Below are 108,032 nucleotides of genomic sequence, written 5' to 3'. Positions count from 1 at the left end.
GAGCAAGCGTTCTGTGGGCGCTGCTGCGTGACGGACGGGTCTTCACCTCCGCCCCACCGGTCACGCAAGCGGCTTGACTTCGTCATTGAGACTCCATGGCTCGGAAGTGGGCGCCCCGCGGCCAAGGTCGGGCAGGGGCGGGGCTGCGGATTAGGTAGGGAGGGTCATCAGGAGCAGGGGAGTGGTCGTGGGCTGTGGGGATCCTCCGGCCGGTTCGAGGGTAAGGCCGACGGCGCCGGCGTCGGCGGTGTCTCCGTCGATCAGGACGGTGCCGTCCTGGCGGATGAATCCGGCCGGGCGCATGGTTCCGTCGTGGTCGAGCCACAGTTGGTAGGTCTTGCCCGCAGCCGGGGTGGGCAGGCCGGTCGCGGTGAAGACGGCCCTGTTCTGCCGGTCGGAGGCGACGACGCTGGTGAAGGCTCCGTTGCCGGCCCGGCCGTGGACACTGCGGGCGTCCGGGGCGGCCAGGACGGTGCTCACGGCATCCAGGCGCTGCTCGCTCTGCCGGGCCCGCTGCTCCAGCTGCCGGTTCTCCTGGTTCTGCCAGACAGCCAGGCCGGCGAACGACGCGGCGGCGGCCAGGCTCGCCGCCAACGCCACCGGCAAGGCCCTGCGCCGCAGCGTGCCGCGGAAGGCGACCGGGGTGGCTGCCAGGACGAGGGGCGGGAGCTGGCGTACGCCGTCAGCGGCAGCCATCGTCCGCTGCCTCATCGAGGCGGGCGGTGCCTGGGCTGCGGCCGCTGCCAGACGCGCGGCGGTGGCCTGGAAGTCGGCCACATCGTCCCGGCATGCCTCGCATCCGGCCAGGTGCGCGGCGAACTCTTCGCGCTCGCCGGGATCCAGAGCGTTCAGTGCGTACGCGGCAGCCAGGACATGGACATCGGATGCGTGGTGTTTCATGTGGTCACCCCCATGCAGTCGCGAAGCCGGATCAGCCCGTCGCGCATGCGTGTCTTGATCGTGGGAAGCGGCGTTCGAAGCGTTTGGGCGACTTCACGGTAGGTCAGCCCCCGGTAGTAGGCCAGAGTTACGGCCTGGCGCTGCAGTTCGGTCAGACCGCGCAGGCAGCGGCGGACCTGCTCGCTCTCCAGCCGGGTCTCGACCTGCTCGGCAACCTGGTCGAACGCGGTCTGGTGCTCGCGGGCGGCCTGGGCATGCTCGCGGTCGGCGGCCGCCTGGGCAGATCGCACCCGGTCCACGGCCCGCCGGTGGGCGATCGTTGCCGCCCAGGTACTCACGCCGCCGGCATCGGGCCGGTAGCGGGCGGCCTGCCGCCACAGGTCGATCATGACCTCCTGGGCGACCTCTTCCGACTGGGCACGGTCACGTACGACTTTGATCACGATCCCGAAGACCATGGGTGCGAGAGCGTCGTAGAGGGCTGAGAAGGCCTGCTTGTCGCCGTGTGCGACTTTCTGCATGACCTCGGCGAGACCGGTGTGGCCGGCGGCGCCGAACGGGAGCGGTCGGTTCACCGGCCGGGCTCCGGCTGTGGCGACCAGGCGAAGGGGCGGCCGGCGTCGGCCGGCCGGGGACGGGGTGTCCATCGCATAGCGGTCCTTGTCGGTGGAGCGGGGCCGGACCGCCATCAAGGGCGGTCCGGCCACAGAGCCGTGTGGGGTGTCTGATGGTTCTTCGTAGCGGACGTGAGTGCGGATTGGTGGGCATTTGGTCAGTGGGGCAGTCGCTTGTTCCCTCTTCGAGGGAACGGCGCGGGTAGGGCCAAGCCTTCGTGGCGGGGGCGGCGAAGAACGGGACGAAGTAGCCGGGACGATCTCGCTCACCGGTTCCTTCGTCGCCGCGCGGTCTTCCGCACGGCGCAGCAGTCCGTCCTTGGAGGTAGTGCGATGGTTCGTGTGTGCAGGAGCGTCTCGGTGGCGCTGGTGGTCGGCGCGGTGGTGGTCGGGGGTGCCTCGGTGGCCGCCGCCGATGCGGGGGCTCAGGGTGTGGCGGCGTACTCGCCCGGGTCGGTTCGGGCAACCTGATCCAGATTCCGATCCACATTCCGGTCAACGTCTGTGGGAACACGGTCAGCGTCATCGGTCTGCTGAATCCTTCCTTCGGCAACACCTGCGTCAACGCCTGACCGGGCACCGCTGCAAGGCTCCGGTCCGCCGCCGAGAACGGGGTGGCGTGGACCGGTGACCTGCCCGGGCCCGCAGGCGGGAGCGCTTGTGGCGCCTCCCATGACGCATAACCCTGGGCCCGGGCGGGTCGGCTGCGGGTGGCTGTCGGCACAGCCGCCCGCAGTACCCCTCCCCTGCCCGACGAACAGTTCCGCCCCGACCCCTCCCCCCATCGTCGACCTCGGGCCCGGAGCGTGGTGACCCTCCCTGCTGCCTCATGACTACGCCCTGCTCCATCATTCGCCCCCACGCCGTGGCGCCGCGAAGGAGACCAGGCTGTCCGCGCCCCCCGCATAGAAGGCCTGACGCCTTGAGAACGGCAGATGTCACTCGTTCGGGTGGCAGACCAATCCGCCGGGCGAGCGCCACCGAATGCAGGGTGTGACCATGAGCAGCTTCCGCAACACCTTCGCCCTCACTGCCCGTGGCGGGCTGGCCGGGCTTCTGTCCGGGTTCACCGCGCTTGCCGTGGCCGAGCTGGTCGCCGGGTTGGTGCGGCCGGCCGCGGGACCGGTCACTGTCGTGGGCGGCGCGGTTATCGACCTCACCCCGGCAGCGGTGAAGGACTACGCGATCCGCACGTTCGGGGAGAGCGACAAGTTCGTCCTCCAGCTCGGCATCCTCGTGCTGCTGTCCCTGTTCGCGCTTTTCCTGGGTGTCCTGGCGGTGCGGTTCCGTCGTGTGGGGGCGGCCGGGGTCCTGCTGTTCGGCATCGTCGGCGCGGTCGCGGCCCTGAGCAGGCCGGACTCCGCGGGCGCCGGTGACGTGCTGCCCTCCCTTGCCGGCGCCGTCGTGGGTGCTGCGGTGCTGTACGTCCTGGCCGGCAAAGCGGCACTCGCCAGCTCACCGTCTGGTGATGGGGGCACCGGGGGCGGGTGGAGCCGGCGGGGGTTCCTCGCAGCGGCGACCGTGACCGCGGCGGCCGCTACCGGAGCCGGTGTGCTGGGGCGCACTGTGTCCGGGCAGCGCGGCCAGGGCGCCATCGCCTCCCGCGGCAACCTCGCCCTGCCCGCCCCTGCATCACCGGCTCCGCCTGTTCCGCCCGGCGCGCAGTTGAAGGTGCCGGGGATCAGCGAGTTCACCACACCGAACCGCGACTTCTACCGCGTCGACACCGCCCTCGTCGTCCCCAAGATCGACGCCGGTACCTGGCGGCTGCGCATCCACGGCAAAGGTGTCACCCGGCCCCGCACCTACACCCTCGAACAGCTCTTGGCCCGCCCGCTGATCGAACGCGACATCACCCTCGCCTGCGTCTCCAACGAGGTGGGCGGCCCCTACATCGGCAACGCCCGATGGCTCGGTGTTCCCCTGGCCGGCCTGCTGGCCGAATGCGGGGTCAAGCCGCCGTCGAAGGGCGGCACCGCCGATCAACTGGTGGCCCGTTCCGTGGACGGCATGACCCTCGGCTCCCCGGTCGAGGACGTCATGGACGGACGGGACGCGATCCTCGCGGTCGGCATGAACGGCGAACCGCTCCCCTTCGACCACGGCTTCCCCGTCCGCATGCTCGTCCCCGGCCTCTACGGCTACGTCTCCGCCTGCAAATGGATCGAAGACATCGAGCTGACCACGTTCGACGCCTACGACCCGTACTGGGTCAAACGCAAGTGGGCCCGTCGGGCGCCGATCAAGACACAGTCCCGCATCGACACCCCCAAGCCCTTCGCCCGCCCGGCAGCCGGCACCGTCGTGATCGCCGGCGTCGCATGGGCCCAGCGCCGCGGCATCACCCGCGTCGAAGTCCGCATCGACGACGGCTCCTGGCAGGACGCCGACCTTGCTGTCCAAGACACCGTCGACACCTGGCGCCAGTGGTCCCATCGCTGGCAGGCAGCCCCCGGCGGCCACACGATCACCGTCCGCGCCACCGACGGCACCGGCCAGACGCAGACCGAGCAGCGCACGCCGACCATCCCCGACGGAGCGAGCGGCTGGCACAGCGTCTTCGTCACCATCGCCTAAGCCACCGGGCCAGCTTCCCCCGACGCAGGTCCGGAAGAACCACCGACAGACCCCAGATTCACGTCATCTCTTCAAGGAGAAATTGATCATGAACAGCATGCAGATCCGCCGTACCGGGATCGCCGTGGCCGCAGCCGTCCTGCTGCCCTTCTCGCTGGCCGCCTGCTCCGACTCCTCCAGCGACACCAAGGCAGCACCCCCCGCCGCCGGTGACTCTGCCAAGACCAGCGAGGCGCCGACGGGCGACTCGATGACGGGTGACGAGCCGTTCGGCCCGGCCTGTTCCGGCGTCCCGCAGGAGGGCGCGGGCTCCTTCGACGGTATGGCCAAGGACCCGGTCGCCACCGCCGCGTCCAACAACCCGGCCCTGTCCACCCTGGTTGCCGCCGTCAAGCAGGCCGGCCTGGTCGACACTCTCAACAACGCCAAGGACATCACCGTCTTCGCCCCGACCAACGACGCCTTCGCGAAGATCCCGAAGGCCGACCTCGACAAGGTCCTCGCCGACAAGGAGATGCTGACAAAGATCCTCACCTACCACGTCGTGGGCCAGAAGCTGACGCCGAAGCAGCTGGAGAACGGGTCCTTCGAGACCCTGCAGAAGGGCATGGTCACCACCAAGGGCTCCGGCGAGGCCTACAAGGTCAACGACACCGCCTCCGTGGTCTGCGGCAACGTCAAGACCGCCAACGCCAACGTCTACATCATCGACACCGTCCTCATGCCGAAGTAGCCGCGCGGCAACGCACCGCCGCACCCAGGCCTGTGGCCCGGCACCCCCTTGGAAGGAGAGGAGGTGCCGGGCCGCAGGCAGTCGCTAGAAGCCGGCAGGCAGCCGTCGCCTCGATAGCGGCCTTCTGCTTGCCGGAACGGGCAAAGGTGTGAATACGTTCATTGCGACGGGTTGCTGCTACCGCTGGTTGATGGCCAGGGCGAGGTCGGTGACCTGGTACTTCTTCGGGAAGGCACCCTTGTCGGTAGCCTTACCGTTCAGCACGTTGACCGCGTACAGGCGGTATGCACCGTCGTCTCCGACGGCCGCGAAGCCGTGATTCGTGCCGCTGGCCTCGTTGTAGATGTCGAACCCGGCGTCCAGGTCCGCGGCAACGCCGAGATTCCCGGTCGGGGCGAGGGTGCCTGCGTTCGCCGGGGACTGCAGCGAGATCCGGTCGGCCAGCGTGTCGAGGTCGAACAGGGTCGTGGCGGTCGCGGTGTTGAGATCGTTGTTGGTGTACGCCGCACCGGTGACCCCCGTCGCGGTGGTCGGCGGAGTGCCGGGAGCGCGGAAGCCGGTCTCCACGATCAAGGTCTGGGGCAGGCGGCGGTGGCTCACCTCGGCCTGACCCGGAGTGGATCGACCACTGGCCGGCGTCCTGGTCCAGCAGACGGGCGAAGACCGCGGGGCCGTCGAACCGGGGGAGGCGCAGCCAGTCCACCGCCCGACCGAACTCACCAGCGCCGAGAGCCGGCAGTCCGAGAGCGTCAGGTAGTCGCGGATGGGCAGCTCGTTCCGCGTCGACGGCACCGCAAACGGAGGCGCCGTCATTCCGTGCCGCAGCACTCCCCGCTCCGAGACTGGCGACGTGACGGCAAGCCCCGGAGCAGCCGGGTGGGGAACGAAGAGCAACCCTGGGGAAGATTCGAGATCCGTATCAGAAACGTGACGCCGGACCGCCTTCGGTAAGTGCCTGGTCGGCGAGGAGGTCCCATCCTTTCCGGCGGCGGCACCGAATAAGGGTCATGGCATCCGACGTCCCCCGGTCCGACCGCGGCGGACACGCCCGGCGGCCCGCACGCTCGCTCGCCGGACCCGGGGCCGGATTTCCGAGGAGCCCACCGTGACGACAAGACCCGCAGAGGCGTCACCCCCGGCTGCACATCAACTTGGACAACCCCGCGAACCTGTCGGCGTGGAAGGCGTCCTCGTCCGCATTCTCGCGGACGTCACACACCGCGACTGCGTGCCTGTCGACAGCCACTTCTTCGACGAACTCGGCGCCGACTCCATGGTGATGGCCCGATTCTGCGCACGGATCAGGAAGACCGAGGGGTTGCCGCCGGTATCGATGAAGGACATCTACCGGCATCCGACGATCGACAGCCTGGCCGCGGCGCTCGCCGCGCCCGAACCCACGGGCCGGACGGCTCCAGCGCCGCGGATGCCCGAGCCCGCGAAGGGAACTCCGCACTACCTCCTCTGCGGTGCCCTGCAGCTACTGACGTTCCTCGGATACTCCTGCGTCATCGCCTTCGTCGGTGTCCGGGGCTACGAGTGGATCTCCGCAGGGTCGGGCCCCGCAGATGTGTACCTGCGGTCGGTGCTGTTCGGTGCGGCCGCCCTCGCGTGGCTGTGCGTCCTTCCGGTTCTGGCGAAGTGGACGCTCATCGGCAGGTGGCAGCCTTGCCAGATCCGGGTCTGGAGCCTGAGCTACTTCCGTTTCTGGACGGTCAGGACGCTCGTCCGGTCGGCTCCGCCGGTGCTGTTCGTCGGGTCACCGCTCTACGTGCTCTACCTGAGGGCGCTCGGAGCGAGGATCGGCCGCGGCGTCGCAGTCTTCTCGCGGAACGTACCGGTGTGCACCGACCTGCTCGCCGTCGGTGACGGCACAGTGATCCGGAAGGACTCGTACTTCACCTGCTACCGGGCTCAGGCCGGGCTGATCCAGGCGGGCCCGGTCTCCATAGGCAAGGACGCGGTCGTCGGCGAGGCCACCGTCCTCGACATCGGGACCGCGCTGGGAGACCGGGCCCGGCTCGCCCATGCCTCAGCCCTGCACAGTGGGCAGACGGTGCCAGACGGTGAACACTGGCACGGCTCGCCCGCGCTGCGGGCCGATGCGCGCTACCCGGTGGTCGGCCCGGCCGATCGCGGCGGCCTGCGCCGGGCGGTTCACGGAGTCCTGCAGATACCGGCCGTACTGCTGGTCTACCTGCCGCTGTCCTTCGGCGGCGTGAGCCTTCTCCTGGCCGAGCTCCCGCAACTGGCCGCCGTGCTGGAACCGGGCCCGATGGCACTGGCGTCGTGGGCGTTCTACACCGAGGCGCTGGCGGCCTCGCTGGTCCTGTTCTTCGGTGCGATCGTCCTCGGGCTCCTGCTGATCGCCACGGTTCCCCGGCTGCTGGCCCGGGCCATCACGCCGGGCACGGTCTACCCGCTCTACGGCTTCCGGTACGGGATGCACCGGACGATCACTCTGATGACCAACAGACGCTTCTTCACGCACCTGTTCGGTGACAGCTCGTGCATCGTCCACTACCTCCGCTTCCTCGGGTACGACCTCTCCCGAGTCGAGCAGACCGGATCGAACTTCGGCACCGAGGTCAAGCAGGACTCCCCGTACCTGAGTTCCGTCGGCAGCGGAACGATGGTCGCGGACGGGCTCTCGATCAACAACGCCGAGTTCTCCAGCACTTCCTTCCGGGTGTCCAGGGTCTCGATCGGGCCGCGCAACTTCCTCGGCAACCGGATCGCGTACCCCCCGCGCGGCAGGACGGGTGACAACTGCCTCCTCGCGACCAAGGTCATGGTGCCCGTCGACGGAAAGTTCAGGGAGGGCGTGGGACTGCTGGGTTCGCCGAGCTTCGAGCTCCCCCGATCGGTCCTGCGGGACAGCACCTTCGACCGGCTGAAGACCGACGGGGAACAACGCCGCCTGCTGCCCGCCAAGAACCGCCACAATGCCGCCACCGCGGCGTGGTACCTGATCGTGCGGTGGCTCTGCTTCTTCCTGATCACCCTGATCATCGCGGCCGCCGCCGAACTCTACGGCGCGCTGGGCGCCGCGGCGGTCGCACTGGCCAACGTCGTGGTCCTGCTGTTCACGGCCCTGTACTTCGTGCTCGTCGAACGCGCCGTCACCTCCCGGCACCCGACCGGTCCGCTTTTCTGCTCGATCTACGACCTCCGCTTCTGGCAGCGCGAGCGCTTCTGGAAGGTCCCCTCGGAGACGTACCTGCGGCTCTTCAACGGCACACCGTTCAAGAACGTGATCTGGAGGCTTCTGGGTGTCCGAATCGGCAGCAGGGTCTTCGACGACGGCTGCTCCCTGACCGAGCGGTCCATGGTCACCCTCGGAGACGACTGCACGCTCAACGCCGGCAGCGTGGTCGAGTGCCACTCCCAGGAGGACGGCGCCTTCAAGTCGGAGCGCACCTCCATCGGATCCGGCTGCACCCTCGGGATCGGTGCCTTCGTGCACTACGGAGTCGCCCTCGGTGACGGCACGGTGCTGGCCCCCGATTCCTTCCTCATGAAGGGCGAGACCGTCCCCCCGCACGCGCACTGGGGAGGAAACCCGGCCCGGCAGATCAGCCAGGGCAACGACACCTAGGGTCTGTTGTGAAAGTGCTGGTCACAGCCACTCGTTGATGGCTGCGACCAGCACGGTCGCTTCGTAGCGGACGGCGAGTTTGTCGTACCGGGTGGCGACGGCCCGGTGGCGCTTGAGGCGGTTGATTCCGCACTCGACCGCGTGTCGCTGCTTGTAGTCGTCTCTGTCGAACGTCGGTGGCCGGCCCCCGCGCGAACCGCGCTTGAGGCGGTTGCGGACTCGGTCCGCTGGAACGGGGATGGTGGCCTTGATGCCGCGTCTGCGCAGGTAGGAGCGGTTGCTGCGGGAGTCGTAGGCCTTGTCGGCCCGCACTCGGTCCGGGCGTTTGCGAGGTCTGCCGGGCCCGAGCCGGGGTACCCGGATCGCTTCCAGGACCGGCTCGAACTGCGGGGAGTCACCCCGCTGCCCGGCCGTGATCACAATGGACAGGGGTTTCTGCCCCTGCTCGACGGCGAGGTGGATTTTGCTGGTCAGGCCTCCGCGGGAGCGTCCGAGTCCGTGGTCGGCCGGCTCGACTGCGACTCCGCCGGGCGGCTCCTTTTGGAGATCCCCCTTTTCGCCGCGCCTGCGGCGTGCTGGTGGGCCCGGCAGACGGTGGAGTCGACGTTCACGTCCCAGGTGATCAAGCCCTTGGCGTCCGCCTCGGCCTGGAGCCGGGTGAGGATCCTCGCCCAGGTTCCGTCCCGCTGCCAGCGCCGGAACAGGTCGTAGACCCGGTCCCACGGCCCGTAGCGCTCCGGCACGTCACGCCACGGGGCACCGGTGCGGGTCCGCCACCGTATGCCGTCTATCAGCTGCCGCCGCGTCCACACCTGCGGACGGCCCGGCTTGATGCCCTGCGGCAGCAGCGGCTCAAGCCGGGCCCACTGGCCATTCGTCAGATCTCCACGTCCCACAAGACGTGATCATGAATGAACAAGATCCACTTTCGCAACAGGCCCTAGCCGAGCACCGCCCACAGCCGGGAAGCCTTCCAGGGACCCCGCGAAGTGATCGTGGCCATGACCGATCCGCTGCACCCGAACGACTGCTCCCCGACCATCGAGGTGACCCTCACATGACCACCATCGACTACACCGCCGACTTCACCGGGACGGACCGGTCAGGGGCCCGGCCGCGTGTACCGCCGTTCGCGGTGATCCCTGGAGCACAGGTCCAAAGGGCCCTGCTGGGACGCGAGCAGTGCATCGTGGACGTGGTCCAGGAGACCTACCGGCTCCACAGCGCAGGCTTGACGGTCAACCCTCCGTCCTCCTTCCTCAGGTTTCCCGACCGCCGGTCGTCTCGCATCATCGCGCTGCCCGCCTCCATCGGCGGAGCCTCACCGGTGGACGGCCTGAAGTGGATCTCCAGCTTCCCGGAGAACGTGAGATCCGAGATTCCCCGGGCCTCAGCCGTCCTGATCCTCAACGACCCTGTCACCGGCTACCCCTTCGCATGCTTGGAGAGTTCCATCATCAGCGCCAGCAGAACCGCTGCGTCGGCGGCGTTGGCGGCCGACTGGCTCAGTCGCGGCCGCTCCCGCCCAGCTCACATCGGATTCATCGGGGCAGGACTGATCGCCCGCTACATTCACGCCTTCCTGACAGGCACGGGATGGAACTTCGAACAGCTCGGCGTGCACGACCTTTCGCCCAGCAGCGCATCCGGGTTCCGTATGTATCTGGAGCAGGCGGGCTCCACGGACCGGATCACCATTCACGAGTCCCCGGAGGATCTCATCCGAGCCAGTGACCTCATCGTCTTCGCCACCGTCGCCAGCGAACCCCATGTGTCTGAGCCGTCCTGGTTCCGGCACCATCCAGTGGTACTGCACGTGTCATTGCGCGACCTCGCCCCTCAGGTCCTTCTGGCCGCGACCAACATCGTCGACGACATCGACCACTGCCTCAGTGCCGACACGTCACCACACCTCACTGAACGGCTCACCGGTAACCGCCGATTCCTCGCCGGCACCCTGGACGACGTGATCGCCGGACGAGTCACCGTACCCGCAGGCCGGACGACGGTGTTCTCACCGTTCGGCCTCGGAGTCCTCGACCTCGCCGTCGGCAAGTACGTCTACGACGAGGTGATCCAGTCGGGCGAACTGCGGGTCGTCGAAGATTTCTTCCACGAACTGCGCCGGTACGGATGAGTGCCACCGGTACATCCGCGCGGGGCGATGGCCCGACTGTCCGGCCGTACGGCCGTCCCGCGTAGCTCACGGAGTTGAGGCGATCATCGTGCATGTCATATCCGTTCCCCACGCTTTCAACGAAGAGGAACTCTTCATCGACCTGCGGCAGGCTCTCGGTTGCCCGCTCTTCCTCAAATGCGAGGGCTTCAATTTCGCCGGATCGGTCAAGCTGAAGGCCGCGATCGAGATGGTCGAGTCCGGCGAGCGGGACGGCACCGTCACCCCGGACTCCATCCTGGTCGAATCCTCTTCCGGAAACCTCGGCGTCGCCCTGAGCGTGATCGCGGCCAGCAAGGATACCGGTTCATCTGTGTGACGGACTCGCGCTGCAACCTGGCGACCCGGCTCATGATGGAAGCCCTGGGCAGCACCGTCCACGTCATCACCGATCACGAGGCCGGCGGTAGTTTGCTGGCTGCACGGCTCGCCTACGTCCAGGGCCTGTGCGACGCGGACGACCGGTGTGTTTGGCTCAGCCAGTACACCAATCCGGCCAACTGGAGGGCTCATTACCACAGTACTGCTCCAGCCATCGCCCGAGGATTCCCGGAGCTCGATGTGCTCTTCGTGGGAGCCGGGACCACCGGCACGCTCATGGGATGCGCCCGTTTCTTCAACGAGTGGCACCGGCCCGTGAAGATCATCGCAATCGACAGTGTGGGCTCGGTGACGTTCGGCGGCGCCCCAGGACGGCGGATGATCCCGGGCCTGGGCATGAGCGTCCCACCACCACTCCTCGACAAGTCCATGGTCGACGAGGCCGTACTCGTCGAAGAAGCGGACACCATCCGCACCTGCCGGGCCCTCGCCCGCCGGGGCTTCCTCTTCGGCGGCTCGACCGGCACGATCGTCAGCGGAGCCACTGACTGGCTGGCACAACACCAGGACACACGCGTCACCGCAGTTGCCGTAGCGCCCGACCTGGGGGAACGCTACCTCGACACCATCTACCAGGAGAACTGGGTGCAGGGACTCTACGGCAGCCAACAGGAATCCGGAGCACTCGAGCCACACCTCCCACGCCCCCACGTGCTACTCGAGCGCTCTCAGTCGCGAACCCCGGTGGGGCCGCGGCCTCACTGATGGGCGGGACTCATCGAACTCGACGGGGGACCCCTGGTCGGGGCCCTATTCTCCCGAAGCTGCCACGAGACAAGTAGCTCTCTGTAGCGGGGCGGGGCCCGCTCAGAACCTCAAGTGATCGATGGGTCTACGGGATCTCCGCCAGGAATCCCGGCAATGAGCCCTTGGGCACGCATCGCTTCAGTCCCGGGACGGGCCACAGTGGTCCGGCGGGCAGTCACCCCTCGCGGCACCTAGGATCAGAGTCGTGAAGGTGTCACACATCCATCTCACCGTTCGTGACCTGGAGGCGGCGGTCAGCTGGTTCCGCAGCGTTCTGGAGGTCACGCCCGGTTTCCGGGACGAGCGGATGGCGGAGTTGGAGCTGGGCGGGCTGGGCGTCGTCCTCGATGAGGGACCGACGGACAGCCAGGCCACCATCGCGCTCGCGAGCAGCAACTGCGACGTGGACTACGCGCGCCTCCTGCATCGGGGCGCCGACACGATGGAACCACCCGGCGACCGGCCCTGGGGCACCAGAGCCGCCTACCTCAAGGGGCCGGCCGCGATCACGATCGAGATCGACCAGCCGTTGAGCGGACGGAGTCCGGAGTGACTCGGCGTTGGCCAAAGCGCTGCTCCTCCCTCAGCTCCGCGCCGAGCCCGGAGGGCATACCCCGCCGACCGCGGGCCCCGCCGCGCGTGCTCCAGAGCCAGCTCGACGCCACTGGCGGAAGCCGGGTGTGATCCGGTCTTCTCGGAGAAGATCAGTATTCGGGTCAAGGTGCGGCCGGAGTTCGTCAAGGCGATGGGTAGGAGGTGTGGCGTCGGATGGCCTCGTTGCGCAGCCGCTGCAGTGCGGGCTCCAGTATCTACCGGGCCCCGTCGAGCACGAGAAGGCCCAGGCGTGCCACGAGGCCGTCGAGGTGGCCCACGTCGACTTCGCTGCCCTTCAGGACGCAGCAGCCCCGGCAACCCGATTCCTCACGCCAGGAGTCGAGGTGCAAGGTACTCCGGCACGCCGTGCGGGGACGCCGGTTCTGCCGTCACGCGGCCGCAGTCTCGACCGGCAGTTCGGCCAGCCGCCATTCCAGCATGCCGTCCATCAGCCGGATCGCCTTGCGGCCGCGCTTCTGAAGCAGGCGTACGGCGTCGTGGGCGAGGACGCAGTAGGCGCCGCGGCAGTACGCGACGACCTCGACGTCGTCCGGTAGTTCGGCGATGCGTTCGGCGAGTTCCTCGACCGGGATGGAGATCGCGCCGGGGATGTGGCCTGCGGCGTATTCCTCGGCCGGGCGGACGTCGAGGACGACGACTTCGCCCGCCTGGGCCCGGGCTCGCAGTTCTTCGCGGTCGACCTCTTGCGCCGCGTCCGTGCCGAGGTATGCGGTGCGGGCCGGTTCGACGGCGGCCTGGTGGCTCTGGGCGACCTGGCGGAGCAGGGCGTAGAGGGCGGCGACGTCGGCGCCGGCGAGGCGGTAGTGGATCCGTACGCCCTCGCGGCGGGTGGCGACGAGTCCGGCCTGCTTGAGGGTCTGCAGGTGCGCGGAGGCGGTGGTCAGGTTCAGTCCGGCCGCCTTGGCGAGCGCGTCGACGGTGCGTTCTCCCTGGGCCAGCAGGTCGAGCAGTTCCAGGCGTTTCCCGCTGCTCAGTGCCTTGCCCGTGTGGGCGAAAGCGTCGTACAGGGCCGACTTGCGTGCGGCGTCTCCCATGGCATCCTCCATAGATCCATGGAATATTATATCTATGGGTGGGCGCTGGGACCACCGAGCCCCTGCCGTGACATCTGGAGGACCTGATGGGCTTCGCCGACGATCATTTGATACCGCTGGTGGACGAGGGGCTGGGCAACAGCGCCTACCTCGTCGACCTCGGCGACGGACGCGCCCTCGCGGTGGACGCGAGCCGCGACCTGCGCGCGCTGCGGGCCGCTGCCGGACAGCGGCGGATGCGGGTGGCGTACGCGGCCGACACCCACCTGCACGCCGATTTCCTCTCCGGTGCCGTGCAGCTAGCGCACGACGACGACGCGACGGTGCTGGCCTCGGCCGCCGGCCACCGCGCTTTCCCGCACACGCCCCTCGCCGACGGCGACGAGACCGACCTCGGCGGCCTGACCCTGCGGGCCCTGGCCACCCCGGGCCATACCGACGAGCACCTCTCCTTCCTCCTGCTGGACGGCGCGCGGGAGCTGGGAGTCTTCACCGGTGGTTCGCTGATCGTCGGCTCGGCCGCGCGCACCGATCTCCTCGGTGCAGACCGCGCCGAGGAGCTGGCGCGCGCCCAGTACCGCTCGCTGGCGCGCCTGGCAGAGCTGCCGGACGGCACCGCGGTCTGGCCCACCCACGGCGCAGGCTCCTTCTGCTCCGCCCCTCCCGGCGCCGAACGCACCACCACCATCGGTGACCAGCGACGGGCCAATTCGCTGCTCGCCGCCCCGGACGAGGACGCCTTCGTACGGCAGCTGCTGGGGAGCCTCGGCTCCTACCCGGCGTACTTCGACCGGCTGGGCGAGGTGAACCGGCGTGGGCCGGCGGTCCTCGACTCCGCACCCACGCTGGCCCCGCTCACGGTGGCCGAGGTCCGCGGCCTCCTCGGCCAGGGCGCCCAGCTCGTCGACGTCCGCTCCGTCGCCGATTTCGCCGCAGGCCACATACCCGGCGCGATCTCGATCCCGCTGCGCGGGCAGTTCGCGACCTGGCTGGGCTGGCTGCTGCCCGACGACAGCCCGCTCGTGTTCGTCACCTCCCCCGGCCAGGACCCCGCGGAGCTCACCTGGCAGGCCCTGAAGATCGGCTACGAGCGGCTGGCCGGGCACCTCGACGGCGGCATGGACGCCTGGACCTCCGCCGGTGGACTGCGCCAGAGCATCGAATTGCTCACCGCCGACCGCATCGGGAGCCGGCCCTTCCTGGACGTCCGCCAGCGGGCGGAACACACCGCAGGGCACATCGCCGCCGCGGTCCACATCGAACTCGGCGATCTCGCGGCCCGCTCCGCCGAGGCTCCGGCCGGCGCCGTAGTGACCTGCGGGCACGGCGAGCGCGCCATGACGGCCGCCAGCCTCCTACAGCGCGCCGGACAGCGGGATCTCGCCGTCCTCGACGGCGGCCCGGGCGACTGGGCCCAGGCCACCGGCCGCCCCCTGCAGGAGGGGGCGTGAGCATCCACGCCGACGGCGACACCGGTACCGGTATCGGTTCCGGCATACGCCTCGGACTGCGGGCCAACCTCCCCCAGTTCGCCTTGCTCGTCGCGGTCAACGCGCTCGTCGGCGGGATGCTCGGCCAGGAACGCACCGTCCTGCCGCTGCTCGCCGACGACGTCTTCCACCTCTCCGCCTACACTGCCGCCCTCACCTACATCGTGGCGTTCGGCGCGACGAAGGCCGTCACCAACTTCTTCGCCGGAACCTGGTCGGACCGGTACGGCCGCAAGCCGGTCCTGATCGCCGGATGGCTGATCGCCCTGCCCGTGCCCGCCATGCTCGCCTGGGGTCCCTCCTGGGGCTGGATCATCACCGCGAACATCCTGCTCGGCATCAACCAGGGCCTGACCTGGTCCACCACCGTCATCATGAAAATCGACCTGGCCGGCCCCGAACGCCGGGGACTCGCCATGGGCTTCAACGAAGCCGCCGGATACGGCGCCGTCGCCGCCACCGCCATGGCCACCGGCGCCATCGCCGAACACGCAGGACTGCGCCCCGCCCCGTTCCTGCTGGGAGCCGCCTACGCCGTCCTGGCGCTCGGCCTGTCCACCTTCGCCGTACGCGAGACCCGCGACCACGCCCGCTTCGAAGCCGCCCGCCACCCCAACCCCACAGACAGCGCGCATGACGCGGAACTGACCACCGGCCAGATCGTCCGCCTCACCAGCCTCCGCGACAAAGCCCTCTCGGCCGCCAGCCAGGCCGGCCTCGTCAACAACCTCAACGACGCCCTCGCCTGGGGCATCTTCCCCCTACTCTTCGCCGCCCACGGCCTGTCCATCACCCGGATCGGCCTCCTCGCCGCCCTCTACCCGGCCGTCTGGGGCGCCGGACAGACGCTCACCGGCTGGTGGTCCGACCACATCGGCCGCAAACACCTCATCACCACGGGCATGCTGCTCCAGGCCGCCGCCATCGCCCTCGTCGCCGCCGGCACCACCTTCGCCGTCTGGGCCACCGCCCAGATCCTCCTCGGCATCGGCACCGCCCTCGTCTACCCCACCCTGCTCGCCGTCATCGGCGACGTCGCCCACCCCGCCTGGCGCGCCCGCGCCGTCGGCGTCTACCGCCTCTGGCGAGACGGCGGCTTCGCCGCCGGCGCCCTCCTCGCCGGCATCCTCGCCGACGCCTACGGCCTCACCACCGCCGTCTACGCCATCGCCGCCATCACCGCCGCCTCAGGCATCCTCGTCGCGGTGCGCATGTACGAAACACACCCCCGCACCTGACCACCACACCGCAGAGGTCCCCACTCCCGTGGCGATGCGCGCGCGAGCTTGGGGGAAAGTCTCCGGCTTGAGCTGCGCTTCGAACGGGATAGCGTGCGCCCGAAGCCGGCAAGCGCGGGACTGGTCCCGCTGCGCGACTGACTCACGAACTACGTCAACGAGACGCTGGATGTTGATGGCTGTGGCTGCTTGAGACACCCTATGGTCGGGCCGTCTCCTGCATCTCGTCCTGGATTCGGACGCGAGTCCATCCCGACGGAGCGGGCCGTCTACTCTCGGGCGAGAAGCCGAGGAAATGGGGTTGTCATGGTGCGTGGACGGATAACGGGCCGGCCGGTGGTGCTCGCCATCGCAGCAGTAACGGTGGTCCTGCTCGGGGCCGGCATGTACTGGTTCCAGCCATGGAAACTGTGGCAGGACGAAACGGTGCGCGACGCGCTGCCCTCAGCCGCACCGACCCCGACAGCGATGGTGACTGCACAGCCGAACACGACTGCCTCGCCGTCGGCCCCGGCCGGGCCGCAGACGATCGCTGCGGGCGAGCTGATCAGTCATGAGCACACGACGACCGGCAGTGTGAAGATCGTCCGCCTGGCCGACGGTTCGCACACACTGCGGCTGGAGAACCTCGACACGAGCAACGGGCCGGACCTGCGGGTGTGGCTCACCGACGCGCCGGTCAAGGAAGGGGAGGCTGGCTGGCACGTCTTCGACGACGGCAAGTACGTCAGCCTGGGCAAGCTCAAGGGCAACAAGGGCGACCAGAACTACACCCTTCCCGCCGATGTCGACCTCTCCCAGTACACGAGCGTCAGCATCTGGTGCGACCGCTTCGACGTCTCCTTCGGTGCCGCGGCTCTCGCGAAGGCCTGACGAAGACGGACCGAAAAAAGCGGCCCGTCGGCTTCGTGCCGGCGGGCCGCTCGCCGCAGCGGGCCGCCTGTCACCAGGTCTTGTTCATTCGGGGGCCGCTCAGCCCCGCTTCCCGACTTGACCATCAAGTGCCCCATCCACCGGACCGGGGCGGGGAGTTGAGGTCGTGCTCCGCTCTTGCGGTCGGCGTTGCCCGTCGCGTGGCCCAGCTGATGACTACGGCTGCCGCTGCGATGGCGTACCAGGAGTGGCCGGGCGTCAGCAGCAGGAAGGCGATGCCGGTGGTCAGCAAGGCTCCGCTCCAAGGGCGTTCGGGCAGTGCGGCGGCGGGCGACCGTGCGCGGGATGAACACAGGGCTCAACGTGGCAGTCGGCGGGCCCCTGGATGGCGCTTGGAGACACGCGGCATCAGCGTTTCGTGTAAGCCGGGGCCGTCACGCACCGGCCGTACGGTGTTCCGCGTTGTCGTCGGCATCGCCAGCGGCATGACGCCGAGCAGGCCCTGTCGCTCGGCCACGGTCTCTGTGGTGTCGCCGGTGTTCATCGCCGTTCTGCTGCCCGGGTCAGCTGGGTGAGTGCCGTGGCGAAGCGGGTGTGGGGTGCTGAGGTGGCCACGGCGTGGGCGTCGGCTGCGGTGTCGACGTCGCGCAGCATCGGCAGGTCGCGGACCGTGAGGCCCGCCGCGGTGAGCCTGCGCCGCTGGTGCGCGCAGACTTCGGATTCGGGCACCGGCACCCCGTGCACCAGTGCGGGGTCGGGTTCGGCCAGGCCCAGGGCCCAGAAACCGCCGTCGAGGGCGGGGCCGATCCATGCGCCGCAATGGTGCCAGGCGTCCTCGGCGAGGGCGGGTGCGAGGTCGGCGGGCGTGGCCTGCGGGGTGTCCATGGCGATCAGGACGGCAGGGCCTGTGCAGAGCGCGAAGGCGGCGGCCAGCCGCTCGTCGAGTCGGCCCTGGCCTTGGGGGACGACGTCGATGCCCGGTGGAAGCCAGGGGCCTGGTTCGCCCTCCAGCACCAGGACGCGGCGTCGCGCGGGGGCGGCGAGCATCATGGCCAGGGTGTCGGCGAGCATCGCCTCGGCGAGGACGGCCGCCTCCTGGGGTGTGTACGGCGGGGTGAGGCGTGTTTTGACGCGGCCGGGAAGGGGTTCCTTGGCGATGACGAGCAGCGTCGTCACAGCCCACCTGCCTCTCTGGCTTTCGTGAGTGGAGGCTGGGCGAGCACGGCGCGCATGTCGTGCACGGTGTGCCAGGTGCCCCGCCAGGTCCCGGTGACCTTCGACTTTCCGGTCCTGGGCCGGTAGGCGACGTCCGTCTCCCGGATCCGCCAGCCGGCGTCGGCGGCGCGGACGACCATCTGCAGCGGATAGCCGCTGCGTCGGTCGGTGAGGTCCAGGCCGAGCAGCGCCTCCCGGCGGGCGGCGCGCATCGGGCCGAGATCGCGCAGCCGAAGTCCGGTCCGCCTCCGTAGCATCCCCGCCAGCACCAGATTTCCGGCCCGTGCGTGCAGCGGCCAGGCACCGTGCCCTTGTGGCCGCCGCCGGCCCAGCATCAGATCGGCCCGCCCCTCTGCGACCTCGCGCACGAGGGCGGGCAGCAGACCGGGGTCGAGTGAGGCGTCGCAGTCGCAGAAGCAGACGATCTCGGAACGGGCCGCCATCAGTCCGGTGTGACAGGCGGCGCCGAAACCGCGCCGCGGTTCCTCCACCACCGTTGCGCCCAGGTCGCGGGCGAGGTCGCCGGAACCATCTCCGGAGCCGTTGTCGACGACGATCGCCCGCCAGCCGGGCGGGATGCGTTCCAGCACCCACGGCAGAGCGCGGGCTTCATCCAGACACGGCAGGACGACATCCACCGTCGCCGCGTTCGAGGCGCTCACGCCCCACACCGTACCCACCCTGGATGCCCCTGCGGGGTATTCGCTTCTCACTACTCGCGGGCGTCGCCCGCCCCGCGCAGGGGACTGTGCGCGAACTCCCTCATTCCCTCGGCGAAGGCGATCTCCGCCCGCCAGCCCAGCTCGCCGGCCAGCCGCCGTGAGGAGGTGGTGATGTGCCGTACGTCCCCCAGCCGGTACTCGCCGGTGACCACCGGTTCCGCGCCGCCGTACGCCCGGGCCAGAGCGCGGGCCATCTCCCCGACCGTGTGCGGTTCGCCGCTGCCGGTGTTGAACGCCGTCAGCACGCCCGGCTCCCGGCCGGCCAGTGCCTCCAGCGCCACCGCATTGGCCGCGGCCACGTCCCGGACGTGCACGAAGTCCCGCCGCTGACCGCCGTCCTCGAACACGCGCGGCGCCTGGCCCCGCGCGAGCGCCGAGCGGAAGAACGAAGCCACACCCGCGTACGGGGTGTCGCGCGGCATCCCCGGCCCGTACACGTTGTGGTAGCGCAGTGCCACCGCCCGGCCGCCGCACGCCCGCGCCCACGCGGCGGCCAGATACTCCTGGGCAATCTTGGTCGCGGCGTACACATTGCGCGGATCGGCCCGCGCTTCCTCGTCCACCAGCCCGGGCACCAGCTCGGCCCCGCAGCAGGGGGATGCGGGCTCGAAGCGGCCGGCGCCGAGGTCCGCAGCCGTGCGAGGCCCGGGCCGGACGCGGCCGTGCCGGGGGCAGTCGTAGCGGCCCTCCCCGTACACGGCCATCGACCCCGCCAGCACCAGCCCGCGCACCCCGGCCTCCGCCATGGCCGCCAGCAGCACCGCCGTCCCCAGGTCATTGCAGCTCACGTACTCCGGCGCGTCCGCGAAGTCCTTGCCCAGGCCCACCATGGCCGCCTGATGGCAAACCGCATCCACTCCCCGCAGCGCCCGGGCCAGAGCCGGGCCGTCCCGGACATCCGCGCGGACCCACTCGACTCCGGCCGGTGGGGGAGGCGGGGCCGCCAGATGCGCAGCGGACGTCAGCACGTCGAGCACGACGGGTTCATGGCCGCGGGCGGCGAGCATGGTGACGATGTGCGAGCCGATGAACCCCGCGCCTCCGGTGACCAGTACACGCATGATCACCACGCTAGGCGCTGCGATGCCCCACTACCCGGGAGTGCGCCCGTACGCGCCAGCGGTGCAAGGCATGGCGAACCCATCCGGCGGGAAGGGGCCGCCGCACCGGTGCCCGCGCCGTGTGGGTGCGGGCAGACAGACGGAAAAGTGCAGGACAGCCCGGCCCAGGCCGCCACGGCAGCCGGCCCTTGACCGGTCCGACACCACCCCGGTGATCAACAGAGAGCTCCCGTCACCGGAGCCGGACAGCTCAATGGTGAAGGTGTGGCCGGCCACCGGAGGGCTTCCGCGCCGGGCGTGCTGGGCTTCCCGGGGCTGTCCGCCCTGGTCCGGGGTGGTGCCGTTCACGTTCCGTAAGGCCACGCGGGCTTGCCACCGCGGTGGCGGCGTGAGTCGATGGAAGTGCAGTCGGCAGATCCTCAGCTCCGCCGGCACGATCAGAGGTCGCTCAGCATGGCCGTCACCAAAGGGACTGTGAACCCCGTTCCGGAACCCCTGGGCTCGTCCCGCCCCTCGCGGGTGCTGCTGGCCGTCTGCCGTGTCACGGTCGGTCTCCTGTGGATCCAGAACTTGTCCTGGAAGAACCCGCCGCACTTCGGGAACAACAGCGACCCCCCGCAGGATCTGTACGCCTGGACCCTGAACGGGGTGGAGCACGAGGTGTTCGGCCCGTGGGCGTGGCTGGTCGAGCACGTGATCATCCCGAACTTCGCGGTATTCGCCTGGGGGGCCTTCGCGATCGAGGCGTGCCTGGGCGCGTTCCTGCTGGTGGGCCTTGCCACCCGCTTCTGGGCCGTGATCGGACTGGTTCAGACGACCGCCATCACCTTCTCCGTGCTGAACACCCCGCACGAGTGGTTCTGGTCGTACTTCCTGATGTATGCCGTGCACCTGGCGCTACTTGCCACCGCGGCCGGCCGCGCCTACGGGGTGGACGGCGCGCTGCGCCCCGTATGGCGCCAGCGGCCCGGCCGGCTGTCGAAGGTGCTGCTCGCAGCGTCGTAGGGAGGATCCCACCATGACACAGGCTCCGGGTTCCGCTGTCGGCCGTACGGCCGTCGGGCTGGGCGTGGGCGCTGCCCTGTGCACGGTGCTGGGCATCGCGGACGCCCCGCCGTGGCGGATCGTCACGCTCGGCGGCACCGGCATGCTGGTCCTGCTGCTCCTGGCCGTCGCGGCCGTCGGCGCGGGGCTGTCCGGCGTGCGCAGCCTGATCGCTGTGGCGGGTGCGGGTTTCCTGGCGGCAGCGGTGCTACAGCTGGCGCAGATCGCCTGGACGGGTGCGAACCTGCTCGGAGGCGACGGTTCCACCGTCGCGCTGCTCCTCGGATTCGCCGTGGGCCTGCTCGCCCTCGGTCTCACCCCGGCGCTTGCAGCCGGTAGGGGAACTTCTGCCCCAGCCCCGGGAAGGCATGATCCCGCATGAACCTCGACACTGTGCTGCATCCCGTCCTGGCCGCCGCCGCGGAACACGCCCCGGCCGTTGATGCGGACGGCCGCTTCCCCGCGGAGGCGGTATCGGCGCTGGCCGCCTCCGGCCTGCTGGGCCTGACCCTGCCCGAGCCGGAAGGCGGGCTGGGAGGCGGCCCACAGGAATTCGCCCAGGTAACCGCCGCACTGGCCGAGGCCTGCGGATCGACGGCCATGGTCTACCTCATGCACATCAGCGCGGCCATGACCGTGATGTCGGCCCCACCCCCGGGGGCGCCGTCCCTGCTGTCGGGCATGGCCGACGGGCGGATGCTCGCCACGCTCGCCTTCAGCGAGCCCGGCTCCCGCTCCCATTTCTGGGCGCCCCTGTCCCAGGCCAAACGCGACGGCGGGCCGGACGCACAGTTCACCGCGGACAAGAGCTGGGTGACCTCCGCCGGTCACGCACAGCTCTACGTCACCTCCGTGCAGTCGGCCGACGAACCCGGCACCGTCGACCTGTACGCCATCGAAGCAGACCGGCCTGGCGTGAGCGTGACCGGCTCATTCCTCGGTCTCGGCCTGCGGGGCAACGCCTCCGCCCCCATGCGGTTCGAGGTGAGCGTCCCGGACACCGCACGCCTCGGGGAGGCGGGAAGCGGCCTGGCCCGGATGACCGAGACGGTCATGCCCTGGTTCAACCTCGGCAACGCCGCCGTCTCCCTGGGGCTTGCCTCCGCCGCCCTGCAGGCAGCCGTGCGGCACACCATGAGCGCGACCCTCCAGCACACCGGGCAGACCCTCGCCGAGCTGCCCACCATCCGCGCCCGCCTCGCCCAGACCTCCCTGCGGCTGGAAGCCGCGAACGCCTACCTGGCCGCCGCAGCGGCGAGCATGGCCGCACCCGACGAGCAGACCCCCCTGTACGTCCTGGGGGTCAAGGCCCTGGCCAACGACACCGCCCTGGCCGTCACCGACGACGCCATGCGGGTGTGTGGCGGCGCCGCCTTCTCGCACCACCTGGCCATCGAACGCTACTTCCGCGACGCGCGCGCCGGCCACGTCATGGCCCCCACAGCCGACGTCCTGTACGACTTCTACGGCAAGGCCATCACCGGCCAGCCGGTGTTCGGCTGAACCCCGCCACCCGTCCGAAGGAGAGGCGCTATGGAACCGCTGGTGGTGGGCGCCGTGGCCTACACCCCCAACGTCGTGCCCATCTGGGAGGGCATCCGCGACTACTACCGCACCGGCCCCGTCGAGATGGACTTCGTCCTGTTCTCCAACTACGCCCGTCAGGTCGACGCGCTGCTCGCCGGGACCATCGACATCGCCTGGAACACCAACCTGGCCTGGGTCCGCACCGTCCTGCAGACCGGCCACCGCGCCCGCGCACTCGCGATGCGTGACACCGACCTGACCTTCCGCAGCCATCTCGTCTGCCGCGCCGGAGCCGGCCTTCGCGGCCCCGAAGACCTCAAGGGCCGCCGGCTGGCGCTGGGCAGCCGAGACTCCGCACAGGCCGCCATCCTCCCCCTGCACTACCTGCGCCGCGAAGGCATCACCGACGGCGACGTCGAGCTCCTGCGCATCGACAGCGACCTGGGTAAGCACGGCGACACCGGCCGCAGCGAACTCGACGCCATCCGCGCCGTCCTCGACGGCGACGCCGACGCCGCCGCCATCGGCATCAACACCTGGGAATCCATCGGCCGGGACGAGCTGATGCCCGACGCCCTGGAATCGTTCTGGACCAGCCCCACCTACTGCCACTGCAACTTCACAGCCCTCGACACTCTCGACGAAGACCGGGCCGACGCCTGGACCAATCACCTCCTGGACATGGACTGGAACAACCCCGAGCACCGGCGCATCCTGGAACTGGAAGGTTTGCACCGCTGGGTACGCCCCCAGCTAGACGGCTACACCGACCTCTTCCAAGCGGTCGCAGAACAGGAGATCGCATCCCGATGGTGATCCTCGACCTCGTCGAGAAGCTCTCCGCCACCGCGGAAGGCGACACCATCACGCTCCCGCTCACCTCACCCCACGACGCGGCACTCGCCGCCGCATGGTGTGATCGCACGGGCAACACCCTCATCACGGCGGATGAGGCCGGCGTCACGGTCCGCAGGGGACGCCCGCCGGACCCGATCGCCGCCCTGCCCGCCGACCGCCGCCCCGGCGCCCGGCTGTGGCTCTACACCAACTTCGACTGCAACCTCGCCTGCGACTACTGCTGCGCCCGCTCCTCCCCCCAGACCGACCGGCGCGCCCTCGGCCTGGACAAGATCCGTCAGATCGCGCAAGCCGCCCCCGCGGCCGGGGTCAGAGAAATCCTCCTCACCGGCGGGGAACCCTTCCTCCTCCCCGACCTCGATGAGATCGTCACCGCCTGCACCGCCGCCCTGCCCACCACACTCCTCACCAACGGCATGCTCTTTCGCGGACACCGCCTCCAGATCCTCCAAGCCATGCCCCGCGACCGGCTCACCCTGCAGATCAGCCTCGACTCCGCAACCCCCGAACTCCACGACTCCCACCGGGGCGCCGGCACCTGGACCAAAGCCGTCGCCGGCATCCGCACCGCACACGCCGAAGGCTTCACCGTGCGGGTGGCCGCCACCCTCACCACCGACGACCGGCACGAAGAGCAAGAGCTGCGCGCCTTCTTCGACACCCTCGGCATCCCCCGCGAACACCAGGTCGTCCGCCCCCTCGCCCACGAAGGCGCCGCCGACGAGGGCCTGGAGTTCACCATGGAAACACTCGTACCCGAGGTCACCATCACCGCCGACGGCGTGTACTGGCACCCCGTGACAGCCGACAACGACGAACAACTCGTCACCCGCCACATCCTCCCCCTCAACGCCGCGATCGACCTCGTCCAAGCGACGTTCCGCAGCTACAGGCTCAAAGCCGAAGCCGCCGCCCGCACCTTCCCCTGCGCCTGAATGACCGCGGCACACCGTTCTTCCTGCCCCGTGTCTGCCGCGCGCTCGACCGGCCCCCGCAGGAGAGTGGATCCCATGACGTACGACGAAGGGCTGGCCGAGCGGATCCGGGAGCAGCTCGGCGAGCGGCCCGGCCTCACCGAGAAGCGGATGTTCGGCGGCCTCTCCTTCCTGCTCGACGGCAACATGACCGTGGGCGTGGTCGGCGACGAGCTCATCGCCCGCGTGGGTCCGGACCAGAGCGAGCGGGCCCTTGCCCGCCCCGAGGCCCGCCCCATGGACTTCACCGGCCGCCCGATGCGCGGCTGGGTGACGGTCGGCGGTTCCGGCCTCGCCGAGGATTCCGTCCTGGAGTACTGGATCACGGCGGCCCTGACCTTCGCCGGTACCCTGCCGCCCAAGTGACGACCGTACTCACTGCTCCAGCAGCGCCTTGAGCGCCGCCAGGTCCTTGTGCTGCGCGCGGCGCATGGCCGCCGCCATGGCGTGTGCACCGAGTGCGGCGAAGCCGCGGGGCTCGCCCCGGTTGCGGAGTGTCATGCGGGTGTGGTCCGAGCCCTGGCCGTAGGGCTCCCAGGTGTAGGTGGTCTCCATGGGGAAGGGGCCCTGCTCCGTCCGCATCACGAGCAGGCGCCCTGGCTCGTACGCGGTGATCTGGTAGGTGTAGGCGAGCCGCCGGCCGAGGAAGCGGGCGACGAACGCGACCCGGGAGCCGACCGCGACCGGCGGCGGGGTCCGCCAGTCGACGGAGGTGATGTTGGCGTACCAGTCGGGCGCGTGGGAAGGGTCGGCCGCGTAGGCGGCGACCTGATCGCACGGGGCGGCGATCACGGCTTCGGTGAGTACGTCGACCTTCATCGCGGGCTCTCAGACGCTGAAGAAGGGACTCGGCTCGCCGGTCTCGGCGTAGTCCTTCAGACGGGTCATGAGCAGGCCCCAGGTCTCGCTGATCATCGGGATCTCGGCCTCGTCCTCCCGGAAGCCGGAGTGTGAGAACGCCACGCGGGTGCCGTCGGGGGTGCCGGTCAGGGTCCAGGTGATGGTGGTGCCGGCCCAGTGGGGCGGGAAGGCGCCGACGTTCACCCAGACGACGCGGTCCTCGTCGGCCTGGTCGCGGCGGAGCTGGAAGGGCTCGGGGACGCCGGGGAAGTTGAAGTACAGGACCTCGTCCTTGCGGTTGACGTCGTTGGTCCACCAGCCGGTGAGGCCGTCGTGCGTGTTCAGCGCTTCCAGGACGCGGGCCCGGTCGGCGGCGATGTCGGTCTCGTAGGTGATCTCGGTCATGACTTGCTCCTAGTGATGCGGCGTGGGGGTTACCCGTGGGGCTTACTTAAGTCGAGACTAAAATAAGACTCGCCGGGTTGGCAAACTGCAGCGTGGACTAAAATTCGGTGCATGGACGCGGTACAGGTCATCGCCGAGCCCAGACGGCGCGAGATCCTGCGGCTGATCTGGGAAGACGAGCTGTCCGCGGGCGACATCGCGGCCCGGTTCGAGGTCACCTTCGGGGCCGTCTCCCAGCATCTGAAGGTGCTGCGGGACACCGGCCTGGTTACCCTGCGGAAGGACGGGACCAAGCGCTTCTACCGGGCTGACCGGGAGGCGCTGGGCCCGCTCGCGGAGTACCTGCAGAGCATGTGGAGCGCCAAGCTCGACACCCTGGCCCGGCTCGCCGAAGAGGCCGAACGGAGCGAGAACCCCTCATGACGACCCCCGCGACCCCCACAGACACCGTCACCCTCGAACGGCACATCGCGGCCCGCCCGGAAACCGTCTTCGGCTTCTTCACCGACCGCGAGAAGTGGCTGTCCTGGATGGGCGCCGACGGTACGTTCTCCTTCGAGCCCGGCGGCGCGTACCGCACGCGGGTCACCGGCGAGAACATCGCCTCCGGCCGCTTCCTGACCGTCGACCCGCCCAAGCGGCTCGTGTTCACCTGGGGGTGGGAGGAGGGCGGTATGCCCGTGCCGGCCGGCTCCACCACCGTGGAGATCACCCTCGAACCCACCGCAGGCGGCACCCTGCTCCGTCTGGTCCACAGCGGCCTGCCGTCCCCCGAGGCCTGTGCGGCCCACGCGGAGGGCTGGCAGCACTATGTCGCCCGCCTCGCGGCCCGCGCCGAGGGCGGCGACCCCGGCCCGGACGCCTGGATGCAGCAACCGGCGGGCTGACCGCCCCAGCGGGCCAGCGGTCGCTCCCGCCAGGCCCGCGTATCGGCGACGCCTTCTGCCACGGGGGCTCCCTCCATGTGCAGTACGCCCCCGGGGTCACCTTCTCGCGCAATCGCTGAGAGCTGACATTCGTGCAGTGGGACGGTCCGTGCTCACCCTGGGAGCGTGGGCCACGGAGCAGCCACCGAACTCGCCGACTCCGTGGGTATGGAGCAGTCCGCCTGCTCCCATCAGCTCCGGCTGCTGCGCAACCTCGGCTTGGCCACCGGCACACGCCAGGGCGCTCGGTCGTCTACGCCCTCCACGACAACCACGTCGCCGGGCTCCTCGATCAGGCCCTCTACCACGTAGAGCACCTGTGCCTGGGCATCACGGACACCCGCACCGAAGAGGCCGTACCGGTGGCCGTCTCCTGGACGTCAGGACCTTGGAAGGAGGGTGGTTGGCCAGCAGCTCCTCGATACTCGCGGCGAAGTTTCCGCTGGTCAAGCACGGCCTGGAGGGAGCCGGCGAGGCTCGGGACGATCAGCGCGGCCGTGTCCGTGCCCGGGACGACGACGGTCTGCTCGTCCAGCGCGGTGAAGATGTCCTCGACCAGCCGCTCGGCCATCCGCGGCGCTTTCGGCCGTATCAAGGTCACGAGCCGCCGCCGTCCGGCCTTGCGGATCTGTGCGGGGGAACCGAACTGGTCGAGGAGCCTGAGCACCGCCGGGTGCTGCACTCGCGGGCCCAGCACCCGTTCCAGCGACGGGTGGATCTGAGTGAGCCGGCCCCGCAGTCGGTTACTGATCCTCGTCGCTTCGCCGGCCAGATCGTCGTCGAACCCGACGATCATCTCCAGCTCGACGATGGTCTCGTCTTCGAGGCCGACCGAGCGGAGCGTGTGCGGCATGACGCGGGCGGCGTCGGCGATGACGAAGGCGTCGCGGGCATCGGTCTTGGCCTCACCGGGATAGAGATCGGCGATCCGCCGCATCGTCAGCCCCGGCAGATAGGCCATGGGGCAGCCCATGTCCCGGGCCACCGCCAGCGGCAGAGCGCCGATGGAGGCCGGCTGGTCGACGACCACGAGCACGGTTCCGTGCTTGGCCTGCAGTTTCCCGAAGACCTTGCGGAGCTTGGGTTCGCTGTTGGGCAGCCGTTTATCGAAGGCCTTCTTCCCGGCCGGGGTGACGGCGGTGGCGTGGTGTTCGCCTTTGCCGACGTCCAGGCCGAGGAAAGCGCCGATGCCACTGATGTCGATCACGTGCGTCCTTCGGTCGTCCCCGTCGCCCGGCCGTCCCACGGCACCGATCGCCACATCCACATTACGAAGAGCCTCCCGACCTGCGGAAAGGCGGGTGGTCATGCCCCTGATCAGCGGTCTATCGATGCCTCCGGAGCCGGTGACACCACCCCCCAAGACATGCGATCGACAGGGGGAGAAAGTCATGCCAACTCCGGAGGCCGGGCGCCCCATTGCGGGGCCACCAAGAAGGTAAGGGGGGCTGACCAGCTGGTCAGGGCGGGTTGACGTGGTTTCAGGTTCACTTGCTCGGTCGCTGCCTGGCTGGCGTAGTGCTTCTCCCCGTACTCGATCGGGCTGAGGTAGCCGAGTCGTTTCTGGATGCGACGGGGGTTGTAGAAGCCGTCGATGTACTCGAAGAGCGCGAGGTTCGCTTCTGCCCTGGTGGCGAAGACGCGGCCGCGGATGCACTCGGTCTTGACGACCATCCACAGGTTCTCCGCGAGGGCGTTGTCAAACGAGTCGCCGACCGAGCCCATGGACGCCTGGATACCGGCCCTGACCAGGCGTGTTGTGAGCTTCGCGGACGTGTATTGACAGCCGTGGTCGGCATGGTGAATGAGCTCACCGGGGGCGACTTCGCGGCTGGCCAGGGCATACGCCAGCGTGGTCAGGACCAGGTCGACGTCCGCGCGGGCGGAGGTTTCCCAGGCCACTACCCGGCGGGAGAACGCGTCGCGGATCGCGGACAGCCACAGCGGGCCCTCCTCGGTCGCGATCATGGTCAGGTCGGTGACCCGCAGCCGGTTCGGCAGGTTCGCGGTGAAGTCGCGTTGTACCAGGTCAGGGGCCAGATCGGCGTCCTGGTCACGTCGGGTGAAGCCCTTGCCCCGCCGGGGACTGATCCCGGCCAGGCCGGCCTGGCGCATGAGCCGTTCGACGCGTTTGCGGCCGACGTGGACGCCTTCACGCTGGAGGACGGCGTGCACGCGGGGTGAGCCGTAGATCCCGCCGGAGTCGGCGTGGACCTGCCGGATCTTCCCTGTGAGCTCGGCGTCCTGGCGGCGTCGCTCGCACGGCTCCTTCTCGGCCAGGCGCCAGCGGTAATAGGTGGAGGAGGGGAGGGAAGGTTCCCGGAGTACGGGCTCGACCCCCGGGTGCGGGTGCTCGTCGATGAGCGCTCTCACCTGCGCCGGGTCGGGTCGAGCTGGGCCGCGAAAAAGGCCGAGGCCGTCCGCAGGACCTCGTTCGCCCGCTTGAGCTGGGCATTCTCTCTCCGCAGAGCGGCCAGCTCCTCACGCTCGACGGTAGTGAGGATGTCGCCTCGCTCGCCGGCATCGGCCCTCGGCCTGACGGATCCAGTTGCGCAGAGCCTCGTGGTGCACGCCGAGTTCCTCGGCCATGCGGCGGATCACGGGCTTCGGCTCGGCGGTCCGGTACATCCGAACCGCACGCTCACGCAACTCCAGCGGGTACTTCCTCGGGGCAGGCATCGTCTGGGCTCCTCTCATGAGACCCATCTGACCCCCTGTCACTCATCCCCGTATCTCGGGGGAACCTCATGCCGCCCGTGGGTGCAGGGGCGGTTTTCGACGCCAGGAGGTAGAGGGTGAACACCCCCGCGACCGCTCCGGCGATCGAAGGCAGCGCGTCACCGATGCCGGTCGTGTCGGGCCGGCTCAGGGCCGCGGCGGCGCCGACGATCCCGAACAGCAGCACCCCGGCGGCGCCGGCTCGCCGATGACGCAGGCTGAGCACGCCCAAGCCGATGGCGATGAGCCCGAGGAGGACGAGAATCCCGAGCTGCAGGACGATCTTGTCGTTCTCCCCGAACATGCGGATCGCGAAGTCCTTCACACCGGCCGGAGTCCGGTCGATGACCGCGCCGCCCACCACGTCACGGGTCCGGCGGCGGGCCGCACCAGTCCGGCGACCAGCTCGGCCACGGCGAGCGCCGTGAACGCGGCCAGAAGTCCGGCCGACGCGCCCAGCGCGGCGCGGGAAAGGATGCTGCGAAAGCTACTCACACCCGGCATTCGGCAGCACCCGCCCGGCGGATTGTTCCCGCACCCGAATGGGTGACCCGCTCTCCCCTCGTGCCTAGGGCACGGGAGTGGATGCCGCCGGCCGGCCGGGGTCACCGGCTGCCGGGGCGGGGCTCACAGCGTCATCGACACGAACTTCGTCACCGGGGAGGAGTGCGGGCCACCAGGTGCGGTGTCCGAGGTCGAGAATGAGCGCCGGGACGAGGAAGAGTCGCACGAGGAGGGTGTCGACCAGGACTCCGATCGCGACGATGCAGCCGATCTGAGCCAGGTAGAGCAGGGGCATCACGCCGAGTGCGGCGAAGGTGGCGGCAAGGATGATCCCGGCGGCGCTGATGACGCCGCTGGTGGTCTCCAGCCCTCGCCGCACCCCGGCCGCAGTACCCTGCTCGACTGCGTCGCTGCGGATCCGGTGGACGAGGAAGATGTTGTAGTCCACACCGAGCGCGACGAGGAAGACGAAGGAGAACAGCACCACGGCTGGCTCGGTGGCGGTGCTGCCGAGAATCACCTGGAAGACAAGTGCGGCGGAGCCGAACGCGGTGAGCAGGCTGACCCATGCGGCCGCCACGAGCAGCAGAGGTAGGAGCAGGCAGCGCAGCAGGACGATCAGAACGGCCAGCACCACCGCCAGCACCAAGGGCATGATCAACCTGTGGCCGCTTACGGATGCCTGATGCAGATCGGCGAGCTGTGCGCTCTGCCCGCCGACCAGCGCCCCGGTCCCGGCCAGTGAGGCGCCCAGCCGAAAGACGGCGAGCCGGGCCTGTGCGCTGTCCGGGGTGTCCGTCAGCGTCGCCAGGATCTGCTCCCGGCTGCCAGGCCCGGACGGCGGGACGGCTGTGATCGCTACGCCGGGCGTTGCGGCGATCCGGCTGCGGACCTCGGCGGTCCGGGCGGGAGCGACGATGACCAGGGGGCTCGCGGCGCCGGCCGGAAAGTGGCGTGCGAGGACGCTCTGCCCGACAACGGAGGGAGCCTGGGCCGGCAGGGCCTGGTGCAGCGGTACACCAGTCTGAGTGAGCAGCGGCGCACAAGCCGCTCCCGCGGCGAGCAGGATGAGGCAGCCGATCCACACCCGGCGCGGACGGTGCTCGATCGCACGCGCAGACCAAGCCGGCCCGCCTCCCGCCAGGGCTCCGGCGGGGGGCCGCCACGTGTGCCAGCCGCACAGAGTCAGGACGGCCGGCAGGAACGTCAGCGACACGGTGGCGCAGCAGACCATGGCGATCACTACCGCCGGTCCCAGAGCCCGTTCGGAGGGCAGAGCGCTGAATACCAGTGTCACCATCGCGCAGGCGATGGTCGCGGCGCTGGCCAGCACCGGCGGGGCCGTGGCCCGGTACGCGGCCGCCATCGCCCGCGCGGTGTCGGGCTGTTCGGCGAGTTCTTCTCGGTAGCGGGCTGTCAGGAGGAGGGCGTAGTCGGTGCTCGCCCCGACGGTCAGGACGAACACGATGCCCTGGCTCTGACCGTCGATCGGCAGGCGGCCCGACCAGGCCAGTGCGTACAGCGCGGCGCACGCTGCTGCCAGGGCAAGCAGCGCGCAGGCCATCACCAGCAGGGGCATCAGCAGACTGCGGTAGACCAGCAGCAGGATCAGCAGGATGCCGCCGAGGGTGACGGCCAGCAGAGTGCCGTCGGTCTTCGCAAAGGCGCCGTCGAGGTCGGCCTGCGCAGCGGCGGGCCCTGCCAGGTGCACGATCGTGCCGCCGACCGATGCCGCCGCATCACGGATGGCGGTGAGCTGGGCGGGCAGGCCTGCGGGACCGGCGGTGATCAGCAAGACCATGGCTCGGCCGTCCGGCGCGGGAACCGGCACCCCAGCGGGGCCGGCACCGGCCAGGCGGGCGGTGACTTGACGTGCTGCCTCGATTTGGCGCCGGGTGATCTGCTCGCTCTCGATACGAGGGTCCAGATCACGGCGAGGGGTAGCGGCTGATCCGCGCCGGTGGGGTTGAGCAGCTGGTCTACCTGGGCGGACTCTGTCGCTGCCGGGAGTTGCACGTCCTGACCGGTCTTCGCCACTTCGCCAAGACGGACCATGTAGGGGCCGGCGGCGAAGGCCAGGACCAGCCACAGCCCGAGCACGGCGAGTGACCCTGCCCGATTGAACCTCCGCACGAAGACGTACCTCTCCGCTAGTGCCTCCGGCGCCGCCCGGCGGGCTCCGCCCGGCCGTGGAAAGTGGACACCTCGGGACTGCTGCCCTCGGTGCGATTCGGTACGGGAGCAGGGCCGGGATGGGTTCTCGCTGCGGATGTCACCTGAACGGCCGCAGAGCCTTTCGGGATGCTCGCGCAATCCGCCAGGCGGTCCGTTTCGAATCGACCACATGAGGCTCCTGCAGTGAGGGGCCGCGAAACGCAACCGATCGAGAAGTTGGAGGGGGTGAGTGTGATGACCGCATCCCTGTGCACGCGCCGGCCGGTTGCCGGGGCGGCGTCGGCCGGGCTTCTGGCCGGTGCTTTCGTGCTGGGCGTATCCGGCCCGGCGAACGCCAAAGGTCCACGGTACCTCGCTGCGGCCATCGGCACGCGCCACTACGGCTGCCCGGCGCGCCCTCCGCTTCTCCACACCGACGGCCGCCACTGCGTCCTCGAGCGGGGAGCGCAGGGCAGGCAGCCATCAGGTGCCGGTGGAGCCGGCCCGGGTCAGCGGAGGGGGACGTTCAGTTCCGCGCCGCCTGCGAAGTCGATCGTCTGGAGGGCGGTGTTGTAGTGGTTGTAGAGGGTGTCGACACCGTCGATGACGAGGGCGAGCCGGTGGCCGGCGGGAACGTCGTAGGCGGTGGAGAACATCTCGAGGTCCAGGGTGAAGGGTTGCCCCGGCGTCTTGCCGTGGAAGCTCAGTGGGCCGTGGGTGATCAGCTCGCCGATACCGAGCGCGTTGACGCTGTAGAGATAGGCGACCGTTGTCCCGCTGGACCGGTTGCTGGTGACGGTCGTCCGCACCGTGGGGGTGCCGCGCACCTGCTGGACGGTGTCGTAGCGCTCGGTTTGCCAGACGGCCGCGCGGGTGCTGGGCAGCAGCGGGACGGAGACCTTCGGGGAGGACTGGGCGAACTGGTCCAGCATGCTGGAGAGGAAGGAGATGCCGGCGTTCGCGCCGGACCCCACGCTGGGGAGGATGTCCTCGTCGTCCGTGAACCGGATGTTCTTCGTGCGGCTCGGGACGGCGCCCCAGCTGGGGTAGCCCTCGTGGGCGCCGCCGGAACGCGACTTCAGCTGGACGGGCTGCTCGGCGTCTATGCCGTTGCCGACGCCCTTCAGGTGGTGGTCGAACCAGCGGTAGGTGTTGTCCCAGACGTCGTTGGGCAGCCCGAACAGGCCGAGGCCCTCTGCGGTGGCGTGGTCGCCGGGGCGCAGTTCCAGGCGCTTGGGGCCGTTCAGCTTCTCGTAGAAGGACGTGTACTGGTTCGGGGCGAAGAACGAGTCGCCCCAGGCGTTGGCCAGCATGACCGCGGTGTCGTTGGCGTTGAGCGCGTCCACCTGGCGTGCGGCGGAGCGCTGCTCGGCCCAGGGGATGACCTCGCCGATGCGGTCCGTCTTCCCGCTGAGCATGATCTCCATCTTCTCGGCGGCCTCCGCGCTGGGCCTGCCTGTCGCGTAGCCCAGGCTCGCGAGGATCGCGGCGGCCTGCGTGTGCTGCGTCTCGCCCTTGTACAGGGACTCGATGAGGTCCGCCCAGCCGCTCATCGCGGACACGGCGTCGACACGGTCGTCCTGGGCGGCCGTCAGCAGGCTGATGCCCGCGCCGTAGGAGATGCCGGCCATGCCGATCAGCTCGGGGTCCGCGGCGGTGTTGGCCAGGGCCCAGTCGATCACCTTGCGGGCGTCGGCGATGTCCTTGGGGCCGGCCACCTCGATCTCACCCTCGGACTGCCAGAAGCCGCGGACGTTGTACGAGACGACGACGTAGCCCTTCTCGGCCAGCTTCTTCGCCTGCGCGATGTACTCGATCTGCGGCATCGCCCAACTCGTGGGCAGCACGATGACGGGGTGGTCGCGGCTGGTGTCGCTGGGGGCGACGACGTTCGCGGCGAGTTTCACACCCTCGTGGCCGGCGATGTGGACGAAACGCGTCGTGGTGGGAAGAGTCTGGGAGGCCGTGGCGGCTGTCGGGGCTTCGGCCGCCCGGGCGGTGGGCGTGGGACCAACCCCGATTCCCGTCACGACGGCGGCCGACGCGGCGACGGCGATGCGGGATCTGCGGGAGCGGAAACGGGGGGTGGGGGTGGTGCGGCTCATGACGCGGCTCCTGGCTCGGTGCCGTGGGCAGGCGGGAATCGGCACGCGCGGAAGTACGCCCGCCGGGCCGGACGCCGACGGGTTCTCGCTTCGTCACCCGCGCTTGAACCATTGGTTACCGGCAGGTAAGTCGTGGCTCAAGGATGGGCCAGAACCAGCCAATATCTATTTGGCTTCTCCATCAGAAATTTGCGAACGAGTTTGTGACCCGTCACAAGTTCTCGTGGGCGTCGTACGCCGTGAGGGCTGCGTGCACCCGTGCCAGATCAGCCGGCCGGGTCGCGTCGAGGCCCGTCAGAGCGGTGATCCGCCGCAGCCGGTAGTCCAGGGTGTTGGGGTGGACGCTCAGCCGCTCCGCGGTGGAGCGCCGGTCCATGCCGCCGGACAGGTAGGCCCTGAGCGTCTCCAACAGCTCCGGCTTCCCGGCCAGCGGTGCGAGAAGCGAGGAGAGCTGCGTCAGTGCGGGCCCGGGACGGGTCAGCTGGTACTCCAGCAGCACGTCCGCCAGCCGGTACAGTCCCGGCGGGCGGCCCGACGCTTGGGCGACCTTGCGGACCTCGCCGGCCAGCCGTGCCCCGTCGCGCACCCCGTCCGGCGCTGCGATCACGATGCCCGCGGTGATCGCAGCGCCGGAGCCCCGGGTCATGTGCCCGAGGACACCGTCCGCCCAGTCCGCCACAGCCTCCGGCACGTCACCCGCCGACGCCGTGGCACGCTCACCGGCCGGCCCGCTCGGAACCGGCAGCAGCGCCAGACCACCGTCCACGGACAACGCCGACAGCACCGTACCCGGCACGTGGCGCTCCAGCTCCATCCGTAGCCGCCGCAGTTTGCGGCGCCCGGCGACCACCGGGTCCACGCCCGGAGTCCGCTCTTCCAGATGCGCGCCCACAGACAGGCTCAGCACCACGAACCGCGCTGGCAAGCGGATACCGGCTCGGTCGGCCGCTTCCTGTGTGGGCGAACCCGCCAGCAGCGCGTCCAGCAGCGCCTGCTGCGCGAAGTGCTCGACGCCGAACGCTGCCTGCCGCTCCTGGAAGTACCCCCCCACGCCCGCCGCCGTGACTCTCTGGAGGTACTGCATCAGCACGCGGTTCAGCGTGAGGATGCCCTGGACGTCCTTCGGCCCCACCATCGGCGACAACGTATCGAGCACCACCTGCGCGCCCAGATGGTAGGCACTGATCACCGAGTCGAGAACCAGCCCCTCCTCGGCACGGTGAGCCGCCGACTCCCGGATGAGGGCGAGCTGCTCACGCCCCGGCAGCTCCCCGGTGCGCAGCACCTCGGCGAAGCCCTGGATGCATTGGTACGCCACCCGGGTGATCTCGTTGCGCAGTTCCTCCGACGGCAGCGCGCTGTAGGCGGGCAACTGGCCCGCGAGTTCGTCCACCACGCGCCTGGCAAGGTCGCGGGAGTGCGCCGAGAGCTGCCGGTGCACAGGGATTCCACCGAAGGAGATATCCGCGAGTTTGAGATCAGTCACAGAATCACTGTGGCAGGCGGTATGCGTTCAGTGGCAGATATGAAGTCCGGTCAAAGCGATAAACGATCACAGCGGTGCCAGGGCACTGCCCGTCCTCAGAGATCGGCGGTGTCCGGCGTCGCGCTCCGGGCGACTGGGGACATCGACGGTAGGTACCCGGGGGCCAAGGCATCGTGGCCGAGGTCGCCGGCTCAGGTGGAGAGGGGCTGTTCGGCCCAGATGCACTTGCCGTGCGGCGTGTAGCGGGTGCCCCAGCGGTGCGCCATGGCGGCGACGAGCTGGAGCCCGCGGCCGCCCTCGTCCGTGTCGGAGGCGTGCCGGATGTGCGGCGTGGTGAGGCTCCCGTCCGTGACCTCGCAGATCAGGCTGCGGCTGCGGAGAAGTCGCAGCCTGATGGGGCCTTTGGCGTGTCGGACGACATTACCGACCAGTTCGCTGACGATCAGTTCGGTCGTCATGGTCAGGTCCTCCAGGCCCCAGGCTTCGAGCTGTTCACGGACGTGGTCACGGGCTTGCCCGGCAGCCTTCGGGTCCTCTGGCAGCGACCAGTTGGCGACGGCCTCCGGCGCGAGGTGTCGGATGCGGGCGATGAGCAGGACGGCGTCGTCGTTCCCTGGGCCCGGCGAGGCAGGGGACAGGGCCGACAGCACCGAGTCACACAGGGCCTCCGGCTCGCGGGCGCGGCCGTCGTGGAAGGCCGCGGCCAGGGTTCGCGCGAGGTGTGACAGGCCGACGTCGATGTCCCGGTTAGAGGCCTCCACCAGCCCATCGGTGTAGAGGACGACCAGGCTGCCGTCCGGCAGTTTTGACGTCGTGGTATCGAACGGCGGAGCCGCCACACCGAGCGGCGGGTTCGCTGCGATGAGGGGGAAGGTGACGGTGCCGTCGGGCGCGACGATCGCCGGTGACGGATGGCCGGCGCTGACAAAAGTGAATTCGTGGTCGACCGGGTCGAAAACGCCGTACAGGCAGGTCGCCAACGAGTCCTCCCCCAGGTCCGCGACGATGTCGTTGAGCCGGCCGAGGATCTCGTCGGGCGGCAGTTCGAGGTCGGAGAGCGTCCGCACGGCCGTGCGCAGTCGGCCCATCGTCGCGGCCTCGGCCATGCCGTGGCCCATGACGTCGCCGACGACGAGGGCCACGCGTTCGGCGGACAGGGGGATGACGTCGTACCAGTCCCCGCCGACCTCGGCCCCGTGCCCGGCCGGAAGGTAGCGTGCGGCGGCGGCGACGGCGGCGACGGACGGCAACTCCCTAGGCAGTAGCGCGCGTTGCAGTTCCCGGGCGCGCTCGGTGGCTGCGTCGTACAGACTCGCCCGTTCCAGGGCCTGTGCGATCAGGCCGCTGAGCTCTTCGAGCAGGCTGCGTTCCTCCTTGCTGAACGTGTGCGGCCGTGCGTAGGAGACGACGCAGACCCCCACCCGGCCCGAGGCGATTAGCGGCAGAAAGGCCTTCGCCATCTTCCCGGTATGGGCTGCGAACGCGGCTGCCTGCGGGTACCGGAGGCTGTACTCGTCCGGCGATTCGATGAAGGACGGGGAGCGGCGTAGCAGCGCTTCCGCGCCGGGGTGCGCGCTGGCGACCGTGAACGGTAGTCCGTCGAACTGGTCCAGGAATGCCCGGGAGTAGCCCTTCGAGCCGACCACCCGCAGGCGGTCGTTGTCCACCGTCACGATGAGCAGGCCGTCCGCCCCGAAGTGCGGCATCAGGCAGCCTGTCACCGCAGTGACGACGTCGTGGACGCTGAGGGCCTCGGAGAGGGACCGGGTGAGCGCGCCCACCAGCGCGGCCCGGTCCGCTGCCGTCCGTTCCGCGTCCGTCCGCTCGGCTTCGCGTAGACGCCGTTCGGTGATGTCCGTGCAGTAGAGGGTGAGCCCGCCCGGTACAGGGACCAACCGCACGTGGTACCAGCGGTCGCTGTCCGTGCCGGGCACGTCGAATCCGGTCGGACTGCCCGTGAGGACGGCCTCGCGGCATCGCTCCTCCAACCGTGGGACACCCTGGATGGCAGGCAGGTCCCACAGCACTCTGCCGCCAAGGCTCGACGAGGAGCCGAGCAGGTGCGCGGCGGCGACGTTGACGAACTCGATCCGCCAGTCGCTGCCGACGGACAGGAAGCCGTCGGTCATGTGACGCAGCGCGCGCCCCAACGGCTCCAGGGCGGCATGCGCCTCGGTGGTGTCCTGCAATGTGCCCTTCAACCGAACGGCCTGCCCCTCCGCGTCCGGGTCCACCTGGCCCAGGGCCCGGATCCAGACATAGGCGCCGTCTGCGGAGGCCATCCGGTACTCGGCGTCGAAAAGCCCGTGGCTGAGGATCGCCACCTCCGCCCCGTGCACCACGTACGGCTGGTCGTCGGGGTGGATGAGATCGGCCCAGCGCTCGACGAGGCCGGTGCCGATCCAGTTGATACCGAGTGCGGTGGTGAAGGCCGGGTCGACGGTGAAAACCCCGCTGTCGAGGTCCCACTCCCAGGCCCCGCCCCGTGTTTCCCCGCGCGCCTGCCGTTCCGGTACGTCGGACGAGGTCAGAAGCGCCGGGGAAAGCCCCTCCGGCCTGGGCACGGCCAGACGCAGCCGTCCCCCCGCCCACCTGGCCACGTCCTCCATGAACGCCCGGTCCTCGGGGCAGGGCTCACCGGACGGCGGGGTGATCAGGGACAGCGCGCCGAGCGGTCCCTGCGGTCCGGGGAGCGCCACGGCCGCGATACCCGAGCCAGCCGGGAGGCCACAGGGTTCGATGGTGACCGGCGGCTTCCCGAGCAGCTGCTCGGGAGCGTCGAGGGTGGGCAGCCAAACGAATCCGCTGCCCTCCCGCACCACGCGAGACGGAGCCGCCGTACCACTGTACGAGATCGTCTCCCACGCCCGCGTGAAAGCGCCGGGGAGCCCGCTGCTCGCGACCAGACGCATCCCGGGCCGGCGATTTCCCGCCACCGGCATGTGGGCCATGCCGCCCCAGGCTCCGAGCTCGGCCATCAGGTGATGGAGGGCGTTGAGCAGGACGTCGGTATCCCCTTGGTCCTCGTCCACGGACGCGAGCATGCTCAGCCTCTCGCCCCGTACCGTACCCAGATGGGCTCTCACCCTGCGGCCTCGCCTGGCGTTCACCTCGGTCTCCATCCCCAGGGATCTCCCCATTCTAGCGATATGACCTGAACACGGACAGTGAGGACGAGTGGGTGCTCGGATGCTCGCCTCGCGCCGGTGTGATGCGCCGACCTCGGTGGCGACCACCGAGGGTACCGAGGGCAGGTCGGCCGGCAGTGCGGTGAAGCGCTCGTCGTCACGCAGAACCAGCTCGGGCAGCAGCGCCACCAGGTCAGTCATCCCGCGACGACTCGCCCACTCATTCGGATGCGCGCAACATGATTGCTTGGTAAGGGCACGCCGGCGAGGTCGTCTGCTGGGCCCGATACCGGAACGACTTCGGAGGTGGCCGAGCCCGAACCGTGGGCTGGTACGGATGCGGGCAAGGCGGGCCCGCCGAGCAACACTGCGTGGTGATCGACACCCACGGCGAGCGGAGACTGTCGCGGCGAGTCGCCAACGACGAGAGCACTGCTCAAACTGATCGCCGACGTCCTGGCACTGGGCGAGGGCGAGCCGGTGACCTGGTCGATCGACCTCAACGCCGGCGGCGCCGCGCTGCCGACCGAAAACGGGCAGCAGCTCCCCTACATCTCGGCGCTGCCGGGTGGTGGGCAGATTCGGACGAGATCGATCAGGGCCGGGGCGACCTGCTGAGGGTTTGAGGTGAGCCGCCACAGGCTCTGGACGATCTTCATCGCGTCGAAGCGGTTCTCGTGCTTGATCCGTTCCCTGGCGGTGGCATGCAGTTGCTGCGCGACGCGTTCCGCGATGGGGGGATGAGTGGCGGCGATCTCGGCGAGCAGCACAAGGGCCTCGACGCTTCCCGGGGTCTGATAGACCTCGAGCGCGCTGCGCGCCGTCAACTCCAGCAGCTCCGAGAGGACTTCTTCTGGGTCCCCGGTGACCCGCCACAGTGCCCGGGCCCGATCCACGGCGTCCCGCGGCGCATCGGACCAGAATTCCGGCTTCCCGCTCAGCGCCGCGTGGAACATCCCCCGCAGCCGGTCCGCCGCAGACGCCCCGAAAGAGCCGCCGAGCGTGACGCAGGCGCGGAGCAGGGTGGGCGCGGTGAGCTGAATGCTCGGTTCGGGGAAGCTGCTGTTGTCGGGCGAGCGCAGCAGAGTGTGTAGAGGCTCGTTGTCTCCGGTGAGGACGTGGTACTCGAAGGGGCTGATGCAGGCGAGGTCCCCGTCGAGCCCGTTGATCAGGTTTCTCAATCGTTCGCGTAGCCGTTCGCGGTGGGCGGCGAGGCACCGCTGTCCATCCGGAGCAGGGCGTGCACGGCCACCATCAACGTATCGTCGTCATCAAGGAGTTCGATCAGTCGCGGGACGACCTGGCCTCCGTCCTGATGCCATTGGCTCAGGACCGAATAGTACGGATGCCAGCGGTTCGCCGTCCCCCTGATCCGGGCAAGCATCGGGTCGAGGAGTACGTCGGCGTGCGCGGCGAAGGGGGGCGAGAGCCTCGGTGAGGCTGAGGTCGCTGCGGTTCCAGCTGCGGTCGATCGTACCGGTGGGGCGGTACGAGAATTCGCCGTGGGCGACGAGCAGCTCGGCGAGGGATGGCACGCAGCGCGCGTCGCCCATCCGGCTCAGTGCCCAGATGGCGTGCTCCCGGGCGAGTTCGTGGGGTTCGCCGGCCGCGGTGAGATGCGCTGCGACGAGGTCGGCCCAGGGCCGTGCGGCTGCTCCGCACATGGCAAGAACCCGCAGGGCGAAGAGACGGTTCTCCAGACGTGCGTCGTCCACGCATTCGGCCACAGTCGGCAGGAGTGCGGGTACGGCGGAGCGCCATCGGGAGATCAGGCTCGCGGCGATCCTGAGGCCGCCCTCGCGCTCTGTGGGTCCGTCGTGGCGCAGCAGCGCGTGCGCGAGGGCGAGCCGTCCGGGGAGGTCGGCTCCGAGCCGCTGGTCGGCTTCGGTGATGACGTCGACCTGAGGGGAGTAGTACTCCACGGGTGGGTAGGCCGATGTGGTTGAGGAGACGAGCAGTGCGTCGGTGGTGACGCGGGCGTACAGGGGATCGGCGTGGTCGGGCAGGGTGCGGCGTAGAGCCTCTACGGCTTCGAGTCGGACGTCGTGGCGGATTTCTTCATCCCATGCGATCCAGGCGTCGATGTCCTGGTCGATGTCGGGTTCCTCTCCCTTCCCTCCGACGGTCATGCGGTGCCGCAGCCACGCGAGTGCTTCTTCGCGTCGGTGGGCGGCGTGGCGGGCGAGCTCTCCGACGGCCAGCACGAGGCGCGCCGCCAGCCATCGGTCCGGCTCGTTGTCGAAGCGCGAGAGGAAGCGGGGGATCAGGGTGTCCGCGTGGGCGGCGGATTGCGCGAGGGCGTCGACCGCGCGGATACGGATGTTGAAGTCGTCGTCGTCGAGCAGCGGCAGCAACCCGTCGGTGGCTCGCTCCCAGGCGGCCGGCCACGCCGGGTCGACGGTGGGCCGCCACTTGCCTTCGAGGATCCGGTCGACCTTCGCGGTCGGGGCGGTGTTGCCCGTCCGCGCAATGTCGGCGATCGTCCGCAGGATCTCGGAACGCGCCGTCACCGCCGGATCCCGGGCTGCCTCGACGAGAAACGGCAGCATCTCGGCGGCCGCCACCCGCACCGAACTGCCGTCGCCGTTGGCCGCGTAGTACAGATGCGTGCAGGTCCTGTCGGCCGTGATGCGGTCGGGCGCCCAGAGCCCTGCCAACACCTCGGGCCCATACTGCTCGCCGGTGTAAGGATCGCGCACCTTCGACCAGTCGACCTGTGCGGCAAGCCGGGCCAGTCGTTGTGCTCTCGCCTCCTGTGCAGACATACCGCCGCTCGCCGCCCTTCGTCAGCCCTTCGGGGTGAGCCCCAGCAGAGGCAGGGCAAGAGGGCGATTGCCCCTGCGCCCGTCCCACGCTTCGTAGACCAGGACCTGCGGACCGGTGATCCGCAGGCCGTCGCGCAGACCGGTCACCGTCATCCCGGCCAGCTTGCGGTAGGCGTCCGAAGGCGACGGCCAGGGCAGCTCGGTCCGCCAGTTGTGGCCATAGACGGTGTCCTGGGGTGCCCGCCAGCCCGCCTCGGCGATCAGCCGGCAGCCCGCCTCTCCAGCGCGCAGTGCAGGGTCGAGATAGTGATCGCCGACCAGTTCGGCCTCCACCGTTTCGTCACTCTGCAGGAACTGCGCGTACCTGCCCGTCTGCCCGCCCTCGCTGATGATCAGCACCGATCCGGCGGTCAGCGAGGCCAGCTGTTCGGCGAGCCCTTCACTGAACCCCTCCCACCTGGTCACAGCAGCCCCTCCTCGTCCATCTGCCGAAGCTCTTCGTCGAGGGACAGCCGTTTGTTGGTCACCAGCTCCAGGTACACCGAGCCTCCCGCGCGCTCGAGGACCAAGGTGGTGTCGGCACCGGCCCAGTGGATCGCAGCATCGGTGCCCGGCTTGCGGTCCGTCGGTTCGCCCAACGACGTGCGCAGCGCGGCGGCCATCCTCGCGAACGCGTCCAGGGTCTGGGCCCATTGCCCCGCGTAGTCGGTCAGGCGCAGCCGAACCCGCTCAACCATCTTCTCGTCCTGCACTCTCCCGCGACGGGACGAGGCGCGGCCGGCCCTCTCGAACCCGGTGTCGAGCAGGTCCCAGCGCGGCCAGATCATCAGCGCCCGACGAGTGAACTGCGTCGACCGCCTCGCACTCGGCGTAGCCCCCAACTCCCACGTACAGTCCAACGACCGCAACTGTCCCGCAAGTTCAACAACCCTGGCATCACTCAACGCACGCCATTGCGTCATACGCTCCCAGAGGCGCGGCGCCTTCACCGCCCGACCCCTGTCCTCCTCACCCTCCACGCGGCCACCCCGCACAAGACGGATACTTTGCCGATCATGACACACCGCCGTTCCGCCCGGATCAGCACCAGATGAGCCACCTGCACGGCACCGTCCGAGCAGTCCCCGAAGACCCGGCCGCGCCCCGGCGAGGAAGGCAGTTTCCAGGTCAGTGAGGGTTGCACTGGCTCGGCGGATTCGTTGTTCATTGATCTGTTCGGCGCGTTTGATGGTTTCGTCGACGTCGTGGCGGGCGGCCTGGTGCTGGTCTTGTCCCGGGCCGTATCCATGAGCGATTGACCTCGCTTCGCCAGGGCCTGTGGCCGTCGTGTCCCCGTGTACTTCGGGGTGGGCCGTCGCGTGACGCGAGACGGCCCGTCGGACGAGGTGCATTCGACGGGCCGTCTCGAACGGTCGAGGACCATGCGGGGTCAAGCGTGCGGGAAGACCGTCAGAGAGCGCAGAGGGCGTCGATGGCGGCGTTGGTCAGGTTGGCCACTCCGGCCCCTGCAGGGCCGGCCATGTTGTACTGGTTGGTGGCGACGGCGGCCTGGGCGCCGTCCTCACGCGTGAGGATGGCGGTGTAGTAGCCGTAGATGGCGCCGCCCTTTGTCCAGACCTTGCCGCAGGTGCCCGGGCCGTTCACCACTTCGTGGGCGAGCCCGAAGGACATGTTGGACTGGCCGGGGTACGGGACGAGGGTCTTGAGCTGATCCGTCATCGCCGCGGAGAGCAGGGTGCCGTCGAGCAGCGCTTCGTGGAGAGCCGCCAAGTCGTCCAGGGTGGACACCATCGCGCCGGCCGCACCGGAGAACTGGACGTTCAGGGTGGTGACGTCGACGTAGGGGCGCTCGCCCCAGTAGTAGAGGGGAACGGCGTACCCCCGGACGTGGTTGCCGTAAAGCTTCGGATCCGACGTGGGGTAACTCGTGCCGGTGAGGCCCAGTCGGTCGATGAGGCGGGTCTTCACCTCGGCAGCCGGCTCGTTGCCCGTCACCGACTTGATGATCATCCCGAGCAGGATGAAGTTGGTGTTGCTGTACTTGACACTCGTACCGGGCGTGAACAGCGGTGCTCGCTGCATGGCCAGCTGCACCAACTGCGCAGGCGGAAATGGCTTGTTCGGGTTGTTGTACGCGTCCGCGTAGACCCTGTCGAGGTATTCGGGCACACCTGAGGTGTGGTTCAGCAGCTGGCGGATCTTGATCTTCTTGCCGTCGTTGCCGTTCCCGGTCACCACGCCCGGCAGCCACCGGTCCACCGTGTCGTCGAGCGACAGCGAGCCCTGATCGGCCAACATCATGGTGACGGCGCCGATGAACGGCTTGGTGTTGCTCCCGATGCGCACCTGTGCCTTCGGGTCCGTCGGCGTCCGGTTGGCCCGGTCGCCGACACCCGCTGTCAGGTACTGGCTCGCTCCGTCCTTGCGGAGCAGCGCGGTGGCACCCGGGTACCCGGCAGTGACTGCCGCATTGAGTCCATTCTGCATCACTTGGTCGGCAGTCTGGGTCGACGCACCGTGAACTTGCCCGGCAGCCGTGACCGTGAGCGCGACCGCCACGGCCAGGGCCGCTCCTGCCTTGCGAGTGAATAAAGAAATAGTCATTGAAATCTCCTTGGTCCGCTGTTCGGCTGCTCTTTAAGGAAGGATTGTCTATGAATGCAATGCAGGGCGAGGTGGCAGATGTAGCATCGCCTCGAACGGTCGTGGTGGGATCTTGGGGCTGAGGCTTTGGGGTGACCTCCTCAGCCCGGCCGGAGTGCAGTCGAGCGCCGGTCCGGCATTTTAGTCCGGAGCGCCAACTCGGCTATCCCGGCCGCGGACTGCGTGATCTCCACAGCGGAGGGGCCCGAATACGACATAGCAACAAGGTAGTAATATCCATCAGGGTTTCTGGCGCACCACACTCGAAACGGCTTCTGAGGCAGGCCCAGGCCAATCACTGCTGAACCGCAGGCAGTTCCGCGAGCGGCGGAGCCGCACTGCGGCTGTCCGGCAGGTCAGTTCGTGACGGTCGGCTTCTCCGGCGCCAGTGAGTTGCCCGCGGGGATCTTGCCGCAACTTGTGGGGGAGGTCTTGCCCGCGAAGCGGTCGTCCAGCCAGTCCATTGCACGCGGTGCCCAATACGGCATGGCGCCGATGTGGCTGAGCAGGTTGTACTGCTCGTACCTGATCGACGTGTTGCCGGTGGCGCAGTACTGGCGGGCCAGTGCCCGTACGTCGCCGGCGACCATGACGCCGTCACCCGTGCCGATGCCCGGCGGGCTGTTGAACGTTCCCTCGAGCGGGCCCGCGTTCCCCTGCGCGATGAATCCCGGGACGGTCGGGGTGGCGGCCTGGCCGAGGTTGACCTTGTTGACCGCCTCGACGAAGGCAGGAATGGAGTTCGGGTCCTTGTACTGAGGCTTCACCAGGTCCTTCCAGGTCATCCCGGGATAGTGGCCCAGCGCGTCGATGATCGAGCCGTGTTCGAGCTCGTCGTAGACCTTGAGGCCCTTCTCGCTGAGGTAGGGCTTGATGTCTATGTCGTAGGCACGGCTGACGCCGATGACGGCCATGGGGATGACGCCGTTCCAGACCAGGGCTCCGTCGAGGTACTTCAGGTTGTGGGCCGGCGCGACGAGAAGTCCGGCCTCGGCGAAGCCGACGAGCTGCCTGTTCACCTCGGGCGCGTACGCAGGGGCCAGGGCCGCCGCCCAGTTGGTGGCGATGGCCCCGCCGGAATATCCGAGCAGGCCGAACTCCGTAGCACCGTGCAGGCCGGTCTCCTCGGCGCGGGTGCTTGCCCGGATCGAGTCCAGGGTGTTCGTTCCGTAGCCCGGGCCCGCCGCGAACTCGGCGGACTGGCCCTGGGTGTCCGGGATGACGAGGTTGTAGCCTTTGAGCAGCAACGGCGCCATGATGAGAGACTCGGCGTTGGCGATGAGGCCGCCGAGGGAGACATCACCGGCGATGGCTCGGGAGGGGCCGTCCTCCGGATCGAGCGAGTCGTAGAACGACTGGTACGACACGGCCCTGCTGCCATCGCCCCGGTGACTACGGACGACCGTCGTCACGTTGGCCGAGGGCCGGCCCTGGGCGTCGGTCGAGCGGTAGAGCAGCTGGATGGCTTTCACTGGCGTGGGGATGCCGAGGACGTGGTAGTCCAGCGTCCGCGTTTTCAGCACGTCACCCGGTTGGTACGAGGACAGCGGCTTGCTGCCGTCGTAGCGGTAGAACGGGTCGGGCACCCGGGTTTCCGTCTGTGTGCGTGTGACGGGCGCGGCCGTGGCCGCCGACGCTGTGCCGGCGGTGAGGGTGGCAGCGACTGCGGTGGCCAGCAGGCCGACGGTTCTCCGGTTCATGATTCCCCCGTGTGTGAAACAGGACAACTTCCCTTACTTGTCGGTAAGTTACCGGAGGTAACGTCACCGTGCATAGGGGTCTCCGAGCAGAGTTCGGGCCTGGAAGCGCAGGCGCCGCAGCGCCCTCCTGAGCAGTCGTCGCTGATTCGGTTGAGGGTCAGCCGTAGAGCAGGTCGATGTCCTCCTGGTATGTGTGGGAGATGGCCGCCCGTTTGATCTTGAGGGACGGGGTGAGCAGGCCGCGTTCCTCGGTGAAGTCGCCGGCCACGATCCGCACCCGTCGGATCGACTCGGCCCGGGAGACCGACTCGTTGGCCTTGCCGACGGCCGTTCGGATCTCGTCGATCACGGTGGCGTGTACCGGTATCGCGCTGTCGACGGCGATGTCCGTGCTGCCGGAGGCCTGTTCCTCGCCCCCGTGCGGCAGATGGGCGAGGTGCTGCTCGACGGCCTCGGGGTCCAGCGTGACCAGGGCCGCGACGTACGAGCGGCCGTCACCCACGAGCATGCACTGGCTCACGAGCGGGTGGGCGCGCAGCCGGTCCTCCAGTGGGGCCGGGCTGACGTTCTTTCCGCCGCTGGTGACGAGGATCTCCTTCTTGCGGCCGGTGATGGTGAGGTAGCCGTCCGCGTCCAGGCGGCCGAGGTCGCCGGTGGCGAACCATCCGTCGCGCACTGCGGGTGTGCCGTCAGGGGTGTCCGCGTCGAGGTAGCCGCCGAAGACCTGGCAGCCGCTGAGCAGCACCTCGCCGTCGTCGGCGATCCGTACGGATGAACCCGGAACGGGCTGGCCGACGGTTCCGGGGCGGGGCGCCAGCGGCGGATTGACGGTGGAGGGGCCGGAGGTCTCGGTGAGGCCGTAGCCCTCGTAGATCAGGACGCCGGCTCCGGCGAAGAACAGCAGCAGTTCGGGGGAGAGGGAGGATCCGCCGCTGATCGCGTATCTGACCTTTCCGCCCATCGCCTGGCGCACCTTGCGGTAGACCAGCGCGTCGTACAGGAGGTGGGCCAGTCGCAGGCGGAGCGGGGCCCGCGGGCCTTCCCCGGCGAGGGCGGTCAGTTCGTACATTGCGTAGCGGACGGCGATGTCCACGGCCCTGTCGTACACGCGCGCCGCGCGCCGGGCCTGGGCCTCGACCCGGCCCAGGTGGTGGATCTTCTCGAACAGGTACGGGACTCCCGCCAGGAAGGATGCGCCGAAGCCGGCCAGGTCGGGCCGGAGTTCGGCCGGCTTCAGGGAGGGGCTGTGGCCGATCCGGATGCGGGCGCGTACGCAGGCTATCTGGATCATCCGGCCGAGGACGTGGGCCAGTGGGAGGAACAGCAGCGTGGACGGGGGTTCGTCGGAGACCGCTTCGAATACGGGTTGCAGCAGGGCCTGGCAGTTGTTTGCCTCGTCGAGGAAGTTGCCGTGGCTCAGCCGGCAGCCTTTGGGGCGGCCGGTGGTGCCGGAGGTGTAGATCAGGGTGGCCTCGCTCGCCGGGGTCAGGGCGGCGCGCCTGTGGTCCAGCTCGGAGTCGGGTACGGTCGTGCCGCACTTGGCGAGGCCATCCGCCGCCCCTTGGTCGAGCCGCCACAGAGGGACGGGCCGGCCGAGGCGTTCGAGCGCTTCGGCGAGGACGGTGGCGCATGACTCATCCTCCGCGACGACCGCAGCCGCGTCCGAGTCCCGGATGATCCACTCGGCCTGCTCGGGCGAGGCAGTTGGGTAGACCGGGACGATGGCCGCGCCCGCCGTCCAGGCTGCGAAGTCCAGCAGTGTCCACTCGTACCGGGTGCGGCTCATCAGGGCGATCCGGTCGCCGGGGCCGATCCCCGACGCGATCAGGCCCTTCGCCACGGCGGCCACCTCGGTGGCGAAGGCGGCCGCGGTGATGTCGCGCCAGTCGCCTCCGGCGGCCTTGCGTGAGATCACCACGGCGTCGGGCGCTTCGGCGGCGTTGCGGAACGGCAGGTCGGCGAGGCTGCCCTCGGTCTGCGGTGCCACCAGGTAGGGGGTGCGGGCCTCGACGTGGTGCTTGCCGTCGCGGGTGACCTCGACCGGTGCCCGGTCCCGTAGGTGCGCGGCGCGTTCGGCTCTGGCGATGGGAAGTGGCATGAGCGGCTCTCCCTGTAGGGAACGGGCGGGGGCAGTTGGGGGCCGGGGCGGGCGGATCAGCGTTCGAGCAGGGCGGTGATGCCCTGGCCGCCTGCCGCGCAGATCGAGATCAGGCCGCGCACAGGGCGTTCCCCGGTCTCGGCTGAGAGCTCGTGGAGGAGTTTGGCGAGGGTGGCGGTGATCCGGCCGCCGGTGGCGGCGAACGGGTGGCCGGCGGCGAGCGAGGAGCCGTTGACGTTGAGGCGGTCACGGTCGACCCGGCCGAGCGCGCCGCTGAGTCCGAGGCGGGTGGTGCAGAAGTCCTCGTTCTCCCAGGCCTTGAGCGTGGCGAGGACCTGGGAGGCGAAGGCCTCGTGGATCTCGTACCGGTCGATGTCGCCGAGCTTGAGGCCGTTGCGCTCCAAGAGCTGGGGCACCGCGAAGACCGGGGCCATCAGCAGGCCGTCCTCGCCGCGTGTGAAGTCGACCGCGGCGACCTCGGTGTCCACCAGGTATGCGAGCGGCTCCAGGCCGTGCTCGCGCGCCCAGTCCTCGCTTGCCAGCAGCACGACGGACGCGCCGTCGGAGAGCGGGGTCGAATTGCCTGCCGTCATGGTGGCGTCCGGTCCGGCGTCCGTCCCGAACACCGGCTTCAGCCGGGCCAGTCTCTCCGACGTGGAGTCCGGGCGCAGGTTGTGGTCCCGGGGCAGGCCCTTGAAGGGGGTGACGAGGTCGTCGCAGAAGCCGCGCTCGTAGGCGGCGTGCAGCCGCTGGTGGCTGGTGGCGGCGAGCTGGTCCTGTTCGGCGCGGCTGATCTGCCACTGCCGGGCCGTCAGGGCGGCGTGATCGCCCATCGAAAGGCCGGTCTGCGGCTCTGAGTTGACCGGGATGTCGGGGACGATGTGGCGCGGGCGGACGCCTCCGAGCAGCGCACGCAGCTTGTGGCCGGTGGTGGGGGCGTACTGCGCCTTCAGCAGGACCTTGCGCAGTTCGTCGTTGAGGCCGATCGGGGCGTCGCTGGTGGTGTCGACACCGCCGGCCACCGCGCACTCGGTCTGACCGAGCGCGATCTTGTTGGCGGCCAGCGCCACCGCCTCCAGACCGGTGGCGCACGCCTGCTGGAGATCGTAGGCCGGTGTGGCCGGGTCCAGGCGGCTGCCCAGGACCGTCTCGCGGGCCAGGTTGAAGTCCCGGGCGTGCTTGAGCACGGCTCCGGCGACGAACTCGCCGAGCCGCACCCCGCCCAGGCCGAAGCGTTCCACCAGGCCGTCGAGGGCGGCGCCGAGCATCTCCTGGTTGGAGACGCCCGCGTACGGCCCGCCCGCGCGGGCGAAGGGAATGCGGTTGCCGCCGAGGATCGCCACACGGCGAACGGTCCGGGTCATCGTCTCTCTCCGAGGGGTAAGGGGTGGCGCTGAACAGCACACAGGGTATTTACTCTTCAGTAAACTTACTAGGTGGTAAGGAGCCTGGTTTCCATGACTGACCTTCTGCAGCAGTTCATCTCCAGCCGCGCGGGCCGATCCGTGCTGCGGCGCGCGGGTGTGCCCGTCCCCGCAACGCTCACCCGCCGTCAAGCGGGCGAACCGCACGTCCCGGGCCCGGTGGTCGTCGGGGGTACCGACCGGGGCCGGCTGCGGGCCCAGCTCAAGGGCGCCCTCTCGGCGGCCGGAGCCGACGTCCTGACCGCGGAGAACCAGGCCGGGCCACGCCCCGCCGCCCTCGTCTTCGACGCCACCGGCATCACCGGGACAGACGGCCTCGCCGCGTTGTACGAGTTCGCCCACCCTCGGGTTGCCCAGCTGGTGCAGGGTGGCCGGGTGGTGGTCATCGGCGACGCACCCGGTGAGGCGGGGGACGCCGGCGAGGCGCTGGCGGCTCAGGCGCTCGAAGGCTTCACCCGTTCGCTCGGCAAGGAGCTGCGCGGCGGCGGTACCTGCCAGCTGCTCCAGGTCACCGCCGGTGCCGAGGACCGGATCGAGTCCCCGCTGCGATTCCTCCTCTCGCCGCGCTCGGCATACGTCTGCGGCCAGGTCGTCAAGGTCACCCCGGCCGCCGGGCCGGCCGCGCCCGACTGGGACAGCCCGCTGCGAGGCACCGTTGCCGCGGTCACCGGCGCCGCGCGCGGCATCGGCGCCGTGGTGGCCGAACTGCTCGCCAGGGACGGTGCCGACGTCGTCTGCCTCGACCTCCCCTCCCAGAGCGCGGAGCTGGAGCGGACGGCAGCCCGGATCGGCGGCACCGCCCTGCCCGTCGACATCACCGACCCCGGTGCGCCCCAGCTCATCACCGCCCACCTGCGTGAGGCGTTCGGCGGCGTCGACGTCTTCGTGCACAACGCGGGCATCACCCGGGACCGCACCCTCGCCCGGATGAGCCGCAAGGAGTGGGACTCCGTCCTCGACGTCAACCTCGGCGCAGTCCACCGGATCACCGAGGCCCTGCTCACCCATGGTGAGGGCGGCCCGGTGCTGCGGGACGGCGGCGCTCTGGTGTGCACGTCGTCCATCGGCGGCATCGCCGGCAACCGGGGCCAGACCAACTACGGCGCCAGCAAGGCCGGTCTGATCGGCCTGGTGCGCGCGCTCTCACCGGTGCTGGCCGCACGCGGCGTCCGGATCAACGCGGTCGCGCCCGGCTTCATCGAGACCGACATGACCGCCCGGATGCCGCTCATGGTCCGTGAGGCGGGCCGCCGGATGAACAGCCTCGGCCAGGGCGGCCTGCCCGTGGACGTCGCCGAGACCGTCGCCTGGTTCGCCGCCCCCGCCACCGCCGGCGTCACCGGACAGGTCCTGCGGGTCTGCGGCCAGTCCCTGCTCGGCGCCTGACCCCCTCTTCAGCCCATATCTCAGGGAGGCCGACCCGTGCCCGACCCCAGCATCCCCACGACGCCCGGCGTCCGCCGGTTCGACCGGCCGCCCGGCGTCATCCCCTCGTACCTGCGCGCTGTGGCCCGGGCTCGCGCCGGGCGGACGGGCCGGCCGCTGCCGGATCGGCGGGCCGTCCTGCCGGACGTCACCGCGGATCCGGCCCACCTTGCCGCGTACGCGGAGGTGTGCGGCTTCCGGCAGGACGGCACCCTGCCCGCCACCTACCCCCACCTGCTGGCCTTCTCCGCGTCGCTGGCACTGATGACCGAACCGGACTTCCCGCTGCCGCTGCTGGGTCTCGTCCACACCGCCAACACCATCACCACCCGGCGGCCGATCGGCGTCGGAGAACAGCTTTCGCTGGAGGTCCGCACGGCCGACCTGCACCCCCACCCGCGCGGGTCGCTCTTCGACGTGATCTCCACCGTCCACGCCGGACCATGCGCGGAGGAGGTCTGGGCGTCCCGCAGCAGCTACCTGTTCCGGCACCCGACGGACCCGGCAGCTGCCGCTCCCGCATCAGAACCCAGTCCGGAACCCGCCTTGCCTCGCGCGCAGTTCGAACCGTGGCGGCTGCCGGCCGACACCGGGCGGCGGTACGCCGCCGTCAGCGGCGACCGCAACCCGATCCATCTGCACCCGTGGACCGCCCGGCTCTTCGGGTTCCCCCGGGCCATCGCCCACGGAATGTGGACCAAGGCCCGGGTGCTCGCGGCCCTCGGCGACGATCTGCCCGAGGCCGCGGAGATCGAAGTGTCGTTCCGGGCCCCGGTTCCGCTGCCGGCCAAGGTCCGGCTGTCGACCGCCGCCTCGACAGGCTGGACGGACCTCGCTCTGACCGATGCGGCCGGGCAGCGCGTGCATCTGCGCGGCAGTGTGACGGCCCGGTGAGTACCTGACCGGGCGTCCGCCGCCCGGTCAGGAGCCCGCGGCCGGGGGGAGGCCGGACCCTTCCCCTTCACCGCGGCGCTCCAGGCCGATCCACATCAGGTTCATCAGCCGCCGCGCGGTGGTCTCCGGCCGCTCGCCGGGCACGGTCAGTGCCCAGTCGGCCAGCGCGTCGGCAGCTCCCACCAGCGCGTGGGCGATCGCCGCCGCCTCCCGGCGTAGCGCCGCATAGCCGGCGCGCCCGCCGCCGGGTGCATCGGCCTCCAGCGACTCGCGCACCAGCTCGGTGACGGTGTCGACGATCTCGCCCCGTGCGCGCGCCAGCTGCTCCGCCACCGGGCCGCTCTGCGAACGGGCCTGCTGGTAGAGCACCATCCAGCTGGCGCGATTGGCCTCGACGTAGGAGAAGAAGGCGGTCAGCCCCTGCGCGAGACGCTGCCCCGGTTCGTCGGCCGGAGCCCGGGTCGCCGCTCCGATGGTGTCGACGAGGCGGTCGGCTTCGCGCGCGATGCAGGCGCTGAAGGTCTCTTCCTTGGACCCGAGATACAGGTAGAGCAGGGGCTTCGAAACCTGGGCGCGTTCGGCGATCTCGTCCATCGAGGTCGCGTGGAAACCACTCGAGGAGAAGACCTGCACCGCGGCGTCGAGCATCTGCTGCTCGCGCACCTTGCGCGGAAGTCGTTTGCGGCTGGGCTGCGGATCCATCTTGCGAGGATATCCGACTCGTGCGTAACCTTACTCAGAGGTAAACTTACTCCGGAGTAAGAACCGGGGTTGACGAGATGGGGACACACGCCATGACATCCCTCAGTGACCTGGACGTCGCGAACCTCGACTTCGCCGGGATCTCCCCGCAGGAGTTCGCGCAGCTGGTCAAGGACACCCCCAAGCGCGCCCTGGCCGACATCGCCACGGGCACCTCCCGGCAGCGGATCCTCGACGAGGTGTTCCGCCGGATGGAGAACGTGTTCAAGCCGGAGGTCGCCGGCCGGCTCAACGCGCTGGTCCGCTGGCGGATCAGCGACTCCGGGCACGAGGACGCGGTCTACGAGACCGCCATCGCGGAGGGCACCTGCAAGCTCTGCGCCGGCGTGAGCGACGCCGAGCCGCGGCTGGGGCTCACCCTCACCGCGGCCGACTTCCTCCGCCTGGCCTCCGGGAACGCGAACGGCGTCACCCTCTTCATGACCCGCAAGCTCAAAGTGGTCGGCGACCTCGGCCTTGCCTCCGGCCTGACCCGCTACTTCGACATCCCCAAGGCCTGACAGCGCCGCGCCACGACTCACCTGCCAAGCACTGCACACACGCCCGGAGAGCCCGATGAGCTTCAACCTCGACCTGACCGACGACCAGACCGAACTGCGGGACTGGGTCCACGGCTTCGCAGCCGACGTGATCCGCCCGGCCGCCTCCGAATGGGACGAGCGGGAGGAGACCCCCTGGCCGATCATCCAGGAGGCGGCCAAGATCGGGCTCTATGGCTTCGAGTCGCTCGCCGAGATGTGGGCCGACCCGACCGGCCTGTCTCTGGCCATCGCCAATGAGGAGCTGTTCTGGGGCGACGCCGGGATCGGCATGTCGATCTTCGGCACCACGCTCGCCGTGGCGGGCATCTTCGCCAGCGGCACGCCCGACCAGGTCCTGGAGTGGATCCCCCAGTGCTACGGCGACGAGTCCGACCCCAAGCTCGGCGCGTTCTGCGTCTCCGAGCCCGGCGCCGGGTCCGACGTCAGCTCCATGCGCACGAGGGCCCGCTTCGACGAGGCCACCAACGAGTGGGTGCTCAGCGGCCAGAAGGCATGGATCACCAACGGCGGCATCGCCAACGTCCACGTGGTGGTCGCCTCCGTCGACCCCGCACTCGGCGGGCGCGGCCAGGCGGGCTTCATTGTGCCGCCCGGCGCCAAGGGACTTGAAGGCAACCGCAAGATCAAGAAACTAGGCCTGCGCGCCTCGCACACCGCTGACGTCTTCCTCGACGAGGTCCGCATCCCCGCCGACTTCGTCCTCGGCGGCAAGGACAAGCTCGACGAGCGCCTCGCCCGGGTCCGCGAGGGCAGCGCCGCCAAGGCCCAGGCCGCGATGGCCACCTTCGAACTGAGCCGCCCCACCGTCGGCGCCCAGGCCCTCGGCATCGCCCGCGCCGCATACGAGTACGCCCTCGAATACGCCGGCCAGCGCGAGCAGTTCGGCCGCCCGATCCTCCAGAACCAGGCCATCGCCTTCGCCCTCGCCGACCTGAAGACGGAGATCGACTGCGCCCGCCTGCTGATCTGGCGGGCCGCCTGGATGGGCCGCAACGACCGCCCCTTCACCGCCGGCGAGGGATCCATGTCCAAGCTCAAGGCGGGCGAGGTCGCCGTCGCCGCCACCGAGAAGGCCGTCCAGATCCTCGGCGGCGCCGGCTACAGCCGCGAGCACCCCGTGGAGCGCTGGTACCGCGACAGCAAGATATACACCATCTTCGAAGGCACCAGCGAGATCCAGCGCCTGGTCATCTCCCGCGCCATCTCCGGACTGCCGATCAAGTGAATCCCCTCCCCGCCCAATGGCCCGCCCGCCGTGTGGCCGGGGACCTCTTCGGTTGCACGGCACTCGGCCCGGAGCAGTTCCTCGCGTCGCCGAACGTACGACGTCCGTATCCGCCGTCGAGCGGCTCGAGTTGCGCGGCACACACCCCCGCGGTGAAGCGGCTCCAAGTGCCGAGTTTCTCCGTAGCGCCCACAGCGAGCACCGCCACAGCGTCCCGCTCCTGCGGCGAGTACGCGGAATCGGTGCTCTCATTGCCGACCCCGCGTTCGGACGGCCGCGCGGTAGATCAGTAGGGCGATGTCGTCGTGGCAGCTGCCCTGGTCGATCCCATACACGCCGGGACCTGGGCCCTTCAGGGCGCCTCGCGGGGAACCCCGTCGCGGTGGCAATCGTGGCCCCTAGTACAAGGGGCTCGGCTGGACTCCGCGGCCTGGCTGTGCGTCGCGCTGCTCCCAGCGAACGTGAAGCCGGCCTATGACTGGTGTCGCGGACTCGCCCGGCTTCGCGGGACACGGCGTGCCCAGCGGTACCGGACGGGCACCGGAGTCCGCACGGCGCCACCGGCTGCACGGTTGCCTGACCGCGGTGATGAGCGGGTGCCGTGGAATCAGGTTGGGAGGGGCTGCTCGGTCCAGATGCACTTGCCGTTCAGTGTGTAGCGGGTTCCCCAACGGTGGGCCATGGCGGCGACGAGTTGCAGCCCTCGTCCGCCTTCGTCCGTGGGGGAGCTGTGCCTGATGTGCGGTGTGGTGAGGCTCCCGTCGGAGACCTCGCAGATCAGGCTTCCGCCGCGGAGGAGCCTCAGCCCAATAGGACCCTTGGCATACCGGACGACGTTGCCGACCAGCTCGCTGACGATCAGCTCCGTCGCCATGGTCAGGTCGTCGAGACCCCATGTGCCGAGCTGTTCACGGACGTGCGCACGGGCCTGCCCGGCAGCCTGCGGATCCTTCAGCAGTGACCAGTCGGCGACGGCCTCCGGCGCGAGGTGTCGCGTCCGGGCGACGAGCAGAACGGCGTCGTCGCCGTGTGGTCCCTGCGTGGTGTCGGTCAGGGCCGACATCACGGAGTCGCATACGGCGTTCGGCTCCCCACCGTGGCCGTCGCGGAGGGCGGTGTTCAGGGTTTGTTCGAGTCGCATCATGCCGGCGTCGAGGTCACGTGTGGGGGTCTCTACCAGCCCGTCGGTGTAGAGGACGACCAGGCTGCCGTCCGGCACGTCTGCTGACATAGTCTCGAACGGCGGAGCCGCCACACCGAGCGGCGGGTTCGCTGCGATGAGGGGGAAGGTGACGGTGCCGTCGGGCGCGACGATAGCCGGTGACGGATGGCCGGCGCTGGCGTAGGTGTAGTCGCGGCGTACGGGGTCGAAAACGCCGTACAGGCAGGTCGCGAACGAGTCGTCACCCAGGTCCGCGACGATGTCGTTGAGCCGGCCGAGGATCTCGTCGGGCGGCAGTTCGAGGTCGGAGAGCGTCCGCACGGCCGTGCGCAGCCGGCCCATCGTCGCGGCCTCGGCCATGCCGTGGCCCATGACGTCGCCGACGACGAGGGCCACGCGTTCGGCGGACAGGGGGATGACGTCGTACCAGTCCCCGCCGACCTCGGCCCCGTGCCCGGCCGGAAGGTAGCGCGCGGCGGCGGTGACGGCAACCGTACTTGACAACTCCCGTGGTAGCAGAGCATGTTGCAGCTCACGAGAGCGCCTGGTGGCTGCGTCGTACAAGCTCGCCCGCTCCAAGGCCTGTGCGATCAGACCGCTGAGCTCATCCAGCAGGGCTCGCTCTTCCTGGATGAACGTGCGTGGGTGCGCATACGAGACGACGCAGACTCCCACCCGACCCGAGGCGGTCAGTGGCAGGAAAGCCCACGCCATCTTCCCTTCGAGCGCTGGGAATCCGGCCGACTCCGGGTAGCGAACGCGATAATCGTCCGCCGATTCGATGAAGGACACCGAGCGTTGGAGCAGCGCGTCCGCAGCGGGGTTCACGCCCGCGAATGGCAGCCCCTGGAACGCGTCGAGGAACGCCTGGGAGTAGCCCTTCGAACCAACCAGCCGCATCCGGTCGTTGTCGACCATCGCGATGAGCAGGCCGTCCGCACCAAAGTGAGGCAGCAGGCCGTCCGCGACTGCGGTGACGACGTCGCGGACGGTGAGAGCCTCGGCCAGAGACCGGGTGAGCGTCCCCACGAGGCCGGCCCTGTCGGCTGCCGCCCTGGCCGCGTCTGCCCGTTCGGCTTCGCGCAAGCGGCGTTCCGTGATGTCCGTACAGTAGATGGTGAGCCCGCCGGGCACGGGTACGAGCCGCAGGTGGTACCAGCGGTCACTGTCTGTCCAGGGCGCGTCGAAGCCGGTCGGACTACCTGTGAGGACGGCCTGGCGGCATTGTTCCTCCAGCCTGGGGACCCCATGGATGGCTGGCAGGTCCCACAGCAGTCTGCCGCTGAGACGCGACGTGGAACCGAGCAAGTGCGCGGCCGCGATATTGACGAACTCGACCCGCCAGTCGCTTCCTACGGACAGGAAGCCGTCGGTCATGTGGCGCAGGGCGCGCCCCACCGGCTCCAGGGCGGCATGGGCCTCGGTGGTGTCCTGCATGGTGCCGGTCAGCCGGACGGGCTGCCCTTTTGTGTCGAGTTCCACATGGCCTTGCGATCGGATCCAGACATAGGAGCCGTTGGCGGAGGCGATGCGGTACTCGGCGTCGTACGGCTCGTGGCCCAGGATCGCCTTCTCGGCGCCGTGTACCACGTATGGCTGGTCGTCGGGGTGGATGAGATCGCCCCATTGCTCAACCAGGTCGATGCCGGGCCAGTGGATGCCGAGAAGCGTCGTGAAGGCCGGGTCGACGGTGAAGTTCCCGCTGTCGAGGTCCCACTCCCAGGTGCCGCCTGCCACTTCCGCACCTGTGAGCCCCGGCTCCGGCGGGCCGGCATCAGTGACCAGCGCTCGGGACAACCCCTCTGGCCGGGGTGCCGCCAGACGCAGCCGTCCACCCGCCCACCTGGCCACGTCCTTCATGAACCCTTGGTCGCGGGGGCTGGGCTCGCCGGATGGCGGGGTGATCAGGGACAGCGTGCCGAGTGGTCCCTCCGGTCCGGGGAGCGCCACGGCGGCAATGCCCGAACCGGCTGGGAGGACGCAGGGGCCGACAGAGGCAGGCGGCTTGCCCAGCAGCTGCTCGGGCATGTCGACGGTGGGCGACCAGATGACTCCGCAGTCCTCCCGCATGACGCGGGAGGGAGTCGCCGAGCCGCTGTAGGAGATCGTCGCCCACGCCCGGGTGAAGACTCCGGGGAGACCGCTGCTTGCGACCAGGCGCATTCCGGGCCGGCGATTCCCGGCGAGCGACAGGTGGGCCATGCCGCCCAGGGCTCCGAGCTCGGCCGTCAGGTGGTGGAGCGCGGCGAGCAGGATGCTGGTGTCTCCCTGGCCGTCGTCCACGGACGCGAGCAGGTCAAGCCGCCCACCCTGTGTCGTTCCCCGTTGCCTCCTCGCCCATCGCTCTTGCCTGGCGTCCACCTCGGTCTCCGTCCGCAGTAGCTTCACTATTCTAGGCAAGTCGCGTCAAACACGGACAGTGAGGGTGGCGAGGCCCCTCGGTCGGCCGATCGCCGTGCGGAAGGGCGTGCGCGGGATCCCTGTTGTGGGCCGGCTGGCTGCTTCCGCCGGATGGGGTTGCACGGGACCGACCTGCCCGGAGCGCCGAGAGTGCCTATCGTGTAAGAGGCGCGTGATCGGCACAGCGTCGCGGGCAGGTGGATAGTGAGTGCATCCGAGATCGACTACGAGGTGGTCTTCCGGTCGTTGCCGAGCGCGGTGGCCCTGTTCACCACGGACCTGGTGTACGCCGACGTCAACGAGGCGTTCCTGGGCATCCTGGGGCGTACCCATGACCAGGTGGTAGGCCGCCGCCTGTCCGATGCGTTCCCCGACGACCCCGAGGTCCCCGCCGTGGCAGGCATGCGCAAGCTGAGTGATTCCCTGCTCTGGGTAGCCGCCACGGGGGAACGCGATGCCATGACGCTGCACCGCTACGACGTGGAGTCGATGGACCGGCCCGGCGTGTGGGAGGAGCGGTACTGGAGCGCGGTCTGTGTCCCCGTCTTCGGCCCGGACGGGAGGGTTGCGCTGCTGCTGCACTGGGAGGAGGACATCACCGAGCTGGTCCGCATGCGCAGTGGCCGAGGTGGCGCAGGCCGGGCGGGGGTACTGGAAGCCGAGCTGTACACCCGGGCCCGGGAACTGCAGGAGGTCAATGAACGCCTGCGCGAGGCCCACGCCCGGGAACGCGAAGTCGCCCTGAGCCTGCAGGAGGCGATGCTGCCGGCCCCCGGGCCTTTGAAGCATCACCGTGCGGCAGTGCGCTATCGCCCGGCGGCCGGGGCCCTGAACGTGTGCGGGGACTGGTACGACCTGGTCGACCTCCCTGGCGACCGCATCGCGGTGGCCGTCGGCGACGTCGTCGGCTCCGGCCTGGCCGCCGCCGGCGTCATGGGTCAGCTGCGCAGTGCGCTCAGCGCTGCTTCCCGTGTTGCCGATGGCCCCGCCCAGGCTCTCGAAGCCCTCGGCCTGTACGCCCGCTCGGTTGACGGCGCGGAGTCGACCACGGCGGTCCTGGCCGTCATCGACGACACCGAACACACCATCACCTACAGCAGCGCGGGCCACCCTCCACCAGCGCTGATGCGTCCCGACGGCGTTGTCGACTTCCTCGATCAAGCAACGGATCCACCCCTCGGCGCCCGCCCCGAACCCGCCACGCGTCCTCAGGGTGACGCCGTTTTCACCGAGGGTGCCACCCTCGTGCTGTACACCGACGGGCTGATCGAACGCCGCTACGAGGACATTGACGCTGGCCTGGCCCGGCTTGCCGGCTCGCTCACCCGCCATCAGGGCGCCGACCCCGAAACACTCGCCGACGCCCTCCTTGCCGACCTGATCCCACCTGCCGGCGCGACCGACGACACCGCCCTGGTCATCGTCAGCCTGTAGCGGAGACGTGGGGCGGGTACCGGCCGACACGGTGCGCGATTGCGCAGGGACACGCCCCGCCTGCCGGCTCGGATCAAATGTCCCCTTCACCGGCCTCTCCTTCGTCCACGACCCCCAACGCGCCGGGTTTGGGATGCTGTATCGCTGTACAAGCCGCTGAGGCCCGAACGGGGCCCGGACTTCCTCACCGCCGATGAGGGACTGGAATGCGTACATGGCCGGAATCGCCCATCCGGGAGGGTGGATACGGCATAGGGTCGCTCTGGCAGGCGGTCCCGATAGCCTTCGTCCCCCGCGAGGGTTACGGGACCGACCTGTGCTCGGCCCTTCGAGGCTGCTGGACGCCCGCTGGCAGAACGCCGCTTGCACACGACGGATTCCCGGTGGCAGGAGTTCGGCTATGCCGCCTGCCGGTCAGGCACCGTGTCTCGCGGTGCTGGTGATGGTGCCGTAGTCGAGTCCACCGTGGCTGTGGGTCGGGACGACCGGCCACTGCCGCTTCCAGGGCGCGCATTCCGAGGACGGGATGATCTGGAGCCACTTCGGGTCGCGGGGGGAGGGCGACGCCATCGTCTTCTCCTTGACCATCGAGTCGTACTGGTCGAGTGAGTCCTCCAGGGTGTTGCCGTTGAGGACCACTTCACGCCCGTAGAAGGCCGCCTGCTGGCGGACACCGGGGATCTTTGACAGCTCGGGCTGCCAGCTGTCAGCGGCCATGCCGTTCTCCGACGACACCCAGATCCCGTCAGGCGTGTTGACGACCAGCGAGTGATTTCCATCGGTGTGTCCCGGCGTCCACAGCAGGCTGACCCCGACGCCGAGCTCCACGTCACCGTCGAACGCCTCCAGCCGTTCGGGGGGGACGCCGTCCATGCCGCGTTCCACATACCAGGCCCACTGCATCGGGTGCATGGACTCGAAGGTGCCGAGTTCCTTGCGATGCACGAGCAACTTGGCGTTCGGGAAGAGCGGCTCGCGCGGAGCGGCTTCTCCTTCGATCGGCTTGTCGCTTCCCATGATCATGCGCACGTCCTGGACGTGGAGGTGGTCGAAGCTGACGTAGTCGACGTCCTCGTTGCGCAGGCCCAGGCTCGGCAGGATCTTGTCGGGGTCGTTGTAGTACTTGACGAAGAGCCGCTCGGCGCGCATGCCGCGGGCGAAGGCCTGGAGCTTGTTGTAGAAGGGGGCCTCCGCGGAACCCGCGGCCACGGTGGGCTCCCATACGAGGGTCTTCAGGAGGCCGTCGAACCCGTCGAACTGGATCACGAACATCCGGTTGATGATGCTGATCATCGGATTGGCGTTGACCGAATATCCCTGGAAGGCGAACCGGGCCGGATACGGTGCGGCGGCGATGTCGAAGCTCTTGATCGCGCGGACCTGCCCCTGGGCCGCGAATCGTTCTCGGTACCGCTCCGCGGCGGTGCGTACCGCCTTGAGCCGGTCTCCTCGGGGCCAGATTTCGTGCACCCCGGCGAACTCCGGGATCGGCCGTACGTCCGGGGTGTCCGCGGTCGCGTTGCTGTGTGCCGGGTCGGTCATCTTTCCGCTCCTGGGGTGTCGGTGCCGGTGAGGTTGCGTGATTCGTATGCCTGGCGAGCAGAACCGCCCGCTGTCGAGCGGACCTGGTCGGGCACCATCGCCCGGTACAGGGCGTCACGGATCGGCTGGGGGAGTACGTTCAGCCAGCGGGTCGAGGGACCGATGTAACGAGGGATGGTCACCTCGAACCGGGGGCGCTCGATCACCGCGACGACGGCACGGGCGACGTCGGCCGGGCTGAGGAGCCGGGCCGCACCGGTCGCTGTTCCCGCGGCGAGTTCGGTGTCGACGACACCGGGCATGATCACGGAGAGTCGCACTCCGCTGCCTCGCAGCTCGGCCCGGACGCCGCTGAGGTAGCCGTATACGCCGTGCTTGGTCGCTGCGTAGGTCGACTCACCTGGGGGTGAGAGCTTCGAGGCGGCGGAGGCGATGGTGACGATGTGGCCCCGGCCGCGTGCGAGCATGCCGGGTGCGGTGAGCTTCACTCCGCGGATCACGCCGTGGAGGTTGACTTCCAGCTGGCGGGCCGTGGCGGACTCGGGTTCGTCGGCGAAGCCGCCGACCCACATCACGCCCGCGTTGTTGACCAGCACGTCGATCGGACCGAGGCGCCTCTCGGCGTCGGCGAGGAAGGTCACGAAGGATGCTGTGTCGGTGACGTCGAGGCCGAAACCCGTGACCTCCCCCGACAGCTCGGCAGCCGTCGCCCGGGCGCCTTCGGCGTCGCGGTCCCCGATGGCCACCCGTGCGCCGGCCCTGGCCAGATGCGCCGCCGTCTCCCGGCCGATACCCCTCGCCCCGCCGGTCACCGCAATCACGAGCCCCGCCAGTGGTCTCGGCCTCATCCAGTCACACCCTCGCGCCTTATTCTGACACGCTGACATGTCAGATGGTCGCTTTAGACTGCCAGGGGGAGAGGGGCTGCGCAATGGTGCACAAGCAGAACGAAGGACGGAACTACTCGGGACTCGGCCCGGACGAACGTGCCAAACGACGGCGTACGGCCGTCCTCGCCGCCGCGCTGGATCTCTTCGGCACCCAGGGGTACGCGCCGACCTCGGTCAAGCAGATCTGCCAGGCGGCCGGGCTCACCGAGCGGTACTTCTACGCCGTCTTCCGCGACCGCCACGCCTGCCTGATCGGGCTCTACGGCGAGTTGACCCGCGACCTGCGGAACGCGACCACGGCCGCGATCGACCAGTCGTCGACCGATGGAGAACTCGACGCGATCATTACCTCCGGCCTCACCGCGTTCGTCGACTTCCTCACGGCAGACCCCCGGCGCGCCCGCGTGGTGCTGATCGAGGTCGTAGGCGTGTCACCGGAGCTGGAGGTCCGCCGCCACGGAGTCCTGCGAGAGTTTGCCGAGCTCATCACCGCGGTCTGGTCCACGAACGCGGGAACCGTCAAAACCGCACGCGGAACGGGGAATGACACCAACGCGCAGCGGCTGACCGCGGTTGGCCTGGTCGGAGCCGTCAATCACCTGCTCGTCGACTGGCTGCTGAGCGGCCGGGAGGACGAACCGGCGGCGCTCGTGCAGGTCAGCACCGCGCTCTTCTCCGCAGCGCATGCCAGGGTGACGTGACCCCTGTCGGCAGCCGTCCCTGCGGGCGCACCGTCGGCACGCCCGCTCGTGCGGTGAGCGTGCCCAGCGTGTCCCTGGCTGCCCTGCCGGGATCGTGCTTTCCAGTGACTGGGTTGTCTCCGCGGCGGACCGTCGCGAGAGGTTGAAGCCTACGCGCTTGCTCCCGCTCACGCTGCTCGGTTGCCCGGCAGCCAGCTGATCGCTGCCGTCTCGGCGCTCGCGGTCCCGGGCATGCGGCGTGCTGGTGCGCCGGCCGCGGCCAGCCTGTTCGTCGACATGTTCCCTGCGGACGTGAAGAGGGGTATGACTGGGGCCACTGACGGGTGCAGTTGCGGCTCCGATACGCACGTGCTCCGGCAGGATGGGGGCCGTCCGACCCTGCCCTGGGCCGCATGAGGAGAAGATTGCCCGCCATGACCACCAAGTCCAGCCCCTTCGACGACCTCGACCGGAAGATCATCGCGGCCCTGATCGGAAATGCCCGGGTGAGTTTCGCCGAGATCGGCACGGCCATCGGCCTGTCCGCCACCGCAGTCAAACGCCGGGTCGACCGGCTGCGCAAGGCCGACGTGATCACGGGGTTCAGGGCCACCGTCCGCCCTGCCGCGCTCGGCTGGCGGACGGAGGCGTATATCGAGGTGTACTGCGACAGTGCGGCGCCGCCCAGGCGCCTCGCCGAGGTCGCGCGCAAGTACCCGGAGATCGCGGCGGCCATGACGGTGACCGGCGCCGCCGACGCCCTGCTCCACATCCGAGCCACCGACGTGGGGCACTTCGAGGAGGTGCTGGAGCGGATCCGCAGCGAGCCATTCATCCGCAAGACGATCAGCTACATGGTGCTTTCCCACCTGCTGCCCGAGAGCCCTGAGGCGGGCGCCAGCGAGGTCGCACCCCCTTCCCTGGCGGGCATCAGTGAGAACGCAACAAACCTGCTCTGAGCCTCTGACCCACGCAGTATTCCTGCGTGTACACGCAGCTCTTCGTTCTTGTCGCCCGTACCGGCTGGTTCCTACGGTGAGATCACTCCCCGTCGTCACCGCAGGAATGAGGAACTCTCCGTGTCCGAAGGACAGGCCACGCTCGGCCGCAGCCGAAGCCGCAGGCGCTATCTGATGTGCGAGCCCCGCTACTTCGAGGTGCGCTACGCCATCAACCCGTGGATGAACACCGGCGTACCGGTCGACTTGGATCTGGCCCGTGACCAGTGGCGGACACTGGTCCAGGTGTACCGCGACCACGGCCACGCGGTCGAGACGGTGGCTCCGGTGGAAGGCCTGCCCGACATGGTGTTCTCGGCGAACGCGGCGCTCGTCGTGGACGGACGGGTCTTCGGCTCGTCCTTCCACGCGACCGAGCGGCGGCCGGAGTCGGCCGCCTACGAGACCTGGTTCAAGGAGGCGGGCTACGACGTGCACCCCGCCGAGTCGGTTTGTGAAGGCGAAGGCGACCTCATTCCGGCCGGCCGGTTCGTTATGGCGGGCACCGGCTTCCGCACGCGAAGGGACGCGCACCGTGAGGTGCAGGAGTTCTTCGGCAGGCCTGTGATCAGCCTCGATCTGGTGGATCCCCGCTTCTACCACCTGGACACCGCACTGTTCTTCCTCGGAAATGAGACGGGCGAAGGAAATGTTGCGTACTACCCGGCGGCATTCTCCCCGGGCAGCCGCGAGGTCCTTCAGCGCCTCTACCCCCGTGCGGTGATCGCCACCGAGGAGGACGCCCTGTCGTTCGGCCTCAACTCGGTCTCCGACGGCCGCCATGTCTTCGTCGCCCCGCAGGCCCACGACCTCATCGACAAGCTGACCCAGCGTGGATACATCGCCGTCCCCGTAGACCTTTCGGAGTTCCGCAAGTCCGGCGGGGGCATCAAGTGCTGCACCCTGGAGATCCGCTCATGACCACCCCGCCCATCGCCCCCGCGTTCCGCGGCACCCTTGAGACGCGTTCGTCGGCACAGCTGATCCGCGCCGAGGCCCCCGTACTCGCGCACAACTACCACCCCCTGCCCGTCGTCGTCGCCCGGGCGGAGGGTGCGTGGGTCGAGGACGTCGAAGGCCGCCGCTACCTCGACATGCTGGCCGGCTACTCGGCCCTCAACTTCGGGCACCGCCACCCGGCCCTCGTCGAGGCCGCGCACCGCCAGCTGGACGAGGTCACCCTGACTTCGCGCGCCTTCCACAGCGACCGGCTGGCCGGGTTCGCCGAGCGGCTCACCCAGCTGACCGGGCTCGACATGGTGCTGCCGATGAACACGGGCGCCGAGGCCGTGGAGAGCGCGATCAAGGTGGTCCGCAAGTGGGCGTACGAGGTCAAGGGCGTTGCACCGGACCGGGCGACGATCGTCGTCGCCGACGGGAACTTCCACGGCCGTACGACGACGATCGTGAGCTTCTCGACGGACGAGACGGCCCGCGTCGGATTCGGGCCCTTCACCCCCGGCTTCCGAGTCGTCCCGTACAACGACCTCGCCGCGCTGGAAGCGGCCGTGGACGAGACGACGGCGGCCGTGCTGATCGAGCCCATCCAGGGCGAGGCCGGCGTCCTCATCCCCGACGACGGCTACCTCACCGGGGTCCGTGAACTGACCCGGCGCGCGGGATGCCTCTTCATCGCCGACGAGATCCAGTCGGGCCTGGGGCGTACGGGCCGCACGCTGGCCGTCGACCACGAATCGGTGGTCCCGGACGTCCTGCTCCTGGGCAAGGCCCTGGGCGGTGGCATCGTTCCGGTCTCCGCAGTCGTCGCCCGCCGCGAGGTGCTCTCCGTGCTGCGGCCCGGAGAGCACGGCTCGACCTTTGGTGGCAACCCGCTGTCGGCGGCGGTCGGTTCGGCGGTCCTCGACCTGCTGGCCACCGGCGAGTACCAGCGCCGGGCCACCGATCTGGGCGGCGTACTCGACCGCGGCCTTGCAGCACTCACCGGCACCGGCGTCACGGCCTACCGGGCCCGAGGGCTTTGGGCGGGCGTGGACATCGACCCCGCGATCGGCACGGGGCGGCAGATCAGCGAGCGGCTCCTCGCCGAAGGCGTGCTCGTCAAGGACACCCACGGATCCACGATCCGGCTGGCGCCGCCCTTGACGATCACCGAGGAGGAACTCCAGACGGCCCTCGCAGCACTGAGGAGGGTCCTGGCGTAGCCTCCTCTAGGCCTGAGCGTGTCATGGTCCGGCCCGATCGCGTCCGATGATGGTCTCGCGCCATCTGACCGATTCGCCAATGTTGTAGCAGCGTCGGGCCGCTGGTTCTTCCAGCCCAGGGGGCTGTAGTGGTCAGCGGCCGGGCTCGGCCGGGTTTCTCCCAGTGGCGGCGGAGTACCTGGGCCAGGGAGGGGGAGGGCCGCCTCGGCGGCCTCCTCGTCGAAGGCTCTGCGGAACACCGACAGGCGTGACCACAACAACCGTTCCTGAGGGCTGCACAGTTCGTGACTCCAGCCGCCGGCCGTGCGCAAACTTCGGTGCCTGGAAGGTTGGAGATCGGCGTCGGAGACGAAGGGGTCGACGGCGCGCAGCAGGCGAGGCGCCTCGCGAGCTGCTCGACCGTGCTGTGCATCAAATGGGCCGCGGCGAGCTCCACCATCAGGGGAATGCCCTCAAGCCGCTGACAGATCGATCGTCCGAGGCCAGTTGTTCAGCGCCCACGGCGGCCGCAGCTCGGGCCCCTGACACGAGCGCACTCGACGAACAGCGTGAGTGCCAGCCCGCCGTCCTGGTAGGGCAAGGGGCCTACCGGAATGACCCTTTCGATGGACAGGCCGAGCCGCTCACGACTGGTCAACGCCAGAACCAGTCCGGGTGCCGCGGCCAGCAGTCCCCCACCGCCAGCCCTCGCACCGATTTCGGTCAGATGCTCGCAGCAGTCGAGTACGAGGAGCAGCCTCCGATCCGCGAGCCACGCGTGAACCGCCTCCGTGAGCGTGCGGGCCGTGTGCCAGTGCCTCGTGTGCCAGTCGTGGCTTTCCCACTCCGCCCGGACCGACGACCGTGATGGCTTCTGTACTCCTTGCGGAGGCAGTGCGCCGAGACGCCCTTGAGTGAGCCGACGAGGGTGGAGAGCTTGACCTGTGGCGGGTAGTGGATGAGCAGGTGGACGTGATCGCGTTCGCCGTTGAACTCGCGCAGCTCGGCGTTCGCCTTGGAGCAGACCTCTCGCATGATCTCTTCGCAGCGGGTCAGGATCTCGTCGGTGAAGATGCCGCGTATGAAGATCGTCGTGCGGGCTCGCCTCATGCCCACGCCCGAGGTGGCCTCGGCACTTGGGTGCACCCTGCACCCTGCACACGGCGAACGATGCGGCGAACTGGCTTGCTGTCCGGGCGTGCGGGCGGGGCGAGACATCGCGTAAGGCGTTGCAGAGTCTCGCCTACCGCGACCTGAAGGACCGGGGTCTGTCGGCTCAGCCCGCGTTACACGTGCTGCGGAAGGTCGCTGATGCCTACACCACCCTGCGCGCCAACATCCGTGCCGGAAACCTCGGCAAGGCAGGTAGTAAGCGGCGAGCCAAGGCAGAGTCCAAGCCGATCGTCTTTCGCGAGGATGCGGCGCAGCCGTACGACGACCGCTGCCTCAGTTGGCAGGTGGATGAGCAGACCGTTTCCATCTGGACCACCATCGGACGCCTGCGGGGTGTGCGGTTCGCCTGCTCCGAGCAGGCCCGCAAGCTCCTCGCCGACCACCGCAAGGGCGAATCCGATCTCGTCCACCGCGACGGCATGTGGTTCCTCATCGCCACGTGCGAGGTTCCCGAGGCCGAGCAGTACGAGCCGACCGATTTCCTCGGCGTGGACCTCGGCATCGTCAACATCGCCACCACCTCGGACGGGAAGATCCACGCCGGACGCGAGCTGAACCGCTACCCCAAGCGTCAGCTCGCCCTGCGGACCAAGCTTCAGAAGAAGAGCACCAAGTCCACCAAGCGGTTGCTCAAGCGGCAGCGCCGCAAGGAGCAGCGCAGGGCGACCGAGACCAACCACATCATCTCGAAGCGCATCGTGACCGAGGCTGAACGCACCGGGCGCGGGATCGGCATGGAAGACCTTGCCGGTATCCGCCAGCGGGTACGGCTGAGAAAACCCCAACGGGTCGCGCTGCACTCCTGGGCATTCGCCCAGCTCGGGCAGTTCGTGGAGTACAAGGCCCGCAGGGACGGTGTCCCCGTGCTGTTCGTTGACCCCGCCTACACCTCCCGCATGCCCACGAGCGCCGGCCACCGGATGGAGAACGGGGGCCGGCTGCCCGAGCGGGCGATGTGCCGCCGGAAGCCCTTCGGCGGCAGCATCTGTGATGCGCTGCTCAGTCCGCGCGGTGGACGCTGATCCGCTCGATCCGGCCGCCGTACAGCCACTGGGGTCCGCCGTTGTCGACGTTGCGCCCCGCCCACATGCCGCTCAGCTTCGGCGTCTGCCCGAAGAGCGACGGGTTCGCCGTTGAGGCGATCTTCACGCCGTCCGCGTACAGCGCGGTTCCGGAGTCGGTCACGGCGACCGCGAGCGTGTGGTCGAGTCCGTCCGCCAGTGACCGCGTGCCGTCCAGCCTCGCGCTGTAGACGCCGCCGGAGCGGGCCTCGAAGTGCGGCACGCCGCCGTTGAGGGAGAGCGTCACGTTCGTCGACGGCGCGGTGGTGTCCGAGGCGGACAGCAGCGTTGCCGCGACAGACGTCTTCGTGGTGCGGAACCGTACGGTGAGCACCCCGCGGGTCAGCGGTGCGACATCGGACAGCGACGCGGTCAGATCGGTGTACGAGGTCGTGCCGTCGAAGTCCTTCGCGAGGGTGGTGTCGAGGGCCTTGCTCCCCCCGACGACGAGCATGCGCGTGGTCGTGGAGGTCTCGGCCGCGCCGGACTGGAGGCTGACCGTGAAGTCCTGCTCACCCGATGCCGTGCCCGCCCGGGGCGTCACCGGGAAGCGGAGCGGGACGGTGGCGCCGGGCGCGATCGCCGGCAGCTGCTGCTCCGCCGCTCCGGCCCAGCCGGCGGGCATGCGCAGGGTCGCCGTGCCGGGGACGCTCGCGAGGTGCCCGTGGTTGGTGACGCGCACCTCCACCGTGTTCGGCGTGCCGGCCGTGAGCAGTCCGTCGAGGACGGCGGTCTGCGCGGCGAGCTTCGGGTATCCCTGGTCGGTCGGGCAGTCCACACCCAGCCAGGACGCGTTGAAGCGCGCGAAGGTGATCCGCTGGTACGGCCCGGATTCGTACAGCAGGCCGAAGGTGCCGTCCGCGAGCCGGGTGAGGGTCGAGTACGCCGAGGCGCCTGCCTCGACCACCTTGGACGTGGGCCAGGTCAGACCGTCGTTGCAGGACATCCGCACCGTCAGCTTGTGACGGGTGGTGGTGCTCGCGGTGTTGCTGAACAGCAGCCAGTGCGACTCCGGCCGCCGGCCGTCCGCCGTCGCGTGGTAGCGCAGGATCGCGGCGTTGTTGGTCGGGTCGATGAGCTCGTCGTCCGGTACGGGGGTGCTGTACGTGATCCCGCCGTCGTTCGAGTACGCGACGAGCCGGGTCTTGGCGCTGGACGTACGGCTGTTGAGCATGATCCGGCCGTCGGCCAGTTCCACCGTCTTGTTCTCGTCCATCAGCGGGCCGACGGGGTTGCCCATCCTCCAGGTGGTGCCGTGGTCGTCGCTGTAGGCGCTCGCCGCCCAGATGCTGCCGTCGGCCTTGCGGAAGGCGTACTGCTGCATCAGCCGTCCGGTCGACAGCTGGATGCCGGTGCCGGAGGCGGCGAACATGCCCTTCCAGGACGGGTCCTTGATGTCCTGGGTGATCCGGCGGGTCGTCCAAGTGAGGCCGCCGTCGTCCGAGTAGGAGTAGTCGGCGTGCAGGGAGTTGGTGGCGTCGTTGGCGTTGCCGGTACCGGAGTTGAAGAACCCGATGCCCTGGGGGCCGTACGCGTAGAAGACGAAGACCCGGCCGGTGGTCCGGTCGACGATCATGCTGGGATCGCCCGCGCCGACGCCTTCGTCGTAGTCGGCGATCGCCTGTGGCGCGCTCCACGTGCGGCCGCTGTCGGTGCTGCGGCGGACCATGACGTCGAGGTTGCCGGGCAGGTCCGCGGAGCTGTCGTTGCGCCGGTCGTAGGCGGCAACGAGCGTGCCGTCCGGCAGGGTGTCCAGGGCGGGGATGCGGTACGTGTGCGCGCCCTGGCCGGAGGTGGCGAGGACGGCGCTCTCGAACAGGGGCGCTTCGGCGGTCAGCCGGCGCTCGCGTGCCGCGGCGGTGGGCGACTCGGCCACTACGGCCTCGATCGCCGACGGCTCGGCGGCCGAGGCGGGTGGCGCTCCGAGCAGGCCGGCTCCGAGAGCCAGCAGAAGGGCCAAGGGGGCAGAACGGGCGGTTTTCACCGACACCTCCACAACAGATGACAGGGAGGCATCAGACATCAGACGTTGCCGGGAAATTTAGATCCCGGCGGCTGGGTCGTCAACCCTTCGTGTTCATACGGAACTCCTGACGTGCGAGTGCTTGCCGGGGGGCGGAGGGGGCCCTACAGTCGATCAGGCATCGGACATCAGACGTCTCATGCCTCGTGGGTCAGGTGACCCTGTTCCTCAACGCGCCAAGTGGTCGATCGCCGCCTCCGGATCGATCCGCCGGTGCAGCCGCCTCGGTACGTCGAACCCCACCAGCAGAACCACCACCAGACTCAGCCCGAACGTCAGCACCGCCAGCGACGTCCCCAGAGCCATGCCCTCGGCCAGCCGTGCTCCGAGCACCGGCGCGACGGCCCCGCCCAGCGCCCCCACGTTGTACGTGAACCCCAGCCCGGCCGCCCGCCGTTCCGTCGGGAAGTGCCCGCCGATGTAGCGGGGCAGCAGCCCCGAGATGCCGAAACTCAGGGCCTGGAGCACGAACAGCAGCACCCCGAGCAACGGCAGGTTGTCATCCACCGCGAACACCGGGAACACGAACGCGAGCGAGGCGAGCAGCGTCCACGTGTACGCCCGTGAGGGCCCGAACCGGTCCCCGGTGAACCCGGACAGCCAGCAGCCCGCCATCGTGCCGAAACCGGCGTAGTACAACACTTGCGCCACCTGCTCCGGCGGGTAGCCCAGTTCGGTCTTCAGATAGGTGGGCAGCAGCGCCTGGATCGGCCAGCTGTACAGGAACGCCGCGAACACCGCACCGATCAGAGCCAGGTACAAGGTCCAGCCCTGCCGCCCGCCGAGCTGCACTGCGAACACCGCCATGACCGCACCCGCCAGGACCGACAGAACCGCCGCCGCGCCGCCCGCCCGCCCGGCGAACACGGCGGACAACGCCCCCAGGGCCACCAGCGCGAGCAGCGCGTTGACCACCCCCCGCCGCCGGTCTGCGAACAAGGGACGGAAGGGGCTCGGCCGGCTCGCCGTCTCCGCGACCGCCTCCTCCCAGTCCTCCGCCTCCGGCAGGGCGCGCCGCACCCACAGGGCCACCACGACCGGCAGAACGCCGAGGTAGAACATCCAGCGCCATCCGTGCTCCGGTACGACGACCCTGTACGTCTCCGCCGCCAGTACCGTGCCCATGGAATAGCCCGAGATCAGGAATCCGCTGGCCCGCCCGCGCAGCCGGGCCGGCCAGCTCTCCATCACATAGGTCGCGCTCGCGCTGTACTCGCCCGCCATACCGAGCCCGATCACCAGCCGAGCCGCGAACAGACTCCCGTAGTCCCACGCGAAGCCGCACGCCAAGGTGCCCAGGGAGAACAGCCAGATGCTGATCACCATCGCCGTCCGGCGACCGTACCGGTCGCCGATCGCGCCCAGTACGGCACCGCCCAGCCAGCGGGTGATGAACGCCGCCGAGACCAGACTCGCCGCCTTCACGGGACCCAGCCCGAACTCCTTGCTCACCTCCGTCAGCACCAGGGTGATCAGGACGAAGTCGAAACCGTCGAGAAGATAGCCGATCCACGCTCCGGTGAACGCCTTCCAGCGGGCACGTCCGATCTGCCGGTACCAAGGGAGTGGGGCCTGCGCATAGCCTTTCACGGTCGACAGCATGCGGGGCGTGGCCTCCACCGCCTCGGAGGCCACGCCCCGTGCGCGCCGCCGACGGAAGCGGACCCGCGGTGTCTGCGAAGGGTTCAGAACCGGCGGCCCTCCACCGCGTCCGCGAACCACCGGGTCAGGGTGGTGGGGTGGGTGATCGCGGTTCCGACGACCACCGCGTATGCCCCGTGTTCCAGGGCGAGGGCGGCCTGTGTGGGGGAGTGGATCCGGCCCTCGGCGACCACCGGTACGTCCAGTGCGCCGGCGAGCCGCTCGACCAGTTCGAGGTCCGGCCCGGCCGCTTTGCGGTCGTATGTGGCGGGGGTGTATCCCGACAGCGTGGTGCCCACCAGGTCGGCGCCGAGACCGGCGGCGCGCACCCCCTCCTCGTACGTGGACACGTCGGCCATCACCAGGCCTCCCGCCGCCCGCACCGCGTCGATCGACGCGGCCAGGGGCCGGCGGTCCGGGCGGGGACGGTCCGTGGCGTCGAGGGCCACGATGTCCGCCCCGGCTTCCAGGACGGCGAGTGCGTGACGGGCCGTCGGGGTGATGTAGACACCCTCCGTCCCGTCCTTCCACAGCCCGATCAGCGGCAGGTCGAGGGCGCCGCGGATGGCCCGGATGTCGTCCTCGCCCTGCGCGCGGATACCGACCGCACCGCCGTCGCGGGCGGCCATGGCCACCCGGCGCATCGTGTCCGGGTCGCGCATCGGCTCGCCCGGGTACGCCTGGCAGGACACGATCAGCGCGCCGCGCAGGCGGTCGAGCACCGCGCCCTGGTAGGTACGGTCGGTACGGTCGCTCATCGCAGGGCCTCCAGGGCGAGTCGGGCGGCGCCGAGGACGGCGGCGTCGCCGCCGAGCGAGCCCGGCCGCAACTCCACGCCCTTCAGCGGGGGCAGGAGCTCGGCCGCGAAGGCCTCCTGCAACGGCTCCCACCACTCCGGGCCGCAATTGCTGACGCCACCGCCGACGAGGACGAGTTCCGGATCGGTCATGTTGACGATCCCGCCCAGCGCCTCGCCGAGCGCCCCCGCGCCCCGCGCGAGAACCCGGCGGGCCGCGTCCTCGCCTCCGGCGGCCCGGGCCGCGACCTCGGCCAGTGAGGAGACGGGTTCCGACGCGGACTTCGTGTACGCCGCCAGCAGTGCGGGACCGCTGCCGACCGCCTCCGCGTGCCCGGTCGCGCCGCAGGTGCAGGGGATACCGGCGGCCGACGGCACCGGTACGTGGCCCGCGTGCCCGGCCACGTACCGGGCGCCATGGTGCACCCGGCCGTCGATCAGGAGCGAGCCGCCGATGCCGGTGCCGACCGCGACCAGCAGGACGTGCCGGCGGCCTGCGGCGGCACCGAGCCACGCCTCGCCCAGGGCGTGTGCGTGGACGTCGTTGTCGACCGAAACGGGGACGCCGAGCGCTTGCTCCAGGTCTCGGCGCAGTTCGGTCCCGGCCCAGCCGGGCAGGGCGTCGGTGGCCGAGACGATGCGGCCGGACGCCGGGTCGACGACGCCGGCGCTGCCGACACCGACCGCCGCGACCGGCCCGCCGAGCTCCCGTACGGCCCGCACGGCGGCGGCGACCACGGCCTTCGGACCGTCCGCGGCCGGGGTCGGCAGCGTGCGGCGTCGTAGCAGGGTGCCGTTGGAGTCGACGAGACCGGTGGCGGTCTTCGTACCGCCGATGTCGATTCCGGCGACCAGGCTCATCGCAGGCCTGCCCGCTCCAGGATCTCCGCGATGCGCGCGGTCTCGACCTCGTCGAGCGGGCGCATCGGCGGGCTGACGACGTTGGTGTCGATGATCCCGCGGACCTTCAGGGCGGTCTTGAACGCGCCGAGACCGCCCGCCGTCGCGGAGGCGGTGCCCGGTGCGGCGACGGTCACGATCTCGAAGAGCCGTGCGATGCGGTCCTGTTCGGCCTTGGCCGCCGTCCAGTCGCCGGCGGCGGCGAGCCGGTCCAGACGCGTGTAGCCGTGCGGGTCGACGTTGCCCAGGCCGGGCACGGCGCCGTCGGCGCCGCCGAGCAGCATGGCGTCGACGACGACCTCGTGGCCGGTGAGGACGGAGAAGTCCGACAGCTCCTGGGCTGCGAGGCAGAGGTAGCGCAGGCCGACGTCGTCGCCGCTGGAGTCCTTGATGCCGGCCAGGACCCCGTCGGCGGCGAGCCGCAGCACCAGGTCGGTCGAGAGCTTGCTGTGGACGCACACCGGCACGTCGTAGGCGAGGAGCGGCAGTTCCACGGCATCGGCGAGGAGCCGGAAGTGCCGGTCGATCTCGGTCTCATGGGTGCGGGTGTAGAAGGGGGCGGTGGCGACGACGGCGTCCGCGCCGCTCCTGCGGGCGGCTGCGGCCCGCTCGATCGCGCGGTTGGTGGTCTGCTCGATCGTGCCGACGACGACGGGAACCTGTCCGGCGGTCGCGCCGACGATCGTGTCGACGACGACGTCCTTCTGGCGGTCGGTCAGGTACGCGGTCTCGCCGGAACTGCCGAGGGCGAAGAGGCCGGTCACCCCGCCTTCGAGGAGGAAGCCGACAAGCCGCTCCAGCGATGCGGTGTCGATCTCGCCGTCGGCGGTCAGCGGGGTGACCACCGGCGGAATGACTCCGGTGAAGCGGGGGGTACGGGCGTTCACGACGTGCTCCTGGAGATGTGTATGGGGGTGGAACGGGAGGAACGAGAGGAAGGGGAAGCGGGGGCGTCGTCCTTGAGCGGGTGGACGCAGTGCCAGCGGTGCCCGTCCGCGGTGCCGTCGGCGGCCGGGAAGGCGGTGGCGCAGGCGTCGTCGGCCTTCCAGCAGCGGGTGCGGAAGGGGCAGCCGCTGGGCGGGTTGACGGCGGAGGGAACCGGGCCGGTCAGGATGATCCGCTCGGTGTGCTCCAGCAGGCTCGGGGTCGCGGAGAACAGGGCCTCGGTGTACGGGTGGGTCGGGGAGGCCGACACCGCGCGGGCCGGGCCCTCCTCGACGATCCGCCCGAGGTAGAGGACGGCGAGGCGGTCGGAGAGGTGGCGCACGGTCTGGATGTCGTGGGAGATGAACACCATGCCGAGGCCGAGCCGGGCGCGCAGGTCGACGAGCAGGTTGAGGACCTGGGCCCGCACGGAGACGTCCAGTGCGGAGGTCGGCTCGTCGGCCACGATGATGTCGGGCTCCAGGGCGAGCGCCCGTGCGATCGCGACGCGCTGGCGCTGGCCGCCGGACAGCTGGCCGGGCAGGGCCCGCAGGGTGTGCCCGGGCAGGCCCACGAGGTCGAGGAGTTCCTCGACGCGTTCCTCGCGCTCCCGCTCGGTGCCGCGCCGGTGGACGTCGAGCGGGTCGCGCAGGATCCGGCCGACGGACATGCGGGGGTTGAGCGCGCTCGAGGCGTCCTGGAAGACCACGCCGACCGAGGAACCGAACTCCGTGCGGCGGCGGGCGGCGGGTATCCGCCACAGGTCCTCGCCGCGGAAGTGCACCGTGCCCTCGGTGGGCTTCTGGAGACCGGTCAGGACGCGGGCGAGCGTGGACTTGCCGCAGCCGGACTCGCCGACGAGGCCGAGGATCTCGCCCTTGGCGACTTCCAGCGAGGCGTCGGTCAGGGCATGGACCGAGTCGTGGCGGAACACTCCGCCGCCGCGCGCCTTGTGCCGGACGTGGATGTTCTCCAGGCGGATCATCGGACCGCCTCCTTCTGCTGCTGGACGGCCGCCGCCGGGTGGTGGCAGGAGAATCCGTGGGTACGGCCGCCGAGCGCGGTCAGCTGTGGAGGCGTCGTGCGGCAGAGCTCCGTGGCCGCCTCGCAGCGCGACGCGAACCGGCAGCCCGCCCCGAACTGCTTCGGAGCAGGGACCACGCCGTGGATCTGGTGCAGCCGCTGCGCGCCGGCCTCCAGGGAGACGACCGATCCGAGCAGGCCGCGGCTGTAGTGGTGCGACGGGGCGAGCAGCACGGACCGGGTGTCGCCGACCTCGGCGAGCTGGCCGGCGTACATGACCGCGACCCGGTGGGCGAGGTCGCCGACGAGCGCGAGGTCGTGCGAGACGAGGACCATCGCGAAGCCGAGCTCGTCGCGCAGCCGGACGAGGAGTTCCACCACCTGGGCCTGGACGGTGACGTCCAGGGCCGTCGTCGGCTCGTCGGCGATCAGCAGCCGGGGGCTGCGGGAGAGTGCCATGGCGATGAGGACACGCTGGCGCTGCCCGCCGGACAGCTCGTGCGGGTAGCTGCGCAGGGTGCGCTTCGGGTCGAGGCCGACCAGGTCGAGGAGTGCGGACGGGGTCCTCGTGCCGCCGCGCGAGGTGAGCTGGCGCAGTTGCCGGCCGACCAGGACCGACGGATTGAGGGACGACATGGCGTCCTGGTAGACCATCGCGATCTCGGGGCCGGCGAGCGCCTGGCGTTCCTTGCGGTCCATCGTCAGCAGGTCGCGGCCGCGGTACTCGATGCTGCCGGAGACCTCGGCGTTGCGGGCGAGCAGTCCCATGACGGCGAGGCTCGTGATCGACTTGCCGCAGCCGGACTCGCCTACGAGCCCGAGGGTCTCGCCCTCGCGGACGGTGAAGGAGATGCCGTCGACGACGTTCACTTCGTCGTACCGGTCGGGGAAACGAATGGCGAGGTCCTTGACGACGAGCAGTTCGGCGGCGTCGTCCGGCACGGGCCGGGCGGCCGGCGCAGTGGCGCGGACGACCTCGGCGAGGCGGGCGAGCGCCGCGTCGACCTCCTCGCGCGACCGGGGCTCCGGCGCCGGACGGACGCTCTCGCGCCCGGTGTCTTCGTCCGGCCTGCGGGCCGTCTTCGGGGCGGCCGAGGCGTCGGTGAGCCCCTCGGAGAGGATGTTGAGCGCCAGAACGGTGATCAGCAGGACCAGGCCGGGGAAGAAGGTGGCCCACCAGCCGCCGGACAGCAGGATCTGCCGCCCGTACGACAGGACGTTGCCCCAGCTGGGGTTCGGGTCCTGTACGCCGGCGCCGATGAAGGACAGGCTCGCCTCGAAGATGATCGCCTCGGCGACCAGGACGGTCGCGAAGACCATGACGGGCGCGGCGCAGTTGACCGCGACGTGCCTGAGCACGATGTGGCCGCGCCGGGCACCGATCACCTTCTCGGCCGCCACGTAGTCCTCGCCGTACTGTGCGAGGACGTTGGCGCGGACGACCCGGGCCAGGGACGGCACGTACACGAAGGCGATGCTGCCGACGATCACGGGGACGCTGGGCCCGAAGACGGCCACCAGGACGGCGGCCAGCGCGATCGGCGGGAAAGACATGACGACGTCGAGGGTGCGCATGACCGACTCGTCGCCGAGCTTGCGCGAGGTGGCCGCCAGCGCGCCGAGGAACGCGCCGCCGACGACCGCGAGAGCGGTGGCGCCGAGGCCGATCAGCAGCGAGTAGCGGGCGCCGTACACGACCCGGGAGAAGATGTCGCGGCCGACGCGGTCGGTGCCGAACCAGTACTCGGCGCCGGGTGCTTGCACCGGGGTGCCGGTGGCGAGCGGGTCGGAGGCGAACAGCGGCGCGAGGACGGCGGCCGCGGTGACGAGCAGCAGGATGCAGACGGCGATGCGAGAGGTGACCGGCAGCGAGCGGAATCGGATGCCGGGACGGGAGAGCCTCTTGGCGAGGCGACCGGTGAACATGCGTCACACCGTCCTGATACGGGGGTTGACCAGCAGGTACAGGAGGTCGACGACGACGTTGACGACCAGGAACGCGAGGGCGATGGTGAGCACGGTGCCTTGGACGAGGGCGGTGTCGCCGCCGGTGACTCCTTCGAGGATCAGTTTGCCCATGCCGGGCAGGTCGAAGATCGTCTCGATGACGACGGCGCCGCTTAGCAGGTAGCCGATCTTGATGCCGAGCACGGTCAGCGGGGTGACCAGGGCGTTGCGCAGGACGCCGCGGATGACCAGTGGCCGGGGCAGCCCGTTGCCGGTCGCGGTGCGGACGTAGTCGCGGTCGAGCTCGCTGACCATCGAGGTGCGGATGAGGCGGGCGAGGGAGGCGGCGACGGGGACGGCCAGGGAGATCGCGGGCAGGGCCATGGCCTGCAGCCACCCGGGGAAGGATTCGGCCGGGTTGACGTAGCCGCCGGTCGGGAAGACGGGGGTGTTGAGGGCGAACTGCTGGATGAGTACGACGCCGAGCCAGAAGGAGGGGATCGCGATGCCGGCCATCGACAGGACGCGGGTGAGCTGGTCGGGCCAGCGGTCGCGCTGGACGGCGCCGGTCACGCCCAGGGCTACGGCGAGAACGACTGCGAGGACCAGACCCAGCGCGGTCAGCTGCATGGTGACGGGCAGCGCGATCGCGATCCGGTCGGCTACGGGCTGACCGGGCGGCATGGTGACGCCGAGGTCGCCGTGCAGAAGCTGGCCGAGGAAGCCCACGTATCGCAGGGGCAGCGGGTCGTTGAGCCCGTGCTCCTCGGCGAACGCGGCCCTGGCCTCGGGGGTGGCACCGTCGCCGAGCGCGTTGAACGCGGGGTCGGCGGGGGAGAACTGGAGCACGACGAAGACCAGCAGGGTGATGCCGAGGATCATCACCGGCATGATTGCGATGCGGCGCAATGCGAGCCGGAGGAAGACAACCATCTTTCGGTTCCTAGCGGTTGGAGGGGGATCCGGGCCGGCCCGGGGGCCGGGATGAGCCGGCCCGGATCCGGTCAGGCGCGGCCGACGTTGAGGAACGACACGCCGGTGGTGGGCAGCGGCTGGAAGCCCGGCAGCGCCTTGTCGGTCCAGGCGGTCGGCAGCTTGCGGTGCAGGATCGGGTAGATCGGCGCCTCGTCGGCGACGATGTCGGTGATCTGTCCCCACAGCTGCTTGCGTTCGGCGGCATCCGCGCTGCGGGCGGCCTGGTCGAGGAGCGCGCGGACCTGCTTGTCCGGGGCGCTGTCGTTCCAGCGGTACCGCTTGGTCGGCCAGGTTCCCTCGTAGAACCAGCGCAGCAGCAGGTCGACGTCGTTGCCGAAGACGGACGGGTCGCCCGGGGCAACGAGGACCTGGAACTGTCCCTTGTCGACCTTGGCGTACTGGGCGCTCGACTGGCCGATGTTGAGAGTGGTGCTCACGCCGACGGCGTCGAGGCTCTCCTTGATCAGCGGGGCGATGTCCTTGACCCAGCCGGTGTCGGTGGTGAGCAGTTCGATCGACAGACCGGTCGCCCCCGCCTCGGCGAGCAGCTGCTTCGCCTTGGCCTGGTCGTAGGTGTAGACGGTGGCGGCCTTGTGGAAGTCCGGGTGGGTCTGCTGCAGATATCCCTGCGCCGCGCTGCCGTTGCCGACCATGGCGGTGGCGATGATCTTCTCGACGTCCAGGGCATAGTGCAGCGCCTGGCGGACGCGCTTGTCGTCGAAGGGCTTCTGGGCGCAGTTGAACATGAGGAACAGCTGACCGAAAGACTGCACCGACTCGACCTTCGCCTTGGCGGACAACCGCTTGGCGTCGATGTAGGGGACGTCCTCGATGGCCTGGACCCGACCGGACTCCATGGCGCTGACGCGGGCGGCCGGGTCCGAGATGAGCCGCCAGGTCATGCTCTTGGCCTTGGCCTTGAAGCGGCCGTTGTACTTCTCGTACGCCTCGAAGACGATCTTGTCTTCCTTGGTCGCGGAGACCAGGCGGTACGGGCCCGAGCCCACCGGCTTGGCGTCGAACCCCTTGGGGTCGGCCTGCACCAGCTTCTTGGGGACGATCTTGGCGACCGTCACCCGGGAGGGGAACAGCTCGAAGGGATACTTGAGCTTGAACTCGACCGTCGAGGCGTCGACGGCCTTCACGTTGTCGAGGAACGGCAGGAACTGCGCCATCAGCGAGGCGCTCTTCGGGTCGAGGATGCGCTCGAAGCTGAAGACCACGTCCTCGGTGGTGACCGGCGACCCGTCGTGGAAGGTGGCTCCGGCGCGCAGGGTCGCCCGGTAGGTGGTGGCGTCGACCTTGGCCGGCAGGGCGGTGGCCAGCGTGGGGCGGGCGAGAAGGGTGGCCGGGTCGAGGTCGGCGAGGCCCTCGAAGACGTGCATGTTCGCGGCGACAGGGGTGGCGCCGGACGCGGTCATGGGGTCGAACCCGGTGGAGAGCGCGTACGAGATGCCGGCCTCGATCGTCTCGGTGCCCGAATTGGCGGTGGAGCCCGTGGAGGAAGGACCGCCGCACGCGGCGAGAGTACTGGTCAGGGCAGCTGCCGCACCGACGGCGCCGGTGTAACGCAGGAAACTGCGACGGTCGAATCCTGCGGGCATCCGCTGCGACACGGGTTCCTCCTGGGGGCGACGTTCACTCGGAGAGCCTATAGTTCAGACGTCTGATGTCCGACGGCTTGATAGCGTGTGAACCTAGCTGGACGAGGGAGAGGGGTCAATAGGTGGCGAGTCCTGAGATTTCCGAAGCGCGCCGGGGGCGGGCGTCGCTTCGCAAAGAGGTCGCGGAGGAGATCAAGAGCTACATGCTCGACAACCGCATGCGCCCCGGGGATCCCCTGCCGACGGAGGCGGAATTGTGCATCGCGCTCGGCGCGAGCCGTTCCAGTGTCCGCGAGGCGGTGAAGACCCTGGCCGCCCTCGATATCGTCGAGGTGCGTCACGGTCACGGAACGTACGTGGGTCGGCTGAGCCTTTCCGCGCTCGTCGAGTCCATGGCCTTTCGCGGCATGCTGAGCCCTGACGACGACTTCAAGGTCTACGCCGACCTCGTCGATGTGAGGGAGTTGTTCGAGCGGGGCAACGCCGAGCGGATCGTCGGCGCGTTGAGCCCGCAGCACCTCGCCACGCTCGACGGCCTGGTCGCCGAGATGGAGCGGCAGGGAGCGGGTGGTGGCGACGGCTTCGTGGCCTCGGACCGTGCCTTCCATGCGCTGCTGGTGGAGCCGCTCGGCAACGAGCTGATCAGCCAGCTGACGGTGGCGTTCTGGGACGTCTACGCGATCGTCTCGCCGCACCTGAACCTCATGACCATCGAGGACGAGCGGGTGACGGTGGACGTGCACCGCCGGATCGTCGAGGCCGCGCGCGCCGGTGATCCGGCTGCCTTCGTCGCCGCCGTCTCCGACCACTACGCGCCGGTGCGGCGGCGGCTCGCCGACGCTCGGGCCAGGGCTGCCGACAGGGAGTCCTGACCCGGGGCCGGCTCGGCGCAGGCACACCGGAGCCCGCCCGCCCTGCCCGGGCGGACTCCGGTGTGTTCCCGGACCCCCTGGCGGCCCCCCTTGACCGCTCGGCAGCGGGCTCCCTACAGTCTCGTGACATCAGACATCTGATCTCTCATGTTTTGCTGTCTTCAGGGGGCGTCCGTGCCGTTGACCGACCTGACTCTCGACGACTGCCTGGCCTACCGGCCCGAACTGCCGGCTCCAGCCGACTTCGACGTCTTCTGGTCCCGCACGCTCGCCTACGCCGAGTCCGCCGTCCCCGCGCCCGATCTACGCTTGGTCGACAACGGCCTCGCGCTGATCGACACCTACGACGTGACCGTCGCCGGCTTCGACGGCCACTCCGTACGCGGGTGGTTGCGTGTCCCCGCCGGAACGACCGGACCACTGGGCTGCGTCGTCGAGTTCCTCGGATACGGCCGCGGCCGCGGCCTGCCGCACGAGAACCTGCTGTATCCGGCAGCCGGGTACGCCCACTTCCTCATGGACACCCGGGGGCAGGGCTGGTCCGCCGCCCCCGGAGACACCGCCGATCCGGCACCCGGCCCGAGCGGCACGGTCCCCGGCTTTCTCACCCGCGGCGTCGACAGCGCCGAAAACCACTACTACCGACGCCTGTTCGCCGACGCGGTGCGCTGGACCGAGGCCGCCCGCGCCCTGTCGGTGGTCGACCCCGACCGGATCGTCGTCACCGGCTTCAGTCAGGGGGGCGGCATGGCCCTCGCCGTCGCCGGACTCGTCCCCGGTCTGGCCGCAGTGATGCCGGACGTGCCGTTCCTGTGTCACATCCGGCGCGGCGCCGAGATCGCTTCTGAGCCTCCGTACACCGAGATCGCCCAGTACCTCGCCCTCCACCGCGACCGCACCGAGCAGGTCTTCAGCACGCTGTCCTACTTCGACGCCGCGCACTTCGCCGCCAGGGCGGATGCTCCCGCGCTGTTCTCGATCGCCCTGATGGATCCCATCTGCCCGCCCTCCACATGCTTCACCGCCTACCACCGGTACACCGGCGAAAAGTCGGTCGAGGTGTACGCCTTCAACGGCCACGAGGGCGGTGGCCGTGTGCACGAGCGGGCCCAACTCGCCTTCGTGCGCGACCGCATCGGCTGATGCCGTAGGCCAGGGACACTCCGATGGTGGCTACGAGAGGCGCGGGCAGGACGGCACCGGAGATCGGAGGTCCGGACGACCCGGACGGCGGACGAACCGGCATCGTGATGGTCTGGACCAATTCCGGGGAAGATTCCACACTGGGCCGATGGACAACTCACGGATCACGCCATGACCGCCCCGCGGAGGGGCGATCTGCCCCTGCACCGGCTGGAGGTACCGCTGCCACACCTGCTGCCCTTCGCCATCGGCTCCTTCGACACCATCGGCCCCCTCGCCAGAGCCGACTTCCCGCACCGCCACGCCTTCTACGAGATCGTCCACGTCACCGGCGGCCGCGGCACCCACGTGCTCGACCTCGGCCACTGGCCCCTGGACCCGCCCCACTTGGGCGTGATCACCCCCGGCCAAGTCCATCACTGGCAGGGCGCCGATGGCCTCACCGGCAGAGTGATCCTCTTCAATGAAGACTTTCTCCTCACCCACCCCGAGGACGCCGCGGCCCTCGAACGGCTCGCCGACCGGCCGTGGCTGCGGCTGGAGGCGCGCCACGAGGGGATCACCCACGTGCTCGGCGAGATGGAACGCGAGTACCGCAGCCTCGGCGAGGGGTACGCGGGCGTGCTCAATGCCTACCTGCACATCCTCATCGTCCTGGCCCTGCGTGCCTGCGAACAGGCCCCCGGCCCGGCCCCCGCGTCGGCGGGCCGGGCCGCCGCACTGGCGGCCACCGCCTTCACCCGGCTCATCGCAGCCCCGGGCGGCACCCGGCGCACCGTGGCCGACTGCGCCAGGGAGCTCGGCGTCTCCGACGGCCATCTGCACACCCTCGTCAGAGAGGCCACTGGGCAGCCCCCCGGACGTCTGATCCGGCGCCGGCAGACCCTGGAGGCCAAACGGCTGCTCGCCCGTACCGACCTGACGGTCCGACAGGTCGCCCGGGACACGGGCTTCGCGGACCCCGCGTACTTCAGCCGGTTCTTCCGGCGGGAGACCGGACTGACCCCCGGGGAGTACCGGGCCGGGATCTGCCGCGTCGCGGTGCCAAGCTCCGGGACAGGAGAAAAGCACCACGATCCCCGGATCGCGTCCATCGCCGCCGCCGCGCCGACGGCCGTAGGTTGACGGCGACGGGCCCGGACCGCGGGGGAGTCCGCGCCCCGCCCCGAGCCGCGCCCCACCGCGGTACGGGGGTCCGGCCCGTCACACCCCCCCCACGACCCGAAGGAGTCGAGCTGTGCCCACCGCCGAGAACCGCGGTACCTCCCCCCACCAATCCACCCCACCTCAGGATGGTCGCCGCGCCGACGGATCCGCCGCCCCTGGGGCCCACGACGGTCAGGCCCCCTCCACCGGCTTCAGCCGCAAGGGCTTCCTCCGGGCCACCGCTGCCGCCGCGGCCGGCCCGCTGCTCGTCGGGGCGGGCGTGGCCGTCGCCCGGGAGGGGAGTGCGGCGCAACCCGGGATCACACCCGTCGCCTTCACCCCGGCCTGCGACGACGGCGACCACCCCACCATCCCCCAGACGGAGGGCCCGTACTTCAAACCGAACTCCCCGCTTCGCACCTCCCTGGTGACGCCTACCACCCCCGGAACCCGGCTCACCGTCAACGGGTACGTCTTCGGCCAGGCCTGCCTGCCCCTCGCGGGCGTCCTCCTCGACTTCTGGCAGGCCGACGTCAACGGCGCCTACGACAACGCCGGATACTCCTTTCGGGGCCACCAGTTCACCGATGCGCAGGGCGCGTTCCGGCTGAGCTCGATCGTCCCCGGCCTCTATCCGGGGCGTACCCGGCACCTGCACGTCAAGCTCCAGGCCCCCAACCGGCCCGTCCTGACCACCCAGTTGTACTTCCCCGGCGAACCCCGCAACGCGACCGACTCGATCTTCGACGCCCGCCTGCTGATGACGGTGCGCCCGGTCGGCAACGCCCGGGAAGCAACCTTCGACTTCATACTCGACGTCCCGCAGACCCCTGGCCCGTCCCCGACCCCCACCGACCCGACGACCCCTCCCGGCGGCACATGGACCCCGGGAACCTCGTACCGTGCCGGTGACCGCGTCACCTACGGCCCGACGGCCTACGTCTGCCTCCAGGCACACGTGGCCATGGCCGGGTGGGAGCCCCCGAACGTCCCTGCCCTCTGGCGTCGCGACTGACCACCGGACCGGGCAGCCTCCCCGCCTGGCCGGGCTCCGGCGTCCCCGTCTCCCTTGAACGCCGCGCCGACGGCGGGGGCGCCGAGCAGAGCCACAGCGGTCACCAGCGACCGGGCCCGCGATGGGCGCAGTCATCCGATGCGGAGACCCCGGACCTGGGAACCCGCCCCTGGGGCACCGAAACGGTCGCCGGGCCATGCTGGCATGAGCCGCGAAGGCCGGAGCGGCAGGGGTGGCGCGAGTGGGCACAGGCTGTGGCCGGAAGCATTGATCCATTGCCGCCGGACAGAAACCGTCCGATTCCGGCGCCTCGCCCACACCTCGGTGCCCTCGTGGTCGACTGCAGTCATGCCCTGCCCGAGCTGGGGTATCGACAGCGACGTCATCGCACCCGGGGGAGTACCGGGCCGGCCGGCAGCGGTAGCCGGCCCGCTGTCAGGTCTGGCGGGGGAAGAGCGCGAGGAGCCGTTTGCGCTGGTTGGTACCGAGGCCCTGGATGCGGCGGGTCTCGGAGATGCCGAGGTCTGCGAGGAGTTGACCGGCGCGAATGGAACCGATGCCGGGTAGGGACTCGAGGACGCGGCGTACCCGGACCTTGCCGACCACCGCGTCCTCGCGCTCCAGTAGAGCGGCGAGCGGCAGGTCGCCAGATTTCAGCGCCGCCATTAGTTCGCCGCGCTCCTTGCGGACGGTGGCGGCCTTCTGGAGGGCTTCGGCCCTCTGAGCCGGGGTCAGAGCAGGTAGGGGCATGGGGTGCAGTCCTTACGTCGTACGGTTGTTCCTGCCATCATGACGGGCCCTCGGGGGCGATGCCCAGCAGGTTTGCCGTCGACGGCTATGCCGGGGCGCTGGTGCGGCGGCCGGCGGTGCGCTCGGGGTCGTGGATGAGGAAGCCGCTGGTGACCGGGGCGTCCTGGATGCCGTCAGGGGTGTCGATGATGACGCCGCCAGTGCCGTCGAGGTGGAGGATTCGGCCGCAGGTGCTGCGCAGGGTCTCGCTGCCGTCGCTGTTGCGGGAGACAACTCCGGATTCGAGCGGGGTTGAGGCGTGGGCTTGTTGGCCGAGCTGGCTGCGTACGAGGAGGCGTCCGGAGGCGCCCCAGGTGGCGGGGGTGGTCCATGTGCAGTGGCTGATGGTGTCGGAGAAGATCTGCCGGCGTCCGCTGTCGTCGGCGGCGTCAGAGGTCCAGATCAGTCGCAGATGCCCGGGCAGCGGGCTGGTCGTGTCGTGCATCCGCCCACGATCCCACGCGGCCGTGTGGCCGCAGCGGTTCACGCACCGGGTCGGCTTGAAGGTCCGGTCTGCCCTCGCAGGCCGCCCTGGCTGCGGCGGCGGGTGGACCGTTCTGTCCCCAGCCGTCCGCTCGGGACGCGGCCCGGACGGCTTGTCCGAGGAGTGAGATGCCCTTTCCGTAACGGCGGCGCCGTGTGAAATTCCGGCCATGCAGCGCCAGTTCATTATTAGCGCCAGCGTGCCGGCACCGAGGTGACCTGGGGGTGATCCCTTCCAGGGGGCTCACAGCCCGCACGCAGACGCTGAGCAGCATGCCGGTGCTGGGGCTGTCGTACACGGTGGACACCACCCGGGCCACCGCCCAAATCCGGGTGCCACGGGCCCACGCCACACGCGCACGCGGCAAGCTGAATCGCATGGTGGCTGCGCTGGCCGTCACCGAGCACCCGCCCGTCCTCCCTTAGAACGAGTGCGGAGGGCCGGGGCGCAAGCCCCGCCGCGGAATCCTTTCAACCCCGTACGGCACATACGCGCCGTCCACCAGGGCCGAGGCGGACTTCGCTCTGGCACCGATACCCCTCAACCCCTTGACCGGGCTCAGGGCTCGTGCAGCGGGTGAGGGTACGGCCAACTGTGCGAGGCGTGACGTTGGGGCGACGGGCCAGCCGCCAGCCTCTCTAGCGCCGGATGAGGCCGAGTTGGGTGGCGGTGGCGACGGCGGCGGTGCGGGAGTCGACGCCGAGTTTGGCGTAAATGCGCGCCAGGTGGGACTTGACGGTGCCTTCGGTCAGGTGGAGCCGGGCGCCGATGGCCTGGTTGGACAGGCCCTCGGCGACCAGGACGAGGACTTCGCTCTCGCGTCGGGTCAGGGCGGTGCCGGGCGTGCGCAGCCGGTTCATCAGCCGGTCCGCGACGGCCGGTGCGAGCGTGGTGCGGCCTGCTGCGGCGGTGCGTACGGCAGCCGCCAGGTCTTCGGGTGGGGCGTCCTTGAGGAGGTAGCCGGTGGCGCCGGCTTCGATGGCGGGCAGGGTGTCGGCGTCGGTGTCGTAGGTGGTGACGATCAGCACGCGGGGTGCACCGGGGCGGGCGGTGATGGCGGCGGTGGCCTCGGCGCCGCCCATGCCCTTGCCGAACTGGAGGTCCATCAGGACGACGTCGATGTCGCCCTGGGATGCGCGGGCGACGGCGTCCTCGGCGGTGGCGGCCTCGGCCACCACTGCGATGCCGTCTTCGGTTTCCAGGACGGCGCGGAGTCCGGCCCGTACGACGGGGTGGTCGTCGGCCAGGAGCAGGCGGATGGGGGCGGCGGTCACGGGCGGGCCTCGGGGTCGGGGGTGGGGGCAGGGGCAAGGGGCAGCTGGGCGGCCAGGGCGGTGCCGTGGCCGGGGGCGGATTCGATGGTGAGGGTCCCGCCGAGGGCGTGGGCGCGAGCGTGCATGGCGGCCAGGCCGAACCCTCCGGCCTCGGGGTCGGGGGCGGGCAGGCGCTCGGGGTCGAAGCCGTGTCCGTCGTCGACGATGTCCACGGCGACGTTGTCCCCGAGGTAGCTGAGGGTGACCTCGGCGGTGGTGGCCTCGGCGTGGCGGAGCGTGTTGGCGAGGGCGGACTGGGCGATGCGCAGCAGCGCGACCTCGTGTGCGGTCGGGAGCGGTACGGGGTCGCCGGTGAGGTGGAAGCGTGCGGTGATCCGATGGCGGGTGCTGGTGGTGGCGCACAGGCGTTCCAGGGCGCCGGCCAGGGTGGTGCCTTCCAGGGCGGGCGGGGTCAGGGCGGCGACGAAGCGGCGGGCCTCGGCCAGGTTGTCGACGGCGGCCTGGCGGGCCTGGACGACATAGCGGGCAGCATTCTCCGGGGCGTGGGGCAGGGAGCGTTCGGCGGCGCGCAGCAGCAGCTGGATGCTGGACAGACCCTGGGCGAGGGTGTCGTGGATCTCGCGCGCCAGGCGTTCGCGCTCGGCCAGCACACCGGCGGCGTGCTGGGCGGTCGCCAGGTCGGCGCGGGTGGCGGTGAGCGCCTCGATCAGGCGCCTGCGGTGTTCGCTCTCCCGGTACAGGGCCTGGTACCCCCACACCACGGCGACCGCGACGGCGGCGCCCAGGGCCGGCCCGATCGCCATGGCCGCGCTGAAGGAGCCCTGGTGTGCGGCGAAGCCGGCGATGGCCGCTGCCGCGGTGGTCACCACGGCAGCCAGGCCGGCGCGACGGGTCAGCAGGTGGAGCTGGAGGAAGTACATCGGGAAAGCCACCCACACCCCGTCGGCCGACAGGGCCAGCAGTACAAGCCAGGCGGCGCCCACGGCGGCCAGCCACAGCGCGGCGGCCGCCTGCGAGCGGCGTACGCGGGGCAGCACGGGACCGGCCGCATACACCAGCGCGCACGCTGCTGCGGCGGCGACGACCGCCCCGGCGTGGGGGCGGCTGTCGGCGACGGCCCGGCCTGCGGCCAGGACGAGCAGGCCGACGACCAGCAGGTGCAGGCACCAGGCCAGGGCGCGGGTGGTGGGAGTCAGGGTGGGGGCGGTGGTGGTCACAGTCCCTCCAGGCTAAGGAGAGGACCGAGGCGAAGCCTCCATCGAAAGTTATAACCGGCGTGCCGCCTTTCGATTCGCCAAGTGCTGTCCTGGGCCAGATGTGTGACCAGGGACCCGGCAGCGAGGGTGGAGACGTACTTCACCGACCGTATGAGAGGGCAGCCGTAGCCGTGTTCGTCGCCTGGAGAGACCTGAAGTTCGCCAAGGGGCGCTTCGCCCTGATGGGGACCGTCATCGTGTTGATCACTCTGCTGGTCGGGCTGTTGTCCGGGCTGACCGCCGGCCTGGGCCAGCAGAACATCTCCGCGATCACCGGCCTGAGCGCCGACAAGATCGCCTTCGGGTCTCCGGGCGAGGGGGAGGAACCGTCGTACTCCAACTCCACCGTCATCGAGAAGCAGTGGCAGCAGTGGGCCAAGACGCCCGGTGTGAGCAGCGCCGAGCCGCTGGGCATCACCGTCACCAAGGCAACCGCGGGCAACAAGAGCATCGGAGCGTCCGCCTTCGGCGTCCAGCCGGGCTCCGCGCTCGCCCCCGACAGCAACAAGATCGACGACCGTGCGGCGGTCCTGTCGACCACCGCCGCCGCCGACCTCGGTGTGGTGGCAGGAGACACGTTCACGCTGGCCGGACAGCAGGTGACCGTCGCGGCAGTGAGTGGTGACGCCTCCTACAGCCACACCCCCGTCATCTGGACGAGCCTAGGCCTGTGGCAGAAGGCCGCACCCCCCACCGGCCAGACCGGCGGCTTGAGCGCCACCGTCATCGCCGTGAACACCACCTCCGGCGCCGACATCCAGGCCGCAGACCAGGCAGCGGGCACCAAGACACTCTCCACGGACGACTCGCTGTCCGCGATCGGCTCCTACACCTCCGAGAACGGCTCCCTGCAGCTGATGCGCGGCTTCCTGTTCGCGATTTCCGCCCTGGTCATCGGCGCGTTCTTCACCGTGTGGACCATCCAGCGCAGTGGTGACGTCGCCGTGCTGAAGGCGCTGGGCGCCTCCACCGCCAACCTGCTCAAGGACGCGCTCGGCCAGGCCGTCGTCCTGCTGACCGGCGGAACCCTGATCGGCACCGGCATCGCCGCCGGTCTCGGAGCCCTCGTCGCAGGCTCGGCCGTGCCGTTCCTCCTCACCCCCACCACTGTCCTCGTCCCGGCCGCCGTGATGATCACGCTCGGCGCGCTCGGGGCCGGCCTGTCCATCCGCCGCATCACCTCCGTCGACCCGCTGACCGCCCTGGGGAGCGCCCGATGAGCCTCAACCTGACCGACATCACCCTCACCTACCCCGACGGCGAGTCCCGCCTGACCGCCCTCGATCACGTAACCCTGCACGTGCCCAAGGGCAGCATGACCGCCGTGATCGGCCCCTCCGGATCCGGCAAGTCCAGCCTCCTCGCGGTCGCCGCCACCCTCATCACCCCCGACGCCGGCACCGTCACCATCGACGGCACCGCCACCACCGGGATGACCCGCAGCGAACTCACCGAGCTGCGCCGCCACAAGATCGGAATCGTCTTCCAGCAGCCCAACCTCCTGCCCTCCCTCACCACTGCCGAACAGCTCCAGGTCATGGCGCAGATCGACGGCCGCAAGCCGAACAGCGCCCGAGGGCGGGCCATGGACCTGCTCGACGCCGTCGGCCTGGCCGGCCAGGCAGGCCGGCGCCCCCACCAGCTCTCCGGCGGCCAGCGCCAGCGTGTCAACATCGCCCGCGCCCTGATGAACGACCCCACCGTCCTCCTGGTCGACGAACCCACCAGCGCCCTCGACCACGAACGCGGCGCCGCCGTCATCGACCTGATCACCCGCCTCACCCACCAGCAGGCCACCGCGACCGTCCTGGTCACCCACGACCGCACCCACCTCACCGCGGTCGACCAGATCGCCCAGGTCCACGACGGACGCCTACGCCTTCCCGCCCACACCTGACCCACCCAGGCGGTCCCCGGCAACCCCTACAGGCCGACTGGGCACCCACCGTTCCCTGGTCCCCCTGACTGCCTGCGGCTGGCCGCGTCCCGTTCGAAAGAGACCGAAACCCATGAAGAAGCTCTACTACTCCGCAGTCATCTACACCGTCCTTGGCCTCCTCAGCGGACTCTTCTACCGGGAGCTGACCAAGGCACAGGACTTCACCGGAGACACCCAGCTCTCCGTGCTCCACACCCACCTGCTCACCCTGGGCACGCTGTTCTTCCTGATCGCCATCGCTCTGGAGAGAGTCCTGCATCTGAGCAGTGGCCGATTCTTCAACGCGTTCTTCTGGACGTACCACGCCGGCATGATCCTCACCACCGGCATCATGACCGTTCACGGCACTATGACCGTCCTGGGCAAGACCGCCGGACCCGCGATCTCAGGACCGGCGGGACTGGGCCACATACTCCTCACCCTCGCCCTGGTCTTCTTCTTCCTCTGCCTGCACAACCGCGTGCGTCTCGACCTCACCTACTGCGCCGCGGGCGACCGTGAGAGCGGACAGCTCAAGGCTCTGCCGCGAGTTCAGTGAAAGAGGACGCGTTGATCTTGTCGCGTCGTGATCATGTCGCGCATCCGTTGACGGCCTGGTCGCCGTTGTGTTCCAGCCCTGCGTCCAGCTTCGGCTCGAGTACGTCACGGCGACGGGCCCTGCGATCCGGATCCACGCGCGGGGGCGTAGGCGGGGTCTGCCCGGGCTGCGGCACGGTATCGGGCGGGTGCACAGCCGATACGAGCGGCGGAGCACGGCACGTATGGACTGGTCCGGCTTCGCACTGCTCGCCCTCGGCGCGAGCTCACTGCTCGCAGGAATCTCTGCACTGGAGCAGGGCGGCGACATGGGCCCCTGGTGACCGGCCCGCTCCTCCTGGGTACCGCGCTCCTGGCCGTCTGGGTGAGGGTGGAACTGCGGCGCACCGATCCGTTGGTGGACGTTCGGGCGCTGGACGGCCGACAGGCGGGCCCCTTCTATCTCGCTTCGGCGAGCTTCGGCGTCGTCTACTTCGCCGCCCAGGCCCCCGATACCATGTTCCTCGCTGCCGATCCGCACACCACCGGGTACGGCTTCGGAATGTCCTCGACACAGATCTCCCTGGTGCTGCTGCCAGCGATCGTCGGCGCCATCATCGGGTCGGCTGTCACCGTGCCGCTGGGCCGCCGGATCGGCTACCGATCCACACTGGCCTCCGCCTTCGTCCTGGTCATGGCGAGCTTCCTCGCGCTGGCCGCGCTCCATGACTCCGTGGCCGAGATCGTCACTGCCAAGAATCTCGCCGGACTCGGGCTCGGCATCGCTCTGAGCGCCATGCCGACGGTGATTGTCGAGGCGGCCGAGCGCTCCCGGAGTGGCGTGGCGACGGCCCTGTACAACAACGTCAAGACGTTCGGAGGAGCCGTCGCCGGGGGGCTCATGGCAGCCGTACTGGCCACGTCCTCCCACGGTACCGGGGCCCCGACATCGCCGGAAGCCGCCCGGGAAGGAGCCTACGTGGTCGTGTGGCTGATGTGCGCGGCCTGCGCTGCGGCCGGTGCCGGCGCCGCTCTGTTGGGACGCCGTACGGAGCGGGCAACCTGACGGGCTGACCTCCGGCGATCCCCGCTCACGCGGATCAGCCGGCAGTCGTCGGCTCAGTCTCCGCCCGCCACAGCGACGCACGCCCTGACAGCAATCTTCCTGTACCGCCGAGCGTCACGCCTCCCCTCCCGACGGTCAGCTGTCGGCGGGGCTCTGTCCCTCAACCAGCAGCGACGAGGGAGCCCACAGCTGACCGTTGTGGTGTGCATGGATCGGATGAGTTGTGCAGGAGCTGCTGCGTAGATGTCGGGCGCCCTGGTGGTCACCCGTTAGGGGCTTCCGTTCGACCGACACATCTCAAGATGGCGCGGCAACAGCCTGTCATATGATACCGATTTGATCTGAGATGAGAAGAAATGAGGCGGATTCATGAGCGCGCAGCCCCCGACCGGTTACGACTACGGCTCGACACTGCCCAGCCCTGTCTCAAGGGAGGAGCTGGTCAGGCTGGAGGCGAGTGTTCTATTCACCGCCGAGGACGAGCAGGCGCTGCGCATGGCCGGCGACGTGCTGGAGGACCAAGTTGAGGACATCCTGGATGTCTGGTACGCATTCGTCGCCTCGCATCCGCATCTCGTCGCATATTTCGCCACCCCGGACGGCACGGTCCTCAATGACTACCTAACGCGGGTCCGCGCAAGGTTCGGTCAGTGGATCATGGATACTTGTCGCCGCCCGCACAACGAGGATTGGCTCTCGTATGCGCATGAGATCGGCCTGCGCCACACGAAGGCGAAAAAGAACCAGACCGACACAGCAGACTCCGTGCGCTCTGTCCCTCTGCGCTACATGGTGGCGTTCATCTATCCGATCACTGCCACGATGAGACCGTTCCTGGCCAACAAGGGCCACGACGAAACGGCCGTGGAATCTATGTACCAAGCGTGGTTCAAGTCCGTGACGCTGCAGACCGCCCTTTGGCTCCAGCCATACGCCACTGACCAGTGGTGAACGACCCGCCGGGCTCAAGGCGAGCGCCAGTTCCACTCTGCGGCGGACTCGCGGCCCGCGAACCGGGTGAGTGCCGACGCAGGGTTGCACTTCATCGGTTTTGTGACCTATGCGGAGGAAGCCCCGGGTGAGCGGACGGACGCGGGCTGTTCCCGTGGTCAACGTGACCCGGCCCCGAAGGGCCGCGCTTTCCCAACGGAGCCCAACCGTCGCCGTGTACGAACACCACCGCAGCCCCGTCGACGGCCACGGGCTCACCGGCGAGGCCCTGGTGGACCGGGCGGCTGTCACCGGTGAGGCGCTGCCCGTCTAGGCAAGGGAAGGCGCCCACGTCTACGCCTGCACCATCGTCACCTCAGGGTCGCTCACCATCCGCGCCGACTCCGTCGGCCGGGACACCAGGGTGGGGCGGATCATCAGCCGGGTCGAGGAGGCCCAGTCGGACCGGGCCCCGATCCAGACCGTGGCCACCCGCTTCACCCAGCGCTTCGTCCCCGTCTCCTTCGCCCTGGCCGCAGTCACCTACGCCGTCACCAGCGACGCCCGGCGCGCGATGACCATGCTGCTCATCGCCTGCCCCTGCGCGGCCGGGCTGGCCACCCCGACCGCCATCAGCGCGGCATCGGCAAGGGAGCCCGCCGCGGCACCCTCATCAAGGGCGGCACCCACCTGGAAGGCATTGGCCGGGTCACGGCGGTCGTCTTCGACGAGACGGGCACCCTCACCTTCGGCCGCCCCCTGGTCACGAGCGTGGTGACCCTCAGCGAGGAGGTCACCGCCGACGAGGTGCTGAGCCTGGCCGCCGCCGGCGAATTGCACGGACGCCACCCGCTCGCCCAGGCCATCGTCGCGCGCACCGAGGAGCAGCACCTTCACGTGCCGATCCACCAGGCGTGCGAAGTCGTCCTCGGGACGGGCATGCGCGCCGAACTCGACGGCACCCGCCTCCTCGTGGGCAGTCCCGCCCTCCTGCGACGGCACGGAGTCGACCTCACCGAAGACGCTCAGGGCTGGACGGACCGGCTGCGCGCCGACGGTGAGACCGTCATCTGCCTCGCCCACGACGAGGACCTCATCGGCATGCTCGGCGTCTCCGACGCCGTACGGGCCGGCGCGGAAACCGTCGTCCAGCAGCTGCGTGACCTCGGAGTCTCCCGCCTGATCCTGCTCACCGGCGACGCGCAGGAGACCGCCCAGGTCGTCGCCGACACCCTCGGGATCACCGAAGTGCACACCCACGCGCTCCTGGAAGCGTCACCATGGGCGGGCACTCCTCTCACGTCGCACTGGAGACCGCCGACATCGCACTCGCCGGCAACGACCTGCACCAGGTCGCCGCCTTCGTGGAACTGAGCCGCCACACCCTGCGCCTCGTACGCCAGAACTACGGGCTCGCGATCGGCGTCAATCTGCTGGGCCTGGTCGCGGGCGCCGGCGGTTCCATGAACCCCGTCCTCGAGGCCCTCCTCCACAACACGAGCAGCATCGCGGTGGTCGGCAACTCGGCACGCCTGGTCAACCACACTCCGCACCTGCCCCGCGTGGGTGACGACCTCCCGCGGCGGGCCCGCTGGAGGAGCGCCGCGTAGCCCACCACGATCCCGCAGCGCACGCGGACGGCAAGTCCGAGCCGTAAGGTTTCGTTGCCGCGCCGATACCACGGTGCGGCGACCCGGATGGGTCTGGACGTGGCTGACGACACCGCAAAGCAGCCGGTCAGTTGCCGTCTCCGGTCGGCGGCCAGTGCTTCGGGCCGGGCCGCCTGGAGGAACCGGGGGACTCGGGAATCGCCATGCTGATCAGCCTGCCAGACGACGGGGGGCGTCGGAGGAGGCGCACGGGCCGTCCGCTATCGGCTGGCGTACGGGAGCAGGGCCATCTCGCGGGCGTTCTTGATGGCCAGTGCGAGCTGGCGCTGCTGTTGTGCCGTGACGCGGGTGACGCGGCGGCTGCGGATCTTGCCCCGGTCGGAGATGAACTTGCGGAGCAGGTCGGTGTCCTTGTAGTCGATGTACGTGATTCCTGCCGTGTCCAGCGGATTGGGGCGGGACTTCATCGGCTTGCTAGGGGAGAGGCGGCGGGCCATGGGTGTTCCTCCGGGTACGGGGTTACGAGGTGTCGGTGAGTGGGGCGTAGGGGTCAGGAAACGGAGTCGAGCAGCGGACCGAAGGCGGCGGGGAGCTGCTTCCAGGCTTCCCGCCCGGCGATGTACTCGGCTTCGGTCAGGAGGCAAGTCCAGCGGTACACCGCCGCCCTCGGCCCCCGGATACCTCCGGGCCGCGACTGCCCATAGCCGGGGGCGCCAATCGACGTTCTTGTTCGCGGTCGGAGGCGTGGCGCGAAGCTCGGCCTGGATGGTGGGCGAGCATCCGGGCTGACCGGCGTTACAGCCCTCTGATGGTCTCCTCGATCAGGTCGTGGCCGAGATCGAAGCGCACGCCGTCGGGGTTGTTCAGCCCGGCGTCTGAGTACCAGGTGGTGTCGGCTTCCGGATGGGGTACGACGACTGCGACCTGCCCGCTGCCGTACGGCGCGACCAGCGCGGCCGGTGTGCCGTTGTCGTAGGTGGCGAGTACGGAGGCGTTGGCGCCGTCGTCCAGGACGAAGACCGGTCCGTCCTGGAAGTACATGTGACGCCGCCGGGATTCCCAGCTCACCGCGACGATCGTTTCCCGTCCGTCGTGGATGGAGGCGCTGGGGGTGGTGATGTACTGCTCGGTGGTGCCGGGCAGCAGGCCGAAACCCGGATCGCTCCCGGCCAGATAGCCGCACATACAGAATCCGAGATAGCGGCCGCCCTCCCGGGTCCAGTCGCGGATCGCGCCCGCGGCGTCCTTCAACTCTTCCCACGCGACGCGCCGTCGAGGTCGTCGTCGCGGGGCTGTACGTACAGGTCGGCGGCCGCCAGACCGGCCGGGGACAGGGGCAATCCTTCACCGGGGCCGGTATACCTCACCGTGAACGGGCGCGGTGCCCGCTTCAGGAGAGCGACCGCTGCCTCCGCGCATCCGTCGAGGGCCCGCGGGCTGCGGTAGACCAAGGCCGACAGAGCTTCTGTCTCACGTCGGGTACCGCCTGCCCGGGAACAGGCGGTGCCGGTCAGCAACACAGCGGCTGCCCCGGGTAGGGCCCGGGTCAACAGTCGCCGACGGTTCATGGAGGGAACAAGGGGTATCGCGGGGCCGCCTCGTCGTTAGTGAACGTAAGGCCATCCATGATCGCCGATTCATGCCGGGTGGTCACGATGCGGCCGGCGGGATGGAGTGGCGTGCCTGGCCCACCCACACCGGCGAGTTCATCGGATCCGCCCAAGCCGATCCGGGGTCTGGGGAAAGCCGGGATGCGGCCGGAAGGGGTGGTACGGCCTGCCAGCCTCGTTCTCAAGGTGCCACCGCCAGAACGCGACGAGCGGCGCACGAGAGGATGGCCCCTGACGGCGTTCGGGCGTTCAAGTCGACCGATTCCCGGCATGCCTCGGGTGGGTCGGCTGCTCGGCCTCGGGAAGCGACGGATCGGGCAGGGTGCTCAGAACTTGATCTCGACCAGGCGTGAGGTGTCCGGCTGGTTGACGCCGGCCGTGTCCTTCCGGCGGTCATCCGTGTTGATGGGGCGCCTGCACTGGTTCGTCCGTCCCCCGGCGGACCAGTGCAGGCGGCGGCTCCGAAATTCGCTGGTCAGGTGGGCTGGTGTGCGCGGATGCCAGGGTGCTCGCGCTGGTCGGCGGCGGGTGTCCGGGGTGAAGATCGTCGGTCACCGGGCGACTTCGCGGTTCAATGCAAGAAACTACGGTTCATGCTGGTTAGTCAAGCGGCCCTGCTGGTCGGTGTGTCGTCATGGCGGGCGACTCCGCCGGGGCGACTATCACTGGCTGTTTACACGCCCTGCCGCACCGTGAGGTGCAGCAGGGCGTGGTGCCGTGGGGCAAGCGGTGAGTGGTAGACGTGGACAACGGCGTGACCCTTGCCACGGCCGAGCACCCGCTTTTGCCGGGGTCGTGATCACGACGGCCACGGCGAAGCCGCCCGGCAGTGCGGTCCAGAACAGTGCGTCCGACAGGTGGGCGTCCATCGCCCCGGGGGTCAGGGCGATGATGCCGTTGTCGACGAGTCCCATCACCGCGATCGCGACGGTGTCCGCAGCCGGCGCCACCTCGAGCGCGGACGTCCAGTCCAGCGGTGGAGGTGGGCGAAGGCCCTCGTGCGGAAGTTGTTCCCCCAGTAGGTCGACGTCGCGTTCGCCAAGAGGATGATCCCCCACCACCGCCAGGCCGTGAAAATGGCCGACCTCGCGCCAGTCGCTGACGACCTGCCAGGACCTCAGCCGTGGGATGCCACCCTGGCCGGGGGCCGCCCTGGGGCGTCTCGAGGACTCGCTGGCCGCTCGGTGGCGGAGCGCGGGGTGGACATGTCGTCGGTGACGGCTGGTGCCCCGCTGTGCTTGTCCTTGCGGGCGGCGTTGATGATCGGGACCCTCAGGGGAGGTCTGGTCTTTCATCCGCGGCGGGACCCAGGCTCGTTGGAGGTTCCGGCACAAAACGACGCGGTTCGCCCGCGGTCGCTGCCGGATACGGCTCTGCGTTCCCCTGCCGAGTGTGCGAGCAGGGGAACGCAGAGCCATCGCGCTGCCGGCGTCAGCGGTTCTGCTGCTCGACGGTCGTCTTGAGCTCGCGCAGGAGTTCGGTGGTCTCCTGCTTCTTGCTCCAGCCCTCGGGGGCGGACTTGATGTTGGCCTCGATCTTCTTGACCTTCTCCGCAGCATCCTGCATACCGCGCGACATTTCCGGCATCTGTGCCACCTCTCAGACCGGCGGACTGCCTGACTGCAGCCAGCCACACACGAGGTGTATATCAGACATATAGGCGTAAGTGTCTGATTCTCGGCCGTCACATGAACGAGTCGGCCAGGGGCTCCCGCCGGCCATGGGCTCTCTTCATGAACCGTCGTCGACACCGTCTCTCACGGGCTGGAAACATCGTCCGACTTCGCGAATCGGGTCGTTCCGCACCTGGCGGTCCTGGATGCCCCGACTCGGCAGTCGGGCGGCCCATCAACGACCTCGCCGGCAACCCACAGGCTCCGTTCCGCCGGAGTGCACGACGATCACACGGCGCTGGCGACAGCACGCCCCGCCGACGCGGCCCTGCTCTATGGAACGATCCCAGGAACGACCGCAGGACCGGCCGTGCGGGCGAGGTGCCTCCGTAGCACACGGCGTACGAGGCGCAGCCGGTCCCGGTCCTGTTGTCCCTCCCAGCGGCAAGTGGGGGCGAAGGCGATCGTGCGCGGGTTGCCGTGGAAGGGGCGCCCGTGGACGTCGTACCCCCGGACGTCCTGGCGGTAGTCGACTGGCAGGTCGAACATCAAGTAGCCGTGCTCGAATCCCAGGCTGCCGGCGATATACCGGGTCGTGGAAGACCTCCACGAAAGGCACGCTCCACTGCATGGCCCGCTGGCAGGCGCCCCGACGACGCGTTCCACGGCTTCCCGCAGGCTTGAACCAGCTGCAGCGCGGTTATGCCGGCGCGCCGGGGGCAGTCATGCCGCGCCCCACTCGTGGACCTTGCGGGTGCGGGCCCGCCGCGACCCGGAACCCGAGGAGCCCGGCGAGGACGACGGCGCCGCCGTATCGAGGAGCCGGCCACCTACCCACACCCAGGAACGGGAGCAGGAGGTGGCACTTCGGCGGCAGTTCCCGGCCCCTTCTGCGACGGTCGCGAACCCTTGTTCCGGCACAACTGAGGTGGGAGTTCGGGGGCAGACGCATCCCGCCGGGTCTGGCACACGTGGAAGGCGGGACGGCATGGAACAGACACATCGCGGTGTGGAGCAGCAGTCGCTGCTGGAGGACGTCATTTCGCTGTCCGGAGCGTTCGAGGGCAGCGAGGACATCGCCGTCGCCCGCGACCTGGTCCGTAGCTTCCTCTCCGATGTGCAGTGCGTGCACGGCCTGCCGGTGTCCGGGCGCGCGATGGACATCGTGCAGCTCGTGGTCAGCGAGCTGGTGACCAACGCCCGCAAGTACGCGCCCGGCCCATGCCTGCTGACGCTGGAGGTCCATGGCGGCGCGATCGAGGTCACCGTGTGGGACAGCAACCCGACGCTGCCGGCGACCCTCGCGCCCGACCCGACCCGGATCGGCCAACACGGGCTGGAGATCGTCACGGGGATCGGTCAGAGCTTCGCGGTGCACCGTAAACCTGTGGGGAAGCGGATCTCCACTACGATTGTGCTGGCCGATGAGCCATACAGAGAGGTCACCGCCTGCCAGCTCTGACGGTCTCGACCGAACACCAGGCACGGCCAGCGTCCCAGAACGCCACCCTCGCAACGAAGGCCCTGACCGTGCGGGGGTGATCAGGACCTTCGCTTGCCCGTCGGGGGTCGAGAAGCAAACGCGCCCCCGAGGTCGGGCGGGGAATCGGAGCGCAGACTGCACTGGGATCCGCCGTGGACCAGACCCAGAGAACGCGTCACGCCATCAACGGAGACAGCGACCGAAAGGACACAGGCCTCTCCGGCCCCATGGGCTGAATCGATTTCCCGCGGCCGGTGCTGCGCCATCCGTCACTCGGCGGCTGCGCTGCGGCCGCGCGAAAGGCCCAAACCGGCGGAGGCGGGACCCTACCGGGAGAGCTGGGGCTCCGGGCCGCCCTTCCCATGCCGTGTGGGCGGATGGCCCGATGAGCGTTTCTGACGTCGCTCGCCGACTGCCGGATTTCGCCACCCTGCGCAACCTGTGCCGGTCGATGGCGATGCTGGACGCGATCCTCCAGCCCGGCGCACCGTACCTGCGCCACCACAGGTTCGACGCCCAGTGGTCCGCGACGCAGGAAACTGCCCTCGATGGACAACGGTGGGGGAGATGCGTACGCCGTCGTCTTCTCGGCGGCCGGAGCGTACATCCGCGGGTTCGACCACGAGTCCCGCAGGGCGGGGGCCGGGACGCTCTGCTCGCGCGGCCGAAGGGCCGTCCGGTGGGGTTTCATCAGGTGCTGAGCGAGGCCGAGCAGGCCGCCGTGCGCCAGTCCGTACTTGACTATCGGCCGTGCGATGTGGGCCTGGTGGGGCAGTTGTGGACGCGGAGCCTGATCGGCGATCTGATCGCGAAGCTGTACCGGGTGCGGCTGACCGAACCGGGGGCGGGCAAGTACCTGAAGCGGTGGGGGCTTTCCTTCCGGCGTCCCGACAAGCGGGCGGTGGAACGGACCCCGAGGCGGTGCGGCGCTGGCATGAGGAAACCCCGGCGATCCGGGCCAAGGCGAAGGCCGAGGGCGGTGAGATCCTCTTCGCCGACCAGGTCGGTGTCCGTTCCGACCAGGTCACCGGCCGGACCTGGGCGAGAAGGGCCGCACCCCGATCGTGCGGCGCACGGGCAACCGGTGCTCGGTGAAGGCGATGTCGGCGATCAGTACCAAGGGCAGGATGCACTTCATGGTCTTCACCGAGACGTTCGACGCCACGTGATGTGCCGCTTCCTGGAGCGGCTCGTCGGGCACTTCGACCACAAGGTCCACCTGGTGGTCGACGGGCACTCCGCCCACCGCTCGAAGACGGTCCGCACCTGGCCCGCCGCCCATCCCGACGCCATCGAGCTGCACTTCCTGCCCCGTACTCGCCGGAGCTGAACCCCGACGAGCTGGTCAACGCCGACCTCCAGCACAGCCTGCCCAAAGGCCACCGGACCGGAACCAGGCCGAACTCGCCGCCGAGACCCGCCGGTTCTTCCGCAGACGCCAACGCCAGCCCCACATCGTCCGCGGCTACTTCCACGGCCCCAACGTCCGCTACACCCTCAACGAGAACCCTTTGAGTTTCTGATCAATAGGACATCGAGAGCCGGACCAGGACTCCGACGGAAACCGACCACTATCGCGAAGCAAGCCGTGCAGTAGCAAATTCGAAGCCCCGCTAGGTGTGCTGGCGGGGCTTCTGCGTGGTCGACGCCTCCACGGACGAGGTTCTGGAAGGTGGAGAGGCACCGCAGGGGGAAGTGCAGGGCGGCTTGTAGGTGACGACGGTCGTCACCTACAAGACCACTGCCGGCCCACTCCTCCAACCTCCACCAGCCGGACAGGCCAGAGTCCCAGGAGACACCGACAGGGCTCATTTCCAGACGGCGAACGCCTCGTCGTCGCTGCGCCGCAGCAGGCCACCCTTGACCCACTCGACCTTCTCGGGCGCCGTGCTGGAGCCCGATGCGGTGAGGTAGACGGAGCAGGCCTCGTAGCTCTCGCCGGCCGGGGCTTGCTTGAACTTGCTGGAGTTGTGCTCGTCGAGGCACTTGTCGAACTTCGGAGTGTCCTTGTAGCTGAGCTTGCCGTCCGTGCCCACGATGGGTTGCGGGAAGGCGCTCATGATGTTCAACCGGGTCAGCAGGTCGCCGTCCGCTGTGACGTCGAAGGAGGGTCCGTTCACGTCGCCGGCGTCGGTCTTGGTCACGCGGTAGTGGACGTAGTACGGCGTACGGCCTTGATACTGGGCTGCGTCCTTGAGCACGGACAGGTCGCCGGAGGTCCCGGCGACCACTCGCTCCACGCTGACCTCCAGATTGTCCTTCTTCGCCTTGGCCCCGTAGGAGAGCTCCTGGGTGTCGGAGCATCCGGTGAGTACGAGTGCGGCGGCAGTGGCGGTGAGGACGGCGAATACGGTACGGGTGTTCAAGATTCCCCCTGTGTTGGTGATCGGAAGGCATTGCGGGCGGTCTGCGGTCAGGTCTTGCCGACACGGCCCCGGGTGAGCGTCAGGTCCATGGCGACGAACGCCCCCAGCCCGAGAAGCGCAGCGAGGTGCAGCACCCACCAACCGCGTTCAAAGCTGCTGACGCGGCCCGCCGAGACCACGTCGTTCCCGAGCAGCACCAGCGGAAACGTGACGGCGCACAGAAGACCCACGACCCTGAGGGCACGAAACCGCGCGTGCGGCTGGATGGCGCGGCAGGCGATGGTGAGCATGCCAAGGAATGAGAGCAGCCAGGGCCAGGTCAGCAGCCCACGCCAAGGGTCCACGGCCGGGAAGAGGTCCAGCCCCAGGACGTCCTCTGTCAGCAGGAAGACACCGCCCTTTGAGGTTCCGCCCTCGTACTCGAAGAGCATGGCCGGCAGGGGCATCGCGGCGGCGAGCACCGCCAACACTGCGGCACATGTCAGAAGCGCTGCCGTGACGAGGCTCCAGCGAGGCCCGTAGGCGTCCGGCAGGGCAGGCCGGAGGGCGCCGACAGCCGGGCCCCCCGGCTGCCACGCTGGCGCGTACGGACGAGCGGAGTCCGTGTACGGATCCCCGCCCACGGAATAGTGGCCCGCCGCGGTTCCCACCTCGAAGATCCGCACATGTGCGGGCGCGTACCGCCGCGTCTTGGCGGTCAGCTTCCCGAGGTCGAACTTCCGCCGCTCGACCGCCACATGGAGCTGTGCGGGCATCGACGCATCGGTTGGCTGCACATCGGCCCCAGCGGGTACGGCCACACCGTCGCGCAGCTGCGTACCGATCAGTACCTGCGGCCCGAGCGCGGCCGACTCGGCGACGACGAGGGCGGTGACATCGGTCCACGGCAACCGGACGTGGCCGATGCGCACGCCGGAGGAGTCGAACTGGAAGAGGACGCGCCGCGCGTCGAACCACGTGAAGATGTACGGCACCAGCAGCACGATGACCGTGCCGCCCTTCACGTCCAGGGCCCAGCCGAGGACCAGCGCGAAACCCACCAGGGCGCTGATGAGGCCCCAGAGCTTCGCGAGGTCGGATGGGGAGAATGGCCCAGTGACACGGTAGCGCTCCCAGCGAGCGCGGCGGCGCGCAGTTCCTGTCGGCGGCATGGGTGCGGGTTGCGGACGGGTCATGCTGCTATCCCCTGGTGTGTGCTTCAGGCCAACACGGAACGCGGCACCTCTCAGGCGCCCCCCGCGAGCCAGGGTCGGCTCGCGGAACGTTTGTACCGCACGCCGGAGTTGGGCTGCCCACACCGTGGGCAGCCGGAGACAAGGATCACAAAACAGAGAGCCGGACCAGAGGGCATTTCCGTCACGTTGGTGCATCTCGGCCTGTCCGGCCTGTCCGGCCTGTCCGAGTGATCGGCTGGTCCGGGTGTCGCGCCGTGTTCGGGGTGAGCCAGCGCGTCATGAGGCTGATCGTCGCGAGGCGAAGCGCGGCGCGGCGGAGCGCTGCCGGAGAGTGGTCATGGGCAGGTAAGCGTGTGCTCCGCTCCGCGGGCTGGGCCCCAGGGACCGACGGTGGTTGGCTGTTTCCGGTGGGCGCTAGGGTGACCGACATGATGGGGGCAGCGGGCGACCTGGTGGGCGGGCGGTATCTCCTGGTGGAGATGGTCGGGCGCGGAGGGATGGGGCGCGTGTGGCGTGGCCGCGACTCGCTGCTCGACCGCGAGGTGGCGGTCAAGGAGGTGCTGCTGCCGCCCGAAACGGCGCCGCACGTCCGGTCGGAGCTGATCGCGCGCACCGAGCGGGAGGCGCGGGCCGCAGCCCGGCTGCGGCATCCGGGCATCGTGACGGTGCACGACGTGGTGCACCATCAGGGTGTTCCATGGATCGTGATGGAGTTCATCACCGGGCCCTCGCTGGCCGGCCTCATCAGGGACGAAGGAAGCCTCAGCTGGGAGCGGGTCGCCGCCCTCGGAGAGATGATCGCCGACGCCTTGGCCCACGCGCACGCCGCCGGGGTGGTCCACCGAGACCTGAAGCCCGACAACGTGCTGCTCGCCGGTGACAGTCCGGTCATCACCGATTTCGGCATCGCCCGGATCCTGGACGCCACCCAGCAGCTGACAGGGACGAATACCGTCATCGGCACTCCGCAGTACATGCCGCCGGAGCAGTTGGAGGGCCGACGTGTGGGGGCCTCGGCGGACATGTGGGCGCTCGGTGCGACTCTGTACACCGCGGTCGAGGGACGCCCGCCGTTCGACGGGTCGACCCTGACAGCGGTCATCACGGCCGTGTTGACCCAGCCCGCGCCGTCGGCGGTACGCGCGGGCGCCCTGGCGGGCCTGCTCGGTGAGCTGCTGTCCAAGGACCCGGCACGGCGTCCTGACGCCGTGAGCACGCGGGCGCGGCTGGATGCCGTCCGGTCGGCGGCGCCGAGCGCCGTGGCCGCGGGGCACATTCCCACCGTGAGGGTGCAGGCCCCGGCGGTTCCTGCAGACGTGGCCGCGCTCGCGAGCGCGCCCACCGCGGCGGCTCCGGCCGTCCCCGCCCTCGCGCCGTCCGGGCCGCGCCGCCGTGGTGTCCTGCTGGGCCTATTGGCCGCCGTGGGCGCGGCATCGGGGACGGTCATCGCCGTGCGCCAGTTCGGCGACCACGACGCCCCGTCCGCCAAGAACCGGGCTGGCGATTTGTGGAGCGCACTCACCGTTGCTGACAGCACCGTGATGTCGCTCGCCTACAACCCCGACGGAAGGCTCTTGGCCGTGGGCTGTCAGGACGGCACCGTCCGGCTCTGCGACACCACCACCCGGACCGTTGCCGCCACCCTCGCCACGAAGGCCGAGGAGGTGCGGCACCTTCTGTTCAGCCCCGATGGCAAGACCCTCGCCACCGGCACGGCGCTCGGTGCGTCCAAGGCCGAACTCTGGGACGTGGCGACCCGCACCAGCCGCTCCACCCTCGACCGCTACGGCCCCATCGGCAACGTGCTTGCGTTCAGCCCCGACGGCAGAACGCTCGCCGTCTCCGGCGACGACGACCTCCTCATGTGGGACACGGCCACCGGCACACTCACCGCCACGCAGACCGGTGACCGGGGCTGGCTGAACGTCCTGGCCTACAGCCCCGACGGAAAGACCCTCGCCATCGGCGGAGAGAGAGGCCGGGGAAATGTGCTGCGGCTGTGGACCCCCGGCTCCAGCAAGGATCCCGCCGTGATCGAAATCCTCGACGGAGCAGTGGAGTCGGTGGTGTTCACACCTGACGGACGGGGCGTCATCACCGCAAGCAAGGGGAAGAACGGGCTGCGCCTGACGGACCTGGCCAACCCGGCTGGCACCGCGACCACCGTCCTTGGCGAGGAGATCGTCCAGCGGGCGGCAATCAGCCCGGACGGCAGCACCATCGCGGCCGTCATCAGCTCCGACCGCACCGTCAAACTCGCGTTGTGGTCCCTCGCAACCCGCACCCGTATCACTACCGCAGACCTCAGCGGCACCCCTGGGGGCGGGATTCCGGTCCAGCCGGCCTTCAGCCCCGACGGACGGACGCTGGCCACCGCCAGTGAGGACAACACCGTCCGACTCTGGCCCCTCCCCATCCAGGCCGCTCACCCGTAGCGACGGCCTCTGGTCGGCACAGAGCCCGGCGGCCCGGGTCACGTGAGGTTGTTCGTGTTTGGCGTCGAGGCCATGACATCGACGGAGGGCAAGGGTCCCGTGTGGGGCTGCGTGGTGCCGATCGTGCTGGTGATCGTCACGATCGGGATGCAGATGCTCGGCAAGAACATGATCACCTCAGAGACCCGACTTCGTCGTGCGGGCGAGGCCGGCGTAGGAGGCGAGGTGGCCGGCGGTGGGGAAGCCAGCCTCGTGAAAGCCCGAGGCTAACGCCACCCTGCTTTCGCTTCGTCTGACTGCCCCGCTTCTGTTCGCCCTGGGTTCCGCCTGTGCCTTTTTCGCACAGCTGCACCGTGACTACGCCGCCATCGCCGCATCTCTTGCCTCTGCGTGTGCGCGGCTGCGCTCTTCGCCGAGGACCTCCTCCAGGAGAGTTACCGGCGTGACCGCGCCGTGCTGGTCCACGTGGCCTCACACCCTGGTGCTACGCCGGGTCAGGCCTCCCGCGCCCTGGGCATCACTGAGTGGCGTGCGACCCGGGATTTCGCCCGCCTCACCCGCGATGGACTGCTGCTTGTAGTGGAAGAGGGCGCCGACCCGGTCTTCTGCTTCTACCGGTTGGTCACGGATAGGTGGTGCGACGGGGCGTGAGCCGCGAGCTGCTCGGTGGCTCCGTCCCTACATGGCAGACGATCCCCGGTCAGCCAAACCGGGGATTCTCCAGACCATTGATGAAGTTCGCACCGGCCACTTGGCGATGGGCAGCGCGCGCGTATCAGTCCATCAAGGCTGCCTTCCTTGGTCTGAGGTCTGTGCAATTTCCGGCACCAGATCCCCATGGTCCCGGCGTGAATCGAAGGAAATCCCATGTGCGACAAGCTGCTCTCGGTGCCCAGTGTTGCCCAAATTCTGGATGTAAGCCGGCGGTCCGTGTACCGCTACATAGCGCTGGGCGAGCTGTCGGTAGTTGACCTTCGTACTGGGACCGAAAGATCGCGGGTTCGAATTCCCAGTGGCGATGTACGCGAACTCGTGCGGCGCCGCACAGCCATAGCGTCGAGCGTCCGAGCAGCCGCGTAGCCACTGGACCCCGACCTCTTTGGTGGGGGATATGGGTAAGTGAATTAGCAGGGAAAGGGTATATGGCGTACGTACGCAAGCTGGCATCCGGAAGCTGGCAGGTCACTGTCAGGAACCATGTTGGCGACCGTTTTAGTGAAACGTTCCCTCTGCAGTCCCAGGCGCGTCAGTGGGGCCGGGACCAAGAGACGAAACTCAGTCGCAGCGCCTACAGCAACCCTCAGGCCGGCAAGACCAAGTTCGATGACTGGTATGAGCGCTGGTGGGAATCTCGCGTCGTCGAACCGCACACGCGGCGCGGAGACGCATCTTGCATACGCACCCACATCACGCCGCACTGGTCGGGGTGGGAGGTAGGAGCCATAGGCCGCATCGATGTCCAGTCGTGGGTGGCGCAAGCGCAGGCCGTCCTTGATGAGCTGGCTCAGCCATGGCACACGATGGCGCTCCTGGCCTTTTACACCGGCCTGCGGTGGGGCGGGCTCTCTGGTCTGCACGGGCATGGCATCGACTGGCAGCGGGGCCGGCTGTTCGTCGTCGAGGTCAACACGAAGTCGGGCATCAAGGATTACCCGAAGCGTTCGAAGAGCCGCCGGGAGGTCCCGATTCCCGAGCGCGTCCTCGATGGACTGGCCCGCCGCATGTATGGTCGAGATCGAAACGCGGTCGTCTTCACCACGGTCACCAAGGGCCGGGCGGGGCGCCTGCTCGACGACGGCAACTGGCGGACGTACACGTGGTGGCCTGCGGTGCATCAAGCTCGGTTCCCCGAGCCGAACGGAGCCTGTATGAGGTGCAGCACCTCCTCGGGCATGAGAGTTATCAGACGACTCAGCCGTACGCGCACCTTGCCCCCGATGCGCACCAGGCCGTCATCGGAGCTTGGGGGCGGCTGGATTCTCAGCTGATCGTTCCGGGGTCGGCGGTCTCGGGTGCCCTGGCGCCGGCTCGGCCGCCCGGTGACCACGAGTAGTCCTGACAGGGAAGACGTCCCGTCGCCGAGACCACGGCGCTGTTCGGCGCTGGTGTTCCGTGCCCAATGTGGGCATGGGGCAGCGCCGAACCCGTTTCCGCTATCGGCATGCTTGCGGGGCGGTAGGTGGGCTGCTTGCGCCCCAGCGGGAAGTCGTGACGCAGGCCTGATTCTCGCCAGAGTTCGTGAGCTCGTTTGACGCACGGACCCCAGCCGCAGGGTCATCTGAGGACGCTGAACTGCGGTTTCTTCAAGTGCCCCGGATCTCTACCTCTTCCCGATGACCCATCATATGGAGTGTGTCGCGATCCTTGAGCTCATTGGAAAGGGCCTCTGACCTGCAGGTTAGGTCAGTGTGCGTTATGTGCGCTGTGGGCGTTACGGGCGATATCTTGACGCAGATTTGACGCTCGTGACGCACGTTTGACGTACGCCGCCGTCCATGTCTGGCGAGTCGTCAGGCATGGACGGCGACTCCTCGGAGCAGATCGCGATCCTGCTCTGGGCGGTGCCCTTTTCGGTAGTGGGCGACGGAGTCGGTTGGTGTGAGGCCCGCGCTCTGCCGTCTCTTTCCGAATACGCTCTGTGACAATCGGTGGGGGCCGAGTAGCCGGGACCGTAGGGGTTCCACCCGTGCAGGAACGGCTCTAGGTCGCTGGCGCGAGGTTCGGGAATCTCGGGTAGGCGGAGCGTCCCGTTGAGCGGGTTCAGGCGCTCCACATGGTCGGCAGCCCAGGCGATCCATGCCTCGGCTCCGTTTCTCTCCGGACCGGTCGCCAAGGTCTGTGCGTGGAGGCGGAGAGCGCCGACGTACTCGGCCAGACCCGTTGCGCGGCGCCATGCCCGTTCCTGCGCTTCGAGATGCTGGACTCGGGCCGCCTCGGCGAAGTCGATCTTTGCCCGTTGCATGGCGGCCTCCCACTGCAGCCGCTTCTCCCGCGCTGGCTCCAGGTCGGCCAGTCGTTTGCGCTCGGCGGCCTCGCCCCGAAGTCCCACTTCCTGCACGATCTCGGCGAGCTGGTCCTCAAGAGGGCAGTCGGCCGCATCGGCCCACTCGCCGGCCCTGTGTCGCAGCCCGCCGCCGACACAGATTCGTAGGCGTTCGGCGGGGGAGGTGTCGTACCGGGGAATCCTGACCCAGGAGTGCTTCTCGGCGTCGGCGAGTTCCTTCTTCGTGGGGATGTGTTCGGTGCGGTCCTGTTCCTGCAGGATGAGGAAATCGCATCGCTGACCCTGGGCCAAGCGCCAGGCGGGGGTGTCGACGAGCCGGATTTCATGTCCGTCGTTGCACCAGCCTGCGTGCAGTTCCTTCGCCGCAGGGATCTTTCCGGACCGGCGTGCTGCGGCAACGCGGATTGGCCATTTTTCGGTCTCCCGACCACTGGCTTCGCGTTTGACGATGCGGCCGCCGGCCACGGCGAGCTCTTCCAGGAGCTGCTCCGTAACGGTCTTGGCCTTCTTCCGCGGCAGTGGCCGGGTCCGCTGCACCGGCAGGGGCGGGGCTGCCTTGGTGCCGGAATTCTCGATCTTGGCCACGTCGGGTGACTGGATCTCCGCCCGTGGCGTGGGAGCGGTGTTCTTGCCACGAGGCTGTTCCAGCGGTTGAGAGCCGTGCTCCAGATACTGCTGGCCGGCCTAAGGGTTGTCCCGTAAGTGATCTTCGAGTCGCCGGGGCCGGGTGGCTGCGGTCGGGTCCGCTCGCCTATCCGGTGAGGGCGAGGTTGTGCATGCGGGCGATGCCGAGCATGGCGTGGTGGACGCCGTCGCCTTTGAGACGGCAGTCGCGGAGGATCTTCCAGGTCTTCATGCGGGCGAAGACGTG

90 protein-coding genes and 11 pseudogenes are annotated in these 108,032 nt (G+C 69.6%); 48 read left to right on the top strand and 53 right to left on the bottom strand.

What is annotated here, in order from left to right:
* Positions 1-150: 150 nt before the first annotated feature.
* The gene (locus ACFWP3_RS11390) at positions 151-900 is read right to left on the bottom strand and encodes an anti-sigma factor (RefSeq protein ID WP_384218868.1); all 750 of its coding nucleotides are present in this window, start codon (positions 898-900) and stop codon (positions 151-153) included.
* Positions 897-1,475 (bottom strand): ECF RNA polymerase sigma factor SigK, encoded by a 579-nt coding sequence (gene sigK, locus ACFWP3_RS11385; RefSeq protein WP_384218865.1) that lies wholly within the window; start codon positions 1,473-1,475, stop codon positions 897-899. Before sigK ends, ACFWP3_RS11390 begins: the two co-directional genes overlap by 4 nt.
* 372 nt (positions 1,476-1,847) lie before the next feature.
* On the opposite strand from sigK, the pseudogene ACFWP3_RS11380 reads away from it, so the two are divergent.
* The 3 genes and pseudogenes from ACFWP3_RS11380 to ACFWP3_RS11370 all read left to right on the top strand — a co-directional run bounded on the left by ACFWP3_RS11380 (position 1,848) and on the right by ACFWP3_RS11370 (position 4,824).
* Positions 1,848-2,086: pseudogene (locus ACFWP3_RS11380) on the top strand (chaplin).
* Positions 2,087-2,513: 427 nt separating this feature from the next.
* Complete coding sequence (locus ACFWP3_RS11375; protein ID WP_384218863.1) at positions 2,514-4,091, top strand: molybdopterin-dependent oxidoreductase; 1,578 nt, start codon at positions 2,514-2,516, stop codon at positions 4,089-4,091.
* Between the two features lie 88 nt (positions 4,092-4,179).
* On the top strand, positions 4,180-4,824 hold the full coding sequence (locus ACFWP3_RS11370; RefSeq protein ID WP_384218860.1) for a fasciclin domain-containing protein: 645 nt from the start codon (positions 4,180-4,182) through the stop codon (positions 4,822-4,824).
* A 177-nt stretch (positions 4,825-5,001) separates the two neighbouring features.
* Here ACFWP3_RS11370 and ACFWP3_RS11365 read toward each other — a convergent pair.
* Positions 5,002-5,370, bottom strand: a pseudogene (locus ACFWP3_RS11365) (DUF4394 domain-containing protein); the annotation flags it as partial.
* A 631-nt stretch (positions 5,371-6,001) separates the two neighbouring features.
* Here ACFWP3_RS11365 and ACFWP3_RS11360 point away from each other — a divergent pair.
* Positions 6,002-8,422 (top strand): Pls/PosA family non-ribosomal peptide synthetase, encoded by a 2,421-nt coding sequence (locus tag ACFWP3_RS11360; RefSeq protein WP_384218858.1) that lies wholly within the window; start codon positions 6,002-6,004, stop codon positions 8,420-8,422.
* 21 nt (positions 8,423-8,443) lie between these two features.
* Here the strand turns inward: ACFWP3_RS11360 and ACFWP3_RS11355 are convergent.
* A protein-coding gene (locus ACFWP3_RS11355) for an IS5 family transposase (RefSeq protein WP_384218856.1) occupies positions 8,444-9,318 on the bottom strand; the annotation gives its coding sequence in 2 pieces (ribosomal slippage) (positions 8,444-8,971 and positions 8,974-9,318; 873 coding nt in all).
* 161 nt (positions 9,319-9,479) lie between these two features.
* Here ACFWP3_RS11355 and sbnB point away from each other — a divergent pair.
* The 3 genes and pseudogenes from sbnB to ACFWP3_RS11340 all read left to right on the top strand — a co-directional run bounded on the left by sbnB (position 9,480) and on the right by ACFWP3_RS11340 (position 12,279).
* On the top strand, positions 9,480-10,559 hold the full coding sequence (gene sbnB, locus ACFWP3_RS11350; RefSeq protein ID WP_384218853.1) for a 2,3-diaminopropionate biosynthesis protein SbnB: 1,080 nt from the start codon (positions 9,480-9,482) through the stop codon (positions 10,557-10,559).
* An 88-nt stretch (positions 10,560-10,647) separates the two neighbouring features.
* A pseudogene (sbnA, locus tag ACFWP3_RS11345) lies at positions 10,648-11,684 on the top strand (2,3-diaminopropionate biosynthesis protein SbnA).
* Between the two features lie 247 nt (positions 11,685-11,931).
* A complete protein-coding gene (locus ACFWP3_RS11340; RefSeq protein ID WP_384218851.1) occupies positions 11,932-12,279 on the top strand; it encodes a VOC family protein in 348 nt (115 codons plus the stop codon).
* A 430-nt stretch (positions 12,280-12,709) separates the two neighbouring features.
* On the opposite strand, the gene ACFWP3_RS11335 is transcribed toward ACFWP3_RS11340, so the two are convergent.
* Positions 12,710-13,375: an ArsR/SmtB family transcription factor gene (locus ACFWP3_RS11335; protein WP_384218849.1), complete on the bottom strand. Its 666-nt coding sequence runs from the start codon at positions 13,373-13,375 to the stop codon at positions 12,710-12,712.
* Positions 13,376-13,461: 86 nt separating this feature from the next.
* On the opposite strand from ACFWP3_RS11335, the gene ACFWP3_RS11330 reads away from it, so the two are divergent.
* The 3 genes from ACFWP3_RS11330 (at position 13,462) to ACFWP3_RS11320 (ending at position 16,976) form a co-directional block, all read left to right on the top strand.
* Positions 13,462-14,826 (top strand): rhodanese-like domain-containing protein, encoded by a 1,365-nt coding sequence (locus tag ACFWP3_RS11330; protein ID WP_384218846.1) that lies wholly within the window; start codon positions 13,462-13,464, stop codon positions 14,824-14,826.
* Complete coding sequence (locus ACFWP3_RS11325) at positions 14,823-16,103, top strand: MFS transporter (protein ID WP_384218844.1); 1,281 nt, start codon at positions 14,823-14,825, stop codon at positions 16,101-16,103. Before ACFWP3_RS11330 ends, ACFWP3_RS11325 begins: the two co-directional genes overlap by 4 nt.
* Positions 16,104-16,409: 306 nt before the next feature.
* Complete coding sequence (locus tag ACFWP3_RS11320; RefSeq protein WP_384218842.1) at positions 16,410-16,976, top strand: DM13 domain-containing protein; 567 nt, start codon at positions 16,410-16,412, stop codon at positions 16,974-16,976.
* Between the two features lie 540 nt (positions 16,977-17,516).
* Here the strand turns inward: ACFWP3_RS11320 and ACFWP3_RS11315 are convergent.
* Genes ACFWP3_RS11315 through ACFWP3_RS11305 form a run of 3 tightly spaced genes read right to left on the bottom strand, consistent with a single transcriptional unit; the run spans position 17,517 to position 19,974 of the window.
* On the bottom strand, positions 17,517-18,152 hold the full coding sequence (locus ACFWP3_RS11315; protein ID WP_384218839.1) for a DUF2064 domain-containing protein: 636 nt from the start codon (positions 18,150-18,152) through the stop codon (positions 17,517-17,519).
* Entirely contained in the window at positions 18,149-18,853 is a 705-nt protein-coding gene (locus tag ACFWP3_RS11310; protein ID WP_384218837.1) for a glycosyltransferase family 2 protein, read from the bottom strand. The genes ACFWP3_RS11315 and ACFWP3_RS11310 overlap by 4 nt, the downstream gene beginning before the upstream one ends.
* 50 nt (positions 18,854-18,903) lie before the next feature.
* Positions 18,904-19,974 (bottom strand): NAD-dependent epimerase/dehydratase family protein, encoded by a 1,071-nt coding sequence (locus ACFWP3_RS11305; RefSeq protein ID WP_384218835.1) that lies wholly within the window; start codon positions 19,972-19,974, stop codon positions 18,904-18,906.
* 453 nt (positions 19,975-20,427) lie between these two features.
* Between ACFWP3_RS11305 and ACFWP3_RS11300 the strand changes: the two genes are divergently transcribed.
* From ACFWP3_RS11300 to ACFWP3_RS11275, 6 genes are all read left to right on the top strand, one after another.
* Positions 20,428-20,979: a DoxX family protein gene (locus tag ACFWP3_RS11300; protein WP_384218832.1), complete on the top strand. Its 552-nt coding sequence runs from the start codon at positions 20,428-20,430 to the stop codon at positions 20,977-20,979.
* 13 nt (positions 20,980-20,992) lie between these two features.
* Complete coding sequence (locus ACFWP3_RS11295) at positions 20,993-21,400, top strand: hypothetical protein (RefSeq protein WP_384218829.1); 408 nt, start codon at positions 20,993-20,995, stop codon at positions 21,398-21,400.
* Positions 21,397-22,521: an acyl-CoA dehydrogenase family protein gene (locus ACFWP3_RS11290; protein ID WP_384218826.1), complete on the top strand. Its 1,125-nt coding sequence runs from the start codon at positions 21,397-21,399 to the stop codon at positions 22,519-22,521. The genes ACFWP3_RS11295 and ACFWP3_RS11290 overlap by 4 nt, the downstream gene beginning before the upstream one ends.
* A gap of 30 nt (positions 22,522-22,551) precedes the next feature.
* Positions 22,552-23,361, top strand: a complete 810-nt coding sequence (locus ACFWP3_RS11285; protein WP_384218824.1) for a phosphate/phosphite/phosphonate ABC transporter substrate-binding protein — start codon at positions 22,552-22,554, stop codon at positions 23,359-23,361.
* Positions 23,355-24,338, top strand: a complete 984-nt coding sequence (locus ACFWP3_RS11280; protein ID WP_384218822.1) for a radical SAM protein — start codon at positions 23,355-23,357, stop codon at positions 24,336-24,338. The genes ACFWP3_RS11285 and ACFWP3_RS11280 overlap by 7 nt, the downstream gene beginning before the upstream one ends.
* 75 nt (positions 24,339-24,413) lie before the next feature.
* Positions 24,414-24,743 carry a TfoX/Sxy family protein gene (locus tag ACFWP3_RS11275; protein ID WP_384218819.1) on the top strand — a complete coding sequence of 110 codons (330 nt, stop codon included), beginning with the start codon at positions 24,414-24,416 and terminating at the stop codon, positions 24,741-24,743.
* A gap of 9 nt (positions 24,744-24,752) precedes the next feature.
* On the opposite strand, the gene ACFWP3_RS11270 is transcribed toward ACFWP3_RS11275, so the two are convergent.
* Both ACFWP3_RS11270 and ACFWP3_RS11265 read right to left on the bottom strand, forming a co-directional pair.
* A complete protein-coding gene (locus ACFWP3_RS11270; RefSeq protein WP_384218817.1) occupies positions 24,753-25,196 on the bottom strand; it encodes an SRPBCC family protein in 444 nt (147 codons plus the stop codon).
* 9 nt (positions 25,197-25,205) lie between these two features.
* A complete protein-coding gene (locus tag ACFWP3_RS11265) occupies positions 25,206-25,622 on the bottom strand; it encodes an SRPBCC domain-containing protein (protein ID WP_384218814.1) in 417 nt (138 codons plus the stop codon).
* Between the two features lie 111 nt (positions 25,623-25,733).
* On the opposite strand from ACFWP3_RS11265, the gene ACFWP3_RS11260 reads away from it, so the two are divergent.
* From ACFWP3_RS11260 to ACFWP3_RS11250, 3 genes and pseudogenes are all read left to right on the top strand, one after another.
* Positions 25,734-26,045, top strand: coding sequence for an ArsR/SmtB family transcription factor (locus ACFWP3_RS11260; RefSeq protein WP_384218812.1), 312 nt, complete (start codon positions 25,734-25,736; stop codon positions 26,043-26,045).
* Complete coding sequence (locus ACFWP3_RS11255; RefSeq protein ID WP_384218809.1) at positions 26,042-26,509, top strand: SRPBCC domain-containing protein; 468 nt, start codon at positions 26,042-26,044, stop codon at positions 26,507-26,509. The genes ACFWP3_RS11260 and ACFWP3_RS11255 overlap by 4 nt, the downstream gene beginning before the upstream one ends.
* Before the next feature lie 168 nt (positions 26,510-26,677).
* Positions 26,678-26,889 (top strand): annotated as a pseudogene (locus tag ACFWP3_RS11250) (ArsR family transcriptional regulator); the annotation flags it as partial.
* A 34-nt stretch (positions 26,890-26,923) separates the two neighbouring features.
* Here the strand turns inward: ACFWP3_RS11250 and ACFWP3_RS11245 are convergent.
* The 16 genes and pseudogenes from ACFWP3_RS11245 to ACFWP3_RS11170 all read right to left on the bottom strand — a co-directional run.
* Positions 26,924-27,755 (bottom strand): annotated as a pseudogene (locus ACFWP3_RS11245) (IS110 family transposase); the annotation flags it as partial.
* A 182-nt stretch (positions 27,756-27,937) separates the two neighbouring features.
* Positions 27,938-28,921 carry an IS3 family transposase gene (locus tag ACFWP3_RS11240; protein WP_384218807.1) on the bottom strand — a complete coding sequence of 328 codons (984 nt, stop codon included), beginning with the start codon at positions 28,919-28,921 and terminating at the stop codon, positions 27,938-27,940.
* Positions 28,922-29,029: 108 nt separating this feature from the next.
* On the bottom strand, positions 29,030-29,176 hold the full coding sequence (locus tag ACFWP3_RS11235; RefSeq protein ID WP_384218804.1) for a transposase: 147 nt from the start codon (positions 29,174-29,176) through the stop codon (positions 29,030-29,032).
* Between the two features lie 130 nt (positions 29,177-29,306).
* Positions 29,307-29,770, bottom strand: a pseudogene (locus tag ACFWP3_RS11230) (molybdopterin-binding oxidoreductase); the annotation flags it as partial.
* Positions 29,771-29,834: 64 nt separating this feature from the next.
* Complete coding sequence (locus ACFWP3_RS11225) at positions 29,835-31,601, bottom strand: MMPL family transporter (RefSeq protein ID WP_384218801.1); 1,767 nt, start codon at positions 31,599-31,601, stop codon at positions 29,835-29,837.
* Between the two features lie 832 nt (positions 31,602-32,433).
* Positions 32,434-34,029 carry a CocE/NonD family hydrolase gene (locus ACFWP3_RS11220; protein ID WP_384218798.1) on the bottom strand — a complete coding sequence of 532 codons (1,596 nt, stop codon included), beginning with the start codon at positions 34,027-34,029 and terminating at the stop codon, positions 32,434-32,436.
* A gap of 211 nt (positions 34,030-34,240) precedes the next feature.
* Positions 34,241-35,515 (bottom strand): PucR family transcriptional regulator, encoded by a 1,275-nt coding sequence (locus ACFWP3_RS11215; protein ID WP_384218795.1) that lies wholly within the window; start codon positions 35,513-35,515, stop codon positions 34,241-34,243.
* Positions 35,516-35,706: 191 nt separating this feature from the next.
* A complete protein-coding gene (locus ACFWP3_RS11210) occupies positions 35,707-38,547 on the bottom strand; it encodes a SpoIIE family protein phosphatase (RefSeq protein ID WP_384218793.1) in 2,841 nt (946 codons plus the stop codon).
* Positions 38,548-39,191: 644 nt separating this feature from the next.
* Positions 39,192-39,824, bottom strand: coding sequence for a hypothetical protein (locus ACFWP3_RS11205; RefSeq protein WP_384218791.1), 633 nt, complete (start codon positions 39,822-39,824; stop codon positions 39,192-39,194).
* A gap of 90 nt (positions 39,825-39,914) precedes the next feature.
* Positions 39,915-41,408, bottom strand: coding sequence for a hypothetical protein (locus ACFWP3_RS11200; RefSeq protein WP_384218788.1), 1,494 nt, complete (start codon positions 41,406-41,408; stop codon positions 39,915-39,917).
* 21 nt (positions 41,409-41,429) lie between these two features.
* The gene (locus ACFWP3_RS11195) at positions 41,430-41,873 is read right to left on the bottom strand and encodes a hypothetical protein (RefSeq protein ID WP_384218786.1); all 444 of its coding nucleotides are present in this window, start codon (positions 41,871-41,873) and stop codon (positions 41,430-41,432) included.
* The gene (locus ACFWP3_RS11190) at positions 41,870-42,235 is read right to left on the bottom strand and encodes a DUF6301 family protein (protein WP_384218783.1); all 366 of its coding nucleotides are present in this window, start codon (positions 42,233-42,235) and stop codon (positions 41,870-41,872) included. The genes ACFWP3_RS11195 and ACFWP3_RS11190 overlap by 4 nt, the downstream gene beginning before the upstream one ends.
* 622 nt (positions 42,236-42,857) lie before the next feature.
* Positions 42,858-43,895: a serine hydrolase domain-containing protein gene (locus tag ACFWP3_RS11185; protein WP_384218781.1), complete on the bottom strand. Its 1,038-nt coding sequence runs from the start codon at positions 43,893-43,895 to the stop codon at positions 42,858-42,860.
* A 512-nt stretch (positions 43,896-44,407) separates the two neighbouring features.
* The gene (locus tag ACFWP3_RS11180; RefSeq protein ID WP_384218778.1) at positions 44,408-45,751 is read right to left on the bottom strand and encodes a lipase family protein; all 1,344 of its coding nucleotides are present in this window, start codon (positions 45,749-45,751) and stop codon (positions 44,408-44,410) included.
* Between the two features lie 157 nt (positions 45,752-45,908).
* Positions 45,909-47,849, bottom strand: coding sequence for an AMP-dependent synthetase/ligase (locus ACFWP3_RS11175; RefSeq protein WP_384218775.1), 1,941 nt, complete (start codon positions 47,847-47,849; stop codon positions 45,909-45,911).
* Positions 47,850-47,905: 56 nt separating this feature from the next.
* Positions 47,906-49,213, bottom strand: a complete 1,308-nt coding sequence (locus ACFWP3_RS11170; protein WP_384218773.1) for an acetyl-CoA C-acetyltransferase — start codon at positions 49,211-49,213, stop codon at positions 47,906-47,908.
* A 93-nt stretch (positions 49,214-49,306) separates the two neighbouring features.
* Between ACFWP3_RS11170 and ACFWP3_RS11165 the strand changes: the two genes are divergently transcribed.
* Together ACFWP3_RS11165 and ACFWP3_RS11160 are read left to right on the top strand one after the other, a co-directional pair.
* On the top strand, positions 49,307-50,659 hold the full coding sequence (locus ACFWP3_RS11165) for a 3-oxoacyl-ACP reductase (RefSeq protein ID WP_384218771.1): 1,353 nt from the start codon (positions 49,307-49,309) through the stop codon (positions 50,657-50,659).
* Positions 50,660-50,695: 36 nt separating this feature from the next.
* Positions 50,696-51,592 (top strand): MaoC/PaaZ C-terminal domain-containing protein, encoded by an 897-nt coding sequence (locus ACFWP3_RS11160; protein WP_384218768.1) that lies wholly within the window; start codon positions 50,696-50,698, stop codon positions 51,590-51,592.
* Between the two features lie 27 nt (positions 51,593-51,619).
* Here the strand turns inward: ACFWP3_RS11160 and ACFWP3_RS11155 are convergent, their stop codons facing one another.
* Complete coding sequence (locus ACFWP3_RS11155; protein WP_384218766.1) at positions 51,620-52,294, bottom strand: TetR/AcrR family transcriptional regulator; 675 nt, start codon at positions 52,292-52,294, stop codon at positions 51,620-51,622.
* Between the two features lie 92 nt (positions 52,295-52,386).
* Here ACFWP3_RS11155 and ACFWP3_RS11150 point away from each other — a divergent pair, with 92 nt between their 5' ends.
* Positions 52,387-52,854, top strand: a complete 468-nt coding sequence (locus ACFWP3_RS11150; protein ID WP_384218764.1) for an SCP2 sterol-binding domain-containing protein — start codon at positions 52,387-52,389, stop codon at positions 52,852-52,854.
* Positions 52,855-52,909: 55 nt separating this feature from the next.
* On the top strand, positions 52,910-54,121 hold the full coding sequence (locus ACFWP3_RS11145; RefSeq protein ID WP_384218762.1) for an acyl-CoA dehydrogenase family protein: 1,212 nt from the start codon (positions 52,910-52,912) through the stop codon (positions 54,119-54,121).
* 607 nt (positions 54,122-54,728) lie between these two features.
* Here ACFWP3_RS11145 and ACFWP3_RS11140 read toward each other — a convergent pair.
* Complete coding sequence (locus tag ACFWP3_RS11140; protein WP_384218759.1) at positions 54,729-57,566, bottom strand: SpoIIE family protein phosphatase; 2,838 nt, start codon at positions 57,564-57,566, stop codon at positions 54,729-54,731.
* A 321-nt stretch (positions 57,567-57,887) separates the two neighbouring features.
* Between ACFWP3_RS11140 and ACFWP3_RS11135 the strand changes: the two genes are divergently transcribed.
* Positions 57,888-59,117 (top strand): PP2C family protein-serine/threonine phosphatase, encoded by a 1,230-nt coding sequence (locus tag ACFWP3_RS11135; RefSeq protein WP_384218757.1) that lies wholly within the window; start codon positions 57,888-57,890, stop codon positions 59,115-59,117.
* 414 nt (positions 59,118-59,531) lie between these two features.
* Here ACFWP3_RS11135 and ACFWP3_RS11130 read toward each other — a convergent pair whose 3' ends face one another.
* Positions 59,532-60,659 carry a hypothetical protein gene (locus ACFWP3_RS11130; protein ID WP_384218754.1) on the bottom strand — a complete coding sequence of 376 codons (1,128 nt, stop codon included), beginning with the start codon at positions 60,657-60,659 and terminating at the stop codon, positions 59,532-59,534.
* Positions 60,656-61,507, bottom strand: a complete 852-nt coding sequence (locus ACFWP3_RS11125) for an SDR family oxidoreductase (RefSeq protein WP_384218752.1) — start codon at positions 61,505-61,507, stop codon at positions 60,656-60,658. The genes ACFWP3_RS11130 and ACFWP3_RS11125 overlap by 4 nt, the downstream gene beginning before the upstream one ends.
* A gap of 83 nt (positions 61,508-61,590) precedes the next feature.
* Here ACFWP3_RS11125 and ACFWP3_RS11120 point away from each other — a divergent pair, with 83 nt between their 5' ends.
* The 4 genes from ACFWP3_RS11120 to rocD all read left to right on the top strand — a co-directional run bounded on the left by ACFWP3_RS11120 (position 61,591) and on the right by rocD (position 65,389).
* Positions 61,591-62,250 (top strand): TetR/AcrR family transcriptional regulator, encoded by a 660-nt coding sequence (locus tag ACFWP3_RS11120; RefSeq protein WP_384218750.1) that lies wholly within the window; start codon positions 61,591-61,593, stop codon positions 62,248-62,250.
* Between the two features lie 413 nt (positions 62,251-62,663).
* Positions 62,664-63,188 carry an Lrp/AsnC family transcriptional regulator gene (locus ACFWP3_RS11115; RefSeq protein WP_384218747.1) on the top strand — a complete coding sequence of 175 codons (525 nt, stop codon included), beginning with the start codon at positions 62,664-62,666 and terminating at the stop codon, positions 63,186-63,188.
* Positions 63,189-63,362: 174 nt separating this feature from the next.
* Positions 63,363-64,148: a dimethylargininase gene (ddaH, locus tag ACFWP3_RS11110; protein ID WP_384218881.1), complete on the top strand. Its 786-nt coding sequence runs from the start codon at positions 63,363-63,365 to the stop codon at positions 64,146-64,148.
* A complete protein-coding gene (gene rocD / locus ACFWP3_RS11105) occupies positions 64,145-65,389 on the top strand; it encodes an ornithine--oxo-acid transaminase (RefSeq protein ID WP_384218745.1) in 1,245 nt (414 codons plus the stop codon). Before ddaH ends, rocD begins: the two co-directional genes overlap by 4 nt.
* 855 nt (positions 65,390-66,244) lie before the next feature.
* Here the strand turns inward: rocD and tnpA are convergent.
* Positions 66,245-66,460: pseudogene (gene tnpA, locus ACFWP3_RS11100) on the bottom strand (IS200/IS605 family transposase); the annotation flags it as partial.
* A gap of 44 nt (positions 66,461-66,504) precedes the next feature.
* Here tnpA and ACFWP3_RS11095 point away from each other — a divergent pair.
* Positions 66,505-67,563: an RNA-guided endonuclease TnpB family protein gene (locus tag ACFWP3_RS11095; protein WP_384218742.1), complete on the top strand. Its 1,059-nt coding sequence runs from the start codon at positions 66,505-66,507 to the stop codon at positions 67,561-67,563.
* On the opposite strand, the gene ACFWP3_RS11090 is transcribed toward ACFWP3_RS11095, so the two are convergent.
* The 9 genes from ACFWP3_RS11090 to ACFWP3_RS11050 all read right to left on the bottom strand — a co-directional run bounded on the left by ACFWP3_RS11090 (position 67,541) and on the right by ACFWP3_RS11050 (position 79,435).
* Entirely contained in the window at positions 67,541-69,562 is a 2,022-nt protein-coding gene (locus ACFWP3_RS11090) for an exo-alpha-sialidase (protein ID WP_384218740.1), read from the bottom strand. The genes ACFWP3_RS11095 and ACFWP3_RS11090 overlap by 23 nt on opposite strands.
* Before the next feature lie 231 nt (positions 69,563-69,793).
* A complete protein-coding gene (locus tag ACFWP3_RS11085; RefSeq protein WP_384218738.1) occupies positions 69,794-71,227 on the bottom strand; it encodes a sialate:H+ symport family MFS transporter in 1,434 nt (477 codons plus the stop codon).
* Positions 71,228-71,310: 83 nt separating this feature from the next.
* Complete coding sequence (locus ACFWP3_RS11080; RefSeq protein ID WP_384218736.1) at positions 71,311-72,024, bottom strand: N-acetylmannosamine-6-phosphate 2-epimerase; 714 nt, start codon at positions 72,022-72,024, stop codon at positions 71,311-71,313.
* Positions 72,021-72,923 carry an ROK family protein gene (locus ACFWP3_RS11075; RefSeq protein ID WP_384218733.1) on the bottom strand — a complete coding sequence of 301 codons (903 nt, stop codon included), beginning with the start codon at positions 72,921-72,923 and terminating at the stop codon, positions 72,021-72,023. Before ACFWP3_RS11075 ends, ACFWP3_RS11080 begins: the two co-directional genes overlap by 4 nt.
* Positions 72,920-73,849: a dihydrodipicolinate synthase family protein gene (locus ACFWP3_RS11070; protein WP_384218731.1), complete on the bottom strand. Its 930-nt coding sequence runs from the start codon at positions 73,847-73,849 to the stop codon at positions 72,920-72,922. Before ACFWP3_RS11070 ends, ACFWP3_RS11075 begins: the two co-directional genes overlap by 4 nt.
* Complete coding sequence (locus ACFWP3_RS11065) at positions 73,846-74,871, bottom strand: oligopeptide/dipeptide ABC transporter ATP-binding protein (protein ID WP_384218729.1); 1,026 nt, start codon at positions 74,869-74,871, stop codon at positions 73,846-73,848. Before ACFWP3_RS11065 ends, ACFWP3_RS11070 begins: the two co-directional genes overlap by 4 nt.
* Positions 74,868-76,835 carry a dipeptide/oligopeptide/nickel ABC transporter permease/ATP-binding protein gene (locus ACFWP3_RS11060; protein WP_384218727.1) on the bottom strand — a complete coding sequence of 656 codons (1,968 nt, stop codon included), beginning with the start codon at positions 76,833-76,835 and terminating at the stop codon, positions 74,868-74,870. The genes ACFWP3_RS11065 and ACFWP3_RS11060 overlap by 4 nt, the downstream gene beginning before the upstream one ends.
* A 3-nt stretch (positions 76,836-76,838) precedes the next feature.
* Positions 76,839-77,789, bottom strand: a complete 951-nt coding sequence (locus ACFWP3_RS11055; RefSeq protein ID WP_384218725.1) for an ABC transporter permease — start codon at positions 77,787-77,789, stop codon at positions 76,839-76,841.
* Between the two features lie 71 nt (positions 77,790-77,860).
* A complete protein-coding gene (locus ACFWP3_RS11050; RefSeq protein WP_384218878.1) occupies positions 77,861-79,435 on the bottom strand; it encodes an ABC transporter substrate-binding protein in 1,575 nt (524 codons plus the stop codon).
* A 137-nt stretch (positions 79,436-79,572) separates the two neighbouring features.
* On the opposite strand from ACFWP3_RS11050, the gene ACFWP3_RS11045 reads away from it, so the two are divergent.
* From ACFWP3_RS11045 to ACFWP3_RS11030, 4 genes are all read left to right on the top strand, one after another.
* The gene (locus ACFWP3_RS11045) at positions 79,573-80,307 is read left to right on the top strand and encodes a FadR/GntR family transcriptional regulator (protein WP_384218875.1); all 735 of its coding nucleotides are present in this window, start codon (positions 79,573-79,575) and stop codon (positions 80,305-80,307) included.
* A 174-nt stretch (positions 80,308-80,481) separates the two neighbouring features.
* Positions 80,482-81,450, top strand: coding sequence for an acetylxylan esterase (locus tag ACFWP3_RS11040; RefSeq protein WP_384218722.1), 969 nt, complete (start codon positions 80,482-80,484; stop codon positions 81,448-81,450).
* A gap of 171 nt (positions 81,451-81,621) precedes the next feature.
* Positions 81,622-82,575 carry an AraC family transcriptional regulator gene (locus ACFWP3_RS11035; RefSeq protein ID WP_384218720.1) on the top strand — a complete coding sequence of 318 codons (954 nt, stop codon included), beginning with the start codon at positions 81,622-81,624 and terminating at the stop codon, positions 82,573-82,575.
* Positions 82,576-82,687: 112 nt separating this feature from the next.
* Positions 82,688-83,611 carry a carbohydrate-binding protein gene (locus tag ACFWP3_RS11030; RefSeq protein WP_384218717.1) on the top strand — a complete coding sequence of 308 codons (924 nt, stop codon included), beginning with the start codon at positions 82,688-82,690 and terminating at the stop codon, positions 83,609-83,611.
* 435 nt (positions 83,612-84,046) lie between these two features.
* On the opposite strand, the gene mihF is transcribed toward ACFWP3_RS11030, so the two are convergent.
* The 4 genes from mihF to ACFWP3_RS11010 form a co-directional block, all read right to left on the bottom strand.
* The gene (gene mihF, locus ACFWP3_RS11025) at positions 84,047-84,361 is read right to left on the bottom strand and encodes an integration host factor, actinobacterial type (protein ID WP_384218715.1); all 315 of its coding nucleotides are present in this window, start codon (positions 84,359-84,361) and stop codon (positions 84,047-84,049) included.
* 85 nt (positions 84,362-84,446) lie between these two features.
* Positions 84,447-84,845 carry a hypothetical protein gene (locus ACFWP3_RS11020; protein ID WP_384218713.1) on the bottom strand — a complete coding sequence of 133 codons (399 nt, stop codon included), beginning with the start codon at positions 84,843-84,845 and terminating at the stop codon, positions 84,447-84,449.
* A gap of 677 nt (positions 84,846-85,522) precedes the next feature.
* Complete coding sequence (locus ACFWP3_RS11015; RefSeq protein ID WP_384218710.1) at positions 85,523-86,158, bottom strand: response regulator; 636 nt, start codon at positions 86,156-86,158, stop codon at positions 85,523-85,525.
* The gene (locus tag ACFWP3_RS11010; protein ID WP_384218708.1) at positions 86,155-87,375 is read right to left on the bottom strand and encodes a sensor histidine kinase; all 1,221 of its coding nucleotides are present in this window, start codon (positions 87,373-87,375) and stop codon (positions 86,155-86,157) included. Before ACFWP3_RS11010 ends, ACFWP3_RS11015 begins: the two co-directional genes overlap by 4 nt.
* Before the next feature lie 170 nt (positions 87,376-87,545).
* Here ACFWP3_RS11010 and ACFWP3_RS11005 point away from each other — a divergent pair, with 170 nt between their 5' ends.
* The 8 genes from ACFWP3_RS11005 (at position 87,546) to ACFWP3_RS10970 (ending at position 93,475) form a co-directional block, all read left to right on the top strand.
* Positions 87,546-88,634: an ABC transporter permease gene (locus ACFWP3_RS11005; RefSeq protein WP_384218705.1), complete on the top strand. Its 1,089-nt coding sequence runs from the start codon at positions 87,546-87,548 to the stop codon at positions 88,632-88,634.
* Complete coding sequence (locus ACFWP3_RS11000; RefSeq protein WP_384218703.1) at positions 88,631-89,311, top strand: ABC transporter ATP-binding protein; 681 nt, start codon at positions 88,631-88,633, stop codon at positions 89,309-89,311. Before ACFWP3_RS11005 ends, ACFWP3_RS11000 begins: the two co-directional genes overlap by 4 nt.
* Positions 89,312-89,423: 112 nt before the next feature.
* Positions 89,424-89,891 (top strand): DUF2871 domain-containing protein, encoded by a 468-nt coding sequence (locus ACFWP3_RS10995; RefSeq protein WP_384218700.1) that lies wholly within the window; start codon positions 89,424-89,426, stop codon positions 89,889-89,891.
* 369 nt (positions 89,892-90,260) lie between these two features.
* On the top strand, positions 90,261-90,935 hold the full coding sequence (locus ACFWP3_RS10990; protein ID WP_384218698.1) for an MFS transporter: 675 nt from the start codon (positions 90,261-90,263) through the stop codon (positions 90,933-90,935).
* Between the two features lie 369 nt (positions 90,936-91,304).
* Positions 91,305-91,886, top strand: coding sequence for a protoglobin domain-containing protein (locus tag ACFWP3_RS10985; RefSeq protein WP_384218696.1), 582 nt, complete (start codon positions 91,305-91,307; stop codon positions 91,884-91,886).
* A 346-nt stretch (positions 91,887-92,232) separates the two neighbouring features.
* Complete coding sequence (locus tag ACFWP3_RS10980; protein ID WP_384218872.1) at positions 92,233-92,643, top strand: hypothetical protein; 411 nt, start codon at positions 92,233-92,235, stop codon at positions 92,641-92,643.
* Complete coding sequence (locus ACFWP3_RS10975; RefSeq protein WP_384218870.1) at positions 92,538-93,239, top strand: HAD-IC family P-type ATPase; 702 nt, start codon at positions 92,538-92,540, stop codon at positions 93,237-93,239. Before ACFWP3_RS10980 ends, ACFWP3_RS10975 begins: the two co-directional genes overlap by 106 nt.
* The gene (locus ACFWP3_RS10970) at positions 93,146-93,475 is read left to right on the top strand and encodes a hypothetical protein (RefSeq protein ID WP_384218693.1); all 330 of its coding nucleotides are present in this window, start codon (positions 93,146-93,148) and stop codon (positions 93,473-93,475) included. The genes ACFWP3_RS10975 and ACFWP3_RS10970 overlap by 94 nt, the downstream gene beginning before the upstream one ends.
* A 260-nt stretch (positions 93,476-93,735) precedes the next feature.
* Here the strand turns inward: ACFWP3_RS10970 and rpsR are convergent, their stop codons facing one another.
* From rpsR to ACFWP3_RS10955, 3 genes and pseudogenes are all read right to left on the bottom strand, one after another.
* Positions 93,736-93,972, bottom strand: a complete 237-nt coding sequence (rpsR, locus tag ACFWP3_RS10965) for a 30S ribosomal protein S18 (protein ID WP_384218691.1) — start codon at positions 93,970-93,972, stop codon at positions 93,736-93,738.
* A gap of 298 nt (positions 93,973-94,270) precedes the next feature.
* Positions 94,271-94,726, bottom strand: a complete 456-nt coding sequence (locus ACFWP3_RS10960) for a hypothetical protein (protein WP_384218689.1) — start codon at positions 94,724-94,726, stop codon at positions 94,271-94,273.
* A gap of 1,092 nt (positions 94,727-95,818) precedes the next feature.
* Positions 95,819-96,047 (bottom strand): annotated as a pseudogene (locus ACFWP3_RS10955) (DUF4396 domain-containing protein); the annotation flags it as partial.
* A 63-nt stretch (positions 96,048-96,110) separates the two neighbouring features.
* Between ACFWP3_RS10955 and ACFWP3_RS10950 the strand changes: the two are divergent.
* A pseudogene (locus ACFWP3_RS10950) lies at positions 96,111-96,179 on the top strand (DUF305 domain-containing protein); the annotation flags it as partial.
* A gap of 337 nt (positions 96,180-96,516) precedes the next feature.
* Here ACFWP3_RS10950 and ACFWP3_RS10945 read toward each other — a convergent pair.
* Positions 96,517-96,672, bottom strand: a complete 156-nt coding sequence (locus ACFWP3_RS10945) for a hypothetical protein (RefSeq protein ID WP_384218687.1) — start codon at positions 96,670-96,672, stop codon at positions 96,517-96,519.
* A gap of 359 nt (positions 96,673-97,031) precedes the next feature.
* Positions 97,032-97,247: a hypothetical protein gene (locus ACFWP3_RS10940; RefSeq protein WP_384218684.1), complete on the bottom strand. Its 216-nt coding sequence runs from the start codon at positions 97,245-97,247 to the stop codon at positions 97,032-97,034.
* A gap of 439 nt (positions 97,248-97,686) precedes the next feature.
* Here ACFWP3_RS10940 and ACFWP3_RS10935 point away from each other — a divergent pair, with 439 nt between their 5' ends.
* Both ACFWP3_RS10935 and ACFWP3_RS10930 read left to right on the top strand, forming a co-directional pair.
* The gene (locus ACFWP3_RS10935) at positions 97,687-98,160 is read left to right on the top strand and encodes an ATP-binding protein (RefSeq protein ID WP_384218682.1); all 474 of its coding nucleotides are present in this window, start codon (positions 97,687-97,689) and stop codon (positions 98,158-98,160) included.
* A gap of 652 nt (positions 98,161-98,812) precedes the next feature.
* A pseudogene (locus ACFWP3_RS10930) lies at positions 98,813-99,704 on the top strand (IS630 family transposase); the annotation flags it as partial.
* Between the two features lie 285 nt (positions 99,705-99,989).
* Here the strand turns inward: ACFWP3_RS10930 and ACFWP3_RS10925 are convergent.
* Both ACFWP3_RS10925 and ACFWP3_RS10920 read right to left on the bottom strand, forming a co-directional pair.
* The gene (locus tag ACFWP3_RS10925; protein WP_384218680.1) at positions 99,990-100,547 is read right to left on the bottom strand and encodes a hypothetical protein; all 558 of its coding nucleotides are present in this window, start codon (positions 100,545-100,547) and stop codon (positions 99,990-99,992) included.
* Between the two features lie 47 nt (positions 100,548-100,594).
* A complete protein-coding gene (locus ACFWP3_RS10920; protein WP_384218677.1) occupies positions 100,595-101,722 on the bottom strand; it encodes a hypothetical protein in 1,128 nt (375 codons plus the stop codon).
* A gap of 428 nt (positions 101,723-102,150) precedes the next feature.
* On the opposite strand from ACFWP3_RS10920, the gene ACFWP3_RS10915 reads away from it, so the two are divergent.
* The 4 genes from ACFWP3_RS10915 to ACFWP3_RS10900 all read left to right on the top strand — a co-directional run bounded on the left by ACFWP3_RS10915 (position 102,151) and on the right by ACFWP3_RS10900 (position 106,145).
* The gene (locus ACFWP3_RS10915; protein WP_384218675.1) at positions 102,151-104,157 is read left to right on the top strand and encodes a WD40 repeat domain-containing serine/threonine protein kinase; all 2,007 of its coding nucleotides are present in this window, start codon (positions 102,151-102,153) and stop codon (positions 104,155-104,157) included.
* A gap of 54 nt (positions 104,158-104,211) precedes the next feature.
* A complete protein-coding gene (locus tag ACFWP3_RS10910) occupies positions 104,212-104,427 on the top strand; it encodes a hypothetical protein (RefSeq protein ID WP_384218672.1) in 216 nt (71 codons plus the stop codon).
* A 597-nt stretch (positions 104,428-105,024) separates the two neighbouring features.
* Positions 105,025-105,237 (top strand): helix-turn-helix domain-containing protein, encoded by a 213-nt coding sequence (locus ACFWP3_RS10905; protein WP_384218670.1) that lies wholly within the window; start codon positions 105,025-105,027, stop codon positions 105,235-105,237.
* Between the two features lie 62 nt (positions 105,238-105,299).
* Positions 105,300-106,145: a hypothetical protein gene (locus ACFWP3_RS10900; protein WP_384218668.1), complete on the top strand. Its 846-nt coding sequence runs from the start codon at positions 105,300-105,302 to the stop codon at positions 106,143-106,145.
* A gap of 443 nt (positions 106,146-106,588) precedes the next feature.
* Here the strand turns inward: ACFWP3_RS10900 and ACFWP3_RS10895 are convergent, their stop codons facing one another.
* Both ACFWP3_RS10895 and ACFWP3_RS10890 read right to left on the bottom strand, forming a co-directional pair.
* Entirely contained in the window at positions 106,589-107,746 is a 1,158-nt protein-coding gene (locus ACFWP3_RS10895) for a hypothetical protein (protein WP_384218665.1), read from the bottom strand.
* 166 nt (positions 107,747-107,912) lie between these two features.
* Positions 107,913-108,032 (bottom strand): annotated as a pseudogene (locus tag ACFWP3_RS10890) (IS5/IS1182 family transposase); the annotation flags it as partial.

The sequence above is a fragment of the Streptomyces sp. NPDC058525 genome (genome assembly GCF_042719495.1).
Classification (GTDB): Bacteria; Actinomycetota; Actinomycetes; order Streptomycetales; family Streptomycetaceae; genus Streptomyces.
This window is presented reverse-complemented; position numbering and strand designations above follow the sequence as displayed.

What these genes read in the sequence shown, in the direction of transcription:
- ACFWP3_RS10945 (WP_384218687.1), bottom strand. Translation starts at nt 96,672, where the DNA reads ATGCCGGAAATGTCGCGCGGTATGCAGGATGCTGCGGAGAAGGTCAAG.
- ACFWP3_RS11120 (WP_384218750.1), top strand. Translation starts at nt 61,591, where the DNA reads ATGGTGCACAAGCAGAACGAAGGACGGAACTACTCGGGACTCGGCCCG.
- ACFWP3_RS11265 (WP_384218814.1), bottom strand. Translation starts at nt 25,622, where the DNA reads ATGACCGAGATCACCTACGAGACCGACATCGCCGCCGACCGGGCCCGC.
- ACFWP3_RS11180 (WP_384218778.1), bottom strand. Translation starts at nt 45,751, where the DNA reads ATGAACCGGAGAACCGTCGGCCTGCTGGCCACCGCAGTCGCTGCCACC.
- ACFWP3_RS11065 (WP_384218729.1), bottom strand. Translation starts at nt 74,871, where the DNA reads ATGATCCGCCTGGAGAACATCCACGTCCGGCACAAGGCGCGCGGCGGC.
- ACFWP3_RS11085 (WP_384218738.1), bottom strand. Translation starts at nt 71,227, where the DNA reads ATGCTGTCGACCGTGAAAGGCTATGCGCAGGCCCCACTCCCTTGGTAC.
- ACFWP3_RS11275 (WP_384218819.1), top strand. Translation starts at nt 24,414, where the DNA reads ATGACGTACGACGAAGGGCTGGCCGAGCGGATCCGGGAGCAGCTCGGC.
- ACFWP3_RS10995 (WP_384218700.1), top strand. Translation starts at nt 89,424, where the DNA reads ATGAAGAAGCTCTACTACTCCGCAGTCATCTACACCGTCCTTGGCCTC.
- ACFWP3_RS11370 (WP_384218860.1), top strand. Translation starts at nt 4,180, where the DNA reads ATGAACAGCATGCAGATCCGCCGTACCGGGATCGCCGTGGCCGCAGCC.
- ACFWP3_RS11165 (WP_384218771.1), top strand. Translation starts at nt 49,307, where the DNA reads ATGACTGACCTTCTGCAGCAGTTCATCTCCAGCCGCGCGGGCCGATCC.
- ACFWP3_RS11125 (WP_384218752.1), bottom strand. Translation starts at nt 61,507, where the DNA reads ATGAGGCCGAGACCACTGGCGGGGCTCGTGATTGCGGTGACCGGCGGG.
- ACFWP3_RS11330 (WP_384218846.1), top strand. Translation starts at nt 13,462, where the DNA reads ATGGGCTTCGCCGACGATCATTTGATACCGCTGGTGGACGAGGGGCTG.
- ACFWP3_RS11020 (WP_384218713.1), bottom strand. Translation starts at nt 84,845, where the DNA reads ATGCACGACACGACCAGCCCGCTGCCCGGGCATCTGCGACTGATCTGG.
- ACFWP3_RS11035 (WP_384218720.1), top strand. Translation starts at nt 81,622, where the DNA reads ATGACCGCCCCGCGGAGGGGCGATCTGCCCCTGCACCGGCTGGAGGTA.
- ACFWP3_RS11190 (WP_384218783.1), bottom strand. Translation starts at nt 42,235, where the DNA reads ATGATCTGGCCGCGCTGGGACCTGCTCGACACCGGGTTCGAGAGGGCC.
- ACFWP3_RS11075 (WP_384218733.1), bottom strand. Translation starts at nt 72,923, where the DNA reads ATGAGCCTGGTCGCCGGAATCGACATCGGCGGTACGAAGACCGCCACC.
- ACFWP3_RS11260 (WP_384218812.1), top strand. Translation starts at nt 25,734, where the DNA reads ATGGACGCGGTACAGGTCATCGCCGAGCCCAGACGGCGCGAGATCCTG.
- rpsR (WP_384218691.1), bottom strand. Translation starts at nt 93,972, where the DNA reads ATGGCCCGCCGCCTCTCCCCTAGCAAGCCGATGAAGTCCCGCCCCAAT.
- ACFWP3_RS11280 (WP_384218822.1), top strand. Translation starts at nt 23,355, where the DNA reads ATGGTGATCCTCGACCTCGTCGAGAAGCTCTCCGCCACCGCGGAAGGC.
- ACFWP3_RS10920 (WP_384218677.1), bottom strand. Translation starts at nt 101,722, where the DNA reads ATGACCCGTCCGCAACCCGCACCCATGCCGCCGACAGGAACTGCGCGC.
- rocD (WP_384218745.1), top strand. Translation starts at nt 64,145, where the DNA reads ATGACCACCCCGCCCATCGCCCCCGCGTTCCGCGGCACCCTTGAGACG.
- ACFWP3_RS11130 (WP_384218754.1), bottom strand. Translation starts at nt 60,659, where the DNA reads ATGACCGACCCGGCACACAGCAACGCGACCGCGGACACCCCGGACGTA.
- ACFWP3_RS10940 (WP_384218684.1), bottom strand. Translation starts at nt 97,247, where the DNA reads ATGTTCGACCTGCCAGTCGACTACCGCCAGGACGTCCGGGGGTACGAC.
- ACFWP3_RS11000 (WP_384218703.1), top strand. Translation starts at nt 88,631, where the DNA reads ATGAGCCTCAACCTGACCGACATCACCCTCACCTACCCCGACGGCGAG.
- ddaH (WP_384218881.1), top strand. Translation starts at nt 63,363, where the DNA reads ATGTGCGAGCCCCGCTACTTCGAGGTGCGCTACGCCATCAACCCGTGG.
- ACFWP3_RS11290 (WP_384218826.1), top strand. Translation starts at nt 21,397, where the DNA reads ATGAACCTCGACACTGTGCTGCATCCCGTCCTGGCCGCCGCCGCGGAA.
- ACFWP3_RS11050 (WP_384218878.1), bottom strand. Translation starts at nt 79,435, where the DNA reads ATGCCCGCAGGATTCGACCGTCGCAGTTTCCTGCGTTACACCGGCGCC.
- ACFWP3_RS10905 (WP_384218670.1), top strand. Translation starts at nt 105,025, where the DNA reads ATGTGCGACAAGCTGCTCTCGGTGCCCAGTGTTGCCCAAATTCTGGAT.
- ACFWP3_RS11175 (WP_384218775.1), bottom strand. Translation starts at nt 47,849, where the DNA reads ATGCCACTTCCCATCGCCAGAGCCGAACGCGCCGCGCACCTACGGGAC.
- ACFWP3_RS11235 (WP_384218804.1), bottom strand. Translation starts at nt 29,176, where the DNA reads ATGTACCGGACCGCCGAGCCGAAGCCCGTGATCCGCCGCATGGCCGAG.
- mihF (WP_384218715.1), bottom strand. Translation starts at nt 84,361, where the DNA reads ATGCCCCTACCTGCTCTGACCCCGGCTCAGAGGGCCGAAGCCCTCCAG.
- ACFWP3_RS11115 (WP_384218747.1), top strand. Translation starts at nt 62,664, where the DNA reads ATGACCACCAAGTCCAGCCCCTTCGACGACCTCGACCGGAAGATCATC.
- ACFWP3_RS11060 (WP_384218727.1), bottom strand. Translation starts at nt 76,835, where the DNA reads ATGTTCACCGGTCGCCTCGCCAAGAGGCTCTCCCGTCCCGGCATCCGA.
- ACFWP3_RS11335 (WP_384218849.1), bottom strand. Translation starts at nt 13,375, where the DNA reads ATGGGAGACGCCGCACGCAAGTCGGCCCTGTACGACGCTTTCGCCCAC.
- ACFWP3_RS11285 (WP_384218824.1), top strand. Translation starts at nt 22,552, where the DNA reads ATGGAACCGCTGGTGGTGGGCGCCGTGGCCTACACCCCCAACGTCGTG.
- ACFWP3_RS11390 (WP_384218868.1), bottom strand. Translation starts at nt 900, where the DNA reads ATGAAACACCACGCATCCGATGTCCATGTCCTGGCTGCCGCGTACGCA.
- ACFWP3_RS10985 (WP_384218696.1), top strand. Translation starts at nt 91,305, where the DNA reads ATGAGCGCGCAGCCCCCGACCGGTTACGACTACGGCTCGACACTGCCC.
- ACFWP3_RS11150 (WP_384218764.1), top strand. Translation starts at nt 52,387, where the DNA reads ATGACATCCCTCAGTGACCTGGACGTCGCGAACCTCGACTTCGCCGGG.
- ACFWP3_RS10935 (WP_384218682.1), top strand. Translation starts at nt 97,687, where the DNA reads ATGGAACAGACACATCGCGGTGTGGAGCAGCAGTCGCTGCTGGAGGAC.
- ACFWP3_RS11270 (WP_384218817.1), bottom strand. Translation starts at nt 25,196, where the DNA reads ATGAAGGTCGACGTACTCACCGAAGCCGTGATCGCCGCCCCGTGCGAT.
- ACFWP3_RS11375 (WP_384218863.1), top strand. Translation starts at nt 2,514, where the DNA reads ATGAGCAGCTTCCGCAACACCTTCGCCCTCACTGCCCGTGGCGGGCTG.
- sbnB (WP_384218853.1), top strand. Translation starts at nt 9,480, where the DNA reads ATGACCACCATCGACTACACCGCCGACTTCACCGGGACGGACCGGTCA.
- ACFWP3_RS11220 (WP_384218798.1), bottom strand. Translation starts at nt 34,029, where the DNA reads ATGAGCCGCACCACCCCCACCCCCCGTTTCCGCTCCCGCAGATCCCGC.
- ACFWP3_RS11185 (WP_384218781.1), bottom strand. Translation starts at nt 43,895, where the DNA reads ATGCAGAATGGACTCAATGCGGCAGTCACTGCCGGGTACCCGGGTGCC.
- ACFWP3_RS10970 (WP_384218693.1), top strand. Translation starts at nt 93,146, where the DNA reads ATGGGCGGGCACTCCTCTCACGTCGCACTGGAGACCGCCGACATCGCA.
- ACFWP3_RS11320 (WP_384218842.1), top strand. Translation starts at nt 16,410, where the DNA reads ATGGTGCGTGGACGGATAACGGGCCGGCCGGTGGTGCTCGCCATCGCA.
- ACFWP3_RS11155 (WP_384218766.1), bottom strand. Translation starts at nt 52,294, where the DNA reads ATGGATCCGCAGCCCAGCCGCAAACGACTTCCGCGCAAGGTGCGCGAG.
- ACFWP3_RS11305 (WP_384218835.1), bottom strand. Translation starts at nt 19,974, where the DNA reads ATGCGTGTACTGGTCACCGGAGGCGCGGGGTTCATCGGCTCGCACATC.
- ACFWP3_RS11055 (WP_384218725.1), bottom strand. Translation starts at nt 77,789, where the DNA reads ATGGTTGTCTTCCTCCGGCTCGCATTGCGCCGCATCGCAATCATGCCG.
- ACFWP3_RS11300 (WP_384218832.1), top strand. Translation starts at nt 20,428, where the DNA reads ATGGCCGTCACCAAAGGGACTGTGAACCCCGTTCCGGAACCCCTGGGC.
- ACFWP3_RS11080 (WP_384218736.1), bottom strand. Translation starts at nt 72,024, where the DNA reads ATGAGCGACCGTACCGACCGTACCTACCAGGGCGCGGTGCTCGACCGC.
- ACFWP3_RS11295 (WP_384218829.1), top strand. Translation starts at nt 20,993, where the DNA reads ATGACACAGGCTCCGGGTTCCGCTGTCGGCCGTACGGCCGTCGGGCTG.
- ACFWP3_RS11145 (WP_384218762.1), top strand. Translation starts at nt 52,910, where the DNA reads ATGAGCTTCAACCTCGACCTGACCGACGACCAGACCGAACTGCGGGAC.
- ACFWP3_RS10915 (WP_384218675.1), top strand. Translation starts at nt 102,151, where the DNA reads ATGATGGGGGCAGCGGGCGACCTGGTGGGCGGGCGGTATCTCCTGGTG.
- ACFWP3_RS10900 (WP_384218668.1), top strand. Translation starts at nt 105,300, where the DNA reads ATGGCGTACGTACGCAAGCTGGCATCCGGAAGCTGGCAGGTCACTGTC.
- ACFWP3_RS11255 (WP_384218809.1), top strand. Translation starts at nt 26,042, where the DNA reads ATGACGACCCCCGCGACCCCCACAGACACCGTCACCCTCGAACGGCAC.
- ACFWP3_RS11200 (WP_384218788.1), bottom strand. Translation starts at nt 41,408, where the DNA reads ATGTCTGCACAGGAGGCGAGAGCACAACGACTGGCCCGGCTTGCCGCA.
- ACFWP3_RS11170 (WP_384218773.1), bottom strand. Translation starts at nt 49,213, where the DNA reads ATGACCCGGACCGTTCGCCGTGTGGCGATCCTCGGCGGCAACCGCATT.